Annotated in this window: 85 protein-coding genes, 1 tRNA gene and 1 riboswitch (1 of these 87 running past the window's edge); of the genes, 48 read left to right on the top strand and 38 right to left on the bottom strand. The window is 43.7% G+C overall.

All coding sequences use genetic code 11. The annotated features are described in order from the left end of the window. From AC1DXF_RS09365 to AC1DXF_RS09350, 4 genes are all read left to right on the top strand, one after another. A partial coding sequence (locus AC1DXF_RS09365) for a helix-turn-helix domain-containing protein (RefSeq protein WP_477448046.1) occupies positions 1-182 on the top strand: 182 nt, incomplete at its 5' end. A gap of 651 nt (positions 183-833) precedes the next feature. Continuing rightward, complete coding sequence (locus tag AC1DXF_RS09360) at positions 834-1409, top strand: Crp/Fnr family transcriptional regulator (RefSeq protein WP_477448045.1); 576 nt, start codon at positions 834-836, stop codon at positions 1407-1409. 67 nt (positions 1410-1476) lie between these two features. Then, the gene (locus tag AC1DXF_RS09355; protein ID WP_477448044.1) at positions 1477-2499 is read left to right on the top strand and encodes an NAD-dependent epimerase/dehydratase family protein; all 1023 of its coding nucleotides are present in this window, start codon (positions 1477-1479) and stop codon (positions 2497-2499) included. Positions 2500-2572: 73 nt separating this feature from the next. After that, complete coding sequence (locus AC1DXF_RS09350) at positions 2573-3382, top strand: formylglycine-generating enzyme family protein (RefSeq protein WP_477448043.1); 810 nt, start codon at positions 2573-2575, stop codon at positions 3380-3382. Positions 3383-3535: 153 nt separating this feature from the next. Here the strand turns inward: AC1DXF_RS09350 and AC1DXF_RS09345 are convergent, their stop codons facing one another. Beyond that, on the bottom strand, positions 3536-4906 hold the full coding sequence (locus tag AC1DXF_RS09345; RefSeq protein WP_477448042.1) for a hypothetical protein: 1371 nt from the start codon (positions 4904-4906) through the stop codon (positions 3536-3538). A gap of 299 nt (positions 4907-5205) precedes the next feature. On the opposite strand from AC1DXF_RS09345, the gene AC1DXF_RS09340 reads away from it, so the two are divergent. The 3 genes from AC1DXF_RS09340 to AC1DXF_RS09330 all read left to right on the top strand — a co-directional run bounded on the left by AC1DXF_RS09340 (position 5206) and on the right by AC1DXF_RS09330 (position 8730). Further along, on the top strand, positions 5206-6246 hold the full coding sequence (locus tag AC1DXF_RS09340) for a methyltransferase (protein WP_477448041.1): 1041 nt from the start codon (positions 5206-5208) through the stop codon (positions 6244-6246). Positions 6247-6441: 195 nt separating this feature from the next. Then, positions 6442-7320, top strand: coding sequence for a carboxypeptidase-like regulatory domain-containing protein (locus tag AC1DXF_RS09335; RefSeq protein WP_477448040.1), 879 nt, complete (start codon positions 6442-6444; stop codon positions 7318-7320). Positions 7321-7470: 150 nt separating this feature from the next. Further along, a complete protein-coding gene (locus tag AC1DXF_RS09330; protein ID WP_477448039.1) occupies positions 7471-8730 on the top strand; it encodes a dipeptidase in 1260 nt (419 codons plus the stop codon). A 187-nt stretch (positions 8731-8917) separates the two neighbouring features. On the opposite strand, the gene AC1DXF_RS09325 is transcribed toward AC1DXF_RS09330, so the two are convergent. After that, entirely contained in the window at positions 8918-10867 is a 1950-nt protein-coding gene (locus AC1DXF_RS09325) for a tetratricopeptide repeat-containing sensor histidine kinase (RefSeq protein ID WP_477448038.1), read from the bottom strand. A gap of 231 nt (positions 10868-11098) precedes the next feature. Further along, a complete protein-coding gene (locus AC1DXF_RS09320) occupies positions 11099-12973 on the bottom strand; it encodes a PAS domain S-box protein (protein WP_477448037.1) in 1875 nt (624 codons plus the stop codon). A gap of 704 nt (positions 12974-13677) precedes the next feature. Here AC1DXF_RS09320 and AC1DXF_RS09315 point away from each other — a divergent pair. From AC1DXF_RS09315 to AC1DXF_RS09295, 5 genes are all read left to right on the top strand, one after another. Then, positions 13678-14259, top strand: coding sequence for an RNA polymerase sigma factor (locus tag AC1DXF_RS09315; RefSeq protein WP_477448036.1), 582 nt, complete (start codon positions 13678-13680; stop codon positions 14257-14259). Between the two features lie 65 nt (positions 14260-14324). Beyond that, positions 14325-15404: a FecR family protein gene (locus AC1DXF_RS09310; protein WP_477448035.1), complete on the top strand. Its 1080-nt coding sequence runs from the start codon at positions 14325-14327 to the stop codon at positions 15402-15404. A gap of 131 nt (positions 15405-15535) precedes the next feature. Further along, positions 15536-18949: a TonB-dependent receptor gene (locus AC1DXF_RS09305; protein WP_477448034.1), complete on the top strand. Its 3414-nt coding sequence runs from the start codon at positions 15536-15538 to the stop codon at positions 18947-18949. Positions 18950-18976: 27 nt separating this feature from the next. After that, positions 18977-20416: a RagB/SusD family nutrient uptake outer membrane protein gene (locus tag AC1DXF_RS09300; RefSeq protein ID WP_477448033.1), complete on the top strand. Its 1440-nt coding sequence runs from the start codon at positions 18977-18979 to the stop codon at positions 20414-20416. A 359-nt stretch (positions 20417-20775) separates the two neighbouring features. Continuing rightward, entirely contained in the window at positions 20776-21216 is a 441-nt protein-coding gene (locus AC1DXF_RS09295; protein WP_477448032.1) for an Hsp20/alpha crystallin family protein, read from the top strand. 153 nt (positions 21217-21369) lie between these two features. On the opposite strand, the gene AC1DXF_RS09290 is transcribed toward AC1DXF_RS09295, so the two are convergent. From AC1DXF_RS09290 to AC1DXF_RS09280, 3 genes are all read right to left on the bottom strand, one after another. Next, on the bottom strand, positions 21370-22707 hold the full coding sequence (locus tag AC1DXF_RS09290; RefSeq protein WP_477448031.1) for a histidine-type phosphatase: 1338 nt from the start codon (positions 22705-22707) through the stop codon (positions 21370-21372). Positions 22708-22799: 92 nt separating this feature from the next. Beyond that, a complete protein-coding gene (locus AC1DXF_RS09285; protein WP_477448030.1) occupies positions 22800-24182 on the bottom strand; it encodes a hypothetical protein in 1383 nt (460 codons plus the stop codon). Between the two features lie 11 nt (positions 24183-24193). Next, a complete protein-coding gene (locus AC1DXF_RS09280; protein ID WP_477448029.1) occupies positions 24194-26971 on the bottom strand; it encodes a TonB-dependent receptor in 2778 nt (925 codons plus the stop codon). A gap of 557 nt (positions 26972-27528) precedes the next feature. Here AC1DXF_RS09280 and AC1DXF_RS09275 point away from each other — a divergent pair. Both AC1DXF_RS09275 and hppD read left to right on the top strand, forming a co-directional pair. After that, positions 27529-28683, top strand: a complete 1155-nt coding sequence (locus tag AC1DXF_RS09275) for a homogentisate 1,2-dioxygenase (RefSeq protein WP_477448028.1) — start codon at positions 27529-27531, stop codon at positions 28681-28683. A gap of 153 nt (positions 28684-28836) precedes the next feature. Beyond that, positions 28837-29961, top strand: a complete 1125-nt coding sequence (gene hppD, locus AC1DXF_RS09270) for a 4-hydroxyphenylpyruvate dioxygenase (protein WP_477448027.1) — start codon at positions 28837-28839, stop codon at positions 29959-29961. 70 nt (positions 29962-30031) lie between these two features. Here the strand turns inward: hppD and AC1DXF_RS09265 are convergent, their stop codons facing one another. From AC1DXF_RS09265 to AC1DXF_RS09240, 6 genes are all read right to left on the bottom strand, one after another. Beyond that, a complete protein-coding gene (locus AC1DXF_RS09265; protein WP_477448026.1) occupies positions 30032-30637 on the bottom strand; it encodes a hypothetical protein in 606 nt (201 codons plus the stop codon). An 88-nt stretch (positions 30638-30725) separates the two neighbouring features. Further along, complete coding sequence (locus AC1DXF_RS09260) at positions 30726-31328, bottom strand: hypothetical protein (protein ID WP_477448025.1); 603 nt, start codon at positions 31326-31328, stop codon at positions 30726-30728. 148 nt (positions 31329-31476) lie between these two features. Next, on the bottom strand, positions 31477-32091 hold the full coding sequence (locus AC1DXF_RS09255; RefSeq protein WP_477448024.1) for a hypothetical protein: 615 nt from the start codon (positions 32089-32091) through the stop codon (positions 31477-31479). A gap of 51 nt (positions 32092-32142) precedes the next feature. Next, positions 32143-32847: an ATP-binding cassette domain-containing protein gene (locus AC1DXF_RS09250; RefSeq protein WP_477448023.1), complete on the bottom strand. Its 705-nt coding sequence runs from the start codon at positions 32845-32847 to the stop codon at positions 32143-32145. Positions 32848-33172: 325 nt separating this feature from the next. After that, positions 33173-33841 carry a flavodoxin reductase gene (locus AC1DXF_RS09245; RefSeq protein WP_477448022.1) on the bottom strand — a complete coding sequence of 223 codons (669 nt, stop codon included), beginning with the start codon at positions 33839-33841 and terminating at the stop codon, positions 33173-33175. 114 nt (positions 33842-33955) lie between these two features. Beyond that, on the bottom strand, positions 33956-36556 hold the full coding sequence (locus AC1DXF_RS09240; protein WP_477448021.1) for a T9SS type B sorting domain-containing protein: 2601 nt from the start codon (positions 36554-36556) through the stop codon (positions 33956-33958). 1505 nt (positions 36557-38061) lie between these two features. Between AC1DXF_RS09240 and AC1DXF_RS09235 the strand changes: the two genes are divergently transcribed. The 4 genes from AC1DXF_RS09235 (at position 38062) to AC1DXF_RS09220 (ending at position 43788) form a co-directional block, all read left to right on the top strand. Then, on the top strand, positions 38062-38319 hold the full coding sequence (locus tag AC1DXF_RS09235; protein WP_477448020.1) for a hypothetical protein: 258 nt from the start codon (positions 38062-38064) through the stop codon (positions 38317-38319). Between the two features lie 351 nt (positions 38320-38670). Then, on the top strand, positions 38671-40152 hold the full coding sequence (locus tag AC1DXF_RS09230) for a glycine--tRNA ligase (RefSeq protein WP_477448019.1): 1482 nt from the start codon (positions 38671-38673) through the stop codon (positions 40150-40152). 119 nt (positions 40153-40271) lie between these two features. Continuing rightward, on the top strand, positions 40272-42719 hold the full coding sequence (locus AC1DXF_RS09225) for a bifunctional YncE family protein/alkaline phosphatase family protein (RefSeq protein ID WP_477448018.1): 2448 nt from the start codon (positions 40272-40274) through the stop codon (positions 42717-42719). A gap of 202 nt (positions 42720-42921) precedes the next feature. Further along, a complete protein-coding gene (locus tag AC1DXF_RS09220) occupies positions 42922-43788 on the top strand; it encodes an aldose 1-epimerase family protein (protein WP_477448017.1) in 867 nt (288 codons plus the stop codon). A gap of 77 nt (positions 43789-43865) precedes the next feature. Here the strand turns inward: AC1DXF_RS09220 and hisS are convergent, their stop codons facing one another. Beyond that, entirely contained in the window at positions 43866-45239 is a 1374-nt protein-coding gene (gene hisS / locus AC1DXF_RS09215) for a histidine--tRNA ligase (RefSeq protein WP_477448016.1), read from the bottom strand. 188 nt (positions 45240-45427) lie between these two features. Here hisS and AC1DXF_RS09210 point away from each other — a divergent pair, with 188 nt between their 5' ends. Beyond that, entirely contained in the window at positions 45428-46066 is a 639-nt protein-coding gene (locus AC1DXF_RS09210) for a GNAT family N-acetyltransferase (RefSeq protein WP_477448015.1), read from the top strand. 147 nt (positions 46067-46213) lie between these two features. Here AC1DXF_RS09210 and AC1DXF_RS09205 read toward each other — a convergent pair whose 3' ends face one another. The 8 genes from AC1DXF_RS09205 to AC1DXF_RS09170 all read right to left on the bottom strand — a co-directional run bounded on the left by AC1DXF_RS09205 (position 46214) and on the right by AC1DXF_RS09170 (position 53815). Continuing rightward, positions 46214-46651 carry a low molecular weight protein-tyrosine-phosphatase gene (locus tag AC1DXF_RS09205; protein WP_477448014.1) on the bottom strand — a complete coding sequence of 146 codons (438 nt, stop codon included), beginning with the start codon at positions 46649-46651 and terminating at the stop codon, positions 46214-46216. Positions 46652-46775: 124 nt separating this feature from the next. After that, positions 46776-47570, bottom strand: a complete 795-nt coding sequence (locus AC1DXF_RS09200; protein WP_477448013.1) for a S1/P1 nuclease — start codon at positions 47568-47570, stop codon at positions 46776-46778. Next, the gene (locus tag AC1DXF_RS09195) at positions 47570-48010 is read right to left on the bottom strand and encodes a fumarate hydratase (protein WP_477448012.1); all 441 of its coding nucleotides are present in this window, start codon (positions 48008-48010) and stop codon (positions 47570-47572) included. Before AC1DXF_RS09195 ends, AC1DXF_RS09200 begins: the two co-directional genes overlap by 1 nt. A 234-nt stretch (positions 48011-48244) precedes the next feature. Further along, entirely contained in the window at positions 48245-49639 is a 1395-nt protein-coding gene (gene fumC / locus AC1DXF_RS09190) for a class II fumarate hydratase (RefSeq protein ID WP_477448011.1), read from the bottom strand. Positions 49640-50049: 410 nt separating this feature from the next. Then, a complete protein-coding gene (locus AC1DXF_RS09185) occupies positions 50050-51651 on the bottom strand; it encodes a fumarylacetoacetate hydrolase family protein (protein ID WP_477448010.1) in 1602 nt (533 codons plus the stop codon). Between the two features lie 91 nt (positions 51652-51742). After that, entirely contained in the window at positions 51743-52150 is a 408-nt protein-coding gene (locus AC1DXF_RS09180; protein ID WP_477448009.1) for a DoxX family protein, read from the bottom strand. 73 nt (positions 52151-52223) lie between these two features. Continuing rightward, entirely contained in the window at positions 52224-52760 is a 537-nt protein-coding gene (locus AC1DXF_RS09175) for a YbhB/YbcL family Raf kinase inhibitor-like protein (protein WP_477448008.1), read from the bottom strand. A 110-nt stretch (positions 52761-52870) separates the two neighbouring features. Next, a complete protein-coding gene (locus AC1DXF_RS09170; RefSeq protein ID WP_477448007.1) occupies positions 52871-53815 on the bottom strand; it encodes a helix-turn-helix domain-containing protein in 945 nt (314 codons plus the stop codon). A 288-nt stretch (positions 53816-54103) separates the two neighbouring features. Between AC1DXF_RS09170 and AC1DXF_RS09165 the strand changes: the two genes are divergently transcribed. Then, positions 54104-55321 carry a CehA/McbA family metallohydrolase gene (locus tag AC1DXF_RS09165; RefSeq protein WP_477448006.1) on the top strand — a complete coding sequence of 406 codons (1218 nt, stop codon included), beginning with the start codon at positions 54104-54106 and terminating at the stop codon, positions 55319-55321. 93 nt (positions 55322-55414) lie between these two features. Here AC1DXF_RS09165 and AC1DXF_RS09160 read toward each other — a convergent pair whose 3' ends face one another. Continuing rightward, on the bottom strand, positions 55415-56410 hold the full coding sequence (locus tag AC1DXF_RS09160) for a tetratricopeptide repeat protein (RefSeq protein ID WP_477448005.1): 996 nt from the start codon (positions 56408-56410) through the stop codon (positions 55415-55417). A 117-nt stretch (positions 56411-56527) separates the two neighbouring features. On the opposite strand from AC1DXF_RS09160, the gene AC1DXF_RS09155 reads away from it, so the two are divergent. The 3 genes from AC1DXF_RS09155 to AC1DXF_RS09145 all read left to right on the top strand — a co-directional run bounded on the left by AC1DXF_RS09155 (position 56528) and on the right by AC1DXF_RS09145 (position 58950). Next, positions 56528-57745: a serine hydrolase domain-containing protein gene (locus AC1DXF_RS09155; RefSeq protein ID WP_477448004.1), complete on the top strand. Its 1218-nt coding sequence runs from the start codon at positions 56528-56530 to the stop codon at positions 57743-57745. A gap of 149 nt (positions 57746-57894) precedes the next feature. After that, a complete protein-coding gene (locus AC1DXF_RS09150) occupies positions 57895-58209 on the top strand; it encodes a YbaB/EbfC family nucleoid-associated protein (protein ID WP_477448003.1) in 315 nt (104 codons plus the stop codon). Between the two features lie 60 nt (positions 58210-58269). Beyond that, positions 58270-58950 (top strand): metal-dependent hydrolase, encoded by a 681-nt coding sequence (locus tag AC1DXF_RS09145; RefSeq protein WP_477448002.1) that lies wholly within the window; start codon positions 58270-58272, stop codon positions 58948-58950. Between the two features lie 317 nt (positions 58951-59267). Here AC1DXF_RS09145 and AC1DXF_RS09140 read toward each other — a convergent pair whose 3' ends face one another. After that, the gene (locus AC1DXF_RS09140; RefSeq protein ID WP_477448001.1) at positions 59268-60035 is read right to left on the bottom strand and encodes a PLDc N-terminal domain-containing protein; all 768 of its coding nucleotides are present in this window, start codon (positions 60033-60035) and stop codon (positions 59268-59270) included. A gap of 494 nt (positions 60036-60529) precedes the next feature. On the opposite strand from AC1DXF_RS09140, the gene AC1DXF_RS09135 reads away from it, so the two are divergent. After that, positions 60530-61846 carry a phosphatidylserine decarboxylase gene (locus tag AC1DXF_RS09135; RefSeq protein ID WP_477448000.1) on the top strand — a complete coding sequence of 439 codons (1317 nt, stop codon included), beginning with the start codon at positions 60530-60532 and terminating at the stop codon, positions 61844-61846. A 245-nt stretch (positions 61847-62091) separates the two neighbouring features. On the opposite strand, the gene AC1DXF_RS09130 is transcribed toward AC1DXF_RS09135, so the two are convergent. Together AC1DXF_RS09130 and AC1DXF_RS09125 are read right to left on the bottom strand one after the other, a co-directional pair. Further along, positions 62092-62421, bottom strand: a complete 330-nt coding sequence (locus AC1DXF_RS09130) for a hypothetical protein (protein WP_477447999.1) — start codon at positions 62419-62421, stop codon at positions 62092-62094. Between the two features lie 202 nt (positions 62422-62623). Then, positions 62624-62896, bottom strand: a complete 273-nt coding sequence (locus tag AC1DXF_RS09125; RefSeq protein ID WP_477447998.1) for a hypothetical protein — start codon at positions 62894-62896, stop codon at positions 62624-62626. Between the two features lie 189 nt (positions 62897-63085). Between AC1DXF_RS09125 and AC1DXF_RS09120 the strand changes: the two genes are divergently transcribed. Together AC1DXF_RS09120 and AC1DXF_RS09115 are read left to right on the top strand one after the other, a co-directional pair. After that, positions 63086-63361: a DUF4342 domain-containing protein gene (locus AC1DXF_RS09120; protein WP_477447997.1), complete on the top strand. Its 276-nt coding sequence runs from the start codon at positions 63086-63088 to the stop codon at positions 63359-63361. A gap of 30 nt (positions 63362-63391) precedes the next feature. Further along, positions 63392-63958, top strand: a complete 567-nt coding sequence (locus tag AC1DXF_RS09115; RefSeq protein WP_477447996.1) for a hypothetical protein — start codon at positions 63392-63394, stop codon at positions 63956-63958. Positions 63959-64033: 75 nt separating this feature from the next. On the opposite strand, the gene AC1DXF_RS09110 is transcribed toward AC1DXF_RS09115, so the two are convergent. Together AC1DXF_RS09110 and AC1DXF_RS09105 are read right to left on the bottom strand one after the other, a co-directional pair. Beyond that, positions 64034-64426 (bottom strand): DoxX family protein, encoded by a 393-nt coding sequence (locus tag AC1DXF_RS09110; protein WP_477447995.1) that lies wholly within the window; start codon positions 64424-64426, stop codon positions 64034-64036. Between the two features lie 139 nt (positions 64427-64565). Then, positions 64566-65726, bottom strand: a complete 1161-nt coding sequence (locus AC1DXF_RS09105; RefSeq protein WP_477447994.1) for an acyltransferase family protein — start codon at positions 65724-65726, stop codon at positions 64566-64568. A 153-nt stretch (positions 65727-65879) separates the two neighbouring features. Between AC1DXF_RS09105 and AC1DXF_RS09100 the strand changes: the two genes are divergently transcribed. Next, positions 65880-66362: an N-acetyltransferase family protein gene (locus tag AC1DXF_RS09100; RefSeq protein ID WP_477447993.1), complete on the top strand. Its 483-nt coding sequence runs from the start codon at positions 65880-65882 to the stop codon at positions 66360-66362. Between the two features lie 104 nt (positions 66363-66466). Here the strand turns inward: AC1DXF_RS09100 and AC1DXF_RS09095 are convergent, their stop codons facing one another. Then, positions 66467-67204, bottom strand: coding sequence for a hypothetical protein (locus AC1DXF_RS09095; RefSeq protein ID WP_477447992.1), 738 nt, complete (start codon positions 67202-67204; stop codon positions 66467-66469). A gap of 201 nt (positions 67205-67405) precedes the next feature. Here AC1DXF_RS09095 and AC1DXF_RS09090 point away from each other — a divergent pair, with 201 nt between their 5' ends. Together AC1DXF_RS09090 and AC1DXF_RS09085 are read left to right on the top strand one after the other, a co-directional pair. Further along, positions 67406-67801: a hypothetical protein gene (locus AC1DXF_RS09090; protein WP_477447991.1), complete on the top strand. Its 396-nt coding sequence runs from the start codon at positions 67406-67408 to the stop codon at positions 67799-67801. A 72-nt stretch (positions 67802-67873) separates the two neighbouring features. Continuing rightward, the gene (locus tag AC1DXF_RS09085; protein ID WP_477447990.1) at positions 67874-68632 is read left to right on the top strand and encodes a hypothetical protein; all 759 of its coding nucleotides are present in this window, start codon (positions 67874-67876) and stop codon (positions 68630-68632) included. Positions 68633-68930: 298 nt separating this feature from the next. Here AC1DXF_RS09085 and AC1DXF_RS09080 read toward each other — a convergent pair whose 3' ends face one another. After that, complete coding sequence (locus AC1DXF_RS09080) at positions 68931-70814, bottom strand: SPFH domain-containing protein (RefSeq protein ID WP_477447989.1); 1884 nt, start codon at positions 70812-70814, stop codon at positions 68931-68933. A 216-nt stretch (positions 70815-71030) separates the two neighbouring features. Beyond that, positions 71031-71276 carry a type II toxin-antitoxin system Phd/YefM family antitoxin gene (locus AC1DXF_RS09075; protein WP_477447988.1) on the bottom strand — a complete coding sequence of 82 codons (246 nt, stop codon included), beginning with the start codon at positions 71274-71276 and terminating at the stop codon, positions 71031-71033. Positions 71277-71400: 124 nt separating this feature from the next. Between AC1DXF_RS09075 and AC1DXF_RS09070 the strand changes: the two genes are divergently transcribed. From AC1DXF_RS09070 to AC1DXF_RS09050, 5 genes are all read left to right on the top strand, one after another. Further along, complete coding sequence (locus AC1DXF_RS09070) at positions 71401-71553, top strand: hypothetical protein (RefSeq protein ID WP_477447987.1); 153 nt, start codon at positions 71401-71403, stop codon at positions 71551-71553. Between the two features lie 56 nt (positions 71554-71609). After that, positions 71610-72017, top strand: coding sequence for a lipocalin family protein (locus AC1DXF_RS09065; RefSeq protein WP_477447986.1), 408 nt, complete (start codon positions 71610-71612; stop codon positions 72015-72017). Between the two features lie 186 nt (positions 72018-72203). After that, positions 72204-72749 (top strand): RNA polymerase sigma factor, encoded by a 546-nt coding sequence (locus tag AC1DXF_RS09060; protein ID WP_477447985.1) that lies wholly within the window; start codon positions 72204-72206, stop codon positions 72747-72749. Further along, on the top strand, positions 72730-73002 hold the full coding sequence (locus AC1DXF_RS09055) for a hypothetical protein (protein ID WP_477447984.1): 273 nt from the start codon (positions 72730-72732) through the stop codon (positions 73000-73002). Before AC1DXF_RS09060 ends, AC1DXF_RS09055 begins: the two co-directional genes overlap by 20 nt. 87 nt (positions 73003-73089) lie before the next feature. Then, a complete protein-coding gene (locus AC1DXF_RS09050) occupies positions 73090-73773 on the top strand; it encodes a ClpP family protease (protein WP_477447983.1) in 684 nt (227 codons plus the stop codon). A gap of 119 nt (positions 73774-73892) precedes the next feature. Here the strand turns inward: AC1DXF_RS09050 and AC1DXF_RS09045 are convergent, their stop codons facing one another. From AC1DXF_RS09045 to AC1DXF_RS09030, 4 genes are all read right to left on the bottom strand, one after another. Then, positions 73893-75119: a multidrug effflux MFS transporter gene (locus AC1DXF_RS09045; protein ID WP_477447982.1), complete on the bottom strand. Its 1227-nt coding sequence runs from the start codon at positions 75117-75119 to the stop codon at positions 73893-73895. 131 nt (positions 75120-75250) lie between these two features. Beyond that, entirely contained in the window at positions 75251-76474 is a 1224-nt protein-coding gene (locus AC1DXF_RS09040) for a BamA/TamA family outer membrane protein (RefSeq protein WP_477447981.1), read from the bottom strand. A 204-nt stretch (positions 76475-76678) separates the two neighbouring features. Further along, positions 76679-77032, bottom strand: a complete 354-nt coding sequence (locus AC1DXF_RS09035) for a hypothetical protein (RefSeq protein WP_477447980.1) — start codon at positions 77030-77032, stop codon at positions 76679-76681. Positions 77033-77166: 134 nt separating this feature from the next. Further along, positions 77167-77376, bottom strand: a complete 210-nt coding sequence (locus AC1DXF_RS09030) for a YtxH domain-containing protein (protein WP_477447979.1) — start codon at positions 77374-77376, stop codon at positions 77167-77169. A gap of 188 nt (positions 77377-77564) precedes the next feature. Here AC1DXF_RS09030 and AC1DXF_RS09025 point away from each other — a divergent pair, with 188 nt between their 5' ends. Continuing rightward, positions 77565-78320, top strand: coding sequence for a YdcF family protein (locus AC1DXF_RS09025; protein WP_477447978.1), 756 nt, complete (start codon positions 77565-77567; stop codon positions 78318-78320). Here AC1DXF_RS09025 and AC1DXF_RS09020 read toward each other — a convergent pair. Further along, positions 78317-78622 carry a hypothetical protein gene (locus tag AC1DXF_RS09020; RefSeq protein WP_477447977.1) on the bottom strand — a complete coding sequence of 102 codons (306 nt, stop codon included), beginning with the start codon at positions 78620-78622 and terminating at the stop codon, positions 78317-78319. The genes AC1DXF_RS09025 and AC1DXF_RS09020 overlap by 4 nt on opposite strands. 135 nt (positions 78623-78757) lie before the next feature. Between AC1DXF_RS09020 and AC1DXF_RS09015 the strand changes: the two genes are divergently transcribed. The 6 genes from AC1DXF_RS09015 (at position 78758) to AC1DXF_RS08990 (ending at position 84332) form a co-directional block, all read left to right on the top strand. Further along, the gene (locus AC1DXF_RS09015) at positions 78758-79456 is read left to right on the top strand and encodes a response regulator transcription factor (RefSeq protein WP_477447976.1); all 699 of its coding nucleotides are present in this window, start codon (positions 78758-78760) and stop codon (positions 79454-79456) included. Continuing rightward, positions 79440-80825 carry a sensor histidine kinase gene (locus AC1DXF_RS09010; RefSeq protein ID WP_477447975.1) on the top strand — a complete coding sequence of 462 codons (1386 nt, stop codon included), beginning with the start codon at positions 79440-79442 and terminating at the stop codon, positions 80823-80825. The genes AC1DXF_RS09015 and AC1DXF_RS09010 overlap by 17 nt, the downstream gene beginning before the upstream one ends. 223 nt (positions 80826-81048) lie before the next feature. Continuing rightward, a complete protein-coding gene (locus AC1DXF_RS09005; RefSeq protein WP_477447974.1) occupies positions 81049-81528 on the top strand; it encodes a hypothetical protein in 480 nt (159 codons plus the stop codon). A 20-nt stretch (positions 81529-81548) separates the two neighbouring features. Next, positions 81549-82481: a bestrophin family protein gene (locus tag AC1DXF_RS09000; RefSeq protein WP_477447973.1), complete on the top strand. Its 933-nt coding sequence runs from the start codon at positions 81549-81551 to the stop codon at positions 82479-82481. Positions 82482-82738: 257 nt separating this feature from the next. Next, complete coding sequence (locus AC1DXF_RS08995) at positions 82739-83476, top strand: proteasome-type protease (protein ID WP_477447972.1); 738 nt, start codon at positions 82739-82741, stop codon at positions 83474-83476. 4 nt (positions 83477-83480) lie between these two features. After that, positions 83481-84332, top strand: a complete 852-nt coding sequence (locus tag AC1DXF_RS08990; RefSeq protein ID WP_477447971.1) for a transglutaminase-like domain-containing protein — start codon at positions 83481-83483, stop codon at positions 84330-84332. A 35-nt stretch (positions 84333-84367) separates the two neighbouring features. Here AC1DXF_RS08990 and AC1DXF_RS08985 read toward each other — a convergent pair whose 3' ends face one another. Continuing rightward, a complete protein-coding gene (locus AC1DXF_RS08985; RefSeq protein ID WP_477447970.1) occupies positions 84368-84745 on the bottom strand; it encodes a transmembrane 220 family protein in 378 nt (125 codons plus the stop codon). Positions 84746-85176: 431 nt separating this feature from the next. Here AC1DXF_RS08985 and AC1DXF_RS08980 point away from each other — a divergent pair, with 431 nt between their 5' ends. Continuing rightward, positions 85177-86607, top strand: coding sequence for a DUF3943 domain-containing protein (locus AC1DXF_RS08980; protein WP_477447969.1), 1431 nt, complete (start codon positions 85177-85179; stop codon positions 86605-86607). Between the two features lie 258 nt (positions 86608-86865). On the opposite strand, the gene AC1DXF_RS08975 is transcribed toward AC1DXF_RS08980, so the two are convergent. Further along, positions 86866-86936 (bottom strand) — tRNA-Cys (locus tag AC1DXF_RS08975). 48 nt (positions 86937-86984) lie between these two features. Next, positions 86985-87095, bottom strand: a riboswitch (SAM riboswitch). 483 nt (positions 87096-87578) lie between these two features. Between AC1DXF_RS08975 and AC1DXF_RS08970 the strand changes: the two genes are divergently transcribed. From AC1DXF_RS08970 to AC1DXF_RS08960, 3 genes are read left to right on the top strand one after another with little or no spacing between them, the layout of a single operon-like run. Next, positions 87579-88316, top strand: a complete 738-nt coding sequence (locus AC1DXF_RS08970) for a (Fe-S)-binding protein (RefSeq protein ID WP_477447968.1) — start codon at positions 87579-87581, stop codon at positions 88314-88316. Continuing rightward, positions 88317-89702 carry a lactate utilization protein B gene (locus AC1DXF_RS08965; RefSeq protein ID WP_477447967.1) on the top strand — a complete coding sequence of 462 codons (1386 nt, stop codon included), beginning with the start codon at positions 88317-88319 and terminating at the stop codon, positions 89700-89702. It begins immediately after the preceding gene. After that, complete coding sequence (locus AC1DXF_RS08960; protein WP_477447966.1) at positions 89699-90295, top strand: LutC/YkgG family protein; 597 nt, start codon at positions 89699-89701, stop codon at positions 90293-90295. The genes AC1DXF_RS08965 and AC1DXF_RS08960 overlap by 4 nt, the downstream gene beginning before the upstream one ends. 150 nt (positions 90296-90445) lie before the next feature. Here the strand turns inward: AC1DXF_RS08960 and AC1DXF_RS08955 are convergent, their stop codons facing one another. Continuing rightward, positions 90446-90913, bottom strand: a complete 468-nt coding sequence (locus AC1DXF_RS08955) for a rhodanese-like domain-containing protein (protein ID WP_477447965.1) — start codon at positions 90911-90913, stop codon at positions 90446-90448. A gap of 54 nt (positions 90914-90967) precedes the next feature. On the opposite strand from AC1DXF_RS08955, the gene AC1DXF_RS08950 reads away from it, so the two are divergent. From AC1DXF_RS08950 to AC1DXF_RS08940, 3 genes are all read left to right on the top strand, one after another. Further along, positions 90968-91585, top strand: a complete 618-nt coding sequence (locus tag AC1DXF_RS08950) for a class I SAM-dependent methyltransferase (RefSeq protein ID WP_477447964.1) — start codon at positions 90968-90970, stop codon at positions 91583-91585. Between the two features lie 113 nt (positions 91586-91698). Continuing rightward, the gene (locus tag AC1DXF_RS08945) at positions 91699-92439 is read left to right on the top strand and encodes an SDR family oxidoreductase (protein ID WP_477447963.1); all 741 of its coding nucleotides are present in this window, start codon (positions 91699-91701) and stop codon (positions 92437-92439) included. Between the two features lie 68 nt (positions 92440-92507). Beyond that, a protein-coding gene (locus AC1DXF_RS08940; RefSeq protein ID WP_477447962.1) for a DHA2 family efflux MFS transporter permease subunit crosses the window boundary here: on the top strand, positions 92508-94015 show its 5' portion. The gene runs 34 nt beyond the window's last position; 1508 of the gene's 1542 nt are visible here — the first part of the coding sequence; its start codon is at positions 92508-92510; its stop codon lies off the right edge, out of view.

Here is a 94015-nt window from a genome sequence, read left to right as displayed (position 1 = left end):
CCATCGACCTGATCCATATTTACCTGGTAAACGAAGCCAAGAACCGCCTCACGGGCGATAACCAAAGCGTATCTGAAATAGCCTACCAGCTCGGGTTTGAAAACCTGCCCTATTTTTCAAGGCTTTTTAAAAAGGAAACGGGTATTAGCCCTAACCAGTTTAAAAAACAGCTGGTTAACTGAGATTGTTAAACTTGGAGTATCCATGTGCCTATAGTTATTATAGCGAAACTGTCCCCGCGGGGTCTCTCGGAGAGGACCCAGCGGCTGCAGAGTGCAAAGTCGTAATTCCCGAAGCCGCGTTTATGCGAGGTGATGTGGAACCTCAGGGTCCTCTCCGAGAGACCCTGAGGGGACGGGAAACTACAAAACGAGATCTTTCGGCAGAATGGTGTTATTTATTGATAACTTGGTGGTATGCACAAGCACTTGCTAAATATAATATCTCAAAAGGGACCGCTAACAGAAGCTGATAATGATTTATGCAAAGCATGTTTTGAGCCGGTGTTGTTGCCTAAAAACAGAATTGTTGAACAAGCCGGATACATACCCCAATACTTGTATTTTGTTGTAAAAGGCTTTATGCGTATTTTTCATTCAGCTTCTGGTCGGTGTTTTCACCGCACCAGCCGATGCTTGTGTATTGCAATTGATCTGCTTCTGTCCCCGCGGGGTCTCTCGGAGAGGACCCGCGGCTGCACAGCGCAAGTCGTAATTCCCGAAGCCGCGTTTATGCGAGGTGATTGGAACCTCAGGGTCCTCTCTGAGAGACCCTGAGGGGACGGGAACGAGATCTTTCGGCAGAATAGTGTTATTTATTGATAACTTGGTGGTATGCACAAGCACTTGCTAAATATAATATCTCAAAAGGGACCGCTAACAGCAGCTGATAATGATTTATGCAAAGCATGTTTTGAGCCGGTGTTGTTGCCTAAAAACAGAATTGTTGAACAAGCCGGATACATACCCCAATACTTGTATTTTGTTGTAAAAGGCTTTATGCGTATTTTTCATTACAATGAAAATGGCGACGAAGTAACAACTCATATTAATTGTCCGCCGGGCTTTTTAACTTCTTACTTTCATTTTATCAATCAAACTAAAGCTGATGAAAGTGTAGAATGCATTACCGAATGTGAATTGCTTAGGATCACAAAAACCAATTTAGACAGGTTAACCGGTAAAAGCGAAGCGTTTAAAGATTTCAGTATTGAAGTATTTCAGCAGTCTATAGCTTACAACGAGAACCGTTCAAAAGAGCTTGCCACATTAACAGCAGAGCAGCGATATAAAAAACTTATCGAAAACTATCCGGCTATCATCCACCATGTACCGGTGCAATACATAGCTTCGTTTTTGGGCATGAAACCCGAAAGTTTGAGCCGTATCCGCAAACGGATGCTTTCCTAACATTTGTCAAGTGGATTAGCTTTTATAGTCGGCAGATTTGAACCATTAATTATTAAAAAATAAGCAAATGGAAAATCAGCAGCTATCATTGGTTAACGGCGCAAATGGGCATCTCGGCAACAATTTAGTACGACTCCTTATCAGCAAAGGCATTGCGGTACGTGCATCGGTAAGGAATATTAATGATAAAAAACCTTTTGAAGGTTTGGATTGTGAGGTGGTTCAATCAGACATTACTGATAAGCAATCGTTGGTAAGGGCACTGCAAGGTGTAGATACCTTTTATGCAGTAGGCGCTGCGTTTAAGCTTTGGGCCAGAGATCCCCAAAAAGAAATTTATGATGTAAATATCCGGGGCACCAGGAACATGATAGAGGCAGCCGCAGAGGCTGGGGTTAAAAGAATTGTATATGTGAGTTCAATAGCCGCGTTAAATTATACCAACACCCCGGCAAAGGAAAGTTACGGTTATAACCCAGATCGCAGGGATGTGTACTATAACTCAAAAAACGACGGCGAACAACTGGCTTTTAAACTTGCAAAGGAACTTAATATAGAGTTGGTAGCTGTATTGCCGTCGGCTATGATAGGCGGTGAAGCTTTTGCGCCATTAAATGTATCGTACAATATTCTCAGGTTAATTCTGCAAAAAGAAATCCCGGTAGAAACTAACATAGCGCTTAACTGGGTAGATGTAAAAGATGTTGCCGAAGGTTGCTATTTAGCGGCAACTAAAGGGATCAACGGAGAAAGGTATATCCTGGCAAATGAAAAATGTACATCTATTAAAGATACTACAAAAATGGCACAACAGCTTTTCCCCGAATTGAAAATCAAATTACCGGTAGCAGTGCCAAAACTTATTTTATTTGTTATTGCCTGGTTAATGGAATTAGGAAGTAAAATGAATGGGAAAGCACCATTATTGAGCACTAAAGACATTGCTATGTTTTCAGGATTGCAACAGGACTTCTGTTTAGCAAAATCGAGAAAAGAATTAGGCTTTAATCCAACAAATACCGACATGGTTGTAAAAGAATCAATGCAATATTTGATCAGGCATCAATTGGTGCAATTAAAAACCTCTTAAACCCGTAGCATTGTGCAAATCAATCATAAAAGAGTTTGGCTTTTGTAATGCGAGGCCACATTTTAACCCATCCATGGGAACAGCATGGGAAAGATCATTAGAAAAAGCCCCTCAGATAAAAATCCGGAGGCTTTTGTTTATTTTTTATACATTTAAAATTAATTGCAATACTGGTAAAATTATAGTGGAAAACGCTAACGATATTATAGACATTGAAAAAATAATTAGCGGAATGGCACGAATTCCCTTAGGGGAAATTACCTTAAGAGATGATCGTATAAAACATAGCTGGAAAGTAGAAATACAACCATTTTTATTAGCTAAATATCCTGTAACACAGGCTTTTTACTATGAGGTTATGAATGAAAACCCCAGTGTATTTAATGGGAATGAGAACCCTGTAGAAAATGTATCGTGGAAAGATGCCGTATTGTTTTGTAATAAGCTTTCTATCAAAACAGGCCTTGAACCTTTCTATATTTTAGAGCCGTCGGGCGATATCGTATATAATTTAAATTCTGAAGGCTTTAGACTTCCTTCTGAAGCGGAATGGGAATATGCCTGTAAGGCCGGTACTGATGGAATAAGGTACGGCGGGATTGATGACATTGCCTGGTACAAAAAAAATTCAGGACAAACAACGCATAAGGTTGGAATGAAAACACCAAATCCCTGGGGATTGTATGACATGCTGGGTAATGTTTGGGAGTGGTGTTCTGACGTGTACGATGAAACAGTTTATGGATCTTATCGCATTTTTCGCGGGGGTGGCTGGTGCGATGAAGAAAGGGGCTGCTTGGCAACAAATCGCAGGCGAAGCCATCCAACAAGCTTTAAAATTGACGATTTGGGTTTCCGTATTGCACGATCCATCAGTGAATAACCCGCCGCGCAATCCAATCAGCCATAAAAGAGTTCCTGTTTTGTTTCTAAGTGAATGGGTAAAGCTATAAGACCATAATCTTTAACGCTTACGTTCACAACTGTTAAGTAAGCTGGCCGGAACTCCTTAGTCCCGGCTATTACTTAGATAAATTTAGATGGTTACCGGGTAACTTTTTAATTTATTACGATCTATTGCGAAGCTGATTTTATCGATGTATGAAAACAGAAGAATGATAAGGGCAGGCATAGCGGGTAAAATTAAGCGGGGGTATTCGGAATATCCGCCGATAATAGCAACTGCCACCTGTGCAAAAATCAGTAGCCACAATAACAGGCTAAACCAGGGTATTTGTTTTTTTTTGAACCACCCGGTAATAATCATCACCAGAGTAACCACGATAAAAATATAGAGGATATTAAACGTCACACAAAATAACATGTACTCGATATTATTCATCCGAAAGGCCAGATAACAGAACTTATGATCGGCGTAATTGGTGAATATATTGAGTGTTTGTAAATCGATTAGTTTGCCACCTATAGCCAAAGCAAAAGCAGCCGGTTGATTTTTTATACACGTTACGATGAATTGATGCACGCGGTCGGGTTCAAATTTTACCATCACACTCTCGCCTTTGGCGGGCTTCCCGGTGGTTTTTTGCTGCAGATCAAGATTAGCTTTTATGGCCGCAGTAATTTCGGGGTCATTACCATATTGATAAATATTAGCGATGACGATGACCGCCATTTCGTTATTATTACTTACCACGGAAATGCCGTTAAAATTGTGATTCTTTTTGTTTAGATGAGAATAACCCATTATTAACAATATAACAACTACCGAGGCAGCCAGCCCGGAAAGGCACATTTTCCAGTCTTTGCGGAAGAAAAGCAACCTCGAAATCCAAAACACAACTATCAACGGCAATAAATAAACAAATGATGGCCGCAGCATGATGCAAACAAAAGCAAACAAGGTGAGCGCCCATGCTTTGCCACTAGCCGGCCGTTGCAGGTATTTAACCCCCATATAGATAACCAGCAGGCTACAGTTGATCGAGAGCGATTCGGTGAGCACCAGCTTATCAAAATTGATGACGGGTAGCAGTACCCCATATAATAAGGTTGCAAAAAATACTACGCCGCTTTGCTTGAAACAAATCTTCACCACATTATAAAACAAGATGATTCCGAGGAATGAAATAATGATTTGTGCAACAACCACATGATCCATCAAATTTTGCTCACCAAACAGCTTCACCAATTTGATAAAGTACGGGTACACCGGCGTACGCAGCCCATCGGTTTCGCCTTTTAAAATATTGGCAGGGTAGTTAATATAAGTTGCTGTATCAACGGCACGGGTGGTTAATAAAACCGAATAATAAATTGCCCGCACAACGCCACTGACAAGTAAAATCCAAAACAATGGGGCAGTAATAATTTTTACCAGGATATTATTCCACTTTCCCTTTTGGGCAAAAGCGTTCAGCTTTAAATGCAGATTGGTTTTTAGGTTCATTCTTTTATTAATGGGTGACATTAGTTGTATTCGTAACCGCAGGGCAAAAGGTTGCTTTGAAGTTGAGGAAGACACCAGTAATGACCATAATTAATTATTAGCCTTTTTGCGTCAAGGGGAAACTATAGAGGGATGATTAGGAGTAATGTGGGATGACCCGGCCGTTTATCAAATACTCTTTTATTCTTATATCAAATTAAATCGGTGTATTTTTATATAACCTAATTTTTACCAGCCCCGGTAAAATTTCCCGTAAGACACAGCCAATTTATTAAAAACCGACAATTAATAAGAAAAAAATGGAACAGCAAACTAACCAGCCATCGCCCGAAAACATTATGAAAATTGGCACAGGCTTTTGGGCCTCAAAGATTCTTTTGACAGCAGTGAGTTTTCAATTATTCACCACGCTTGCCGAAAAGAAAACGATGAAGGCCAAAGATGTTAAAGATCTTTTAGGGCTTAAATGCACAGACAGGAATATTTATGATTTTTTAGATGCTTTAACCGTGTTTGGTTTTTTAAAACGTGATGGCATTTTGGATACCGCTATTTATTCAAACACCACAGACACAGATACATTTTTAGATAAAAACAAGCCATCATATATTGGAGGTATCCTTGAAATGATGAACAATCGTTTATATGGATTTTGGGGTAACCTGGGCGAGGGGCTGCTTACCGGGCTTCCGCAAAACGAGGCAAAAAGAAGCGAGGATTTTTTTGGGTTGATATACAGCGACCCTGAAAAATTAAAAGAATTTACCAATGCCATGAGCGGTATCCAAATGGGTAATTTTATGGCCTTTGCTCAAAAATTTGATTTTACCAAATATAAAACGCTGATTGATGTAGGAGGTTCGGCCGGGTTGCTTTCACTTATGGTTGCAAAACATAACCCCCATATGCATTGTACAAGTTTTGACCTGCCACCGATTGCGCCTATTGCAAACGCTACCATACAGCAATTTGGCTTATCAGATCGTGTAAAAACCGCAAGCGGCGACTTCTTCACTATGCCAATACCCAATGCAGACATTGTTGTAATGGGAAATATCCTGCATGATTGGGACGAAGAAAATAAAATATCATTAATGAGAAAAGCTTACGAAGCACTCCCTGTGGGCGGGGCATTTGTAGCTATTGAGGGTATAATAGATGATGAGCGAAAGCAAAATGTTTTTGGTATGATGATGAGTTTGAATATGCTTATTGAAACAGGAACAGGATTTGATTACACATTTGCCGACTTTAACAGGTGGGCAAATATTGCCGGGTTTAAATCAACTTTGCTTCTTCCGCTAGCAGGACCATCAAGCGCGGCAATAGCATACAAATAAAACCGCGTTGACATTGCCCCACTTGGCATCTTTTGTGCGACTGCCCGTGGGTTCTATATTTCATGCTAACACGATAGGCCCAAAAATGTTCCGGGAGACCTGATATCAAAATATATTTATCAATAAGCTTATAATAAATATGTTAAAACAACGTAGTTTTTTGAGTTGCCATTTGCCAACGCAACACACCCTATCATGACCATAAAACCATTCTTGTTGCTTTTCCTGGTATGTATAACTGCCTCACATGTCTACGCGCAGAATCACACTGCCGAAAATATTATACTTAACGGAGTTGTGATTGATAAGGGAAACAGCAAGGCATTGGCTTATGCGAGTGTGGGGATTTTAAACAAGCCCAATGGCACAGTAACAGACACGGCCGGGCATTTTAGCTTCGGCATTAGCCAGGATAATTTTGCAGATACCATCCAGGTAAGCATAGTGGGCTATGCCGCGTTGAAAATTCTGGTAAGGGACTTTATACCGGCGGCCGATAAAACAATCCAGTTATCACTAAAGCCGCAACAGCTTGCCGAAGTGAGAATTACAAATGCTATACGGGCAACAAACACAGAAATTATTGGCCGGCAAGCCGTAAGCAAATTTGTACAAGTGTCGGTTCACAACAAAAAAACGGCCAACGAAACCATTGGCTCAGAAATGGGGATGCTGTATAAAACCAGCCAAAAACAAGCCATTATTAAAGATTTCAACTTTTACATATCGGTAAACAACTTCAATTTTATAAAATTCAGGGTAAATATTTACGCCGTAAAAAATGCCATGCCCGACACATTGCTATGTAACAGGCAAATTTTTGCCACAGTAGATAATTTTAAAACCGGCTGGACCAACATCAACCTGGATCAATATAACATCAGGGTTAACGGAGAGTTTATTGTAACCGTTCAGTGGATAGAAGGACGGATGGATAAGAAGGAAACTCCGCTTACAGTACTCCCGGTAGCAATCACACCATTTTCTAAAAACTGCTACGCCCGCATAGCAAGCCAGGACAAGTGGAAGAAAATGGGCGTTAATTTGAGCAACTTTGTTACTATAGCGTATTAGTTTACTACCTACACATCCCCCTCATCGGCTCTATCCGCCAATTCGTCTATTCATTCCGGCCCAATGCCGATTACACAGAGCGATACGCCGAACAGTTGCTACCTTCGATATACAGATCAAAGCAAACAGCCATCCTGTAAATTTAAAATGATGAAGAAGTTTCAACCAACCTTGTCGCGGCGGGAATTCCTAACTGCTGCCACAGTAGCCGGGGCGGGTACCGCGATGATGCTGAACCCGCTGGCTGCCTGGGCTACCAATGGGGTAGATCCGCGCGTAACCAAAATAGTAGCCGACACCATGGGCATAGATACGCATAATCATATCGACGTACCCCTGGCCACGGTTGAAGTGCCCGGCCCGGATATCAACCTGGCAGGCGAACTGAAAAAGTCGGGCTTAGCGGCCATCTGCATGACATTCGCCGTAGATTATCAAAAATTACAAAACCCCGGCGATGCCTACGAACGGTTTAAAAATGGATTGGCCTCGATGGACCAGCAGTTGGCCCGCAACCATATAAAGCGCTCCCTGAACCTGGCCGATCTTAACACCACCCGTAAAAAGCACCAACCCACGGTTATCCAATCGGTTGAGGGCGGTCATTTTCTGGAGGGGCACCTGGAGCGGCTTGAGGAAGCCTATAACCGCGGCTTGCGGCACCTTACGCTACTGCATGACAGCGATTCATCGGTACCCCTGGGCGACGTTTTCACCAACCCCGCGCGCTGGGGCGGCCTTACCACTTTCGGTGCCGACGTTATCCGCGAGTGCAACCGCCTTGGCATCCTGGTCGACCTGGGGCATGCCAGCGCCGAAACTGTGGCAGCCGCGCTTAAAGTGGCTAAACATCCGGTCATCATTTCGCACACCGGTCTTGATACCCAGCTGGGGCAAAACGAAAACATGGCCCGCATGATGCGCCCCCGGCTCATCAGCAAGGAGCAGGCTAAAATTGTGGCTGATGCAGGAGGCGTTATCGGCGTATGGACGCACCTGGCCGGCTCGGCATTGGAGTATGCCCAAAATATCCGGGCGCTGGTTGATGTTGTGGGAATAGATCACGTTTGCATAGGCACCGATACCAAACTAACCCCGGCCTACAGGCCGGCGGGCGGCGGTTTCGGCCCCAAACCGGGCCAACAAGGCCCGCCATCCGGAGGCATACCTGGCAACCGCCCCGACGGTCCTCCTCCAGGCGATAAAAACCCTGATGGCCCTAATGGCGGACCAAACCGCGGCAAAATGGACGGAGGTACCAACCAAATCTGGCCGGATCAAAAGACGGGATTTTATTACACCGTAGTAGAAGCTATGCTAAATACCGGTTTTAACGCAGATGAAATAGGCAAAATAGGCGGCGGCAACTTTTGCCGCGTGTTTGATGCGGCCACGGCAGGTAACCGGTAATGTTATAAGGCAGGCTGGTGAAACTTTGCCTTTGCATAAAGCGCGGCCGGCAGTCGCGCTTTATGCTGAATTCCTCCTGGTGCCAGAATGCGGAGACGTATTAACAGGCCGTAACTATCCGTCAACTTCCTAAAGCTTTGCGGTCCCCGGAGCAAGAAAAAAATAGCATTGCGAGGACCCCGAGCGGCTATAGCGATGGTATGCTAAAATAAAACGAGCTGCCGATGCCTGCCTTGCTTTCGAACCATATAGTACCATTATTTTTTTCGACAAGCTCTTTACACAATAAAAGCCCAAGTCCGCTTCCTTTTTCGCTGGCTGTACCAAAAGTTGTGTATGACGAAAACTTATCAAATATTTTTGCCTGCGCCTCCTCCGGGATACCTTTCCCGTTGTCTTTTACCATTATAACGGCAAAAGATTCCTTTTTTTTGGCGCTCACCGCAACCGTATCGCCTGCTTCTGAAAATTTTACGGCATTCTCTACTAAATTCCTGATCACTATATCAATCATGGTTTCGTCGGCATAAACAGTTTCGGGCCCGGTAAGCTCTCCCCCTGTTACCAGCACCTTTTTTTCGGCAGCCCGTTCTTTCAGCAGGGTTACATTTTGTTCAATTACCTTTTGAACATCAAAACCGGCGGGATTAGCCTGGATACCATCCATCTGGCTTTTTGCCCAATACAGCAGGTTTTCGACCAGATGCGCGGTTATTTTAAGCGTATCGGATACCTTCTCAATCCAATACTTACCTTCTTCTTCCGATAGGTCATCTTCCTTTATCATATCCATCATATGGCTGATGGTATGGATTGGGCCCCTCAAATCGTGTCCTATAATGGAAAACAGCCTGTCCTTTACATGCACCAATTCTTCCAGCTGCAGGTTTTGCGCCGATATATCTTTGTTTTGTAGGGCCAACTGTTCGCTAAGCTTCCTTTTTTGTGTGTAATTTCTGAACAGGACGAAAGCGAATATGAGTAACGAGATAGCCCCGGCGGTTAATAAATCACGCCTTATTCTTACCCTCTCGAGCTCTTTTTGCCCTATGACTTTATCTTTATTCAGCAAATCAATTTGCCGTTGCTTTTGTTCCAGTTCATAAGATGATTGTATATTCCGGATAACTTTTTCTTTTTCGGCGGTTTTCAAGCTGTCGTTTAAAGCAAATTCAAGGTTTCGGTAATATAGCGCTTTCTTATAACTGCCATTTTTCTGATTGGTTAGATACAGCACTTTATAAGCAGTTGCAATAAGTTCAATAATGCCAGATTTTTTACTTTCTTCCAGGCCTTGTTGTGCATAGCGTATACTTGCATTGTAGTTGCCTGTATAATAACTGGTAAGTGCCAGCCCGTTATGGCAATAAGCAATATCTTCGTCGTCGCCGTTTTTTTGCGCAATAGCAAGCGCTTTGTAAAAATAAACCTGCGCCCTCCTGTAATCCTTTTTGGTAACGTAGTTTTCGCCAATATTATACAGTGCAACAGTTACGTTGATGGGGTTTTTCCCTCTTTTTGCGATAACCAGTGCCTGGGTGTTATATAGTATGGAAGAATCGGGCTGGCCTTTTTTCTTAAATATCTCGCCTAAGTTTATCAATAAGCTCACTACTCCCTCATGTGTGGGATCATTTTGTTTCAAGGCTATTTTATAAGCTTGCCTGTTATAGTAAAGTGCTTTTGAATAATCCTCGATACTTACGTACATGCCGCTGATGTTATTATATTCATTCCCGGTTAATCCTTCCATCCCCAATTTTTGGCTGATGCGTAAAGACTGAAAATGGCATTCCAACGCTTCGGGCCACTTGCCTTTATATCCCAAGGCTACCCCTTTTGAAACATAGGCCAACGCCACGCCCTTTTCAAAATGAATTTTTTGTGCAAGATCAAGCGATTTTTGCGCCATTAAAAGAGCGCTGTCGGCATTTTTACCCCAATATTGCCTGGAAATAGAATAGTATATATTTACCTTATCGGTATCGTGTTTTGCTGTATTAAGCCGCTCAAACAAAACTTTTATATGATTGGCCTGGGCCAGGCTGGGGGATATGCCTGTAAAAACCGTTACACCACATATAATAATGTAACGCATATAAAAATACAACTTATGCGTAAGTAAAGGTTTTCCCATACAGTATAATTAATTAGAACTGTTAATATAAGGCAAAATGAGTAATATTTATATGGTATACATAAATAAGATATTATTCATTTTAATATTTTTAACCAGGCGAAAGTTTCCCGTTAGTATATATTACGGGGTTGAGGAGCAAAGGGTGGCTCTGTTATATAATTTTTTTAAGTAAACAAGGATAAGGCAAGGGAGCCTTGTACCTTTCGGGCTATAGGATGTTTTTGATATTTATAGCATTTCATTCGCCGGCTTTGTAAACGGAAATTCTAAAATAATTTCAGTTCCTTGTGTTAGCTGGCTTTTTACTTTTATGCTGCCGCCTAAGGCTTCAACCTGTGTTTTAACCATAAAAAGCCCCATGCCCTTGCCTTCCATAGTGGTATCAAAACGTTTGTACAAGCCAAACAGGCTGGCGGCATTCTTGTCAAGATCAATACCCTTTCCATTATCTTTAAAAGTCAGCCTTATTTTATCTTTATGCAAGTGGCTTTCCATATGAATAATGGGCACAATACCCGTACGGCGATATTTGATGCTGTTTGAAATAATATTATAAAAAATACTGTACATAAAGCTCCGGATAGTAAATATAGCATCTACCTCATCAAAAGCGCATTCAAAATAAACGTTTTCATCTGTTATGATATGCTGCATATTAACCCTGATATCATTTACCAGGCCGTTAAAATACACCGTTTCTTTTTGTTCGTTTACCACTTTGCGGGTTTGCAAAATATGGTTAAGGTCCTGTATAACAGTATCAATATCTTTTGCCGATCGGGCGGCTTTTTCAAGCACCTCGCGCATTTCATCCAATGTGCCACCTTTTTCATCAACCAGGTACGACAGCCCGATTATATTGGCCACAGGCGCGCGCAGGTTATGCGATATGATATAGGTAAACTGCTCCAGATCTTTGTTTTGCTGAATCAGGTCGGCGGTTATCCTTTCGCGCTCAAGCCCGGCAATTTTATGTCCGGTAATGTTTTTGTTAGCCACCACAAAACCACAAGGCTTATGTTCGCTATTTTTTACAACAAACCATTGAATATGGTACCATTCAACAGTACCATCTTTTTTTGGAAAACTTACTTCATATTCGGCGCTTTCGTTCCTGATCACTTTATCCAGTATTTCTTCCATAAAAGCCGTTCTATCTGGCGGGAAATACCCCTTCATGGCCTGGCCTGTCTTCAACGTTTTGTTTCGGCGTTCTTCGGAATACTTTTGCGCCTGCGCGTTAAAAGAAACTATGTTCAGTACGTCATCAAACAGTACGTAGGCTATATCGGTGTTATCGAAAATTGCACGCAGGTTTGCTTCTGATTTTTGAAGCGCCTCCTGGTCCTGTTTACTTTGGGTAATATCTGTTACCATAGCAAGGGCACCCTTGTACTTACCTGTTTTATCAAAAATTGGGTTGGCCGATATATTTGCCCATACATCTTCACCGCTTTTTTTTACATACCTGATATTTAAATTTTCTTTAGCCCCATTTCTTCTCCTTTCCATACAGGCTATGGCGTAGGCCTTGCCCTCTTCATCCATAAAATCATAAAGCTCCTTTCCCATCATTTCTTCGGCAGAGTAACCCAGGATATCAGCTATTTTTATGTTTACAAAGTTTGTTTTTTCGTTTTCATCAATGGTCCAGATACCCTCCTGCGCGGTTTCAACAATCTGCCGGTATAGCTCTTCGCTCAATCTAAGCGTTTCCTTTTCGGCTTTATCAGAAGTAATATCCCTTATAATCCCCTCTGTTCTTATTAATTGCCCGGTTTCATCCAGAATGGGAATTGTCTTTTTCTCCACCCAGCATATCATTCCATCTTTACGTATAATGCGGTATTGACTGTTGGTCCGTTCGCCTTGCTCTAATCTTTTTTGCTCATTAACAGCAATATGATTGTCCTCGGGGTGCACCATATCAAACCATAGCCGGTTACCCGCAATAAAATCGGCTGGTTTATAACCATATTGTTTTTCGCATGCCTGCGAAATCTGTAATACCTGCATGTTTACCGTGTCAACAGAAAAGAAAACTTCATCCATGGCATCAAAAAATGCCATCAAATTATCATGGGTGCTTTCCTGTGTTTGCATCTTGCGGGATGTAGGTTTATTGGTAATATGAAAGTAATAAAGTTTGGCTTAAAAAAACGTCTGTATACTGCTCCGGACCGGAAAACGCAATTTTCAGTTTGTTAATTTGTTAACCTGCGTTAAGTAAAAAAGGTCTCGTCATAATTAAAAAGTTCTTCAGCAATAAAAACAAGTTACGTATTATTTAAACCTGCTGGGATGTTATCCATAGCGAATGTAATATACACAATTGCAAAACTTATAAAAAAGCTATTTGAAAATATATCGTCATCGCTACAAAGCAGCGATACTATTGTAAATTGCTGACTATCAATACATATCAAAGTATCCCCTGGCTACTTTACTCGTTTTTCGCTGCAGCGAACCAGTCTTTAGGTAACCCTTGGGCGGGCAGGTTAATATTTAATTAAGCAAAATTGGCTAATCATTCAGCATAATTACCATATCCTTTGTTTTTTTAATAAGCCGATTAATTCCCTTTTTTGAATCATCCAGGTTCATTTACAGGTCAATTAGTGGAATTGGAAGTGTTTTTTGCAAAATATTCATTGATTTACATCTATATAACATATTAACATATTGTACCTGGGGTAACCCCTATATGTAAATACCATTAGTTTAATACAAATATTTTATTTTAGTTTGTATCATTGGATACTGGTCTTGTATCGTAATAAACCTAATTTAATTATAAGCAATCAAAAATGTCGTACAATTTGTCTGACTTAACGGATATTGTAAAAGAAGTGGCTGTGCATGACAGTTATATTGCTTACAAAAAGTTATTTGGATTGCTTTTTCCATCAATAAAACGCTTTTCTTACGGCCTGTTAAAATCGTCCGAACTTGCAGAAGAAGTAGCATCCGACGTAATGATCACGTTGTGGCGAAAGCGGGAATCTATTACCTCCATCAATAATATTAAAGTATATGCTTTTGTAATTGCAAAAAATTTGTGCTTAAATATCTTAAAAAAGAACTCGGGCGGCAGGATAATTTCTCTGGATGATATTTCTGTTGATTTGCGGATTGATAATACCACCCCCGAGTGGATACTGATTAATGACGAATTGAAGACAAGCCTCAATAACGCCATCAACGAATTACCAACCAAGTGCAAAATAATTTTCAGGCTGGTAAAAGAAGATGGCCTGAGTTATAAGGAAGTTTCTGAAATACTTGATATATCTGTTAAAACAGTTGACTCTCAACTGGTTATTGCCTCCCGGCGCTTATCTGTTTCTATTAAAAAAGAGTTTAATCTTAGTCCTGTAAAAAAATATTAAATTTTTTTAGGGAGAATTTTCGTTTTCGTTGTCTTTCTGTTTAATCGCCAAACATTTTTTAATTGATGGAGCAGAAAAGGATCATACAGTTATTAACCAGGAAACTTGCCGGCGAGGCTACCGGCCAGGAATTACAGGAACTGGATGAGCTGCTGGCATTGTTCCCCGAGGCTTTGTATTACGAAGAAGTATTAAACCAGATCACCTTTAAAAATGAACTTCCGGAAGAAACTGATATAGATGAAGCTTTTGCCGCGCATGAGCAAAAATACGGGCATGAGTTTGCTGATTATAAACAGCAAGGCCTGGCCACCCCTGTAAAAAGAAGGTTTGTTACACGCTGGCTGATAGCCGCTTCATTGATAACTATAAGCAGTTGCGCTTTCTATTTACTATATCAAGATAAAAAAAGCAACAATGTTTCATACTCGCCCGATATCGAAATTGTATGCGGCAAACGGATGCGCAAAAAAATAGTGCTTCCGGATGGCACGAGTGTTTGGCTTAATACCAACAGTAAGCTTCAATACGATGATGCCATGCTGAATAAGGACCGCAGGGAGGTAAGGCTGTACGGCGAGGCATTTTTTGATGTAGCCAAAGATAAAAAGCATCCGTTTATAATACATACCGAAAAAATAGCTGTCAAGGTTTTAGGTACTGCTTTTAATATTAAGGCCTATCCTGGCGATGCTGTTACCGAAACAACACTCATCAGGGGATTGATAGAACTATCGCTTAACAGCGATCCGCAGCGGAAGATATTGCTGCGCGCCAAAGAAAAACTCGCTTTAAATGAAAGCGTGTTAAATGAGCATATCAATAAAAGTGCCGCCCCACCAATTCATAACCAGCTGGTTATAGAAAACGTTGAACCCGTTGAAATATCAAACAAGGATTATATTGAAGAAACTTCATGGCTGCAAAACAAACTGGTTTTTAAAGATGAATCATTTGAAGAGCTGGCCCCGAAGTTAGAGAAATGGTATAACGTAACCTTTAAAATCAATAATAAAACCGCGGCCGGCTATAGGTTTACCGGCATTCTTGAGAACGAAACACTAACCCAGGCATTAACAGAAATGCAAATTATAAGGCCATTTAAATTTAAGATAACCGCCAATGACATAGTGACCATTAACTAAAGAGAGAAGGGGATTGCAATAAAAAAGCGGGAAATGCTCGAATATTCCCCGCTGTATTATCGATCCATTAAATCAGTAACAGGATGTTGCTGATAACTAACCGATTGTTTAATTACTAACACCGTAAAATTATGAAAAAAGAAATACTTCATGGTAAAGTATTTTCTGTGCCCCATTACCGAAAATTTTTATTGATGCTTAACTGGACTTTTGTTCTCACTTTTCTGTTTTGTTTGAATGTATCGGCAAACAGTTATTCGCAAAACGTTAAGGTTAGCCTTAACCTTAAAGACGCGTCTTTGAGGAAGGCAATTAACACCCTTGAGCAAAAAGGGAAAACCCGTTTTTTATATAGCGAGCAATTGCTGCCGCAAGACAAGCAGGTTACGCTTGATGTTAACAACGTGCCTTTGCTTGATGTATTAAACAGGATACTTGAAAATACCGGCCTTGATTACCAGACAACTGATAACGGGCTGGTGATTATAGCCCTGAAGGGTTCTGTTATTAAAAACATTCAGGTAAAGGGCACGGTGCTTGACGACAAAGGCAGCCCTTTGCCTGGGGTAAGTGTAAAGGTACTTGGTACAAACGGCGGTGCCGTAACTAATGGAAATGGCGAATACGATGTATCGGTGCCCGAAGGGGCTTCCCTGGTGTTTTCGTATATCGGTTACCTGACGCAAACGGTAGAAGTTGGCACAAAAACACAAATAAATGTAGTTTTAAAGGTAGATGAGGCCAGCCAGAAACTGAGCGAAGTAATTGTGGTTGGATACGGAACCCAACGTAAAAGCGACCTTACAGGATCGGTTGCTTCCATAAGCGGGAAAGATTTGGATAAAACGCCGGTACTAGGCGCCGACCAGATGTTGCAGGGACGCGTTAGCGGTTTGCAGCTTACCCAATCAGACGGGCAGCCGGGTAGCGCTACATCTATCCGGATACGGGGTACCAACTCCATAAACTCGGGTAACGAGCCCTTGTATGTTGTTGATGGTTTTGCCGGAGTTGGCAACCTTACCTCTATCAACCCTAATGATATACAATCTATCGAGGTTTTAAAAGATGCTTCGGCGACGGCAATTTATGGTAGCCGCGGCGCCAACGGGGTAATACTTATTACCACAAAAAAGGGAAAAGCCGGGCAGCATGCCATAAATTTTGAATCGTACGCTGGCGTACAGCGTATAGCCAAAAAACTTCCGCTGATGGACGCTACGCAATTTGGCAAATATTTAAACCGGTATTATACCGAATACAATGCGGCCAACCCAGCCACTGCCAAAGCTTTACCTTACACCGACGACCAGATTGCCGGGTTTGGCAAGGGCACCAACTGGCAGGACGAGCTGTACCGCACCGCGCCCATACAAAATTACCAGCTAAGCTTTAACGGTGGCAGCAACGAAGCGCGATACTACCTCAGCTTAAACCATTTTGACCAGGACGGTATTATGAGGGCTACCGGTTTCAGGCGCGAACTGGTACGTTTAAACCTGGACAGGAATATAGGTAAGAAGATTAAGATGGGCTTTTCTTCGCAGATTTCCTATAATTTGCAGGCGGTTGACCCAAGTATAACCGGGGTAGGATATGGCGCTGCCGGCGGCGCGCTGAGTATGAGCCCTATTACACCTTTGCGCGATGCAAACGGCGCATATACATTTGCAAATGCACCGGCCGCGTATGTTGGCACATATGGCAACCCGGTTGCCGCTTTAGAATTGGCTACAGACCGTATTGCTAATGCGCGCGGGCTTATTAATACTTTTGGCGAGTATGAATTTATCTCCGGCTTTAAATTTAAAAGCAGCTTTGGGGTTGATTATAATACTGCAAACGAAAATTCATACCTGCCTACCACTATTTACATCGGGCAGCAAACCGGCGGAACGGCTTATTCATCCAATAATACAAGCTACAGCTGGTTAAATGAAAATACATTATCCTTCAATAAGCAATTCAACAAAATACATGTAATTGATGCCGTAGCCGGTGTTTCATTACAGGAGTTTAAAACCAAGGCATTCAGCAGCAGTGCACAGGGCTTTTTTACAGATAATTTAGGCACCGATAACCTGGCTTTAGGCGCCAATGTTTTAACGCCCCAATCCAACAAGTACAGGAATACTATTGCCTCTTATTTTGGCCGGATTAATTACCGGCTAATGGAAAAGTACCTGTTTACTTTCACCATGCGTTCTGATGGGTCTTCCCGCTTCGGTGCAACCAGGAAACGGGGTTATTTCCCATCCGGGGCATTTGCGTGGAGGGCATCGGAAGAGAAATTCATTAAAAACATAAAACAAATCTCAGACCTGAAGATCAGGGCCAGCTACGGGGTTACCGGTAATCAGGAAATAGGATCATATCAATCATTACCTCAATATGGCATAAACAGCTACACTTTGGGCACGTCTTCAACACGTGTGGTTGGCGTACAACCAAATAATATTGCTAACCCTAATTTGAGTTGGGAGTCTACAGCTTCCTTCGATGTGGGTGCCGATATGGGATTCTTTAATAACCGCATCAGCCTCACCGCCGATTATTATCATAAAACAACCAGCGATCTGCTGCTTAATTTTTCGATACCTCAATCGTCGGGTTTTTCAAGCATTTTGCTTAATGCAGGAAAGGTTGAAAACCACGGTATTGAGTTTTCTTTAACTACAAGAAATATTGAATCGGGAAATTTCAACTGGTCTACCACCCTTACCTACGCAGCAAACCGGAACAAAGTATTGGACATGAACGGCACCAACAATATACTGGTTGGTAATACCGGCCCATACATCGCGACCAACGGCCTTGCCCCTTCTATTTTGCGCGTTGGCCAGCCTATAGGGTCATTTTATGGCTATCATTTTGATGGAATATACCAAACCCAGGCGCAAATTACCGCAGCAGGCATATCGGGCGTGGTACCGGGCGACGCTATCATCCGCGATGTTGACGGCAATAAAATAATTGACGGTAATGACAGGCAAATTATCGGGCAGGCAGCTCCAAAATTTATTTTCAGCATAAACAATACCCTGTCTTACAAAAACTTTGATCTTTCTGTTTTTGCCCAGGGCGTACAGGGCAATAAGGTACTAAACCTTACCAGCTACGCACATAGCAACGGAACTACAGCAAATGTGTATAACTATATGGCCAATGCCTGGAGCGGCCCCGGAACCAGCAATACTATTCCGAGAGTTCTTAGCACATCCATACGCAACGCCGGCGTAGTAGATAATTACCTGGAAGACGGAAGTTATTTGAGGATACAAACCGTGTCGTTAGGATACAATGTACCGGTTTCGCCAAAATCACGGGTATTTAAAACCTCAACAGTATATGTCACAGTCCAAAACGTACACACTTTCACCAAATACACCGGTTATAACCCCGAAATAAACAGTTTTGGCGCCCAAAACCTGAATGCAGGTACACAAAACCTGAACCCCGGCAGCCAGAACTTAAACCTTGGGGCCGACGTTAACTCATATCCGCCGCCAAGAACCTTTTTGTTGGGGGTAAAATTAGGATTTTAAACAAAAAACATACTTAATATCATTTATATGAAGATAAGAATTTTAATGGCTGCGGCGATAGTAACGTTCAGCCTTACCTCGTGTAAGAAATTTCTTACCGAACAGCCATATAGCTTTTTGACGCCCACAAACTTTTATAAAAACCAGGGCGATGCGGTTGCGGCTTTAAACGGAGTTTTCAGCACGATGCAGCCTCAATCCTTTTATCAGCGCACGGTTTTCATCGTGTCTGATAATGCATCGGACCTGATGTATGCGGCACCTGGTTCTTCAACCGACAGGAACTCGCTAACCAACCATACTTTTGCCGCCGTTAATGGCGAAATTGGCAACTGGTACATCAATGATTACAAAATGATCAAGAATGCCAACGACGTTATCAAATACGTTCCGCTGATTTCGATGGACCCGGTTGAAAGGGCAAACATTGTTGGTAATGCCCGTTTTTTGCGTGCCTTGGGCTATTTTAACCTGGTTACAGCCTTTGGTCAGGTACCGCTTATTACCGAGCCGGTTACCGCTTCCTCCCCTGACCTGTACCCCAAAAAAGCTTCTATTGCAGCCCTTTATGACCAGATTATTGCCGATCTTCAATATGCAGAAGCCAATTGCTATGCCGAAAAAAATATCGTTGCCGGCAATAAGGGAAGAGTATCTTCGGGCGCAGCATCCGGCATGTTAGCAAAGGTATTGTTAACACGCGCCAAATCGGGTGCGGCAAAGGCTACCGATAGCCAGGACGCGCTTGCCGAATGCAATAAAGTAATTAATGATGCCTCATATAGTTTGCTTACCAATTACGCCAGTATATTCAGCTCGGATAACAAATACAATAAAGAGATAGTTTTTGCGGTACGCTTTGGTACAGCGCCCAATGTTGGTAATATCATATTGCGGATGTATTATCCAACTGTATTAGGCGGATACGGCTCATTTTTTGCTCAGAACAACTTTTTCAATAATGGCTTTCCCGATGGCGACAGGGATGTGCGCAAAACCTATAGCATATCTAACCAGGCGGTTGATAATAAAGGTGTAACCCAAACGGTAACCCCTTTTATTTATAAATTCAGGGATAGCCAGTGGAAACAAGATAATAATTCACGGAGCGATTGGTTTGTTTTACGCCTGGCCGAAATTTACCTGTTACAATCAGAAGCTATGCATAATATTAACCCTGCCGATCCTGCCAAATTTGACGGGATAAATATAGTGAGGGCACGTGCAGGTTTATCATTGCTAACAGATCAGCTGAATATGATAAATACTCCTACCCCCGATGCATTTATAGACGCTTTACTTGCCGAGCGGGCGCGGGAACTTTGCGGAGAAGGACAACGCCGATGGGACCTTTTACGTTTGGGACGGTTGAAGGCCGCTATGGCCAAGGTTAGTGTTACTGTTGACGATAACCATTTATTATTCCCGATACCTCAATCTGAACAGGATGCCAATCCTAATTTTTAATGGCATAAACCCCTACGGTGCCGCCCCGGTAATTATCGGGGCGCCCAGTTGGCAAGGTAATTATACAAGTCCCGGATGTGGTTTCATCCGGGATTTTGTGTTTTTAGATGGGCTGGCGATTTGAATAGGTATCTGATATTTGACTTAGATTATTTATGGAGGGTAACAGATAACGTTTGCCATATTTGAATTTGTGACAGCCATAACCTGCAATTTTTTCACAGAATATGAAAATTTTTCAGCTTATCAGGCTGCGTTGGCGTCTGGCATTTTAATTGTTAAGTTAGTATCAGAACGCGAAGTTCTGAAGTTTAATTAATTACAAGTTCAATCATTAAATTTATTTAGGAGGACAACACATGACATTGGTTAAATTTAATCCCGAAAAAAGGAACAATTCACTACTGCCCGGCTTTAGTGATGTTTTTGATTCTATTTTTAACGACACTTTTTTAAACGACCGTATGGTGGCCCGCGTGCCTGCCGCTAACATTAGCGAAACAGCCGAAAATTACCATATTGAACTGGCAGCGCCCGGCTTAAAAAAAGAAGATTTTAAACTAAACATTGACCGCAACGTATTGAGCATTTCTGTTGAACAAGTATCAGAAAGCAATAACGAGAAAAAGAACTACAGCAAGCGCGAGTACAGTTACAGTTCATTCGTGAGGTCATTTACCCTTCCCGAAAGTGCCGATGACAGCCGTATTGAAGCTACTTACACCGATGGCGTACTTAAGGTAGACATTGCCAAAAAAGAAGAAGCCAAATCTGTAAGCAGGCAAATTGAAATTAAATAACATGTTCTGATTTATAGTTTAAGAGCCTCCTGTATAAGGGGGCTTTTTTTTATATATTTTTACTTGACCTCTCTGGCCAAAAAAAGACCCGAAAACTGCAGAAGTTAATTTAACCCTTAGGATAACGGCGGCGGGCCCTGAGCGGACAAAAAGCTATTTTAACTCCTTTAAAAACGCAGTGGCATCATCGCCCAACTTATGATTAAGCTTAGCCAGTTTAGCAAGGTATAACTGCCGCACATCGGCCCATTTGTAATATGGGAAACCTGTTTTTAACCCGCTGATATGCGCTTCCTTCTCGTTCAGCAGTATCATGACCAGGTAATTTGCCGATCCCTTCTTTTTATAAAATACCCATTGGATATTTGAGCTTAGCGGGGCTACGTTTGAGGCCCGCCAGGCGGCATCAAACTGATTGATATCAGGTGATACCTTATCGGCCCCCCTAATCCCCAACAATGCCGCAAACGGCGAAATAGTTTCGGCATGTGCAAAACGGAAATTGGCATTATATGCTCCGGTTTTTATAAAATCATCCGTTGTGGTAATAAAATTGGCTAATAAAGGAGCTGCGATAATCACCTGTATACCATTGGGTTTTACACCAGGGCCTTTTACCAAAAAATCTTCAACAGCATCGGTACGACCTAATGCCTTCAATTCATCGCAGGTAAAAAATTGGGTAAAGTCAAGATCTTTCACTTCGAGATTTTTTTGCTTGATTTCCTCCTTTAACGAGTATACGATAGTGGCAAATCCCCAGATATCGCTCACCATTTTATCTGCCCATTTTTTGTCCTGTAATTTCAGAAAGGCCGGCTTAAAAAGCCTGGTGGTTATATTTTTGTTGATGTTGTCAATATGTTCGGCTTTGGTAATAACTGCTTTGTATTTTTCCCATTCGGTACCATCCTTATAAGCAGTGTAAGCCGGCGATTCGTCATAAAAACGCAGGTTTACATCATCGTTGGCTTCAGTTATTTGCGCCGAATCTTTCAAGGCCACTTTCAACCCCGACAAAAATGCATCGGCACTTTGTTTAGTGCGTACCTCTTTGGTAAAAGTAACATTCAGTTTGGGGCCGCCGGCAAATACATTACTATAGCTGTGATGCATCCTATCCCCTATTTGCCGCAGTTCGGCACGGCCCTCGGCAGATATGGATTTGATGTTGCCTTTCTCAACCTTTTGCAGATTAAGCACCATTTGTTTAAGCAGCCTGCCTTTTTCGGTAAGCATGCCGGCGCTATCGGCTTTTAATAAAATGGCATATATAGCGGTGGTATTAACATCTTTGGTTAAATGCCTTGCCCCGTGCCTGCCCACATGGTTAATAAACACTGGCTGGTAACCTTTGGGCACAGGCGTATATTTAGTAATCGGCGCTTTATACAAGGTTTTGGTCCCCAAAAAAGCAGTACCACAATCCTGGGCATGGGCAGTGAAGGCTGATGCCGTAATAAGCAGAAGATATAAGAAGGCTTTTTTCATGGCTTGTATATAATTAACAAACCCTCCCTAAAAGGGAGGGCTTAAAAATACTAATTAAAAGTCTCCCCTACCGGGGGAGATTTAGAGGGGGCTTAATGCTGGTTACCCGTAAAGTCATTTTGATAAGCGCCCGCGTCTTTACCCGGAGGGGTAATATCTGTACCGTAAGTACCGGTTGCGGTTACCGCGTGCATTGGTGTAAAATCAGTTTTGCCCGCCTTAAGCGCTTTCGACGTTGATTTTAACCTGAAGTTTGATGTACCAACCATTACCGCGGCCGGTGTCTGTAATGACACCGTCATCGGGCCCGGGTTGGCCGTATAATCAAAAGCAGTAAGATCGTAGCCATAAAACGCAGGATCGTTATCTTTTGGTGTTGCTGAATGTACATCAGCCGACTGAAAAGTTGATACGCCATCAGCTGCATTAAACAGGTCTACAATTTTTTGGGTTTGTCCGTAATAATATTGATTGTTGTACTTAATGTTGATTAAATCCGCATCGCTTGTTAAACGCAGGCCAAACCGGCAGTTGGCGATAATATTGTTATAAACCGTTCCGCGTGCAGCCTTTTCAAAGTTAATAGAGCCGCCACGACCAGATTTTGTTTGCCTGAAACCGCAGTTAACCATGGTGTTGTTGTACATGTTAACATTGGTTTGGGTGCCCGAGCTGCCGGCGTCAGATGCCTTTAACGCGTTGGTTGCAGCGCCTATCATGAAGTTATAAGCCAAATCGCCACGGGTGCCGCTTTTCATGTTAAAAAACTCTCCGCCCGATTGTCCGCAAAGCTCAAAGGTGTTCCGCATTACGCTGATTTTGCCACCTGCCACCCTGATGGCATCATCCTTGGCGCCAAATACCCACGAATCTTCCAAAATAAAGTTCCTGTTGATGTTGGCAAAATAGATGATATACCTTGGGTCTCCGCTGGAGTAAATGCCTGTTTCGTTACCGCTTGCGGGGCCGCCCGCAAATTCAAGGTGTGTCCATTTAATAATCAAATCGCCACCTGGGGTAGCACTTTTTGATGAAGGGTCGGGCCAGCAAACAATACCTCCCCACCATCCTTTAAAAACGTCGGTGTAGTTTTGCGCATTTGCTTCAGTGTGATAAGTACCGGCATTTTGTACGGTTATATAGTTAGGTTTATCTTTTGTGCCCAGGCTGATAAAAGTACCGTGCATGATAATCTCCGGCGCTGTTTGGTAGGTTTTGCCATCGCCTATGGCTATTAGCTTTACACCGGCCTCCATTTGCAGGGTATCACCTTCGTTTACAGTAATATCGGTTTTAAAATAATAAGTTTTGCCGCTAAGCATAGTGCCTTTTACAGCCCCTTTAAGGGTATCAGAAGTAATACCGTTACTTACCTGGTGCAATGGTGGCGAAATAATTGCCAGTTCGGCTTTATGGCATGCACTTAGCGCTAATAGCGTAAGGCATGCAAAATATATTTTGTTTAAGCTTTTCATCTTTAATATCATTATAATTTATACCGTAAACCAAGTATGTAATATTGTTTGTAAAGGTCTTTCCGTACAGCTGTGTTTTCGCCTGCTTTTTGTAGCTCAACATTCACAGCGTCTGTTGGGTAAGGCCTCCTGATCTCTAATTCATAGGGGGTATTCAACAGGTTGGTTGCCTTAGCATACACATACAGGTTACCAAACAAGCGTTTATCGGCCGATAGGTCAAGCGTTGTAAAACCTTTTTGCCAGATATCATTATTCAGATATGGCGATACCGTATTTAATCTTGCACCGGTGTATACAAATGACAATTGTGCATTAAGCCCGTTTTTAACGCTGCGGTACAGTAATGAAAGGTTACCAATATTTTTTGACTGGCCCTGTAACGAACGCGTTTGCTGTACGGTACGGTGTGTTACCTGTCCCTGGTCGTTACGATAATCCTCTTCTTTATCTGTTGTTATTTTAGAGTTTGTATAGGTGTAGTTTGCACGGATGCCAAAGCTTCTGAAATATTTGGTATAATCAACCTCAAAGCCGTAGTTATGGGCGTTACCAAAGTTTTCCGGCCTTAATACATAGCTTGTTCCCGATTTTTCGATGGCGTATTCAACCGGGTTGTTTATTGATTTGTAAAACACACCCACCAATAACTGGTCAAGCGCCTTAGGGAACAGTTCGTAACGTAAGTCGAAGTTTTCGGCGGTGATCCGTTTCAGGTTCGGGTTACCTAATTCGTCATAAAGGGCATCCGGGTCGCCGGCTGTATGCGGTACCAGTTCGTAAAAATTTGGACGGCTGATGGCCGAGTAATACGACAGGCGCAGATCCTGTTTTTCATTAAACTGATATTTAAAGTTTAGGCTTGGTAGTAAATCATAATATCTGATAGTTCCGTCTTTACCTTCTACCGAAGCATCAGCCTGTGTATGCCAGGCCTGGCTGGTATGCTCATACCTTAAGCCGGCAATAGTTGATAATTTACCTGCGGTAAACTTAACCTGGCCATATCCGGCGCCAACCTTCTCGGTAAAATCGTAATTAAGCGCATTGGTTGGCGTACCCTGGGTATTAAATAAATCGAAAGTGTTTAAATCAACGTTGCCGTTGAATGTTTGAGCGGTGTTTGCGGCGCCTGGCCTCAGGTCGTACTCGTCGTAGCTGCTGTGCCTTGTTTTATCGCGGTACATACCACCTGCGCTTAATTCAAATTTAGTATCGAACAAAGTTGGTGTGTAAATAAAATTAAGGAAACCCGTTTTATCCTCATCAGAGTTTTTGGTGAATGTGCGGCTTTGGGCTTTATTGGCATCAAAAGTAAATGGCGCCTGTACAATAGTACCGTCTGATTGAACGTTACGGCCGGTGTTCAGGTTAAGTTCGGCCCTATCGGGTTCATTGGCGGTAGCTTTTGAGTAAACGGCCGTCCAGTTGATACTGAAATTATCGTTCAACCTATGATCGCCATGTAAATTGCCGTTTTTTATGGTTTGTATCGTCCTGTCGCTGCGGTAGGTTTGGCCTACGCGGCCGGTACCAATACCTGCACGGCCAAGCTCTAAACTGGTATCCGAGCTAAACCTGTAGGTGTTTTGCGCAAGATTGATGTAATCCAGGTCGAGGGTAATCTTATTGGCATTGTTGATACGGTAATCAAACTTGGTGATAACACCCGTGCGCTGTTGCTGAATGTTGTAATTACGTTTTTCAATATCGGTAACCAGCGGCTCGTTGTTTGCCGGGTTAACCTCGGTGCTAAAAAATGTGCCGTTGGTTTGCCTGTAGGTGTTTTGATAGCTTAACGATAACAACGCGCCAAACTTTTTATTGGCGCTGCGGCCGCCTATGCTTAAGCCTGCTATGGTAGCCAAAGGCACCTTATTTTCGCTATAATGGAATGGCGCAGTTGTAAAATCGGCGCCGGTAGCTATACGGCCATCGGCACGCGGCGAAGTTTGCAAACTACCGCTATGATTAAATTTGGTAAAGCCTTTGTTAAAAAAATTGGCCGCCAAACCCGTACCCAGGTTGGCACGAACGGTGAAATCATCAGGCGCATCTTTTAACACAAGGTTTATAGCGCCGCCAATAGCATCGCCTTCCATATTGGCTGTAAGCGATTTGGAAACCTCTAAACGGTCAACAATATCTGCCGGGAAAATATCAAGCGGCACATAACGGTTTTTATTATCGGGACTGGGGATTTTAACGCCATTTACCAATGTATACTGGTAGCGCGCATCCATACCGCGAATGATAGCGTATTGTGCCTCGCCGTTGTTACTGCGATCAACCGATACGCCCGATACACGTTGGGTAACGTTGGCGATGGTGATGTCGGGCGATGCCTCAATTGTGCGTGCCGATACCACGTTTAACAAAGCCGGCGACCTGCGCTGAGCGGTGGTTGCCGATTGATCGGTACTTTTATCGGTGCGGCCATTTATGGCTACTTCGTTTAAAGCGTGTTCCTTTGTTTTTAAAGATAATTTAACATTTGCAATGGCGCCATCCTGTACGGTAACATTGGCTTCATCATCCTCAAAAGAAATGTAGTTCGCTTCAACTTCGTAAGTACCTGCGGGTACATTTTTAAACACAAAAGTACCATCGAGGCCAACGCCGGTTGATGCTTTGAAGCCTTTATCTTTACTTTTTAATTTAACGGTAGCGCCAACCAGGGGTTCGCCTGTTTTTCTGTCAGTAACGGTTCCTTTAATGGTACCACTTGCAAAAGCAAAACTGCTGATGACAAACTGGAAAATAATTAACAGGGGTAGGAGTTTCTTCATTATGATGGGGATTAAAAATCCCTGCAAAGAAACCCCGGCGGTTTAATGATTAAATAAACCCATGATTAACATATTGTTAAGCAAGGTTAAAAAAACAACAATAAATCGCTTTTTGCGTAACAAAATCGTTTCAATTTCAAAAATTGAAAAAAGAATTCTGATTTATCAGCTAACACATTTTTTGCTTTCCGGCCTGGCTAAGCTATTTCCACACCACATTGCAAAGTAGCCGGCTAAGCCAATCAACCACAGTTCAAACTAAAATTTGCATTGCAATACTAAAGCACCTAACTTCGTATTAAATAAACCATGAGCATACAAAAGCACTTTTACTTTTCCCTGGGGCTTACCTCCATGAGCGATGCATCATCGTTTAGGGATGCTATGCTGGCCAAAGCTGTGCTGGCCCAATACTAACTTCGTTCCCTCCTCTTCTTTTTTATCTGTTGCCAAAGCCGGTTTAGCTTCATATGGCTCATTCGCGCTATAAGCATATTTAAAACTTCCGAAACTATCCTGGTACTTCAAACGTTTTATTATCAACCAATTAAAACAACATGCCTGTATATCATTCATTAGGAGCGATTCCGCCTAAAAGGCATACGCAGTTCCGTAAGCCCGATGGTACTTTATATGCCGAAGAACTGGTGTCTACCGAAGGTTTTTCAAGCCTTTACTCGTTGGTTTACCATGCTTACCCCCCTACCATTGTTAAAACTTTGGGCGAGCCGTACAGCGTTGAACCTAAAATAGCCCGCGAAAAACACCTGAAGCACACCAGCCTTATTGGCTTTAATGTACCGCCCGAAGATGATTACCTGCAAAGCCGTAAACCTGTACTGGTAAACAGCGATCTGCATATTTCCCTGGCCGCGCCACGCCAAAGCATGACCAATTATTTTTACAAAAACAGCCAGGCCGACGAGGTGGTGTTTATTCACGAAGGCACGGGCACTTTAAAAACCGGGTTCGGTAATATCAAATTTGGCTATGGCGATTACCTGGTAATACCACGTGGCACCATTTACCAGATGGAGTTTGACAGCACAGCAAACCGATTGTTCATCATCGAAAGCTTTAGCCCGATACGAGCGCCCAAACGCTACCGTAACCAGTACGGCCAACTGATGGAACATTCGCCCTATTGCGAGCGCGATATCAAACGCCCGGCCGGCCTGGAAACCCATGATGAGCATGGAGATTTCAAGATCCTGATTAAAAAACAGGGGCTTATTTATCCTTATGTCTACGGCACACACCCATTTGATTTTATTGGCTGGGATGGTTTCCATTACCCGTGGGCCTTATCTATTCATGATTTTGAACCGATAACAGGCCGCCTGCACCAGCCACCGCCGGTACATCAAACATTTGAAGGTAACAACTTCGTGATCTGCTCCTTTGTGCCCCGTAAGTATGATTATCACCCACTGTCTATCCCCGCCCCGTATAACCACAGCAATGTAGACAGCGACGAGGTTTTATATTATGTAGATGGCGATTTTATGAGCCGTAAAAGCGTAGTTAAAGGCCAGATAACCCTACACCCCGGCGGCATCCCGCATGGCCCGCACCCAGGCTCGGTCGAAAAATCGATAGGAAAAGAATCAACCGACGAACTTGCCGTGATGATTGACCCCTTCAGACCGTTGATGCTTACGGAAGATGCCATAAAGATTGAGGATGAAAATTATTACAAAAGCTGGCAGTAGCCAGGTAAAAGGTGAAAGGCAAAAGGCGAAAGGTAAAAGCTGAAAGGTAAGCCCCCACTTCAAATCAATAATTCAATAACTCACTAATTCACCAATTAGGTAAGCCCCCTTTTCAAATCACTAATTCACTAACTCACTAATTCACTAATTAAAATGCACACACAAACCATAGATAAACCAACAACCTCAACCGATTTTTTACCGCTTAACGGTACCGATTATGTTGAGTTTTATGTGGGTAATGCCAAGCAGGCCGCCCATTATTATAAAACTGCCTTCGGCTTTCAGTCGCTGGCTTATGCCGGGCCTGAAACCGGTTTGCGCGACAGGGCATCCTATGTATTGCAACAGGGCAAAATCAGGCTGGTATTAACTACCCCTTTGCACTCCGACCACCCTATTGCCGAGCATATCAAAAAGCATGGCGATGGTGTAAAAGTATTGGCCCTTTGGGTTGATGATGCTTACGATGCCTTTGAGCAAACCACCAGCCGCGGCGCCGAACCTTACCAGCAGCCACAAACCTTGCGCGATGAATATGGCGAGGTACGCACCAGCGGCATTAAGCTTTATGGCGAAACCGTTCACCTTTTTGTAGAACGTAAAAACTACAAGGGTCTATTTTTGCCCGGCTATCAAAAACTGGAAACCAGCTATAACCCAACCGAGACCGGTTTATTATACGTTGACCATTGCGTGGGCAACGTTGGCTGGCATAAAATGAACGAGTGGGTTAATTTTTATGAGGAAGTGCTGGGCTTTAAAAACATTTTAACCTTTGATGATAAAATGATCTCGACCGAGTACTCGGCCCTGATGAGCAAGGTGATGAGCAACGGTAACGGCTATGTGAAATTCCCCATCAATGAACCGGCCGAGGGTAAAAAGAAATCGCAGATTGAAGAGTACCTGGAGTTTTATGAGGGTGAGGGCGTACAACACCTGGCCCTGGCCACCCACGATATTGTAGCCACTGTTACCGAACTGCAAAACCGCGGCGTAGAGTTTTTAACCGTCCCCACCTCCTACTACGACGAGCTTACCGACAGGGTTGGCCATATAGACGAAGACCTGGAACCTCTTAAAAAACTGGGCATATTGGTTGACAGGGACGACGAAGGTTACCTGCTGCAAATTTTCACTAAACCTATTGAAGACAGACCTACCCTTTTCTTCGAGATCATCCAGCGTAAAGGTGCCAAATCATTCGGCGCCGGCAATTTCAAGGCACTGTTTGAAGCCATTGAACGGGAACAGGATTTGAGGGGGAACCTTTAAAGCTGAAAGCAGAATGCTGAAGGCTTAAAGCAACTATAGCGATCTGTGCCTTCACAGATCGCTATTAAAATCAATAAGCTATGCTAAATACCGCACGCACCGCTATTTGATTGTAACTGCCATAATTGCTAAACTCATTGGGCTGGGAATCTTCGGGGCGGGTTTCGTACCCCAGGCTTAAATCCAGCCCATATTTTTTTGATGCTTTAAATCTGAAGGCGTAACCAATGTTGGGCGCTATAACCAGGGCCACTTTTTTGCCTGTGTAATTACTGTGGCTTTCATTTAAATTGAACGATACGCCTGCATTGCCTTCAACAAAAAAGTTACCATCCATATATACCCTTACACCTAATTCAACGGGGGCAAACGAGGCAATATGTGCGTCTCCGTCAAAACTGTTATCATAATTACGCCTATCATTGAAATAGGCAGCCTCTGACAGTATAAATGTGTAAGCCGCCGAAGCCATGATACTAACCGGGGTTGATTTGATAGGAAATTCGAATTTAACACCAAAACCACTGGCTACAGGGTAGTTATCGCTATGCGGCCCCACGGTGGCCCCCAGGTTGAAGCCAACTGCAACCCTCGGTGGCCTGGTATCGTTGGTTTGTGCCATTGTTGTAAAGGAGGTAACCGCTAAGATCAACAGGGTGAATAATTTTTTTTTCATGTGATAAGATTAATATATGGATTACCTCCCAATGAGAGAATTTTAAGGAATTAAACCAGAAAGCTAAACCCTGCAATCAGCAGTTATTTTAAAACGTGTATTTATAGGAAAAGCCGATACCTATTTGCCCCATTTTAAAATCCGAGTCGATGTTTTTATAGCCACGCTCGTACCGGAAACCAATATCGAGTGCGTGGTGAACACCAAACGGAACCGCCGCGCCGGCACCCCCCGAATATATAAACGAAGCATTAGCCCGGTCACCAATTTTTACGGCATCGCCTGCTTCGGCACTAACAAACAGGCATTTTACAAAGTAATACCTCAGCCCAGCCTTTAAGGGAACATATTTATACGGCGGCGGGCTACCTGGATTAGACGGACCTGCATAATTGCCCAACTGGGTTGGTGTAGCATATAAATACGTCACGTTGGAGTGATAAACCACGTACCCTACACTTGCCGTGGCATGCAAAACAGAGGTTAACGGAAACTCGGCCCTCATCATCCCGCCCAAACCGTCCTGGTAAATATCGCGGGTGTGTACAGAGTTAGGGTGATCGGCATTGATGGGTATGCCTACATCGGGCCCGATGCTGATGCTCATTTTACTGCCCGATTGCGCGCAAACCCTACTTGAAGCCGCGCAAACCATCAACAATATAAAAAGACGGATATATTTAACTGCCATACAGATTTCAGGTTTATAATAATTACGCATACAGATTGTTAAACGCTACAACGTGAAGCTATTAATATTTTTTATGAATTGATTTTTCATTCAAACAAAAAGCCCCGGCAAATTAATCGCCGGGGCCGTTTATTAAATCTTTTCGATATTACAATCCTAAGCTGAAAGCTACGTGGAATGCAACCAGGTTATAGCTGCCATATTTATTGATATAAGGACTAACTAACGAATAATCGGAAGGTTCTTTACTGCTTTCCAGCCTTGTTTCGTATGACAGGCTTAAATCAAGCCCAATCTTTTGCTCCGATCCGAACCTGAAACCATAACCAATACTTGGCGAAAGTATAGGTGCTACCTTTTTGGCAGTATATGCTTTAGCCGAGTTAAGGTTAAACGATGCACCCACATCGCCTTCAAAAAAAAGCTTGCCGGAATATATTCTGGCACCTACCATAACTGGCACAAATGAAGCAATTGCGCCGGAGGTATAACTATCTCCATTGGTATATTGTGCAGAGTATCCGTCTTTTGATACATAAAATTGGTAGGCGGTAGATGCGGTGATACATACCGGGCTTGATGCAATTGGATATTCAAGTTTCAAGGCTACACTTCCTGCAGCAGGAAGGCCGGAAGATTGTGGGCCAACGGTAGCGCCAACACCAAAACCTGCGCTAAACCTTGGTAAAAGTTCATCGTCCTGTGCTTTAACAGTAAGTACGGCGCTAAATAAAATAAAAACGGCGAGTAATGTTTTTTTCATGTTTATTATGATAAGGTTAATTATTGGGCGAAAGTAAAATATTTACACCAATTAGTTGGTAAGGCTGATAAATATTTTTTCCAGCGTTTTATTATTGTTTTTTTCCCGTAGCCCCTGCAGGGTGTCATCAGCAACTATTTTGCCTTTGTTAATAATAATCACCTTATCGCAAACGGCTTCTACCTCCTGCATAATATGGGTAGATAGGATGATGGTTTTGGTTTTACCCAAATCGGTAATTAACCGGCGGATTCCTATCAGTTGGTTAGGATCCAGGCCGGAGGTTGGTTCATCTAAAATCAGCACATCGGGGTTGTGCAATATGGCCTGGGCAAGGCCAACGCGCTGGCGATAACCTTTGGATAGCTGGCCTATTTTCTTATGCTGCTCGGGGCCAAGGCCGGTTTGTTCAATCACCTCGGCAATGCGTGCTTCGGGTTGGGCCATTTTGTGGATACCTGCTATAAACGCCAATGATTCCTTTACGTACATATCAAGGTATAGCGGGTTGCTCTCGGGCAGGTAGCCAATATGTTTGCGTACATCTAATGACTGCCCCGCCACATCAAACCCGCAAACCGATGCCGTACCCGATGTTTGGGGGATAAAGCCGGTAAGTATTTTCATGGTGGTTGATTTACCCGCCCCGTTAGGTCCCAAAAAACCCAGCACACCTGTTTCGGCAGTAAAGCTGATGCCATCAACTGCCTTTTGCTCGCCGTAAATTTTTGTCAATGCTTCTACCCGGATACTCATACCCCAAATGTAAAAGAGTATTTCGGATTTCGGAATTTCGATTTCGGATTTTTTGGGGTGTCCGTCCGTCTGGAGGTGACCAACACTGTGGACGGTTTGGTTCATGGATTGATGGATCATGGTTCATAGTTCATGGCTGTTGGAAGACCTGGCAGATTATATTTTGTTCATGGATCATGGTTCATGGTTCATAGCCGAAGATTGCAGAAAGGTGGCGACAGTTTCAAATTCCACTGAGGCTATGAACTATGATCCATGAACCATCAACCATGAACTACGAACCATGATCCATGAACTATCAACCATGAACCATGAACCAAAAACCCTACCGCTCAAACACCACCGAATCGGCATCTGCACCCATCCTGGTTAAAATACCGTTAATCTGCTCCACCATCGCATCCGGGCCGCAAACGTAAAAGTGTTTGGTAAAATCGCTTACTTCGGCTTTTAGAAAAGCTTCGTCAATACGGCGGGTATCATGGATGCTGTCCTTTTGGCTGCTTATCAAAAATACGGCATCGGCGCCAAGCATACTTTTCAGTTCATCTGCAAGTATAATGTCGCTATCTGTTTTGTTACTGAAAAACAGTTTGTTTCCTGCCAGCTTTCCTTTCTGGTTCAACTCCCTCAAAATGGCAATAAACGGGGTAATGCCCGCACCGCCCGCTATAAAGTAACCGGGGCCTTTATATTCAATAGCGCCCCAGGCATCGCGTAGTATCAGCTCATCGCCTGCGGCTAATTTGCTTAACTGGTTGGTTACGCCCTCGGCACTATCCGGGTATATTTTAATGGTGAACTCCAGGTAAGGGTCGGTGGTTAGGCACGTAAAGGTAAAAGGGTTCTTCTTATCCTTCCAGGTGGGTTGGTTTACAGATAGTTCGGTAGCCTGCCCGGGTGTAAAGGTGAACCCATTGGGTTTTTCGAGCCTGAACTGTTTTACATTATGGGTTACATATTGGGTTGATATGATTTTTACTACGGTTTCCATGGCTTACAGCATTGGTGTTACAGTAAAATAAACTTTTGAGCATTAAGTTTTAACAAATCAAATATCGGTGCTTTTAAAAAAATTAACTATAGAAGGTAGCTGTCAAACACCAGGCTATCTAAGGATAGTAACCGGTCCGGATAACTTACTTCCCCCGTTTTTGGGGTCGATAATGTAATAGTACGTGCCCGATGGTAAAAGCTGGCCATTTATACTGCCGTCCCAGGGGTGCTGATAGCCAACAGAATAAAATACCCTTATGCCATACCTGTTATAAACATTTACTGTGCAATCGGGCAAGGGCAGTAAATCGGTTATACTCCAAACATCATTAGCCCCATCGCCGTTTGGCGTAAAAGCGTTAGGTACAAAAAACAGCTCACTATTTTGAGGCAATATGGAAACCGTTATTGAATTAGACGTTGCTGATGGGTTGATAACGCACTTGCCACCCGAAACCATGGTACAGGTAACTACATCGCCATTTAACAAAAGCCGGGAGGTAAAGTTGGTGCTGTTGGTGCCCTCACTTTCACCGTTTACCTGCCAGGAATACACCGGAATATCTTGTACGTTGGTTGATGGAATTGCCGTGAATGTAATTGGCGTACCAAAAGCAACCGCGCCGGTGGCTGATGATGTGATGGTTACCGAAGTTGTGTTATTAGCATCGGCAGCCAATGTAGCCGGGGTCGATACAGGCGAAGAAACCGGAACACAGCCATCATTATTAGTTACTACACAAGTAATCTGGTCGCCGGTTTTCAGGGTACTGCTGGTATAGGTATCACCATTATCGCCACTATTTATTCCGTTAAGTTGCCACTGATAAGTGGGGTGGCCTCCCTGGTTAGCAGCTATCGCGGTATATGTAACAGATGTGCCGTCGCAGCTGCTAAAAAAATCGGGCGTAATTTTTACCGATGGCTTAACCAATGGCTCAACAGTTAATATTTGCGATACCGGCGTAGCCGCGTTATATAAATTGTTGCCGCTTTGCGAAACTTCAATAGTGGTACTGCCCGGGCCGGTAATATGAATATTACCCGTAGCCCCAACAGTAGCTACAGCAGTATTACTGCTGGAATAAGTAAGCGGAATAGTAGAATTTGAACTGACAGCGCCTGCGGCGAAATCGGCACTACACACGTTTTTAACGGCTATTGCCGGAAATGCGATAATTTGGTCCTGGGTTATGGTAAAGGTTTCTGATACCGGAGATGCATCGGTATAGCTTTCATTACCCTGCTGGTTGGCAGTAATAATGGTAACTCCTGGCGCAATTACATGAATTTGCCCGTCGGCACCCACATAAGCAACAGCAGGGTTACTGCTGGTATAAGTTATAGGAGTTTGTGTATTGGTACTGGTTGCATCGGGGTGCAAAATATTGTCCGGATCGATCCGTATAACTACCGGTGGCGGAAAGTTTATGATTGATGGTTTTAATACAATTTCGGCTACAACCTGTAAATTTAACACAGTGCTGTTGCTTCCTGTTGCATTGTAAGCCGTAACGGTATAATCTGTTGCAGGCCATAAAACTGTTGGTGTGCCGCTAATTTTGCCGGTGGTAGCATCAAAAATCAACCCGGCAGGCAGGGGCTTATCAATTGTATAGCCTGTAATAGTTATTTTTCGAACCGAGTTATTACCACTTTCGCCCAAAAACATATTGCCCTTTCCGTCCAGCACCATTCCAATTATTCCGGCAAACGAGGCCGCTGTGCCTACACCATTAGCTCGGCCCCTTGCGCCGCTACCGGCTACCACGGTTACAACACCGGTTGGCGATATTCGTTTAATGAGGTTATCCTGCTGATCGCCCACATACACATTACCAGCACCATCAGCCCTCAATTCCCGCGGAAAGTTAAACCCAGTTGCAAAGGTGCTCACTACCCCGGCGGGTGTTATCTTCCTTATTGAGCCATTTCCAGAGTCTGAAACATATAAGTTACCCTGAGTATCAAGCCCAACCGCTGTAGGCGTATTAAATGAAGCCGATAGCGGTGTTAAAGCATCGGCAGAACCCATTGCTCCGCTACCTGCATAGGTAGATACCGTTCCGTCGGGCGTAATCTTCCTGACCATATTATTTGCCTGGTCGGCAACGTAAATATTGCCCAATCCATCAACGGCCAATCCCCTGGGGCTATTAAAACTTGCCGCTTTGCCTTTACCATTTTCAGCCCCTGCAGCGCCACTGCCGGCAAACGTGGTCACGTCGGCATTCACGCTTACCTTTCTTATTAAGTTAGTGGCCTGGTCCGAAACAAAAAAATCACCTGTAGGGCCAATAACTATACCGTCCGGTTCCGAAAAACTTGCAGCCCGGCCCTTGCCATCTGCCGAACCGGCAGCACCACTGCCCGCAAATACAGACAGTTTACCGGCCGGGGTTAGTTTCTTAATTTGATTATCGCCCCAGTCTTCAATAAAAAAGTTACCGGCGTTATCCACTGCAACGCCTGTAACGGTTAAAAAAACGCTAACTGAACCATAATCCATAACAGTGCTTACCTGCCCATAGGTTGTGGCAGGCACCGCGCCACCTGTATTCGTGGGTACCAGGGTAGCTATCGGCTTATTAATTTGGTATGTATGCGGGGTGGTATACTTAATTGCCGGCGCCTGGGCAAACATAAAGCCAGGGTAAAAAAAAAGTATAATTAGTAACGCTTTAGGGGGCAACAAGGAAAAAAGCGATCGCATTTATGGTTAAATATATGATAAGGTTAAACTTTAGCTAAGGTAAGCTTTTTACCCGATATCTTGTGAAAGCGTAACCGGGCGTTGCCCACACCGGTAGAAGTGTGTGCCAGGCCATACACTCATACTGCACAGGCCTTATTCACAGGCCGGTATCCGTTTCTGTCCTTAACGCAAGCTTCCGTTAATCAATTAGCCCGTCCGTCCGTCCAGGTGTGCCACTCTTTAACATACAAATCCGGACGGGTATGGTTAAAACCAGTTTTGCCAAAAGTTTGCCTGTCTGCCCCTGTCCCTTTTTGTACGGTTCCCCCTGCGGACGGACACTACAAGAGGGCAACCATTGTTTAAGTTTAGGGGCAATAGGAATATACACAGGTATTGGCAGTGTGTTTATTAGGCAGGCATTCAATCAGCCCAGGGAAGCTATTAACCGTTTTCAGCTACAAACGGTTAACCTTTACAAGATGATGCACTTTTGAGCTGCCTCGTAGAGGCTACCAGTTTGTAGAAAACGAATTGTTTAACCTTTTTTGCTCCGCAGGAGCTACCTTTCTTCAGGATCAACTTTTAAACGCGATTTCCCTGTCCTGTTCCCGCAGGGTTTCTCCAATGCTATTAAGTTAAGGAATTTACAGGTTGCTCCACCGGAGCAAAATATTTGCAGCACTTGTAAATCAAATTTTCGCGTGCCGTAGGCATGCTTCATAAGCTCCGTACCTACTGCACGGAGCATTATTTTTCTATTTTCTCTACAAATGTTATACCCCTATGGGGTTGATAGCTTAACTTAATAGCATTGGAGAGACCCTGAGGGGACAAAAAAACGTACAGCAAGCGATTTGTTAAACACCCGATTGAATGATTTGCCCTAACCTTTTTCACTGCCCTTATTTTTTTATTGCCCTTGTTTTTATAAAAACCGCGTTTTTATAAAATACTCCTACCTACCTTAAATTTATTTAAAGTGGGGAAAGCGGGCGGATGCTTGCTATCTGGATGTTATTATGTAGTTGCCTGGTCTGTCCGTCCGCTTGGGGGCCCTGGTAGGTCCTGGACAGCTGTGGACAGGTTTGTTTGGATCGATTGGAGTGTCCGTCCGCTTAAGGTATAAGCCAATAGAGGACGGGGAGGACAAATTTAATGCTCGCTTTAAACACAACAGACCCATTACAAATATACAGAAATTTCTTTAAAATAAAGAATAAAGCCATGAAGAATCGGAGAAATCGCTTTTAAAGCGAAAGATAAAAAGGAGGCACCTACGGAGCCAAATTGTGTGGGTGGAATGTCTATAAACACGTGACTCCGCTGGAGTCGAAGGCTCCGGGTTTATAACTCCAGCGGAGTTTCGTGTTTATAGTAAAAAAAAACAATAGTTTTAGGCTCCGTAGGTGCCTCCTGTTTTAAAAGCGCTTTCCCTGCATAGAAAATTGCCTAACGGGCAACATCTCGCCTATTATTTTTTATTTACAAATCCTGTTTATCTTAGGCAGAGGCTTAACCACATGAAAAAAACAATTCCAAAATGGCTCTTAATAATTAGCAATGCAGTATTTGCTTATGTATCGGCATCGATGATAGTTAGGCTGTTAATTTTTATACTAAAATCATTTTGGGGTGTTTCGGCAAAACTGCTCACCGGCAACGGCATTAACCCGGTAAAACTGATTTTAACATTTGTATTTATATCGTTACTGGTATTTAACTACTGGCTGTTTTCTAAAATAACGCCGCGTGTATGGTTACGGTTTAGCAGGAAATAGTTTCTATTAATTATGGCGGTGAGTATCGTTAAAAGTGTCCGCCTTTGTCGTAAAAGAGTGAGGGCACCTGTGCGGACGGACGGCCCTATCGCTTCCGGGTTTTGCGTTAAGGACAGAAACGGATACCGGCCCGCGCCTAATGCCTTGTGCGCGTATGAGTGTATGGCCTGGCCCGCAGGGAACGCCATTACGAGTATCAAGTAGTAAGTATCAAGTAGCAAGACAAAAAGGGGCGATTTGACGATTAGGTTAATGGCGTGCCATATCAAAAAATCTTGATACTTGATACTAACTACTTGCTACTATTTCGCCCTTTCAGCTTTGTGCCTAAATTGTATCTTTGCAGCTATTATGAGCAAATCAACCGACGAACTTTTTAAAAATGTTATATCGCATGCCAAGGAGTATGGCTTTGTTTTCCCTTCCAGCGAAATTTATGATGGTTTAAGCGCTGTTTACGATTACGGCCAGAATGGTGCCGAGCTGAAGAACAACATTAAAACCTACTGGTGGAAAGCCATGGTGCAAATGCATGACAACATTGTTGGTATTGATAGTGCCATATTTATGCACCCCAAAATTTGGAAAGCCAGCGGCCACGTTGATGGTTTCAGCGATCCGATGATTGATAACAAGGATTCTAAAAAACGTTACCGTGCCGATCAGCTTTTGGAGGATAAGATTGACCGTTACGATAAAGACGGCAAAACCGATAAAGCCGAGCAGCTACAGCACGATATGGACGAGGCCCTTAAAAACGAGGACCTGCCCCGTTTAAAGGAATTGATTATTGAGCATGAAATTGCCTGCCCGGTTAGCGGCACCCGCAACTGGACGGATGTACGCCAGTTTAACCTGATGTTCAGCACCCAAATGGGCGCCGTAGCTGATGATGCCGATGTGGTTTACCTTCGCCCGGAAACCGCTCAGGGTATTTTTGTAAACTATTTAAACGTGCAAAAATCGGGCAGGATGAAAATCCCTTTCGGTATTGCGCAAATAGGCAAGGCTTTCCGTAACGAGGTTATTGCCCGCCAGTTCATCATCCGCATGCGCGAGTTTGAGCAAATGGAGATGCAATTCTTTTTACGCCCCGGTACCGAAATGGAATGGTACGAGTACTGGAAAACAGCCCGCCTAAAATGGCACCTGGCCCTGGGTACAAATGCGGCCAAATATCGCTATCATGACCATACCAAACTGGCCCACTATGCCAACGCCGCGGTTGATATTGAGTTTGAGTTTCCGTTTGGCTTTAAAGAGGTAGAGGGTATTCATAGCCGTACAGATTTTGACCTGAGCCAGCACCAAAAATTCTCGGGCAAAAAAATGCAATATTTTGACCCCGAGGTTGACCCGGAAACCGGCAAACCATACGGTAACTATATACCTTATGTGATGGAAACCTCGATAGGTTTGGATAGGATGTTCCTGCTCACCATGATCAATGCCTTTGAAGAGGAAGACCTGAGCACCGACGAGAAACAGGATAGCCGTACCGTACTGCACCTGCACCCTTGCCTTGCGCCGGTTAAAGCCGCTATTTTCCCGCTTACCAAAAAAGATGGTTTGCCCGAGAAAGCCCGCGAAATTATGGACAGGCTTAAGGTTGATTTCAATATTCAGTACGAAGAAAAAGATGCCATTGGCAAGCGCTACCGCCGCCAGGATGCCATAGGTACGCCTTTCTGTATCACGGTTGACCACCAGAGTTTGGAGGATGATACCGTAACCATCCGCTACCGCGATACCATGGCCCAGGAACGCGTAGCCAGCGCCGACCTGGAAAAAATTATCGGCGATCAGGTAAGCTGGAAAAATTTGCTGAAGTAAAAAAACTATTACATACACAAGGCCCGCCTGCAAGCGGGCCTTTTTGTTATATTATGTTTTTGTTAACTAACACATCATGACCGATTGTTTGTTTAGTTTTGAAATACAATCATCCGGTTATGAAACAAAAGCTACTCATCGGCTTAGCTATTTTAGCATCGTCAGTTACATCGTTTGCCCAAACACCGGGCAAAATAACCCAAACAGGGCAGGTTTTATTACCCAACGGCTGGAAGCTTAGCCCGGCAGGCACATCCCTGCCCCTGGGCGATTTGCCGCTCAACATCCAGCTATCGGCCTCGGGCAAGCTGCTGGCGGTTACCAACAACGGCCAAAGCACCCAATCCATCCAACTTATCGACCCAAAAAACGAGAAGCTGCTGGATGAAAAAGTAGTAGCAAAATCATGGTACGGCCTGGCTTTTAGCCATAACGAAAAAAAATTGTATGCGTCGGGAGGCAATGATAACTGGCTGTATGTTTTCAATATAGCCGATAACAAACTGGGCAAACCCGATACTATTAAACTGGCGCCAAAATCATGGCCTAAAGACAAGGTATCGCCGAGTGGAATAGCGGTCAATAAAAGCGACACCAGGCTTTATGTGGTTACTAAAGAGGATAGCACACTTTATACTGTTAACCCCAACGATGGTAAAACATTACAACGGCTCAAGCTGCCATCGGAGGGCTATAGCTGCATCTTATCGCCAAATGAAAAAACGCTTTATATTTCTTTATGGGGATGCGGTCAGCTTGGTATTTACGATGTAGCTACCCAAACGCTTAAAACTATAAAAACAGGCAGCAACCCCAACGAATTGCTGCTGAATAAAAAAGGCAGCCTGTTGTTTGTAGCCAACGCCAATGATAACTCGGTATCGGTAATAAACACGGCAACGCGCAGGGCCCTTGAAACTATTTCTACAGCCTTATACCCAACCCATCTTACCGGCTCAACTACCAACGGCCTGGCCTTATCGGCCGATGAAAAAACGCTGTACATAGCCAATGCCGATAACAATTGCCTGGCCGTGTTTGATGTAAGCAAACCCGGCAGCAGCCGCAGTATGGGCTTTATACCCGTAGGCTGGTACCCTACCAACGTTAAAATGCTGGATAAAAAAATACTGGTAGCCAACGGCAAAGGTTTTACATCAATGGCCAACCCGCAAGGCCCGCAGCCTGTAAAAAAGGCCGATAACAGCGGCTATCAAAAGGGGGCTATCAATAGCAGGGAACAATACATTGGCGGCTTATTTAAAGGCGCACTGTCGTTTATTAATACACCATCCGTAAATGAGCTTAAGGCCTATACCAAACAGGTGTATGCCAACACGCCTTTTAACAACAAAATAGCCAAAACAGCACCGGGCGAAGAGGGCAACCCTATCCCCCGCCGGATGGGCGAAAAATCGCCTATTAAGCACGTGTTTTACATTATTAAAGAAAACCGCACTTACGACCAGGTTTTGGGCGATATGCCGCAGGGCAACGGCGATACCTCGTTGTGTATTTTTGATAAAAAAGTAACGCCCAACCACCACGCCATTGCCAGCGAGTTTGTACTGCTTGATAACTTTTATGTAGACGCGGAAGTAAGTGCGGACGGACACAACTGGAGTAACGCCGCCTACGCCACCGATTTTGTAGAGAAAACATGGCCAACCAGCTATGGTAGCCGTGGTGGTAATTACGACTACGAGGGCACCCGCAAAACAGCCTACCCCCGCGATGGCTTTATATGGGATTACTGCAAACGGGCCGGTGTAAGCTACCGCACCTACGGCGAATTTGTTACCGATGGCAACCCGGGTAAGGCCAGCCTTAAATCGTTAGAAGGGCATTACTGCACGCAGTCGCCGGGCTTTGACCTGAGTGTGAAGGATATTAAACGCGTTGAGATCTGGAAACACGATTTCGATTCGTTACTGGCGATTAACGCTGTGCCACGTTTTAACAGCGTAAGGATTGGGAACGACCATACCAGCGGACAGCGTAAAGGTGCCCTATCGCCGATAGCGGCTGTTGGGGATAATGACCAGGCAATAGGCCAGTTTATTGAACACCTGTCTAAAAGTCCCATCTGGAAAGAGTCGGTAGTGTTTATCCTGGAGGATGACGCCCAAAACGGACCCGACCACGTGGATGCACACCGCTCGCCCGTGTTTGTTGCCGGGCCGTATGTAAAACGCAATACGGTGGTACATGGTATGTACTCCACATCAGGCGTATTACGCACTATCGAACTGATATTAGGCCTGCCGCCCATGAGCCAGTACGATGCAGCCGCCATGCCCTTATATGATTGCTTTACCAGCAAAGCAGATTTTAGCCCATACGTGGCCAAAGCCGCACAGGTTGACCTGGAGCAGCGCAACGTTGCCGTAAATGAAAGCAGCCGCCGGTCTGAGCTGTTTAACCTGGCCAAAGAAGATGCCGCGCCGGATATCGATTTGAACGAAGTTATCTGGAAATTTGTTAAAGGCGAAAACTCGGTTATGCCCGCGCCAAAACGGAGCGCCTTTGTGATATTGGAGCCGAAGAAGGAAGAAGATGATGATTAGTGTTGAGTCTTGAGTTCTGAGTCTTGAGTTGTAAGTCAAGAGCTACCAAGTGTTAACTAAATTGACTTTTGACTTAGAACTTCAGGCTTTAGACTTTAAACAGGAATATATGAATTAATGGAATTTAAAAAATCTAATGTTGAAGTAATTCCTGAAATTCAAACAATTCCCTAACTTCGGGTCCCGACAAATTCTTATTGTTATGATTACCATTGAAAACGAATACCTGAAGGCAAGCATCGATACAAAAGGTGCACAGTTAAGTTCATTAATTGATAAAGCAACCGGGCTTGAGCATATGTGGCAGGCCGATGCATCTATTTGGCCCTGGCATGCGCCCAACTTGTTCCCGGTGGTAGGCGGGTTAATTAATAACGAACTGTTGGTTGATGGCAACAGGTACCCCATGGGCCGTCATGGCTTCGCCAGGCAATCGGAATTTATCACCCTGGACGCTGACGATGTTTCGGCAAGTTTTTCGTTACCTTATTGTGATAATACCTTAAAGGCCTACCCCTTTAAGTTTGACTACCAGGTATTGTATACCCTGATAGATAACGCGCTCAGGATAACCTACAAGGTTATCAACCTGGATAAAAAAACCATTTACTTTTCGGTAGGGGCCCATCCCGCTTTTAACATACCCTTTAACAAAGGCGAAAAGTACGAGGACTACTACATTGAATTTGAAACCGATGAGCACCTGGAAACAGAACTGTTATCTGCCGATGGATTTTTCAATGGCGAAACCCACCCAGTACCAACGCCCAAAAACAGGCTGCAACTGACCCGCAATTTATTTGATGCCGATGCTTTGGTGTTTAAAGAATTAAAATCGCGGATGGTAACCATAAAAAGCGATAAACACGACCAAACCCTATCGGTTGAATTCCCCCACTTTAGCTACCTGGGCATCTGGGCCAAACCCGGCGCCGATTTTGTATGTATCGAGCCATGGTTAGGCTGCGCCGATACCGCAGGCGAGCAAAAAGACATCAAACATAAAGAAGCTATCCAGAAACTTAGCGCAGGCCATGTTTTTGAGGCGCCGTTTTTTGTGAGTTTTTAGTGGGGCGAGTGAGTAAAAGTCGTCACGATTAAAACGGATCATCATAAAGCTATAAAGAATCCAGGCCGGGGGCGCATTTACTTCGCCATCCTGTTCACAATCTCTTCCGCGGTTAATTTTTCCTGTACACCGCTGGCCATATCTTTAAAAGTTAATAAGCCGCTTTGCATTTCATCGCCGCCGATAACTACGGTGTATGGGATGTTTTTATTGTTGGCATAATCCAGCTGTTTTTTGATTTTGGCTCCGGCTGGGTACAACTCTGTATTCACATTGTGGCGGCGCAATTGCTGCAACAATGGCAACGCGTAGGTTTCGCCCTCCTTATCAAAGTTGCAGATCAGCAACTGGGTGCTTTGATTAGCCGCCGTTGGGAAAAGGTTAAGCTCTTCCAGCACGTCATAAATCCTATCGGCACCAAAGGAAATGCCTACGCCCGTGAGCCCTTTCAGGCCGAACATACCCGTCAGGTCATCATACCGGCCGCCGCCGCCGATGCTGCCCATGGCGACTTCGTTTGTTTTTACCTCAAATATGGCGCCTGTGTAATAGTTTAAGCCGCGGGCAAGGGTTATATCCAGCTCGAGCGTAGCCGTTTGCAGCGGGCAGCTTTCAATGTATTTAAAAACGGTTTCTATCTCGTCGCAGCCTTTAAGGCCAATCTGTGATTGGGCCAATGCTTCGCGCAGGCTTTGCAGTTTTTCGGTGTTTGAGCCTTCCAGTAAAATAACCGGTTTTATTTTTTCGATGTCGGCTTCGGTGAAGCCGCGTTCAATCAATTCTTTAGTTACGCCATCAAGGCCTATTTTGTCCAGTTTATCGATGGCTACGGTAAGGTCAATAATGTTATCGGCCTTATCAATGATCTGTGCTATCCCCGAAAGAATTTTACGGTTATTTATTTTAATGGTAAAATCTTTAAGGCCTAATTTGCCCAGGGCTTCGTCGTAGATCAGTATGAACTCTGCCTCGTTCAACAACGAATCCGAGCCAACCACATCGGCATCGCACTGGTAAAATTCGCGGTAGCGGCCACGTTGCGGCCTGTCGGCACGCCAAACGGGTTGTACCTGGAAGCGTTTGAACGGGAAAGTAATTTCGTTCTGGTGCATTACCACGTAGCGGGCAAAGGGGACGGTTAGATCGTAGCGGAGAGCTTTTTCAGAAATATCTGAGGCCACGGCATTTGAATTAAGCGCCGCCAATTTTTCAGGCTTCACCTTGGCCAGGTAATCGCCGCTATTCAGTACTTTAAATATCAGTTTATCCCCTTCCTCGCCATACTTACCCAACAACGTCGATGAGTTCTCCATAGTCGGTGTTTCAATCTGCTGATACCCGTATTTACGGAAAACGCTTTTAATAGTATCGAAAATATAGTTACGTTTCACCATTTCTACAGGTGAAAAATCGCGGGTGCCTTTAGGTACGGATGGTTTGATGGATGCCATGCGGCAAATGTACAAAAAAGCTTAACCCCTCCCAACCGCGTGGTGGTTAATCAAACAAAGCATTACAAGCCCAAAAGTGTGTGTACCGGTACGGGATGACACAACCTATATCAGGACGAGACACCCTGGTACGGGGTGGTACACCATTGAAAATTGCCGCCTGCCAACACCGTTTTAAACCCTATCGCATGTCAATCATTTTATCATCCCGCTTCCCGGCACCCGGCACGGCTTTATATGACACTCTTTTTACCACCTACATTTCCAACCAATGCCCATTTACCATATTTTTGAAGCCCATGAACATTATCACCCAAACGCCCCGCTTGCTGATCCGCGAATTTACTGCTGCCGACGAAGCCCTGTCCCTTGTTATGGATGAGGACGAACGCCTTACCCTGTATGTAAAGAAACGTACACCCGCTGAAAGCAAGCAGGTTTTTAAGGATACCCTGAAGGATTACAAAAATAAAACCGGCCTTGGCCGCTGGGGAATTTTCAACGTGGCCGATAATGATTTTATCGGCGTCTGCATGCTAAAACCCAGCGAATCGGACGCTGATAAAATTGAGCTGGGCTACCGCCTGCATTTTAAATACTGGGGACAAGGCATTGCAACCGAGCTTTCAAAAGCTTTAATTGATTATGGCTTCAATAAAGTTGGCTTAACAGAAATTTATGCCGTTACTCATCCGCATAATGCGGCTTCGCAAAAGGTTTTGTTAAAAGCCGGCCTGCAACGCTTTGGCGAGGCTTTTTGGTACGGAGAGGATTTGCCGTTTTTTAGGGTGAGAAAAGAGAATCAAGAGATTAGAGCCAAGAATTAAGACAAAAACGATTTTGTTATGATGGTGTGCTGGCTTTAGATGCGCACAACAACCATGTCATTGAGAGCGATAGCGTGGCAATCGCAAACGTTCCAGGCGGGTAGGCACAGTTCGCGATTGCCACGCTGCGCTCGCAATGACATTAATTCAGGCCGTCAACTCCCTTATAATATCCCTGCACCCGCCTTCTATCAGCTCAAACACCGGTTCAAACTGGGTGTCATCGTGGTATGGGTCGGGTACAATTTTATCGTATAACAGGAGCTTTACTTTTTGGGCATGTTCATCGTTGCGGGCCATGTTCAGGATATCGCTAAGGTTGTACTTATCCATCACAAAAATATGGTCAAACGCGTCGAAATCACTTTTCCTGAACAGGCGGCAAATTTGCCCGCTGATGTCAATTCCGTGGTTTCGCGCCGCGCGTACCGAGCGCCTGTCGGGCCCCTCGCCTACGTGCCAGTTGCCGGTACCCGCCGAATCTACCTGCCAGCCCAAGCCCTGCTCATCGCTCAGGTGCTGCATTATCCCCTCGGCCAGCGGCGAACGGCAGATGTTGCCGAGGCATACCATTAGTATTTTCATTTCTTGTTGAGGTAAGTTTTTGAGGTGAAAGGGTAAAGCTAAAAGGCGAAAGGTAAAAGAGTTTTTGGACCAGCCATCCTAACCTTTTACCTTTCGCCTTTTACCTCTCGCCTCCTTAAAAAAATTAACCAAAAATCTGATTCAGCACTCCGGCCAGGCGGACGCCGGCTTTTACCATCTGCTGGTTAAGTATACCTATGTACTTAAAATTATACTTATAACCTAATTTGTCATCTGTTTTGACATCGGTATACAACTTATCTGCAAGTTGGTTGCTTTCCCAAATCCAGGTGCTTATAGGAGATTTTTGCAATGTTGCACGTTCAGCAACGGTAGTATGGTTTATCCACGCGGTGTATTCTGTATAGCTTAACTGTTGATTGTCAATTAACTGACTATCCCATACAGAATGCAGGTTACTTGGATTATTAAACCAGGTCACTTTAACATCGTTACCTCCCTTATCCGAAAGATGACCAGTGTGTAATGGCTGGTGCACATCCTCTACAATATGAATCAGCATGCGCAGGTAAAGTTGTTTGTTGGCTTTGGTGGCGCTTTTCTTTTTTAATTCGGCTATCAAAAAATTCATTTTGGTATAAGCATCTACCGCCGTATCGGCCTTTAAATAGGCATTCATCTCGGGATAGCTAAGCGCTTTTTCTATATTGATAAAATGCCAGTTGTACAGGTAGTTGTAGGCAGGATCGGATTTGATGAAATCGGCCCAGTTGCTACTTATGGCAACCGACTCGTTACCCAAAATGGCCTGGATGGCTTTCCTGGCTTTTGGCGTTAAATAGCTATCGGCTATCTGGCCGCAAATGCGGTGGCCATTGGTACCCCATGCCATGCTTTGCACCGGGATGTAGCAAATGGCTACAAAAAAAATGAGTTTTTTAAACATTGATGTTTTCATTATAGTGGTTTTGGGATGCAGCTTGTTCTTTTAACCAGTCGGGCATTAATGGGTATTACATTTGATGTACTGATGAACTGAATTAACGAATCGTTAGTTTGCTTTACTTTAAAAAACTCCTCGTAATCGCCCCAGCGGAAACAGGTTTTCTCGTCTTTGTAGCTCAGGTTAGCGTTGCAAAACTCGCCTTTAAGGTGCAGGGTATCCTGCTTTTGCGAATAGGTTCCGCGAATGTACTCGTCCCAATGGCCCTTATTCATGCAGGTATCAGCGCCGTAGTTTACCTTGCTTACGGTACTTATTTTCATCACAAACGAATCGCAGCTAAATTTAATATCGTAAAGCGAATAGGTAACCAACCGTTTCTCGGCCGGAACCGAATCCTGCTTCCACTCGCCCTGCAAATAAGTTAATCCCGGTTTTTGCATATTGGGATTCATGCTGCAGCCGCTGAGGTAAAAGGCGAAAGGTAAAAGGTAAAAGGCCCTGTTTAGGCAAAAGGTGAAAGGCGAAAGGTGAAAGGTTTTTTTGCTGAAAGCCGGAGGCTGAAAGCGAAAAGCCTTTTTTGAGGTTAAAGCTAAAACGTGAAAGCTAAATGTTTTTGGCATACAATGCTATTCAAAAGCAGTAAATCAAGAACCCTCTCCTTTGGAGAGGGCAGGGTGAGGCTCTTCTTATAAGCTACCTATCATATTTTCGGGGCGAACCCATTGGTCAAACTGTTCGTTGGTTAACAGGCCAAGGCCAATGGCGGCTTCGCGTAACGATTTATTTTCTTTTAAAGCGGTTTTAGCAATTTTTGCTGCGTTTTCGTAACCTATGTGCGGGTTAAGCGCGGTAACCAGCATCAGCGAGTTTTCGAGGTGTTTTTTGATACCATCATAATTTGGTTCGATACCAACCGCGCAATGATCATTAAACGATACGCAGGCATCGCCAATTAACCTTGCCGACTGCAGGAAATTGGCAGCCATTACCGGTTTAAATACGTTAAGCTCATAATGACCGTTGGATCCGCCGATAGAGATGGTTACATCGTTACCCATCACCTGTGCAGCTACCATGGTAACGGCTTCGTTTTGGGTTGGATTAACCTTGCCCGGCATAATGGATGATCCCGGTTCGTTATCAGGGATATGGATCTCGCCAATACCCGAACGCGGGCCAGAAGCCAGCATCCTGATATCGTTGGCTATTTTCATTAACGATACGGCTATTTGTTTCAGCGCACCATGGCTCTCTACAATAGCATCGTGTGCGGCCAGGGCCTCAAATTTATTTTCGGCAGTGATGAATGGCAGGCCGGTAAATCGGGCAATGTATTCGGCCACTTTAACATCGTAACCTTTTGGGGTATTGATGCCGGTGCCTACTGCTGTACCACCAAGGGCAAGCTCGGACAGGTGATCTAAAGTATTACGTAGGGCTTTTAAACCGTGGTTTAGTTGTGATACGTAGCCAGAAAACTCCTGGCCTAAAGTAAGCGGCGTAGCATCCATTAAATGGGTACGGCCGATTTTCACTACCGATTTAAAGGCTTCAACTTTTGCCTGCAAAGTATCGCGCAATTTTTCGATGCCCGGGATGGTTACATCCATCAGGATCTTATATGCCGCTATGTGCATGGCCGTTGGGTAAGTATCGTTTGATGATTGCGATTTATTCACGTCATCATTGGGGTGAATGAAGGTTTTGCCTTCGCCCAGTTTGTTGCCCTGTAATACATGTGCGCGGTTGGCCACTACCTCGTTCACGTTCATGTTTGATTGTGTACCCGAGCCTGTTTGCCAGATCACCAGGGGAAACTCTGATGCTAACGAACCTGTCAGTATCTCATCACAAACCTGTGCTATCAGGTCGCGTTTTTCGGCAGACAGTACGCCAAGATCGGTATTGGTATAAGCGGCAGCTTTTTTCAGGTAAGCAAACGCGTCAATGATCTCCTTAGGCATAGAAGCCTCGGGACCAATTTTAAAATTGTTGCGTGAACGTTCTGTTTGTGCTCCCCAGTATTTATCGGCAGGTACCTGTACCTCGCCCATGGTATCGTGTTCGGTTCTGAAACTCATAGCATTAAATTTTGCAGGGGCAAAGTTATGTTTTTATATGATGCGGGGGATGAGGAAATGGTAATCTTTTTGTGATGGAGGGGTAGCAGATTTTAAATCTTCGTTTTCCTTCACCTCCGGTTTGGGCGGACAGAAAAGTTAACTTGATAAGTTTATGTAAAATGTCTGATGTGTTCAAATCCCGCCCTTCCCGAAAAAAAGTTAAATGAGCATCCGATTTACAAATGGCTACCTGCTATGATTGTGCCTGGGGCTTAGTGGTGATCACGGTTGGCTTTATCCGCTGCCCCACCTCGCGATCTAATTTTTTTTTACATCTTCATTTGTCAACGAAATTGACAATTCCCGAAGAGCGTTGAAAACAATAGCCTATTTGCAATTAAATCATAAAGGTAAAATCAGATTATAAACTATTTTCCGGGTATACGTGTAGCGTATTTAACCCCGGCAAGCAGAATTTTTTTTGTTATTTCAAGTTCCATTTCATTTCTTGGAGCATATATCATCATGTAGGTTTTTGCGGCGCGTCCCTCCCCGGCAAGCCCATGCAGTTCACCCCATCCTTTTTCAATTACTTCTTTGGTATCACTCGGACTAAGAATGATATGCATAGATCCGTCAGAAGGATGAATATGCCCCACCTCGGCGTGCGAAACAGGCACTACAGTCGGATTGCCAGCTGCACTATCTCTCAGAAATATTCCTGCATTATTTCTTTCCAGATAGCTGGTTTTATAGACAAGGTCAAAGGCTTTATCGGCCACCTGCGCATCAAATATTTTCTTCTGCAAGTTCCTTATCAGCGCATCATTATGTTGGTCCATTTGCCGGTGCGGCACAGCAAATGGTGCTATTGTGGGTTTGGCCCCTTTTCTTTTGGGTAAATTAAAAAGCGTCTTTACATCGCCCGGTTTGCCAATTTCTCCGGCAACACGGCGAATATCTAATGGGTCCTTCATTTGCAGGCCTATTCTCTTAACGGTACGATATCCCTCCAATGTATGGGGAAGGCCGCCGATACCCAAAGCCACCCATCTAAGGTAATCCTGGTAGGCTTCTTTTCCCAATATAAGCTCCATGCCACTTACAACAGTTTGCTTTTGTGTTCCTATGTTTTCTATTCCCAATGAGATCACGTCGCCTGGCTTAAGATATACTGGTGGTTTACGCCCAAGCCCTACACCGGATGGAGTTCCGGTAGCAATAACGTCTCCTGGCAGCAATGTCATAAATTTGCTTCCTTCACTAATAAGTCTTTTGATATTAAATATCATATTCCTGGTATTAGCATTTTGCATGGTGTCCCCATTAAGGGTCAACCATATTCTTACATGCTGAGGATCGCCGATATCTTCCGGCGTTACCAGGTAAGGCCCAAGGGGGGCAAAATGGTCGGCACTTTTCCCTTTATCCCATTGTCCTCCAGATCTTTCTAACTGCCATGCTCTTTCACTGTAATCGTTAATCACTGTATAGCCCGCTACATAGTCAAGTGCATTTTCCTCCGCTACATGGCTCGCTTTTTTACCTATTACAATGGCCAGCTCTGCCTCATAATCCATTTTCAGGGCATCCGCGGGAATAATAGCATTGTCGTATGGGCCACAAAGTGCAGAGGTAGCCTTTAGAAATATGACGGGTTCGGTCGGAGTTGGTGCACCGCCTTCTTTGATATGCTCTTCATAATTCAACCCAATAGCAACGATTTTTGATGGTCTTGCCACACAGGAAGCCATTCGCGTTTGTGATGGAACTTGCGGGCAAATGGAACTATTTTTAACTACCCATTCTTCCAATCGTTTGATCCCGTTCCCCGCAAAAAACTTTTCATTGTAGTCTTCTCCGAAAGCGGATACATCCAGCATTTTGCCATTTGCGGTAAGCACACCAGGTTTTTCGTCGCCCTCATTTCCAAACCGGAATAACTTGATACCAGTTTTATTTTGTGCCTGGCACAAAATAACAGCGAACAATAAACAAATGATAATAAACAGTAACCGTTTTAAGCTCATGGTTTTTTAAAGTTAATAGTGGATGTACAATTGAGTTTATTGCGTCTGTTTTTTATTTCGGGATATTGGTCAGCAGGTGATTTTAAACATGTTATAATCTACTATCAACACTATATTTTCCGGCTCCTGCAAACATAATAGTGAGGTAGCAGCCGAGGTAAACATAAACAAGTTCTGCATGGTCCTGCCCGAAGGAAAAATGGTGCATCGTGATAAAAACAACCAATAGATTAATCACAATAAAAAGTGCTGCAAGTCTTGTTGCGATTCCAAGCATAACCAATAGCGAGCAAATACTATCAGATATTAATGCAAAAATCAAACTTACAGTTACGCCTACATGCAATGGATCAGGGAAATGCTGCTGCATTTGAGAGAAGTTTGTAAACTTCTCAATGCCGTGTTTGCCAAAAAGGCTTATTCCAGCCCATAACCGCAATATTAGCAATGCCAGGTCAACATTGGCCGGAATAAAACTGAGGTTCAAGATCTTTTTCATATTTTATTAAATTAATGGTTGAATAAAATTATTTAGTAGAGTTGTGTGTTTCTATCACCCCCCCAGATAGTGTCTACTGCTGTCCATACATCACAAGTGATGCTTTGACAATGAGGTTATTATTTATAGTCATCCCCACTATGGCAGGGGTAGCATTTTTGCCTAGTGTTAACTTTGATTTTAATGCATATACAGTTATAATGTACATGTGCGGAGGGCCTGGAGGAGGGCAAGGGCCACCGTACCCCGGCATACCTGCATCATTAATGCCGGGCATTGCTTCTTTAGGCATCAGGCCTTTTGAGACATCCCCCGCACCGGAAGCAAGCCCGGTAGTGGTAGCCGGAATGTTGTATACAACCCAATGCCAAAAGCCGCTTCCTGTTGCCGCATCTTTATCATATATAGTTACCGCGAAACTTTGCGTACCAGCGGGAGCATTCTCCCAATGCAACTCCGGGGAAATATTTTCACCGGTACAACCGAAACCATTCAGAAACTGTTTTTGGGTAGCCTGACCTCCAATGTCATTACTTTTTAAAGTGAACGTTTGGGCATCCGCAATTGCCGTAAATCCAATTGCCAATAAAATAAGAAGGGATCGTTTCATGTTACTTTGGTGTTTTTTAATAACTGGTAAAAATGATCAATAATCTACCACCAAAGCTAAAATGCTTATATACTTCCCGTTAGTACAATTTATAGTAAAGTGGATACAATTTACAGATGGGCCTTACCGGGAGTGAATTTTTCACGAAAATCAGATGGCGACAAACCCGTATTCTTTTTAAAAAAGCGACTGAAGTAAGAAGGATTTTCAAAGCCAAGTCTATATGAAATCCCGGCCACCTGTATTTCGGTATGCAGCAAAAATGATTTAGCTTCCAGTATTAATTTTTCCTGAATATGAGTTGATGCGGTTTTGCCCGATAGTACTTTGATTAATGAGTTGAGATAATTAGGATTAACGGTTAATTGTTTGGCGATGAGCGATACGCTAACAGGGCTTACTTTAGTTTGCAAAGGCAGCTGATGAACCGTTTCATCCAGGATTAGCCGGAATCTATTAAATAGCGATTTATGGATCCTTGTTTCCTCCGTAAAGGCCTTAACGTGGTTATTGTATATACGTTTGACATGATGCAGATACACCTGCAATATCTTTTTCAACATTTCTAATTTATCGGGTGCCGTTGAATACATTTCTTTGATCATTTCTTCGGCGCACTTTATTATGCTGGACGTGTCTTCTGAGGATAAATATAAAACAGGTTCCGAGTTAAAGTTGAAAAATGGGTAATCAGCGTCAAAATGCTTACCCATCATGTCCAACCCAAGAAATGCAGGAGTAAAATAGGTAACATAGCCCGTAAGCGGACCCTTTCTCGTCCAGGATTCCAGTTTCCCGGGATAAGTAAAACACATACAGTTATCCGAAACTGTATAAATTTTTTCGCCTCCGGTAAAGCTTAGATTTGTATTGGTAAAGTGAATAACCCTGAAAAAATTCGACCTGCACAAAGGCATATCTAATAACCTCTCGTCTGGTTGATCCTCCAGTTTCATACACATTATATCCGGGTGAAGCGGAGCACCCATACCATAAAATTTAAAGAAATCTGAAATGGTTTCTATAAATGGAATATGTGTTGTTTTCTGGTACATATAACAAATGTATTATTTTGTTATCAATTCCGATTTACATGGATATTCCTTGTGGCTTGACCAAGCTGTCCCATGCGCTTTGGAGCTCCAAATTACAAGTGCTACAAATATTTTGCTCCCATGGAGCAGCCAATCAATTCCTTAACTTCATAGCCCCGATCTCCCTGCCAGGTAGACGCCTAAACAAATAGCATTGTCACAATCTTATTCATTTTGCGGGCGCTAACATTGAGTTAATATCCGTGGGGTAGTTTGCCGCCCAAATATACTACCCTTTAATAATTTGCTATGACTTTTAACAATTACAAAAAAACGACGCTGGTAAATACTTTGCTGCTTATCATCGGCACATTCGCCTGCACTCCAGCATTAGCCCAGGCTCCCCACGTTAACCCCTGGGCAGCAACCGAAGTTGGCCAGCTGCCGCCAATAGCCAGCCTGAGCAAGGGCGTTTGGCTTAAGGGCGAACTACATGTACACTCGCGCCATAGTACCGAATCATCCAATAACCCGATCAGCAAAATCATCGCCTTTTCCAAATCGGCGGGGATTGATTTTGTGGCCATTACCGATCATGACAACCATGTAAACGGCGATGTGGCCCACCATACCTGGGCCGACCCGGAGTTTAAATCAGACTCGGTGCTGCTGCTTTATAGCGCCGAATGGACCACAACCCGCGGCCATGGCAATGCCTTCTCGGCCGTACCTTATGACCACCAAAAACTATATGACGTGCGCGACCAGCGCGATGTGGTAGTAGGCGCCGTAAAAAAACAGCTCGGCATCCACCTATCGGCCAACCACCCGAGCGGGAAAGATCATTTTGGGTATTCGTACGATATGGTTAACTCTATCGAGGTATGGAACTCGGCCATTTGGTCAAAAAATGCCAACGCCATCATGATCTGGGACGATATGCTGTCATCCGGCCGCAAGCTGACAGGCAGAGGCGGAAGCGATGCGCACCATGGCGTTCCCGATTCGCCTGATAAAGAAACCAAAAACAGCTACCAGGCCAAGGCAAACTACGTTGGCACGCCAACAACCTGGGTATTTGCCACATCGCGCACCACGCAGGCCGTCATCGACGCCCTTACCAACGGTCGGGTATCCATCAGCTCGAACCCATATGCGCCGCGTATTGAATTTTATGCAGACTTAAACCAGGATGGTAAAATGGACATGATGATGGGCGATAATACCAAAACCACGGGCAAGCCGGTAAAATTCCGCGTTCAACTAACCGGCAAAGCGCCTGCCGATGGGGAGTACACCATCAACATCATAAAAAACGGCAATCCCTTTGGCAGTTTTAAAACCACGGGTAAAACGCCGGTGATTGAGTTTACAGATTCGCCGGCAACTGTTGAGCGGAGTTATTACCGGGTTGAAGTACAAGGCACGCCTACACCCTACCCGCAGGTTCCGGGATCAATGGCGCTGAGCGGCAATATGGTTGGCTTATCGAACCCGATATTCTTTAATTTTGATCCGAATTTTTGATGAAACACGTTAGCTGATAAATAATTTTCTCGTCCCTCGGGGGGCTTTATAATAGGGCTCCGGGAGACAGAATTTTGAAAGTAAAAGAAGCAATTAAAATTTTCTTTCTGCCGCCGCAACCCATGCATCCAGCGCTTTACGCTTTTCCTCATTTTGCTGCAGCCACTGTTTGTTGGCTTCCTTATCGGCACTTAAACCCATTAGCCTTGCAAACGCGGGCATATGGGCGGTTTTACTAAGGCTGTAAAAAAAATCAGCATAGTAATGTCTGAAGAAGTCATTGCCTACCTGCTTCCCGGCCAATTGGCCAATTGCCTCAAAAACCGACTGTAGCTGATTTTCTAATACATCGGCAGGTGTTAAACCTGGTTTTGCTTTTGCTATGGCCGCATTCAACGCCCGGTTCAAAGCAATGGTTGATGCCTCGGCTTTGACGTCCTCTGTTTTCAGCGCGCCGCCTTTTAAAATGCTTTGCATGTTGGTGTAGGCTTCATCGCTGCGTGGGCCTTCGGGTTCCAACAGCAAATAGCTGCAAAAGCCCATCAGCGCCGCTGCCCTTTTATTTTGATGGAAAGTTACCAGGCCGTACAGGCGCTGGCTGTTGGCATGTTTGGGGTCGAGTTTAATGGCCTCGATAGCTGCTTGTTCGGCTTGGGCAAATTGTTTGGCGCGGAAGTAGGCTATGCCAAGGTTAAAATATAAAGGCTGGTAGTCGGGCTTTATTTTCAGGCCCTCCTTATAGGCATCAATGGCTTGTTGGGGTTGGTGGCTGCTGTCATAAATACTACCTAATAGCTCAAACGCCGGGCCGGTAAAATTGGAGTTGGCTTTGGTTACTTTAACCAGGTATGGGATTCCTTCGGCACCCTTACCCGATGCATTAAGGCTGAATGCCAACTGATAATTGGCCTGGGCATTATCCGGTTCTGTTGTTAAGGCAAGTTTATATTTTTCGATAGCCCCGGCATAATCATGCTGGTTATTGAGCTGGATACCTTGTTTTATCAACCCGGCAACATCGGTGTACTGCGCGTAAACGGCGGCCGAAAACAATAAAACGGCCATCAGCAGGCAGATTTTTTTTAGCATATTCATACTTAAACATACAAAGAGTATGAAGTAAACGAAAAAAAATAAAAACTTTAATGTTAACCTGCTGTATAATTTCTAATTTTCGCATTCGTTTTAAGTGTGAGATTCTGATCTATGAAGTTATTGTACAAGAGTACCCTTTCGTTCGCGTCCTTACTGCTGATTTTAACAGCCTGTTCGTCAAAAAATAAAGATAAAAGCCAAAGCGCTGCTGGCCCTGCCACCGCCAAACCACTGGACACCGTTGCCTTGCTGGCCTATAACCCCAAAAATGCCGATAAAAAAATAGACGCCGTAATGCAGGAACTGCACCGTACCCGCGCGTTTAACGGCAACGTACTGATAGCCAAAAAAGGCAAAATTATTTATGAAAATGCCATTGGCTGGGCCGACTACCTGCACCGCGACAGCCTGCAAATAGGCTCGCAATTTGAGCTGGCCTCGGTTACCAAAACCATGACCTCGACAGCCATATTAATGCTGATGGAACGCGGCAAACTGAAGTTAGACGATGACGTAAAAAAGTTCTTCCCGGATTTCCCATATGATGGGGTTACCATCCGCCTGCTGCTTAGCCACCGCTCGGGCATGATGAACTACGTGTATTTTATTGACGATATATACCGCAGCCAGCACCTTAATCAAAGGAAAGGGCTTACCAATATGGACGCCATGAAAATGATTGCCGATTACAAACCGCATCCTTTTAATATACCCAACAAGCGCTTTTTGTACAACAATTCCAATTTTATGGTGTTGGGGTCAATCATCGAAAAGGTGAGCGGCCAATCATACGCGCAATTTATGAAGGATAATGTGTTTGTACCGGCCAGTATGATGCACACCGCCGTATACTCAAAGGCCGCTTATGATAAAATTCCGGTGCATGTGGTAGGCCACGACCGCGGGCAGTGGAAGTACTCTGTAGCGCAAAACTTTTTAGATGGCCCCGTGGGTGATAAAGGGGTTTACAGCACCGTTAAAGACCTCTTCCTTTTTGACAGGGCTTTGCGTGCCGGCATCTTGCTGAAACAAGCTACACTCGATTCAGCTTACGTGCCACGCAATCCTATGCTGCACGGTCACTTCAGTTACGGCTATGGCTGGCGTACATTTACCGCTCCCGGGCAGGAAGTTATTTACCATACCGGCTGGTGGCATGGCTTCAGGCATATTTACCTGCGCGATATCAAAAACGATATCACTATTGTTTTGTTATCAAACTTAGCCAATGGCAGTTTATTAAAACTTGATGATTTGTTTAAAGCCGCCGGCATGCCTGTTGTACGTAAAAGCGCGTACAATGGTAATGGTGATACGAGTGATGATTAGTGGTGAGTGGTGAGTAAAGTGACTTCGGATCAAACCTTTTGGTTTTGAATTTGTAAAATTTAAGTCCCAGTAATATTAAATAAATTATCCATCTGCATATTTGCACATCTGTAATCTGCACATTTGCATATCTGCACATCTATAAAGTTATGTTTGATAAAATAATGGAAGCCCAGCAAAAGGCTGGCGAATCAAAAAAACGCCTGGATGCTATTACAGTAACAGGCAACGCCGAGGGTGGTAAAATTGTGGTGACGGCAAACGCGAACAAAGTAGTAAAATCGATAACTATCGACCCGGATTTTTTGGCTGATGCCGACAAGGAGGAACTGGAAGAATTGTTAGTTGTTGCTTTTAACAAAGCCATGGAACAAGCCGACAATGTAAGCCAGGCCGAAATGGCTGCTATGACCAAAGAAATGTTTGGCGGCATGCCCGGTTTGGGAAACTTGTTTGGGAAATAGGTGCCCCCTAACCCCCTGAAGGGGGAACGACAGTTTGGATAAATTTAAAATGATATAAAAATGAAAACCACATATTACGGCCAATCAACCGTTGAGATTGCATTGAGTAGCGGTACCAAACTTTTGTTTGATCCATTTATAACATACAATCCGTTGGCTAAGGATGTTGATTTACAAAGCCTGAAACCAGATTATATCCTGGTATCGCACGGCCACGGCGATCATGTTGCCGACCTAATTGAAGTGCAAAAAAATAGTGGCGCCAAAGTTATCTGCATCGCCGAAATTGCAAACTGGCTCAACGGCAAAGGCATTGATAATGTACATGGCATGAACATTGGCGGCGGTTTTAACTTTGATTTCGGCCGGGTAAAAATGGTAAACGCGGTGCATTCCAGCACTATGCCCGATGGCGCGGCAGGTGGTAATCCCGCTGGTTTTGTACTAACTGTTGAAGGCAAAAAGATCTATTTTGCAGGCGATACCGCGCTTACCTATGATATGAAACTACTGGAAGACGAAAACCTTGACTGGGCTTACTTCCCTATAGGCGATAACTACACCATGGGCGCTGATGATGCTATCAAAGCCGCCGCTTTCGTTAACTGTAAAAACATCATTGGTATTCACTATGATTCTTTTGACGTTATTAAAATTGATAAAGACGAAGTAAGGGAAAAATTCATCAAAGCCGGATTGAATTTGAAGCTGCCTGCTATTGGCGAAACAATGGATCTGTAAGCAAACGAACTTTCTTTACTTAGGTATTACTACACTACACTACCTATGACAGGTTGAAAAACGGAAGTCATCCCGTCCGTTAGCCAACGGATAGGGATCCCACAGGACAGGTGACCCGCATGAAGTACACTTAGCATGTGGGGTGCCGATCCGTTAGCTAACGGACGGCATGACATTGGGGATTAACCGATGTCATTCCTCCTTCAGAGTTTCGCCAAATTTTACCACTACCCATGACATATCCAATTTTCCTGCGCATTTCAAAAATAGTACACAATATAGATAGTCTATCAAAGGCTTACATTCTTTTATTACTGTCACGCCGTCTTTTGCGTAGCCAGCTTCTTCAGCTCATCCTTGGTTTTGGCAAACCAAACTTTATTGGCCTTGCGTTCCATGGCACTTAGCTGGCGTTCTTCATTCAGTATATCGGCAAAAATTTGGTAAGCGTCCTCATCCCGGTTTTGTCTTGTCAGGAATAAGCCGTATTGATAGCGTTGCTCAAAGTATGAGTAGCGGCCTTTCATCGCCTTAAATTCTTTCTCGGCTAAATCAACCTGGCCGGTGTTTTCCAGTGCTTCTGCATACTTCATATGCGCTTTTGAGCGGGCAAACTGGGGTAGTTTATAAATTTTTTGTGCCATCGGGATAATCTCCTGGTAACGTTCCTGTTCGTAATAGGCAATAATCAACTGGGCAAGTACATGTTCATTCTCGGCAAAGGCGCCCGTTAGGCTGGCCTGGTATATTTCAACCGCCTTATCGGTAAAGCCGGCTTCCAGGTAGGCATCGGCCAGTTTTACTTTGTTTGCAAAGGTATCTGTAAAGCGCAGTTCATCTTCCAGCCGTTTAAGTTTTACACCCGGGTTAAGTACGGCGCCAACATCCACTTTAGGCATACGGATAGAATGGCGATTGGTTAAAATTTCCTTATAAATGTAAATAAGGCAACCCACAACGGGCAAAACAATAAGTATCCAAAGCCATTGTTGTTGAGTACCCCTGCGCAGGCAATGAATAATACAAAAGGCTTCTAAAATAAGCACCAAATAATAATAGCTGCCGCCGCCAAAAAGCATATTCATATTGCAAAAGGTATTAGAGTTGTAGTTATCCTCAAAAATAAAAAATTGCAGCGTTTACCGGCATTATTTTAAGCTAAAATAATGCTTTTTTTTGTATTTAACGCCTACCGGCATTTAGCGTATTTAACCCTGAAATTTAGCTATACAAGTTTTGGGCAATAAACTGTGGACATGGTAGTGTTGTAGCCGCAGGTGCCCGGCAAATTGGAAACAGGAGCACCAGTTTTTATTTCGTTACCCCACAAACAAGATATTGGGGCCGCAGCCTTTGATATCACGAAATCTGTTAAGACCTGTGGCTATTTTTTAATATTAATTTCACATACAAATACTTCATTTTATAATAAAGAATTATTTTAACATGTGTTGATAATCTGACAAATACACATTTTTAGGATGCGACAAATAAATATTTTTTATTTATTATTATTTATAAATAGTTTATACATTAGTACATCCAATTTACATAAACCTACTATCAAAAAAACAGCATTATGAGCACACTAACAACAACCACAACCTCTTATGACGTAATTCAGGAGCTTCAAAACCAGATTAACGATGACAGTGACTTTGCAGACGCGCTAACCAATTCATTGGTATCGGCAAACAATCTGGCAATCGCCGACCTTGATCCTGATTTGTACAATGCCCTCAATGATATATACTCGGGCTTTGGATGGCCTGCTATCCCCGGCGATTATATTACCTACCTGACGCTTTTTGCCGAAGTGATACCCAGCGAAAATACCGGCACTTATAATCCGTGGCAAAATACCCCCGGGCAAAATGGTTATAGCCAGGAAATATACGACCGCCTGTGCCAGTTTTACTGGCTGGTAGACCAGGGCTCAACTGGTGTTACCTTGCAGGACTATGTAAGCCCGATTAATGAGTTTTCGTTTGCCGGCTGGCTTGACCAATATGCTACGGCCTGGGGCAGTTTTTTAGACACCCCTGCTTCGCTTACACCAGAAGCACTACAATCGTACTGGAACGATCCTGAATATAACCTGCCCAACTATTCCGATGACGCGCCTAACTGGGTTTCATTCAATACCTTTTTTTACCGTCAATTAAATTCAACGCAACCCGATGGATCGCCGATGCGCCCGGTTGCCAATCCCGATGACAATACAATTATCTGTTCGCCGGCTGATTGTACGTTTAAAGCGTATTACCAGATTGACCAGGACGGTAATGTAACTGATAATGAGGGCAACCTTACAACGTTAACCTTAAAACAAACGCATACCATAGGCAACATCAACGATTTACTTGGCGAAGCGGGGAGCCCATACGCCGCCAATTTTTATAACGGCACTTTCGTTCACTATTTTTTAAGCCCTTTTGATTATCACCGTTTTCACACACCGGTAAGTGGCACCGTTCTTGACCTGGTAGCAGTACCCGGCAATGTATACCTTGCTGTTAATATTACCGATAACCAGTTTGATGCACCCGATGTGGCCGAAGATGGATACGAGTTTACCCAAGCCAGGGGCGTACTGGTAATTGACACCAGTACAAGCACATCAAACGTTGGGCTGGTTGCTACCATACCTATCGGCATGGCCCAGGTATCGTCAGTGAATATGTACACGGACACCCTACAGGGGCAACAGGTAGTTAAAGGACAAGAGTTTGGCTATTTTGCTTTTGGAGGATCTGACATTATTATGCTTTTGGAACCACCCCTTACTGATTTGAAGTTTATCACCAACGTAGCAAACGCCCAGGAACCGTCAAGCTATCAGCCGGCTAATGCATTTCACTTCAGGTATGGAGAGCCTTCTGTTGTTATTGTATAATAACTTGATAGCAGAATGATTTTTTGGGCCGGCCTGTTGCAAATCACCAGCCGGGTAATTTTTTTAATTACCGAGCCTATACTTTAAAAAAAGGCAATCATGCGAAAGCAATGATTGCCTTTTTAATGTGCCTGTGATACTGTCGTTAAGTCAATAGTAACATATTCTTTCTTTTGGCTTAGAACTTCAGACTAACGACTCAAGACCATAGCCCATGCCATTTTTTACGATATTTAACAGGACGCCTACCATTCTTCGCGCCACTCTTCGGTTACGTCGCCATCATAAAACAGTCCGGCTGCTTCGGCTGCCTTTTGGATATATTCGGCCAGGTCTTCACGTTCCATGGTCTCAATAAAATAGTCGTGATCAATATTCAACTGATCAAAGCCTTTTACAACGGTTTCGATGGCTTTCCAGATAGTCCGTTCATTTGTAGCGCCCTGTAAGGCGGCAATATAATTATCCAGCAATACATCGGCTGCGGCAATTGCTTCCTCGGTAAAAAATTCGCTGCCATCGTCTAATTGCGCTTTCCAACCTATTGTCGGCCTTGGGGTTTTTATCGGTTCCATAAGGTTTTGTGGATTTATATGGCCTAAGATAGTTTAATGACAGTGCTTTTGCAAAATATAATCAAGGCGAGAAGTACAAGGATTAGAAAAGCAAAGAATAAGTACGGCAATGAATAATAGCCAATTTGAAAATCCCCCATAGAGCGTACAATTACGGCGGCACTGGTTGCATTCGCCGCATCGGGCAGATATCTGATTATGATCAGGCAGAAAATGCGTCAATCAACACAATTACCATAATCAAGCCATTGGCGCCCAGGCCCCAAACGTGTATTTTAATCGCATCAAACGTAACCGGCCACATGGTAAACAGATCAATCAGGAAAAGCAGAAACCCTATTGGCAGCACCAGTAATTCAATAAAAAACGGGATGGGCGGAGTATGGGAATGCCTGTAACCAATAACCTGCCCTGTGCAAATACAAAGCAAAAAGAATAATCCATAAAAAGAAGTATAAATAGTATCTTTAGTCATTGGCAACTATGGTATTTATTGCAAGATAGAAAAAAGATAAGTTTTGCTACAGTAAATAACCTCAGCAAACAGCCATCTCCCCTTTGTAACAATTCAGGCAAAACAGCGTCAAAATAACATAGATACCAATCAGCGTAACCTACTGATTTATTGAATTACATTAAAATTAACCCATCATAAAACCACACCATGGCCACAAAAGAATCATTCTCCATAAACGGAGATATCCTGCTTAAAAAAGTAAAAGAACTGATTGCCGAAGGCAACATCAGAAAAATAACCATAACCGATCATTCAGGCAAAGAACTGATGACCTTCCCGTTGGCAATAGGCCTTGTGGGTATTTTCCTGGCGCCAGTATTGGCGGCAGTTGGCGCAGTAGCAGCCTTAGTTGGCGAGTGTACTATTACTGTTGAACGGGAAGAACCTAAACAACCAGAAGCGGAAGAAAAAGAAGAAATATAAAATAACAACCGTAATTTGGCGACGAAAAAAATGGACATACCTACAACCTATATTTCGTCGCCAGATTACGTTAACAGCTTTACGTTCGATTATATAGAAACCTATTCGTTTCAACGCGGCGGCGATTACCAGCTACGGCTCAATGTGATCCTTGCCGAACTTGAAGCACTTAAAACCCGTAGCGAAAACGCAACGCTCACTCCCGGCGAAGCAGAGCGGCACATCCATTTGAACAATGTATATCATAAGGTGGGGTCATACATTATTGACGAAAACGGGCGATTTCATCAATCAGCTATAAAAACAAATACATTTAAACGACAGGCCCCTGAAGTTGATCGCTTAATAACGATATTGAATATCCCGGCTGTTAACATCCCCTATTGGATGTGTGCCCCTGTTTACCGCGACGCGGTGGTATTTTATGACAAGGATAGCAACATTACCTCGACACTAAATATTTGTCTTGGCTGCGACTACATGGCTATCCAATCATCCAAACAAATAAATGCGGATGCCGAAACCTACAGGCTAATAAAACAGTTTTTTATTGATTTAGGGCATCAGATTCAAGATGACTACCCTACGGCTACCTGATCATGCCGGTTATCTATCTGTGCCGAGATTAAAAACAGGCATTTACACCTTGTGCTTCGGTAAAAAGCTAAGAGGCTATTTTATATTACCTGTACTTTTAAGAGCCCAGTACACCAGCACCGGCTGAAAAAACAACCGCGCAAACCGTTTACCATCGGTATCTAATCCAAAAGCGCTGCGTTTATTTAGATATTGCGATATATTACCGGGGAATATCGCTGTAAAAAATGTGGCCGCTATTTTACCTGTAGTTGCTTTGTATTTTTCGGGAGTAAGTACCAATGCGCTTCCTAAGGTTATCTCGGCTATGCCTGAGTATACCACGGTATCGTCTGTTTTTAAAGGCACCCAGTCGGGCACTTGTGCCTTAAAATCTTTACGCGCAAATGTAAGGTGACTGATGCCAGCCATTATTAAACCTGCCCCTAATAATATACGGGCGACTGTTTTTATATTCTCGTCTTTCACGGCAGTATATTTTACAATTTGGTTTCATAATGCAAATACCATTCCAGCAGGCAACAGGAAATGATACATCCGAAAACCTCCCTTCATTTTGACTTAGAACTTAAGACTTCCGACTAAATACTATCCGTCATTACATGATTTACCCTACGGCTTTCACTCCCGGCACCTTAACTAATATCGCCGCCAGCAAAAATGAGCCAACAACAGCACCCGGTGCAACAACTAACAACTTCAGCGCCGGATCAACACCCCATGGTTTTAGCAAAACCGACAACGATATTAATACCAGTGGGTGAAAAATATAAACGCAGAAAGTTAACCGGGAAAGCTTTTTAAAAAACGCGGATTGATTGTTCCACTTTTGCCGGGCAATACCCAACAAGGCTACAATGATAAAGATACCGGCAAGTTGTTCCCAAAAGGCATACATTAATGATTGCCAGTTGCCATGCCCATTGAGGGCTTCAATAGGGCTTTGGGTGATGGTTACCACAGCGTACAATACCGGAAACAGTACCACAATCATTACCATTACTTTTACGGCAAACCTTTTAGCTAATTGATAATTGATATTAACGAGCCACCTCCCCCGCGAAGCTATAATACCCAAAGCAAATAAAGCCAGATACTGCGCAAAATGCCCTAACTGGAAGCCAACCGGTTTTAAGATCCAGCCGACAGGGAAAATCCATCGAATAAGGTAACTGGCAAGGGCCAGCGCCGTGGCAAACAAAATAATCTTCCAGCCGCCGGGTAGCATTGGGTTTACCACACCTGGCTTTTTATCAAACCAAACCCTTACAATTACATACAATACACTGAATAATAATAAAGCGGCCACAAACCATAGCACCCCAAAATCTATCCAGGAATGAAAGCCGCCCAAATATTGCACGTAGGTAATGTTATTCCCTTTGGCAAACCTATAAACCAGGTAGCTTAAAACCGGCGAAAGGATAAACGAATAAAATACCAGCGGGATGCCAAGGCGTTTCACTCTATCGCCCAAAAACTTCAGAGCGCCCTTTTTATTGTATGACGATTCGGCAAAATATGCCGAAAGGAAAAAGAAGAACCCCATAAAAAACGCCTGGTTGGTAGCTACAAACAAGGTCATGAGGATAAGCGCCGGCTTAAACGTGGTTTTTTCTGTAAGATACCAGCCTCCTGGCGCCCCATAAGTAATAAATGCATGATGCATAATCACCAGTACCGTAAGCACTACCTTTAAATTATCGACATAACCTATTTTGGGATTGTTGCTGTTTGCTGTCGCAGGGATACCGGTTTCTGTTTGCATAAGCTGTCGATAAACTACATTGTGAAACAGACGGCAATTTTGCCCCCTTGTTACAGTACACTGCAAAATTATCTGCCTTTATTTTTTATCTGAATGGCTAATAATGCACTTTTGTCATCATAATAAGCATCATAACTATAAACATTTATCCTCATGGAAATAAGGCCGGCTACTCCCCAGGATTACGATTCAATTTGGGAAATATTTTCGAACGTTATACAAAGCGGCGATACTTATGCCTTTGACCCCGAAACCCCAAAAGCCGATTTGGACAAATATTGGTTTGGCAGCCCCATCCAAACATTTGTTGCCGAAGAAGACGGCAAAATACTGGGCACCTATATATTAAAACCCAACCAGCCTGGTCTGGGTAATCATGTTGCCAATTGTGGCTACATGGTACACCCCGATACCCGCGGCAAAGGCGTGGGCAGTTTATTGTGCCTGCACTCGCTTGAAAAAGCTAAACAACTGGGTTACCGGGGCATGCAATTCAACTTTGTGGTTTCAACTAACCAAAAGGCTGTAAAGCTTTGGCAAAAACATGGCTTTACCATTATCGGGACCACGCCTAAGGGGTTCAGGCACCTGCAACTGGGCCTTGTAGATACCTATATCATGTACAGGGACTTGTAAATTTGGAAGCTGAAAGCAAAAGGCGCAAAGCTTAAAGCTAACTCGTTGATTTTCTATTTGATAAAAGAAAATATGTGAAATTAATTAATAGATACTATGTAAACCTATTGCTTGCCCAAAACAGGCGGCGAAGCACCCAGGTCGGTATTTCTTTTATCTGCCGGGGTCTTTAAAAAGGCTTTGTAGCTGGTATCAAGATAAGCAGCCAGGTTAAAAGCTGCGCTAAAATAGTATTTGGTTGATGGGGTATACAGGATCAGAAAATCGTCCATATCCTTTCCTTTCAGGGGCAGGTATTTGCTGATGTTGCCGGCACTAAAAACCTTAGCTATATCATCCTGTTGTTGCTGGTCTTTTAAAAAAGCTGCCTGCTTGGCTTTACGCTTTTCGTCTTTTTTAAAGTAATGGAGCCTGATTGCTACGCCACCTTTGTAATATCCGGTTTTTGGATCGCGCAGGTAAACTACCGTTTGGTTATGAAAATCGGGTGCCTGGAACGAGCCTGTGTGTTTGGCTTCTGTTGCCGTAACATTCACCTGGTTAAGCATATTATGCTGCGGCACCAGGAAAATTTCCATTGGTTTATTATCAGTTAGCAGCACAGTATCGGCGCGGTAAAAGCTGCTGCTAAATACCAGTACATCGCCTGTTTTCCCTTCAATGTTAAATACGCCACTTTTACCGGTAATGAAAACCTTGTGCGTACCCATGTTTTCAACCTTAACGCCTTGTAGTGTTACACGCGTTTTGTTTTCAAATACAACCCCGGTTTGAATAGTTTGCCCAATAGCTAATGCCGGAATTGCACCAACCAATAGTAACAAAAGTAGATGTTTAAGCATGCTTAAAAATACATATAAAATTTAGCTGTAACTGTAACGAAACCACATTTTAACTAAAATTAACATTTAAGCATAAATACATATATGTGAGGTACTTAAAAGTCATTTTCTTGAAAAAAGATAATTTTTTAACTCCATTTTAATTTAAAAAAGTATCTATATTTGAATCCAGTTTTAAACCAAGTACCCCCTGATCTGATTTTGAGTATACAGTTACAAAGTTCGGATACCCCGAACGGAGGCCAATTGTTAGCTGTGCATAACAACTATGCAATAACGCTATCGGGCCACCTATTTAAGGTTGTTAAAAACAGGCATATGAAAGCCTGGTTTCCGGAAGTAAGCGGAATTTTACAACAGCTAACACCGAATATGGATTATATCGCTCAAAGCATAGCCATTGCCGCGCCGTTAAATATCTTAAACAAAATTGAACAGGAAATAAACAATATCCATTTACGTGAAACCCTCCAAACCGAAAAGTGTACCCGGTGGCGTGATGATGAGGAGATTAACGGCAATAAAGCATACAACAACAAACATCAGGATATAAAGGCAGGCGAACAATTACAGTTGAAAACCGGCCTAAAGCATTGAAAAAATAATGCCGGCTTACCTGTATATAACGATGTTAGTTAATGTAATATATAAGCACACCTTACCTTCATTATGGACCAACTTGTTAATGCTAACTCGTTTGAGCACAAGTACGAAAGACTTGAAAGCTCGGAATTAATCGCTATTGTACGCAATTCAAGAAATTTTCAGCCCCTGGCTGTCGAAACCGCTTACATTGAACTTCAACGCCGCGGTTTGCCGCCCGAACAACTTAAAGAAGTAAATGACGACTTTAACTTTTACCTGAAGCGTAAGGTTACCAAACAAACACAAGAATTGAGTTCGCCAAAGCCCCAGCAAGCAAAACAGGCAGTTGTAAAACAGCAGCTTTTTTCGGCCAAACGGGTTATCGGCATCGTTTCATTGACCGTGCTGGCTGTGTATTTTATTACGCTTGCCGAAGGTGACACCGCCATTTTGCGCATGATTACCGAATCCAGCTCATACCGCCCATCTTTCTTATTTGTAGTAGTGCCCTATTTAATGCTGCCATTAGGAGCAATTGGCTTTGGCTTAAGAAAACAATTAGGATGGATAATGCTGGCCTGGGCGGTAATGTACAACGCCCTTAAACATGCCTATTTTTTTAAAAACGACCTGAAGGTTGTGCTAAGCTCCTCCGAGGCTGATGCCATATCAACAGACGATATTATCCGCAACGCCGTAGTTATCGCTTTTTTTGTACTAATATCTGTTGTTGTTTGCCTTCCCGGCATCCGCGCCAAAATGAAAACCGGCATACTAACCATGGCGCTTACCTTGGTTGCCGCCGCCGGCTTTTTGATTTTGCAGGTGATAAAAGTTATTTAGATGGGTGGGCAGTGGGCAGTGGGATTCAACAAAAATGGCGCACCTTTCGATGCGCCATTTTTGTTGAATTGAATAATGGATAATTTTTAAAATTCGTTCCCCTGGAAGCGTGTCGGAGGTGAGCACGAAGGCAGGGGAGAGCCTTTCTTAGCGCAACTTGCAAACACTGCTTGTCGCCTTATCTAACCCCTACCTTCCCTTCCCCAAGGACAGAATCGCACAATCCCTGCCCTTTTTCACGCCAGGCACTCACAATTCACCTCCTCACTACTCTCCACTCACCACTCACAACTCACAACTACTCCCCACTCACTGCTCCACCTTCTTCATTGGCTTTTTGCAGTTTTTTGAGCATTTCGCTGCCAATTAGGGCATCTATAATGCCGTTGCCGCCGCCTTCTTTGCCGCTTACCAATATTTCTGGCACTAACTTGATACCATTGCTGGCAAGCGCTTCGGCCACACGCACAATGGCGTATTGTTCGGTACCCATGGCTTCGGTTTTTTGTTTGGTAACTTCGGCTTCGGCCATACCTATGGCTTTAATTTTAGCACCTTCGGCCAAACCATTCACCTCTGTGGCATTTGCATCAGCTTTGGCGTTCACGGTTTTGGCTTCGGCATCGGCCTTGGCTATCGTGATCCTTACTTCGGCATCCGCTTTGGCGTTAATGGTTTTGGCTTCGGCTTCACCACGTGATGCGGCAACTCTTGAGGCAGCCATTTGGGTGTTTATCTCAACCTGGCGGGTTGATTTTACAACCTCCGGCTGCATATCGGCACCGGCACGGGCGCTTTCAAATTCCTTACGTTCAATTTGCGCGTGGCGTTGTATCTCGTAAGTTACTTTTTCCTGCTCGGCTATTTTACGGTCGGTTAAGGTTTTCATCAAAGCAGCCGGCGGTACTATGTCGCCAATCAGGGTATCTACACCAATTACGTTGTAGCTTTGCAGTACGGTGCTTATATGTTCTTTAGCATCGTTTTGTCTTTCAATACGGTTGGCCAAAAAGCCGATGACATCACTCCTTTGGGCCGAGTTACGGAAATAGTTGGCAATGGTAGGCTCCAATACCTGCGATACCAGGTTTTTCATTTTACCAAAACGGGCTATCACTTTTGGCGCCTCATTACGCGGAACGTGTATAATTTGCGACACATCAAGGTTAAATGTAAAACCATCTGATGATCTTACGGTAATGGTACACAGGTTTTTATCCAGCTCATGTGCCTCGGTACGGCTGTCGGCCCAGTTAAGGACGATGTTGGTGGTAGGCACAATTTCAACCGCGTGGGTATAAATGTTCACCGGGTGCTTACCAGGGTCAAGCGGCTCGTCCCAAACACCTTTTTCGTTGCGTTTTACAATGTTGCCATGTTTAAAGGCATCACCGCTGGTATCCTTACCTTCGGGACCAACAAACGAGTTAACAACGCCCACATAACCAATGGGTATGTATATCATATCTACCTGCTCAACAATTACAAACCAGGGGTTAAGGTAATAAGTACCAGCCAGGATAACATCCTCCTGCAAGCCCTTGCGACCGCCTGCGTTAATGAACGCTATAGGGTCCTGGTAGTTTTTATGCCCATCTACCGAGTAGCCGGCAATTTCGCCTTTGGCCAGGGGCTCACCATCCAGTGTGGTAATAATACCTACCTTATTTTCCTGTATCTGGGTAATAGGTACGGTTACAATCTCGAACAAGAAAGTGTTGATACGGTAACTACCCGGCGTAAGGAAAGCGGCCTGCGGGCCTTTTTGACCGTTGTTATCAAGGAACGCAATAGCATCCTGGAATTTATCGCAGTTTACCGGCTTACCAAGCACACGGCCTGTATCAAAGGATGCACCGTCCTTTGCTTTTACCAGCCCGAGCTTGTTTTGCTCAATAATGGTAAAGGGCTCCATGGTAATACCATACTGCCAGGGCCACATGCCCCAGTACAAGCCCGGCGCAAGCGCTTTGGCCTGCATACCAGCCTCGCCATTAGTGGCAATAATACGGCCATCGGGTAACCGCGACTTACCCGACAAGGTAAACTTTTTAACAACCAGGCCAATACGGTCGTCGGGGACTATCACCATCCCAAAGAACACGCGTAAAACAAATTTGTACAGCACCAGTATTAAAATTACGGGCACAGCATAAAACAGCATAACAATTGATTTGTCCATTTTTTTAAGATTTAGAATTTAATTTTTTTTGATTTTTTTAACGGAACCCTTAAGGTGCGGGCCCTCACAATACTAAGTAGCATACCTTTTGGAAGGGAATCCTCGGCTATTTAGTGTCATTTAGACAGTTACGGTTATAGGTTGTTACAACAATTTTAAAAAATATTTTTTGATTTGGGAATTCGGATGTTCGAGTTTGGATTTGGCAGGGTTTACCTATCCAATCAATTCCTCATCGGTCATTTTAAAATCCGCGTTGAAGTTAACCGTGGCGATACCTTCTAATAAGCCCAGTTTGCGTTTGGGCTTGAGAAATTGCGATGTTGGAATGAAATAGCCAATAATTTGTGTTTTATTTCCTTCGGCAATTGCAAAACTCAGCCCATCTTTAACTTTTTTTACTATCTCCGTAAAATGAGCTTTCAATTCGTCTACAGTAATTGTTTCTATGTCAGGTTCCATGTTATAATAATACATTTTACTTGCCAAGTTATCAAGTGAATATCGGCATGATACTTTAAATAATTATAAACAAATCCCGATCGCCATGAGTTAAATATATAATACCACCAAAAACTTCATGATCATGGCCGCATCAAGTAAAATCACACCAAAAAAAATAAGCCCAGATACCAGTAAACAGGATAAAAATGAACTCAAAACCGACTTCCCAATGAGCGAAAAGGACGAAGTAAAAAAAGCCGAAGAACGAATGAAAAAACAAACGAAGGGCAAATAATTTTCTGTTTATTTTGGCTGCAATTTTATAGCTTAGGCAAACAATTATCCTCCATCATGATTAAACATAGCTTTTTATTGTTTGCTGTTATACTACTGTTCATCACTGCTTGCAAGCCATCGGTTTCGGTTACTACCCTTACCGGCAAATGGAAGTATGTAAAAATAGAGCACCCCAATGCCAGCCCGCCGGATACTGTGAAAAAGGCCGACCTTGATGAAGCGGCGCCATATATCCAGTTTACCCCCGAAATGAAGTTTTTGATTGTGTGGGGTGGTAAATTCCTCTCGCATGGAACTTTCACCTTAGATGGCGGCAATATGAACATAACCGAGGTACTGCCCGATGGTAAAACACGTAATTATGTTTTCACCGTATCGGAGCTGACGGAGAACAAGATAGTTTTTGAAACAATCGGTGTTGATGGATCGAAGGTGACGGCTTTGAGGGCGAGTAAATTCTGAGGTCTGTTGCCTGTGGCGTGAGGTGTGGTTCGGGTGGAGGTTGACCGTTTCCAGAATTGATAATCGATAGGAAAATCATCAGCTTAAATTGGTAGCTGGAAATCATTTTACCTTACTGCAAAAATCTTTTCTCCAAAAAAGGTGATATATCTTCTCTAACTTGCACATAGTAATAAACAGTAAACAATGGATGCAGTTAAATTACAGGAGCAGGCGGCCCAAAGGCAGGAGCTTTTTATAGGGCTATATAAACAGGTATTCCCGGCTGTGGCAAAATATGTGTCCCGCTGTGGGGGCTCATTTGATGAGGCTAAAGATGTTTTCCAAGATGCCTTACTAAGCTATTACGAAAAAACAGCACAGGCCGGGTTGTCTGTTAATAACAGCGACGGCGCTTACATTTACGGGACTGCGCGGTTCCTGTGGATAAAACGCTATAAAGAAGGTGGTAAAACATCGCCATTAAATGAAACTGACGTAGTTAACACTTTTGATGAAGCTACCGCGATACCCGATGATCATAAGCTGCTCCACTTTTTAGAAACAGCCGGCAAGCGCTGTATGGAACTGCTCCGCTCGTTTTATTACCACAAACTGTCCATGGCCCAGGTTGCCGAAACATTTGGCTTCTCGGGCGTACGATCGGCAACCGTGCAGAAATATAAATGCATAGAAAAAGTAAGGGAAACTGTTAAACAAAAAGCACTAACCTATGAGGACTTCCTTAAATAACATAGCCCGGATAGAAGCACACCTGCTTGGCAGCCAAAAGCCCACGGATGCCTTACTATTTGAAGCCAGGTTATTGCTGGTTGACAGCTTCCATGCCGATGTATCCGCCCAAAAACAAGTATATAACCTGGTACAGCAATATGGCCGCAAGCAATTAAAACAAGAGATAGAGGCGGCTCATGAGCAACTATTCGGCCAACCCGAACATTTAAGTTTCAAACAAAAAATAGCAAGAATATTTTTTAAGCCTTAAGCCCGGAGTCTTAATAGTCAAAAATAGGACTTATGACTTAGAACTTCCAACTTAAAACTCACCACTCACTACTCACCACTTCAAACCATGAATATTGATAAACAGGAATTCCGCAAATATGCGGTCATGCACCACGCTATTGCCGGTTCGCTGGTAGATAGCTACATTTCAGGGGTCGAAAAAAGTGCCTTGCCAACGGCCATGACACCTTATATTACCGAAGAGCGCGAAATGCGCGTAGCCCAGATGGACGTATTCTCGCGCCTGATGATGGACCGCATTATTTTTATGGGCCAGGCCGTTGATGATAACGTGGCCAACATTATCCAGGCGCAGCTGCTTTTCCTGCAATCAACTGATGCCAAAAAGGATATCCAGATGTATATTAACTCGCCCGGAGGCTCGGTATATGCCGGCCTGGGTATTTACGATACCATGCACTTCATCAGCCCCGACGTGGCTACTATTTGTACGGGCATTGCCTTATCCATGGGAGCAATATTATTATGCGGCGGCGCCGCGGGTAAAAGGGCTGCTTTAAAGCATTCGCGCGTAATGCTTCATCAACCCTCTGGCGGCGCGCAGGGCATGGCATCAGATATCCAGATAGCAGCGCAACAAATATTACTAATGAAACAGGAATTGTATGAAATAGTTGCTAAACACAGCGGCCAGCCTTACGAAAAAGTTTACCAGGTATCTGACAGGGATTATTGGATGATAGCCGCCGAGGCCAAAGAGTTTGGGATAATTGACGAGCTGCTGGTATAGGGAGATGTGCAGATTTTAGATTTCAGATGTGCAGATGCTGGGCGTACTTACCGGCGAAAGACTTACGAAGTTTTGAAAACTTCGTAAGTCTGCAATTCAGCCAAATATGATTCAAACCCTCAATGCGCCGGCATCCCAGCCCCGGCTACCGCCTCTACCTTATTTTTTATAAACCGCTTACCAATAAGCAGTACCACAAGCGCCACCGCCGATGATGCGGCCATAACTGCCGCCATTGGCAAAGTACCCTGATTTTTGATAAGCGTAATACCGTATGATGCCAGTGCACCTATAGCCATTTGTAATGCGCCCATTAATGCCGATGCAGAGCCGACGTTTTTTGTGAAAGGGGCTAACGACAAAGCCGAGTTGTTGGGACTGGAAATACCCACACAGCACAAAACACCAAATATCATGGCGATAGTACCGGCCATACCGAACCAGCCTTTAAGCGACCCTATAAAAAACACCGCCGATATAATAACCATGCAAATCAGCGTAACGTTAATTATCTGCTCGCTTTTATAATATTTAATAAGCCTGCTGTTTACCTGGCTGGAGCCAATAAAGCCAAGTGATAACCCCGCAAACACCCAGCCGAAGGCCGGTTTACTTATTTTAAAAAAGCCTATAAATATAATTGACGATGATGCAACATAGGTAAACAACCCGGCAAACATAAACGCGCCGGCCACCGCATAGGTAAAAAACTGCGGCTCCTTTATCACCTGCAAAAAATTATTGATAATGGGTATTGGTTTTAGCGAATAGGTTGGATCAGGTCCGTAGCTTTCGGGCAAAAAGAAAAATACCGCTATAAATATCAACGCCGCCATAATGATCAGGATAAGGAATATCACCTGCCACTCAAATACAATGATGATATTGCTGCCGGCCGTAGGTGCCAGCATAGGCGATGCGCCTAATACTAATATCAACAATGCATATACTTTAGCGCTATCTTCAATAGGGAACAGGTCACGCACCATGGTCATGGCTGCAACACTTGCCGCGCAGCCGCCCAAAGCCTCAAAAAAACGCATAATGATGAGCATCTGTAGCGATGAGGAAAAATAACAACCCACAGAAGCTACAATATACAACGCAAGACCAAAATACAATGGCGGTTTACGGCCAAACCTATCCAGCAAAGGCCCATACAATAGCTGCCCCGCCGATATTCCAATAAAAAAGCTGGACAACGACAGCGCCACCTGCGCGGCAGTAGTATGCAGCGAATCGCCTATGGCTTCAAACGCCGGCAAATACATATCAATAGAAAAAGGAGCCAGCGCCGTAAGCGAGCCTAATATGAGGATCAGGAAAAAGTATTTCTTTTTAGTCATGTGGTGTTATTTGTTCATGGGTCATAGTTCATGGTAGTCTTACTTGCCGTGACTTAATTAAAACGTCGATTTTTGCTTGATAATTTTTTGAAGCTGCCATGATCTATGAACTATCAACCATGAACTCCCCGCTAAAACGTCTCGCCTAAATTAAGGTTTATTGACGAGTAATTACGGCTTACACCGTAATCGAGGCTAATATTTGTGCCCGATTTTTTATTGAACTTAAACCTGAGGCCGGTGCCGGCCGCCGGGTGCCAATAGGTAAACTTATAAGTATCCGGTTCGGTAACAGCGTTGACGTTGGCAAATAAAACAAAACCCAATAGCCCATTGCGGGTGATATCCCTACGGTACTCGGTTTCAAAGTAAGCCAGTCGTTGCCCGCGGTACCGGTTTTGCTGAAATCCCCTGCCCGACCGTTGGTACGGCTCCCAACCCAAACTGGGCAGGTTTAAATAAGGAGTACCTGGGGTAAGCGATGTCCAGTAATACGTCCAGAACGCCAACACATTTTTAGGACCCGAATTGGTTAGTGAAACATACTTACGTAAATCGATGTATAACGATTGCCAGTTGGTGTGGCTGCCCAGCACTTTAGTATTAAACCTGTACGATATATTGGCATAAACCCCCGGCAAAGGGTCGAAGGAATTTTTACGCGTATCATACAATAAATTGAGTGTTGCACCCGATGAAAATGCATCCTGCCCGGTAGCGGTACCATATTTATAGCCGGTAAAATCGCGTAGCGTTTGCTGGCCCTGGTTGTCTATATCAACATAATAATCAAGATTGTAGCCCACACCTGCATAAAAATAGGGTTTTATCCTTTTTAGTACCGTTTGATAAAGGCGTACGTAATTATAATCAACCAAAAATTTGTCGCTGCTGTTCATATTGCCCCCAAGTCCCCAGGTGTATTGCGGATAAACCAGCAAACGGATATCGCCTATAACATTCCATTGATTATCCTTTAACCATACGCTTGAGCGGATAGGCAAGCCATAACGGCCTTTCAGGTTAAAATAAGGGGTAAATACAACGGTAGAAAGATTGGTAGTCTTTTGATCGCCCAGGTAAAAGCCTGCTGTAGTTGAGGTAAACAGGGCTCTGCCCCCGCTTCGCCCGTCAGACGTTGAGATAGGCAAAAACGAAAAATAAAATTTCCTTTTTTCCGTTGTCGATACCTTCCTGGGCTTTACGTTAAACACCGACCGAAAAACATCTATCAGGTCGCGTTGTTGAATAGTGTCATTTTTGTTTCTTGTTGTATCTGCAACAGGCATGCCGGTTTGTGCCATTATAGCAAAAGGTACTAAACAAAACAATAATGCTATAAACGTTTTACCCATTATTTATTAAACGTAATTAGTAAACAAGCTGTTTGATGTTTCAGCAAAAAACCACCCTTTTAAACGAATAAATTAACTTTAAAGCATCTATCCGTTTTATTTTTTTATAGGCTGATAATGTAACCATCCACTTAAGATAATAAAAAAAAAGCCCCGATTACTGTAAACCGGGGCTTGTGAATAAATTTTAACTTCTTTTAACTTTTACTGGTACTTAACCGTTGTTACGGTAGTAGTTTTGCTGTACGGATGAGCGTGATGCCTTGGGTGCGCTTTGCGCCAGGCTATCCGGCGCGCACGCTCCTTTTTTTCTTTTGCGCGGCGGGTTTCATTACCAATAATGTAACCGCCACCGGCACCTATGGCACCGCCAATTAAAGCGCCGCCAACGTTATGGCCTATCAGGCCACCTGCAACGGCACCGCCGGCACCTCCTATTATAGCGCCCTTACCCTGGTCGCTTATTCCCTTTTTCTTTGTAGTTTGGGCCTGGGTGTTTTGCGCAAACGTTAACAACATCGCGAAAAACAGGCAGACAAATATGATTAGCTTTTTCATGGTATAATGTATCTGATAAGTGTTAATAATATCCTTATGCAAATAGCAGGCCAGGTATTTGCCTTGCAGTGGGCTGCGTCCCTTTTTCAGTATTTGTTTTAACTATCCAACATCATTAACTAACAACCTGTAACCTAATAACGCGTATTATCCCTGAAGTTTTGCGCGCGTACTGCAATTTGTTGTAAAGTAAGCTCGCCATATTTTTTTGCACGATCAAACCATTCGGGGGCTTCGTCGGCCAGGTTATCGATGATTGATTTTCCGTCAGGTCCTTTTTTTGTAACGTAATTTACGCCATAAGCAACTGCTGCGCCAATGGCAAGTGTTTTTATAAAGCCCATGTTTTTAATGTTTTATTTATTAAATATATGACAATGATGGTGCCAGTTTGTTACGTGCCGCCTGTGCTTAGAGTTTTATAACGCCAAATAGTTTAACGCCTATTACAATCAATAGTAAAACCGAAGCAAAAGGTTGCTTTAATGGTAATTTCCTGAGCTATTTGTTTTTAACTATTTTTACCACTGTTATGTTTTTTGTCCTGTCGAAAGTATTATCATTTTTGCTGCTGCCTGTTTTGTACATTTTTGTTTTGCTGCTGGTTGCCATACTATCAAAAAAGCCAAAATTAAAACGCAGGTGCCTTATTTGGGGTGTCGCCTTATTTTGGATTTTTTCGGCCCCGGTGTTTTTAAACCTGCTGGCCAGGGCGTGGGATATTGCGCCCGCCAAACTGCAGCCGGGCAAAACGTACAGCGCTGCCATAATTTTAGGCGGTTTTACAAGTGAAAATAAACACGGTAAAGGAGTATTTAACTGGGCTGCCGACCGGTTTATACAAGGCGTTTTACTACAACGGAATGGCAAAGCAAAAAAAATAGTGATCTCGGGCGGCAACAGCAAACTTGCTCCCGGTGCTTTTAGGGAAGCAGATTTTGTACTACAGCAGCTTCGCGTTTTACAGATTCCAGATAGTTGCATATTAATAGAGAACCAGGCGCGAAATACACTTGAAAATGCATCGTTAACCAAAGCATTATTACTCAAAAATAAGCAGCAAGGGCCTTATCTGCTGGTTACCTCGGCCTTTCATATGCGCAGGGCCATGCAGATTTTTAAAAGCCAGCATGTTGATGTAATTCCCTATTCATGCAATGTAATAGCAGGCGATGTACAATGGTCGTTTTTCGAGTTTATGCCGAGCGCAGAGATTTTAAACAGATGGAGCTTATATATTAAAGAAATTATTGGCTTTGCCGTTAACTATATATTAGGCAAGGGTTAATTGATACCTAATTTCAACTCGCCGCTATCCTGCATTTTGTTATTCATGTTCCAGTCATTTATATTTATCGCCCCCGGTGTGGTTTGGTAGTGCGTGCTGTCTTTAGGGCACCGCACTGTAAATTTGCTTCCCTTACATTGTTCAATTACCGGCCGGTGTCCGCAAATGATGCAATTTTCACAAACTACCGACGATTGTATTTTAATAAATTTGGCCATTTGAATGCTAATTTGGCCGCTGCTTTTTTTATCTAATACCCATTTATAGGCATACTTTTTATAGGCTATTAAAATCGGCTTCATAAATGAAATTGATACGACCGACGGCTATTTTTAAATGGATTTTACAATAATAGGTTATATTTCAATAACAATAGCAGTCACCAAATTATTTAATTATTTTGGCAAACGAAGCACTTAAATTCAATTGGTTAGTATATGGGGATATTATTAGTTGAGGATGAACCAAATGTGGTTTCGGTAATTAAACGTGGCCTTACCGACTATGGCTTTGAAGTAAGTGTTGCCGCCAATGGCGCAACAGGTTTGCAAATGGCGTTGGATCATGATTTCGACCTGGTTATATTGGATGTGATGCTGCCTGTAATGGATGGCATACAGGTGTGCAAACGCATTAGGCAGCAAAAAAAGATGATCCCAATAATTATGCTTACAGCGCTAGACTCAACCGAGAACATTGTAAGCGGCCTTGATAGTGGCGCCGACGATTATATGGTAAAGCCATTTAAAATTGCCGAGCTTGCCGCGCGCCTTCGTACGTTGCTGCGCCGGAGCGGCAGCGATATGCCTGCAGACAATACCTATACCATAGGTAACCTGGCGCTTAATACCGAATCAAAAATAGCTTACAGGAACAACGAAGCCTTAAAACTTACAGCTACCGAATACAGGTTATTGGAATATTTTGTTAAAAATCAAAAAAAGGTATTATCGAGGATCCAGATATTGGAAAACGTTTGGGATATTGATTTTAATATGGGCACCAATGTAGTAGATGTTTATGTAAACTATCTGCGCAAAAAGCTGGAAAAAAATGGCGGCCCTAATTTGATCCATACGGTATTTGGCATGGGTTACCTGATGAAAGAGGGAGAAACCGATGAAGATACAAAGTAAAATAACCTTACTGTTCCTGCTGCTATCGGGCGGTATACTTATACTGCTTAACGCGTCGATATTTTACCTGGTTTACAGATTCAACTTTGACGACTTTTATAAACGGCTGGAAACCCGCGTAAATATTGCGGCCGAAGTGCGCCTGTCGCCGGGCGCCAAAAGTAAAGCTACTTTGGAAGTCCGTAACAAATACCTGGAGAAGTTAGAGTCGGAAAAAGAATATGTTTTAAAATTAGACAGCAGTAACCAGGTGCATGCAAGCGCCGGGATTGACAAAGCTTTTATTGACGATATATTGCTTATAGGCCAGGCGCATTACAGGCGCGATAATACTTTTTACGCAGGTTCGCTATTTAAGAAGACACAGGCTAACTATGTTGTAATTGTATCTGCATCAAACCCAGCCGGTTTCCAGGAGTTGAAAGATCTTCAAAAAATATTGATGTATGGTTTTTTGCTGGCCATGGTGCTGGTATATTTTGTAGGGAAAATTTTTTCTTTCTATACTTTTCAGCCGGTACGGCGTATCATCAACAACGTAAAAAATATTACAGCCAATAACTTGCATTTCCGGCTGGATGAGCTTAACGGCAAGGACGAGATAGCTGAGTTATCCTCCACCTTTAATGACATGCTTAACCGCCTGGAAACGGCCTTCGAAACGCAAAATAACTTTGTAAGTAACGCATCGCACGAGTTACGTACTCCGCTAACCATTATCTCGTCCGAAGTTGAGCTGGCTTTAAATAAACAAGACCTAAACCCTCATCAACGTGAGATTTTAAACACTGTTTACGCCGAATCTGAAAAGCTGGGCCAGATCCTGAACAGCCTGCTTACGCTGGCACAATCGGGTTTTGATGGTAAAAGACAAAACTGGGAAAGCATCAGGATGGACGAGCTTTTACTAACCGCGTCCGAATCGGTTAAACGAATAAACCCCGATAGCAATATTTACATTAATCTTGAAAATTTGCCTGCCGATGAAAAAGACCTTTATGTAAAAGGTAACAGTAACCTGCTGCGGCTGGCTATCAATAATATTATCAGCAACGCCTGTAAATACTCTGATAACCGGGTGGTAACCGTTAGCCTGCTATCTGAAAATAAAAGGATAATCATTATCATTAAAGACCAGGGCATCGGAATTCCCCAAACCGAGCTTCAGCATATCTTCGAACCTTTTTTCCGTGCCTCAAACGCCCACGATTATGAGGGGCACGGGGTGGGATTGCCATTAACACTTAATATCATCCGCCTGCACAAAGGCAGCCTGGGTATCAGCTCGGAAGTTGGGGTAGGTACCGAGATTAAGGTGTTTTTGCCGGTAGAGCCTCACCCTGCCCTCTCCAAAGGAGAGGGTTCTTAAAAAGCAAAGGGTTAAACGAATTTCGAATATGCAAATCAAAAGTCCTCTCCTTTGGAGAGGATTATTCGCACTATGATGCTTTTGGGCGCTCATGAATGCTGTTTAGGTGAGGCTATGAGCATTCTAATCAAATTCTAATAAGTTTCTTATATCCTCCTAATTATTGGCTGCTACACTTGTATCAAACAAAACATACAAAGTTTCACCATTAATTAAAATTACCATGAAAACGTTATTTATCCCTACCGATTTTACCCAGCAATCTATCCAAAGCATCCCGGCACTGGCGCAGGGCTATTACCCCGAAAAGGTAAATATTGTGCTGGCACACATGCTTAAAATTACCGATAATATAAGTGAATTGCTAATGCTATCGCGCCGCAGCGTAGAGTACAGGCAGATTCCCGATAATTTTTACATCAGATGCCGCGAAATTGAAAACAAGCACGGCCACCTCATTAACAATATAGCCATCACGTTTTTTTATGGTAGCACAGTAGCCGTTTTTAATAATTTCCTGGAGGCTAACAACATCGACGTTATTGTGGCGCCGCATGATAATTACCACCTGCTTTTTAAAAATAGTATAGACCCCGATATGCTATTTCAAAAATGTGGCACGGCCGTAATAAAACAGCCAAAAACCCCTGGCATATTAGCCGATGTGATAATTGAGGAACCCGTTTTAACGGAAGGTGTGTAACAAATTAAATTTTTAAAACTATGCTGTTAAAAGAAAACATACCGGTTAGCTACGTATTCGGTAAAATAAAAAAGGAAGTTTTGCTGGTGGCAGTGTACGCTATTGCCATCTATTGCATTCACCAATACTATAATTTTAAAGATGTTTCTATTCCGCTAACTGTACCTACTATTTTGGGTACCATCATTTCGCTGCTGCTGGCCTTTCGGTCAAACCAGGCTTATGACAGGTGGTGGGAGGCCCGCATACTTTGGGGGGCTATTGTAAATGATTGCCGTACCTTTGCGCGCCAGGTTTTAACTTTTGTGGATAGCAGTCATGACGGCGAACAAAAACGGGCGTTAAAAGAGCGCATCATCCGCAGGCAAATGGCCTGGTGCTACAGCTTAAGCTGCCACCTGCGCGGCCAAAATGCCAAAGAAAACCTGGAGGCATACCTAACCGATGATGATGTAAAAAACCTCAAAAAAATGGATAACGTTCCGCTTGCCATTAATGAACTGCAAGGCCATGACCTGCGCACGCTATACCGGCTGGGCTGGATAAATGAGTACCAGCAGGTGGCTATGGACAACACACTCACCAACTTCATGAATTCGATGGGCGGCTGCGAACGCATCAAGAATACAGTTTTCCCGGTTACTTATAGCGTATATATTCACTGGCTGGTTATGTTTTTTGTGCTGTTGCTGCCTTTTAGCCTGATGGAGTTTTTCGGAATTTTCCAGGTGCCATTGGTAATAGCCATATCATCGGCCTTTTTCCTGATCGAAAAAATGGCCATCCACCTGCAGGACCCATTTGAAAACAAGCCGACAGATACGCCAACAACCACCATCAGCCGCACCATCGAAAACAATCTGAAACAAATGATGAAGGATGAACTGCCCGGCGATATCGGCGCTGTAATCAGCAAACAACCTCAAAAACAGGCTGTGTTTTATATACTTTAAAACAGAGTCAAGAGTTAAGAATCAAGAGTTAAGACTTTTTTCTGTTCCGTGTTGCCGCCTGCTTCCATAAGGAAACGGCGGCTTTTTTAAGCGTCCCCAAATCAATCTTGATACTTGATACTCGCTACTTGATACTTTTAAACGTCTTGGCTCTTGATTCTTGACTCTTGATTCTGATTGACTCTTGATTCTATTTTCTCCGATTCTTTTCCCTACTTTGGCATTATTGAATTTATAATAAATCGAACAGGATAAAAATGACTTATTGCCTCGGAATTAAGGTTAAAGAAGGTTTATTGGCCATTGCCGATACCCGCATAACCTCGGGTACAGATACTACGGTAAAAAAGAAGATCACTATAGAGCAAAAAGATCATTTTTCGCTTTTTATCATGACAAGCGGCTTGCGCTCGGCAAGGGATAAAGCCATCGTTTATTTTAACGAACTGCTGGAGACCAAGGAGTTTAACAAAATGTACAAAGCCGTAAACGCCTTTGGCGAGCAGGTAAAGCGGGTAATTGCAGAAGACAAGGCATCATTGGAAGCCGCTGGTTTCCGGTTCGACCTGAACACGATAATAGGCGGACAGCTAAAGGACGATGATGAGCATAAACTTTTTTTGCTATACCCCGAAGGCAACTGGGTTGAGCTGGGGCAGGGAGCGCCTTATGTAGTTATTGGCAATTCGGGCCATGGCAAGGCGATATTAAACCGCATCCTTACCGAAGACAGCAGCCTGAAACTGGCCCTTAAAACAGGTTTTCTTTCGTTCGATTCGACAAGGGTGAGCTCCAATAATGTGGATTTCCCGATTGATGTAGCCCTTTACAAAAAGGATAGCTTTGAGATCATTCAGCAACGTTACGAAAAGAGAGACCTGGAATATATATCGACCCAATGGGCCGAAGAACTGAAACTGGCTTTGGAGCATATCTCTGAAGATTGGATGGACGCGACCTTTAACAAATTAGAAGAAATTAAAACCGAAAGCTGATAAAATGAGATTCAATGTGTTTACCCAAATGGAATATGTAGTACGGGCGCCGGGCACATTGATATTAAATATACACGCGTTACGTACCCCAAATCAAACGGTTTTAAACGAGGAGTTTACGGTTGAACCTTATTGCAAGATTGAAGAAATTATATCGGCACAGGGCGAAAACCGGCTGATGCGCTTTGAGGTGTATGAACAGGGCACCATTAAAGTTACGTACAGGGCTTTGGTTGATAACTGCTATGAGCTTACCGATTACTCGCAGCAACAGGAAACATTGGTGGCCCAACTGGATTCGTCGGTGCTCCCCTATTTAAACCCCAGCCGTTATTGCCAGTCGGATAAATTATACCGCCTGTCGCACAACCTGTTTGGGCACATTACCAATCCGTTTGAAAAAGTAGTTACCCTTACCGATTGGATCCATAATAATGTACAATATTTAAGCGGGTACAGCAATTCGCAAACATCAGCTTTTGACACCGTTACCGAACAGGTTGGCGTTTGCCGTGATTTTGCCCACCTGGGTATTGCCCTTTGTCGCGCTTTAACCATCCCGGCACGCTATTTTACAGGCTATGCCTATCATTTGTATCCTGCCGACTTCCACGCCTGTTTTGAGGCTTACCTTGGCGGCAAATGGATCCTTTTTGATGCGACCAAACTGGTGCCGCTAAACGGCCTTATAAAAATTGCCACCGGCCGCGATGCCGCCGACACCGCCATAGCCAACATTTTTGGAGATGTAACCTTTACCACCATGCAGGTAAGCTGTGAACTGGCTGCGGACGAACATAATTTTGAACCCGTATATTATATCCATGGCGGATATAACGGACTATCGTATTTGTAATACCTGCGAAAGGAAGCCAGGGAGCCTTCTCAATATTATTTCTTCTTCAGCCTTGCTCCGTAAACCCAGTTGGTGCCTAATACGGCAACGCATATGAGCAAGCCAAAAAATTCACGGGTTTCCTCAATCCATGGTTTTTCGGCTTTCATACTTTCAACCAGGCTTTCGGCATGGTGTTGCTCAAACCAATCAATAAGGCCATTATTATCAAAAACCTTATAAATTGCATAAGCCAGGTACATTACAATACCAATGGCGTAGCCTATAGGGTAAAACTTTTGTTTGGCAGCCAGGTAGCAAAACACTGCACTGTATAAATATATCGGAACCCAGATGTAAGGGTCGGGATCATTATATTGCAAGCCCGCAAAAATGACGAACAGCACAACAAATACGATATTAAAAATTTTCATGGTTAATCGGGATAGTTGGTTTTGATACGCTTAATGCAGGTTAAGCGCTTAAAGATAATCATTTTTGAATTTCTGTTGATTTCGGACAAGAGTTTACGCTGTCAATTTTATACTTTTTCAAAGCTGCAACTTATCCTGATATAGAATCAGCAACAACATTCAGACGCGATTTTTCGCCTATTTTATGTAAATTGTAAGTTGAATCTATGTAATTTGCAAGTTACTGTTATGTAATTTGTAAGTGAGGTGTTCTATTCCGTATCATGAAATAGCTTTCATCCGGTCATTCTTCTTTCTCCAGCCGCGTTTAAATCCCATACACGGTACTTGGTTACAATCATTTAACATTATTGTAATATCCGCCAAAACAATTTCGGGGCTCAGGTGCTTGTGTATGAAAATTCTCTCTTATACCGCCTGATATCTGCCCCATGAAATTAGCCGATCTTCACCCCTCAAAAAAATCAATAATATTCAGCTTTATATTTTTTTGTAGCATCAGCCCCTTGTTTGCCCAAAACAACATATTCGACCAAAAACCCGAGGTAAAACTGCGCTACTACCGCGACATTCGGGATACCACCGTAAAACGCAGGTTTGGCCGAGCGGCCCTCGAACTGGGCATAGCCGAAATTACCCCCTGGATTTTTGACCGGTATATAGCCAACAAGGATTACGCCCGTATAAACTGGAAAAGTGTAAGCCACAACCTTAACCCCGGCAACTGGGAATATGATAACGATCCTTTTCAAACCAATCAGTTTGGGCACCCCTATCACGGCAGCTTATTTTACAGCGCGTTCCGCAGTAATGGTTTTAGCTTTTGGCAATCGGTACCGGCTACCATGGCGGGTAGCTACCTTTGGGAAACCTTTGCCGAAAACCAGGCGCCGGCCCCCAACGATTTTATAAATACCAGTTTTGGTGGTATAGTGTTAGGCGAGATGACTTTTCGCTTGTCCAGCCGTATTGTAAACAACCGTCAGCGGGGTTTTAAAAGGCAGGCCAGCGAAGTAGCGGGATTAATAATTAACCCCATGCGGGGGCTTAACCGCATTTTGGATGGTACCTGGGGCAAAGTTTATGGCAATACCACCGAGCGGGACTCATCAAAAATAGGCGCCGAGTTTGACCTTGGAGGGCGAATATTTAATTCGCAATCGGTAAGCCCGTTTGAGCACGGCCGGTTTGGCTGGTTTGGCCGGGCGGCATTATTATATGGCGTGCCTAATGAGGGTTTCAGGAAACCTTTCAGCAACATATCTATAACTGCCGAATTTGGTAAGGACGATAGCAGCTCGGTTAATGTGATAAGTGTATACGGTTCACTTACCGGCTGGGATGTTTCTGTAATTGACCAGGATAAAATGCAAAACCTGGTGATATTATCTGCTAATTATGACTATATACGCAACCAGGCATTTTTTTACGGTGCGCAAAGCGTAAAATTTAATTTATTCTCCGAGCTTAAACTAACAGATGATATAAAAATAAATGGCAACCTTGGGGCGGGCCCTATTCTTTTAGCAGCCGTACCCGATCAATACTTATACAATAACCGTAATTATGATTACGGGCCGGGTTTCTCTGTAAACGGGGGCGGAACGATAAAGCTGTTAAATAAATTATCATACAGTGCAAATTACAGGGGCGGCTGGATGATAACCGTAAACGGCAATAAATCGCATTATTTTTTACATACTTTTAGCAACGAGGTTAGCTATATGTTTATCAAAGGCCTATCCATAGCAGCCGAATCGGGCTATTTTAGGTTAGAGGGAAACTATCATGATTATCCCGATGTGAATAAGAAATATCCTTACCTGAGGATCTCAACAAGATATACAATAGGAAATTTGTAGAAGAAGCTTAAAGCAGAAGGCTTAAGGCTCAAAGCCCAAATAAAGCAATAAAATAGCTTTGTGCTTTCAGTTTAACAACGCGATAAAAGGCTTTAAGCTTTCAGCCTTAGGCTTTCCGCTTAATAAAGAAGCTAAATGCAGAATGCTTAAGGCTCAAAGCCTGACAATGCGCAAAAAAGGCTTTGTGCTTTCGACTTTTAGCTTTCAACTCAAAAAGAAAGCTTTGTGCTTTACGCCTTTAGCTTTCAGCTAAAATAGACGTCGCGGGCAGATTCGAACTGCCGTTTAGGGTTTTGCAGACCCCCACCTATCCTCTCGGTCACGCGACTTAAAAAACTATAAAATCACTTATTAGATTGGCAGGGGGCGAAGATGGTATGTTATCTTTCTCCGTTGAATGGAGCAGGAATTAGCACCTTTTACATTATGCGGATGTATAGGTTGCTAAGACGTCTTTGGGCCTTTCCCTCAGTCTTTCTTGATAAGTTAAATAAAGAACGATTTGTCTGTGTTGACGATGCAAACATAATCATTATTTATATAATTCCTATAGATATAGTAGAATATTTTCAAATAATTCACTATCTCTTTAAAAATCAACTCAATAAAATAAAAACCTCATCGCTCCCGCGAGCTTCCAGCTCGTGGGTCGCATGGTTTCAGCTTTCAGCTGAACTAAGTCAAAAACTTAAACCGCGAGATACCCACGAGTTAAGCTGAGCTTATCTTCCGGGAGTTGAAATCCTTACCTTAACCACCATCATTCACTTTTTCTTTTACCTGATGGATTATTCCACTATCCAAATACGCCAATCTCCCGTATCCTTTTGCAAAAAAAACTGAATAACGGTCGCCTGCTATATCTGTATTTTGGGTACCTTAATATACAACTATACTTTGCAGATACATAAGGATAGTTATGCAAACTATATGCGTTATTATTGCTTTAACCAATTGAAATAAACACAAAAATGAAGGTAGCTTTATTTGTTCCCTGCTATGTAGACCAGTTTTATCCACAGGCTGCCATTGCAACCCTGGAATTGCTGGAGAAGCTGGGATGCGAAGTTCATTACCCTAAAAACCAAACCTGCTGCGGGCAACCTATGGCCAATAGCGGCTATGAGCACCTTACCGGCGGCTGTAATAATTTATTCATCGATAATTTTACCGGTTACGATTATATTGTTTGTCCGTCCGGCAGTTGCACACTACACATTAAAGAACACCTGCATTCACACGAAAACGAGGCCATGGCTCTCGAAATCCGTAAGCGTGTTTTTGAACTTACCGAATTTTTGGTAGATATATTACAGGTAAAAAACCTGGAGGCCAGTTTCCCCTACAAAGTGGGTATGCATCAAAGCTGCCATGGTTTGCGTGGTTTACACATTTCGCAAATGACCGAACTGGTGGCCCCGCCGTTTAGTAAACCAGCTCAATTACTGGGGATGGTTAAAGGCCTGGAGTTGGTACCCTTAAGCCGGGCCGATGATTGTTGCGGCTTCGGTGGTACCTTTTGTGTGGTTGAAGAAGCCGTGTCATCCAAAATGGGTAAAGACCGTGTAGACGACCATATTGAACACGGGGCACAATACATCACCTCGGCCGATTTAAGCTGTCTGATGCACCTGGAAGGCATCCTGCGCCGCCAAAACAGCGATGTTAAAGTAATTCATGTTGCCGAAATTTTAAACCACAGTATCTAAATGAGCAGCACCGCAACAAAAGATCATCCTCAATTAGCCGCCATATTTAACCGCGACGAGCCACGGGTTGACTGGCACGACGAAACCCTATGGTGGGTTCGCGCCAAACGTGATATTGCAGCACATAAACTGCCCGAGTGGGAACTGCTGCGCGAAACAGCCTCACAAATTAAAAACAACGTACTATCAAACCTGAGCACTTACCTGGAGCAATTTGAGGCAAAGGCTATTAACAACGGCATAATAATACATTGGGCTGCCAATGCCGAAGAGCACAACAAAATCATTTACACCCTGCTGGAAAAACGCGGCATAAGCCGCATGGTAAAAAGCAAATCGATGCTTACCGAGGAGTGTCACCTTAATGAATACCTGTTAAAACAGGGTATAGATGTTATCGACTCCGACCTGGGCGAACGCATCGTACAACTGGCCGGCGAACCGCCAAGCCATATCGTACTGCCTTGTATCCACAAGAAAAAGGAAGAAATAGGCGACATTTTTCACGAGCACTTAGGCTCGGCCAAAGGCGAATCAGATCCTAAAATATTAACCGAAACTGCCCGCCAACACCTTCGCGAAGTGTTCCTGACCCGCCGCGCGGCCCTAACCGGCGTTAACTTTGCCATTGCCGAAACCGGCGAGTTTGTAATATGCACCAACGAGGGTAATGCCGATATGGGCGCCCACCTGGCCGAAATCCATATTGCATCCATGGGTATCGAAAAGATCATTCCCGAGCGTAAACACCTTGGCGTATTTTTGCGCTTGCTTACCCGCAGCGCCACCGGGCAGCCTATTACCACCTACTCAAGCCATTTCAGCAAACCGCAGGATGGTAAAGAGATCCATATTGTGATAGTTGATAACGGCCGCAGCATCCAGCTGGGCCGCGAAGATTTCCGCAATTCGTTAAAATGTATCCGTTGCGGGGCTTGTATGAACACCTGCCCCGTATACCGCAAAAGCGGCGGCCACAGTTACCATACCGCGGTTGCCGGCCCTATAGGTAGCATCCTGGCACCCAACCTTGATATGGAAAAATATGCCGACCTGCCTTTTGCCTCTACCCTGTGCGGCTCGTGCAGCAATGTGTGTCCGGTTAAAATTGATATTCACGACCAGTTGTATAAATGGCGGCAGGTAATTGTTAAGGCAGGTTATACGCCCAAAGCAAAAACTTTAGCCATGAAAGGTATGGCTTTTACCCTATCCTCGCCCATGATTTACCGGGCGGCAGGCAAAATGGGGCGTTTTACGTTCAAATATGCACCCTTCGCGGTTAATAACGGTGCCAACCCATGGTACAAGCACCGCGAAATGCCCAAAGCGCCCGAACAATCATTTGGCGAGTGGTATGCCAAAAGAAAGGAAAATAACAAATGAGCAGCCGCGAAAACATATTAGCAGCCGTAAAAGCCAACCAGTTTAGCCGGGCAGATTTACCTGCCCTTGAGGTTTTAAGCACCCTGACATCCACCAACGATAACCTGGTTGAAAAATACAAAACCATCGGCACCGCAGGGGGCAGTTTTGTATACGAAGTGCCCGGCTACGAAGCCATCCAAAACATCCTTCGCAAAGAGTTTAAACCCGGTGTAAAAATCATATCAGGCATCAAGGAATTAGACGAATACACCTATGCTGCCGATGTAAAACACGAATTATCCCACAGCTTTGCCGATGTGGAATTGTGCATCCTCCGCTCAAATCTCGGCGTTGCAGAAAACGGGGCATTATGGCTCACAGAAGAGGATATGACCGTAAGAGTATTGCCCTTTATTGCCCAACACCTGGCCGTAGTAATCAGTAAAACTAAATTGGTGCCCACCATGGCGCAGGCATATGAAAAAATTGGCAGCGCAACGTATGGCTATGGTGCATTCATCGCCGGTCCATCAAAAACTGCAGATATTGAACAATCGCTGGTTATTGGCGCCCACGGCCCAAGGAGTTTGTCGGTGTTTATATTGCCGTAACCCCCCGCCCCTGTCATGCTGAGGTACGAAGCATCTATTCGCGAACTTTGCAAGGCGTAGAATAGATCCTTCACTATCGTTCAGGATGACAGTGGATATTTATACATAAAGAGTACATACCCCTTCCATCTTTACTCCATCTACCACCTATTACTCCAACGGATACCCTTTATCAACCCAGTTGGTTTTCAAATTGGTGGCCAGGTTAAGCAGATTTACATCGGTAAACCCTAATTTTTGCAATTCGGAAAAAGCCGGGCGAATGTTGGGGCATTTAACAAATGGGCAACATCCGCAGTAAATAACAATCGCGGTATTTTTGGGTAAATTGGCAACAACTGTTCGTAACTTTTCCAGGTTTTCCAGTTTGTTTACTGCGCCAATGTGGGTAGCGCCTTTAATATCTTCTACAGCACCAATGTTAAAGATAACAGGGGCTGTTGTACCTGTTTTTAAGTTAGCAGCTAAGGCAGCCGGTTCCAGTAATTGACTTTCTGTCCAGGGGGTAGTAACGCCTAACGTTGGCATAGTCGCCGGCGAGGTTTGCGCCCTGGCGTTTGTACTTAATAAAACTACAAAAATGAAGCTTAGCAAAGCTCCAAAATATTTATTTTTCATGTTTCGGGTGTTTATCAGCAACTTCGTTTGCTCAAATATGAACATTAATTATCTATGGAAGAAGATAAAAAAGAACATTGGGAACGGGTATATCTCACCAAAAATCCCGGCCAGGTAAGCTGGACGCAAGCCGTACCGCAAACCTCGCTTAATTTTATTCGTGGCTTCCATTTAGCAAAAACCGACAAGATAATCGACATCGGCGGCGGCGACAGCAAACTGGTTGATTTCCTGCTGCAGGAAGGTTACACCAACATTACCGTGTTGGATATCTCCGAAGCGGCCTTAGCCAAAGCAAAGGCAAGGCTTGGCAAGAAAAGCAGCCAGGTTACCTGGATAGTTTGCGATGTTACCAATTTTGAACCCACAGAAACCTACGCCCTTTGGCATGACCGGGCGGCCTTCCACTTCCTGACAACGCAGGATCAAATTGCCCGCTACTTAAATATTGCCACAAAAGCAGTCAGCGATTATTTAGTCATCGGCACATTTTCTGAAAACGGCCCCGAAAAATGCAGCGGGTTAGCCATTAAACAATACGCAGAACAACAGTTGCAGGCCATATTTGATGAGCATTTTGAAAAGGTAACCTGTATTACCGAAGACCATATTACTCCCTTTGCAACAAAACAAAACTTCCTGTTTTGCAGCTTTAAAAAGCGCAAGGTATAACCGCTAAAAAAGCCATCTGATAATGATGACACAAGGATGAAGATTAGCTATTGCAAAAATATACCGATTGGTATATTTTTGTCGTGTTGAATTTAATCACTCAACGCAAAACAATGAAAACTTCAAAAAACACCATACTCATTACCGGCGGCAGTGCCGGCATAGGTTTTGAGTTAGCAAAAAAGTTATCAGCAGATAATCATGTTATCATTATTGGCCGTAACGAAGCCCGCTTACAAAAAGCTGCTGCCCAATTGCAGAACGTTAGCACTATCACCGCCGACGTATCCAACGCCGAAGATGTAGAAAAACTGGTAGCCAAACTAACTACCAATTTCCCCGAACTGAACATAGTAATCAATAACGCTGGCGCAGCAAACCTGAACGACCTGCTTACCGATACCGACACCTTTGAAAAAGCCGGCGAAGAAATGCTGACCAACTACCTGTCAGTTATGCGCCTCAACGAAAAACTGCTGCCATCACTTAAAAAACAAAGCGAGGCCGCTATCGTAAATGTATCTTCAATAGTAGCGTTTGCGCCAAGCACCAAACTAGCTACTTATGGCGCTACAAAAGCTGCGTTACATGCCTACACAAGGGCCTTAAGATTAGCATTGGCCGAAACCGGCATAAAAGTTTTTGAGCTGATGCCTCCACTGGTTGATACTGAATTCTCTGCCGAAATTGGTGGTAAAAATGGCATCCCCCCTGCCCAGGTTGCCGATGAGTTTTTAGCCGGCTTAGCAAGCGACACCTACGAAATCCGTGTTGCCGGTACCGAGCAATTTTACAGGCTGTACTTATCCAATCCCGATGAAGCTTTAAGGGTGATCAATTCGCCAAGGGATTAATCACCCAATAAAAAATTTGCCATAAGTTATACCAATCGGTATAATTTATGGCATTTACCGAATCCGCCATGAAAAAAAGCATCCTCATTATCACAGTTATTACCGCTGCCATGATGGAGCTCATTGATACCTCTATCGTCAATGTAGCACTCTCGCACATGAGTGGTAATTTGGGATCAACGCTCGAGGATACCTCCTGGGTTATCACCGCGTATGCCATAGCCAATATCATCGTCATCCCCATGACCAGCTTTTTAGCCACCAAACTTGGCAGGCGCAATTATTATATAGGCTCCATTATCGCCTTTACCTTTTTTTCGGCCATGTGCGGGGTAGCATCTAATATCTGGACGCTGGTATTGTTCCGTTTTTTGCAGGGCATTGGCGGCGGCGCTTTATTATCGGTATCCCAGGCCATTGTTTTTGAGGTATATGGCAAGGCCCGCGCGGGTATTGCCAGCGCGCTGTTTGGCGTTGGGGTATTTTTAGGGCCAACCATTGGCCCCACCCTTGGCGGGTTCATCACCGAAAACTATTCCTGGCCCTGGATCTTTTTCATCAACATCCCCATAGGCATCGCCGTTGCAGTATCCAGCATTTTACTGGTTACCGAACCGGAGATTAAAGTTGAACCAAAAGCGGTCGACTGGTGGGGCATACTGCTGCTGGTTATAGGCATCGGCTCGCTCCAAACCGTGTTGGAGCGCGGCGAAACTGATGATTGGTTTTCTGCCGGTTACATCGTAGCGTTAACGGTTATTGCCGTATTCAGCATTCTCACTTTTATCTGGTGGGAGCTTACCATCCCCAATCCGGTTATCGATTTGCGCGTACTTAAAAGCAAATCGCTGGCCGTTGCTGCAATACTTACTGCAGTAACAGGCGTGGGCCTGTTTACATCGGTGTTTTTAACACCGGTGCTGGCACAACGGGTATTACTGTTCCCGCCTACTATAACGGGGCTTACCTTACTACCGGGTGCTATATTGGCTATTTTTGGTCTGCTATTTTCGGCTACCTTACTTAAACGAGGTGTGTCGCCATTAATAATTATTACAACCGGCTTCGTATTATTTATAATTTTCAGCTTCCTGATGTCGGGCCTTAACCTCGAAGCAACACCCGGAAACCTGGCCAGGATACTTATATTCAGGGCTTTGGGGTTAGCTTTTTTAACCGTTCCGCTTACGGCATTGGCAGTATCAGGGTTGGATGCCAAAGATGTTCCGCAGGGATCGGCATTAAACAATATGATGCGGCAGCTTGGGGGCTCGTTCGGTATCGCTATGATCAATACTTATGTGGCCCATCGTTTTGGATCGCACCGTAATGACCTCATCGCCGACATCAGCATTTACAACCCGCAGGCCACCCAACGCATCCATGGCCTAACCCAATACTTTGCCGGCAAAAGCGGCACCCTGATAGAAGCGCAACACAAGGCGATGGCTGTAGTAAATAACGGTATAGACAGGCAATCGTTCCTGATGAGTTATCTGGATGCCTATATTTTTGTAGGGCTGTTATTTGTATTGGCTATGCCTTTATTGCTGCTGGTGCTCGATCGTAAAAAACA

The sequence above is a fragment of the Mucilaginibacter sp. P2_A5 genome, assembly GCF_056404995.1.
This window is presented reverse-complemented; position numbering and strand designations above follow the sequence as displayed.

Coding starts and splice junctions, on each gene's coding strand:
- AC1DXF_RS09210 (WP_477448015.1), top strand. CDS start 45,428: ATGTCAATCATTTTATCATCCCGCTTCCCGGCACCCGGCACGGCTTTA.
- AC1DXF_RS09125 (WP_477447998.1), bottom strand. CDS start 62,896: ATGACTAAAGATACTATTTATACTTCTTTTTATGGATTATTCTTTTTG.
- AC1DXF_RS09070 (WP_477447987.1), top strand. CDS start 71,401: ATGGCCGCATCAAGTAAAATCACACCAAAAAAAATAAGCCCAGATACC.
- AC1DXF_RS09080 (WP_477447989.1), bottom strand. CDS start 70,814: ATGGACAAATCAATTGTTATGCTGTTTTATGCTGTGCCCGTAATTTTA.
- AC1DXF_RS08950 (WP_477447964.1), top strand. CDS start 90,968: ATGGAAGAAGATAAAAAAGAACATTGGGAACGGGTATATCTCACCAAA.
- AC1DXF_RS09280 (WP_477448029.1), bottom strand. CDS start 26,971: ATGAAGAAACTCCTACCCCTGTTAATTATTTTCCAGTTTGTCATCAGC.
- AC1DXF_RS09140 (WP_477448001.1), bottom strand. CDS start 60,035: ATGAATATGCTTTTTGGCGGCGGCAGCTATTATTATTTGGTGCTTATT.
- AC1DXF_RS09105 (WP_477447994.1), bottom strand. CDS start 65,726: ATGCAAACAGAAACCGGTATCCCTGCGACAGCAAACAGCAACAATCCC.
- AC1DXF_RS09135 (WP_477448000.1), top strand. CDS start 60,530: ATGAGCACACTAACAACAACCACAACCTCTTATGACGTAATTCAGGAG.
- AC1DXF_RS09250 (WP_477448023.1), bottom strand. CDS start 32,847: ATGAGTATCCGGGTAGAAGCATTGACAAAAATTTACGGCGAGCAAAAG.
- AC1DXF_RS09050 (WP_477447983.1), top strand. CDS start 73,090: ATGAATATTGATAAACAGGAATTCCGCAAATATGCGGTCATGCACCAC.
- AC1DXF_RS09305 (WP_477448034.1), top strand. CDS start 15,536: ATGAAAAAAGAAATACTTCATGGTAAAGTATTTTCTGTGCCCCATTAC.
- AC1DXF_RS09005 (WP_477447974.1), top strand. CDS start 81,049: ATGAAAACGTTATTTATCCCTACCGATTTTACCCAGCAATCTATCCAA.
- AC1DXF_RS09220 (WP_477448017.1), top strand. CDS start 42,922: ATGATTACCATTGAAAACGAATACCTGAAGGCAAGCATCGATACAAAA.
- AC1DXF_RS09185 (WP_477448010.1), bottom strand. CDS start 51,651: ATGAGCTTAAAACGGTTACTGTTTATTATCATTTGTTTATTGTTCGCT.
- AC1DXF_RS09075 (WP_477447988.1), bottom strand. CDS start 71,276: ATGGAACCTGACATAGAAACAATTACTGTAGACGAATTGAAAGCTCAT.
- AC1DXF_RS09015 (WP_477447976.1), top strand. CDS start 78,758: ATGGGGATATTATTAGTTGAGGATGAACCAAATGTGGTTTCGGTAATT.
- AC1DXF_RS09055 (WP_477447984.1), top strand. CDS start 72,730: ATGAGGACTTCCTTAAATAACATAGCCCGGATAGAAGCACACCTGCTT.
- hisS (WP_477448016.1), bottom strand. CDS start 45,239: ATGGCATCCATCAAACCATCCGTACCTAAAGGCACCCGCGATTTTTCA.
- AC1DXF_RS09040 (WP_477447981.1), bottom strand. CDS start 76,474: ATGGGTAAAACGTTTATAGCATTATTGTTTTGTTTAGTACCTTTTGCT.
- AC1DXF_RS09205 (WP_477448014.1), bottom strand. CDS start 46,651: ATGAAAATACTAATGGTATGCCTCGGCAACATCTGCCGTTCGCCGCTG.
- AC1DXF_RS09180 (WP_477448009.1), bottom strand. CDS start 52,150: ATGAAAAAGATCTTGAACCTCAGTTTTATTCCGGCCAATGTTGACCTG.
- AC1DXF_RS09085 (WP_477447990.1), top strand. CDS start 67,874: ATGGACCAACTTGTTAATGCTAACTCGTTTGAGCACAAGTACGAAAGA.
- AC1DXF_RS09330 (WP_477448039.1), top strand. CDS start 7,471: ATGAAGAAGTTTCAACCAACCTTGTCGCGGCGGGAATTCCTAACTGCT.
- AC1DXF_RS09300 (WP_477448033.1), top strand. CDS start 18,977: ATGAAGATAAGAATTTTAATGGCTGCGGCGATAGTAACGTTCAGCCTT.
- AC1DXF_RS09350 (WP_477448043.1), top strand. CDS start 2,573: ATGGGAACAGCATGGGAAAGATCATTAGAAAAAGCCCCTCAGATAAAA.
- AC1DXF_RS09275 (WP_477448028.1), top strand. CDS start 27,529: ATGCCTGTATATCATTCATTAGGAGCGATTCCGCCTAAAAGGCATACG.
- AC1DXF_RS09095 (WP_477447992.1), bottom strand. CDS start 67,204: ATGCTTAAACATCTACTTTTGTTACTATTGGTTGGTGCAATTCCGGCA.
- AC1DXF_RS09195 (WP_477448012.1), bottom strand. CDS start 48,010: ATGAATCCCAATATGCAAAAACCGGGATTAACTTATTTGCAGGGCGAG.
- AC1DXF_RS08980 (WP_477447969.1), top strand. CDS start 85,177: ATGAAATTAGCCGATCTTCACCCCTCAAAAAAATCAATAATATTCAGC.
- AC1DXF_RS09235 (WP_477448020.1), top strand. CDS start 38,062: ATGAAAAAAACAATTCCAAAATGGCTCTTAATAATTAGCAATGCAGTA.
- AC1DXF_RS09060 (WP_477447985.1), top strand. CDS start 72,204: ATGGATGCAGTTAAATTACAGGAGCAGGCGGCCCAAAGGCAGGAGCTT.
- AC1DXF_RS09030 (WP_477447979.1), bottom strand. CDS start 77,376: ATGGGCTTTATAAAAACACTTGCCATTGGCGCAGCAGTTGCTTATGGC.
- AC1DXF_RS09325 (WP_477448038.1), bottom strand. CDS start 10,867: ATGGGAAAACCTTTACTTACGCATAAGTTGTATTTTTATATGCGTTAC.
- AC1DXF_RS09065 (WP_477447986.1), top strand. CDS start 71,610: ATGATTAAACATAGCTTTTTATTGTTTGCTGTTATACTACTGTTCATC.
- AC1DXF_RS09295 (WP_477448032.1), top strand. CDS start 20,776: ATGACATTGGTTAAATTTAATCCCGAAAAAAGGAACAATTCACTACTG.
- AC1DXF_RS09155 (WP_477448004.1), top strand. CDS start 56,528: ATGAAGTTATTGTACAAGAGTACCCTTTCGTTCGCGTCCTTACTGCTG.
- AC1DXF_RS09310 (WP_477448035.1), top strand. CDS start 14,325: ATGGAGCAGAAAAGGATCATACAGTTATTAACCAGGAAACTTGCCGGC.
- AC1DXF_RS09145 (WP_477448002.1), top strand. CDS start 58,270: ATGAAAACCACATATTACGGCCAATCAACCGTTGAGATTGCATTGAGT.
- AC1DXF_RS08990 (WP_477447971.1), top strand. CDS start 83,481: ATGAGATTCAATGTGTTTACCCAAATGGAATATGTAGTACGGGCGCCG.
- AC1DXF_RS09175 (WP_477448008.1), bottom strand. CDS start 52,760: ATGAAACGATCCCTTCTTATTTTATTGGCAATTGGATTTACGGCAATT.
- AC1DXF_RS09245 (WP_477448022.1), bottom strand. CDS start 33,841: ATGGAAACCGTAGTAAAAATCATATCAACCCAATATGTAACCCATAAT.
- AC1DXF_RS09160 (WP_477448005.1), bottom strand. CDS start 56,410: ATGCTAAAAAAAATCTGCCTGCTGATGGCCGTTTTATTGTTTTCGGCC.
- AC1DXF_RS08995 (WP_477447972.1), top strand. CDS start 82,739: ATGACTTATTGCCTCGGAATTAAGGTTAAAGAAGGTTTATTGGCCATT.
- AC1DXF_RS09035 (WP_477447980.1), bottom strand. CDS start 77,032: ATGAAAAAGCTAATCATATTTGTCTGCCTGTTTTTCGCGATGTTGTTA.
- AC1DXF_RS09340 (WP_477448041.1), top strand. CDS start 5,206: ATGGAACAGCAAACTAACCAGCCATCGCCCGAAAACATTATGAAAATT.
- AC1DXF_RS09285 (WP_477448030.1), bottom strand. CDS start 24,182: ATGAAAAGCTTAAACAAAATATATTTTGCATGCCTTACGCTATTAGCG.
- AC1DXF_RS09115 (WP_477447996.1), top strand. CDS start 63,392: ATGGACATACCTACAACCTATATTTCGTCGCCAGATTACGTTAACAGC.
- AC1DXF_RS09260 (WP_477448025.1), bottom strand. CDS start 31,328: ATGGCAGTTAAATATATCCGTCTTTTTATATTGTTGATGGTTTGCGCG.
- AC1DXF_RS09165 (WP_477448006.1), top strand. CDS start 54,104: ATGACTTTTAACAATTACAAAAAAACGACGCTGGTAAATACTTTGCTG.
- AC1DXF_RS09200 (WP_477448013.1), bottom strand. CDS start 47,570: ATGAAAACATCAATGTTTAAAAAACTCATTTTTTTTGTAGCCATTTGC.
- AC1DXF_RS09290 (WP_477448031.1), bottom strand. CDS start 22,707: ATGAAAAAAGCCTTCTTATATCTTCTGCTTATTACGGCATCAGCCTTC.
- AC1DXF_RS09255 (WP_477448024.1), bottom strand. CDS start 32,091: ATGAAAAAAACATTACTCGCCGTTTTTATTTTATTTAGCGCCGTACTT.
- AC1DXF_RS08970 (WP_477447968.1), top strand. CDS start 87,579: ATGAAGGTAGCTTTATTTGTTCCCTGCTATGTAGACCAGTTTTATCCA.
- AC1DXF_RS09025 (WP_477447978.1), top strand. CDS start 77,565: ATGTTTTTTGTCCTGTCGAAAGTATTATCATTTTTGCTGCTGCCTGTT.
- AC1DXF_RS09120 (WP_477447997.1), top strand. CDS start 63,086: ATGGCCACAAAAGAATCATTCTCCATAAACGGAGATATCCTGCTTAAA.
- AC1DXF_RS09355 (WP_477448044.1), top strand. CDS start 1,477: ATGGAAAATCAGCAGCTATCATTGGTTAACGGCGCAAATGGGCATCTC.
- AC1DXF_RS09010 (WP_477447975.1), top strand. CDS start 79,440: ATGAAGATACAAAGTAAAATAACCTTACTGTTCCTGCTGCTATCGGGC.
- AC1DXF_RS08985 (WP_477447970.1), bottom strand. CDS start 84,745: ATGAAAATTTTTAATATCGTATTTGTTGTGCTGTTCGTCATTTTTGCG.
- AC1DXF_RS09100 (WP_477447993.1), top strand. CDS start 65,880: ATGGAAATAAGGCCGGCTACTCCCCAGGATTACGATTCAATTTGGGAA.
- AC1DXF_RS08955 (WP_477447965.1), bottom strand. CDS start 90,913: ATGAAAAATAAATATTTTGGAGCTTTGCTAAGCTTCATTTTTGTAGTT.
- AC1DXF_RS08960 (WP_477447966.1), top strand. CDS start 89,699: ATGAGCAGCCGCGAAAACATATTAGCAGCCGTAAAAGCCAACCAGTTT.
- AC1DXF_RS08965 (WP_477447967.1), top strand. CDS start 88,317: ATGAGCAGCACCGCAACAAAAGATCATCCTCAATTAGCCGCCATATTT.
- AC1DXF_RS09315 (WP_477448036.1), top strand. CDS start 13,678: ATGTCGTACAATTTGTCTGACTTAACGGATATTGTAAAAGAAGTGGCT.
- AC1DXF_RS09130 (WP_477447999.1), bottom strand. CDS start 62,421: ATGGAACCGATAAAAACCCCAAGGCCGACAATAGGTTGGAAAGCGCAA.
- AC1DXF_RS09000 (WP_477447973.1), top strand. CDS start 81,549: ATGCTGTTAAAAGAAAACATACCGGTTAGCTACGTATTCGGTAAAATA.
- AC1DXF_RS09265 (WP_477448026.1), bottom strand. CDS start 30,637: ATGAAAAAAAAATTATTCACCCTGTTGATCTTAGCGGTTACCTCCTTT.
- AC1DXF_RS09225 (WP_477448018.1), top strand. CDS start 40,272: ATGAAACAAAAGCTACTCATCGGCTTAGCTATTTTAGCATCGTCAGTT.
- AC1DXF_RS09170 (WP_477448007.1), bottom strand. CDS start 53,815: ATGTACCAGAAAACAACACATATTCCATTTATAGAAACCATTTCAGAT.
- AC1DXF_RS09230 (WP_477448019.1), top strand. CDS start 38,671: ATGAGCAAATCAACCGACGAACTTTTTAAAAATGTTATATCGCATGCC.
- AC1DXF_RS09240 (WP_477448021.1), bottom strand. CDS start 36,556: ATGCGATCGCTTTTTTCCTTGTTGCCCCCTAAAGCGTTACTAATTATA.
- AC1DXF_RS09335 (WP_477448040.1), top strand. CDS start 6,442: ATGACCATAAAACCATTCTTGTTGCTTTTCCTGGTATGTATAACTGCC.
- AC1DXF_RS09045 (WP_477447982.1), bottom strand. CDS start 75,119: ATGACTAAAAAGAAATACTTTTTCCTGATCCTCATATTAGGCTCGCTT.
- AC1DXF_RS09320 (WP_477448037.1), bottom strand. CDS start 12,973: ATGCAAACACAGGAAAGCACCCATGATAATTTGATGGCATTTTTTGAT.
- AC1DXF_RS09150 (WP_477448003.1), top strand. CDS start 57,895: ATGTTTGATAAAATAATGGAAGCCCAGCAAAAGGCTGGCGAATCAAAA.
- AC1DXF_RS08945 (WP_477447963.1), top strand. CDS start 91,699: ATGAAAACTTCAAAAAACACCATACTCATTACCGGCGGCAGTGCCGGC.
- AC1DXF_RS09020 (WP_477447977.1), bottom strand. CDS start 78,622: ATGAAGCCGATTTTAATAGCCTATAAAAAGTATGCCTATAAATGGGTA.
- AC1DXF_RS09345 (WP_477448042.1), bottom strand. CDS start 4,906: ATGAACCTAAAAACCAATCTGCATTTAAAGCTGAACGCTTTTGCCCAA.
- AC1DXF_RS09360 (WP_477448045.1), top strand. CDS start 834: ATGCACAAGCACTTGCTAAATATAATATCTCAAAAGGGACCGCTAACA.
- fumC (WP_477448011.1), bottom strand. CDS start 49,639: ATGAGTTTCAGAACCGAACACGATACCATGGGCGAGGTACAGGTACCT.
- hppD (WP_477448027.1), top strand. CDS start 28,837: ATGCACACACAAACCATAGATAAACCAACAACCTCAACCGATTTTTTA.